The sequence below is a fragment of the Nakamurella aerolata genome, from assembly GCF_013002705.1.
Classification (GTDB): Bacteria; Actinomycetota; Actinomycetes; order Mycobacteriales; family Nakamurellaceae; genus Nakamurella; species Nakamurella aerolata.
The window spans coordinates 56,926-172,268 of the sequence record NZ_JABEND010000006.1 but is presented as its reverse complement, the minus strand read 5'-3'; the positions used below and the strand labels follow the sequence as shown (position 1 = coordinate 172,268).

Genomic DNA, 115,343 nt, shown 5'->3' with positions numbered 1-115,343 from the left:
ACTGCTGAACGCCGAGATAAAGGCCATCGCTGGCCGCAACCTCGTCAAGGGCAAGCAGTTCTCCGAGATGCTCAACGCATCCCTTCTGCGGTACCAGAACCGCAGCCTCGACACCGCCGCCGTCGTAGCCGAACTCGTCCGCCTGGCGCAGGCGTTGAAGGCCGAGCAGGAGCGTGGTCGCGAGACTGGCCTGACCGAGAACGAACTCGCCTTCTACGACGCGCTGCGCGACAACCACTCCGCCCGCGAGGCGATGCAGGACGAGACACTGCAGAAAATCGCCCACGAACTCACCGACATCGTGCGCCGCGACGCCAAGACTGACTGGAGTGTCAAGGAGCAGGTTCGCGCCAAGTTGCGCACCACGATCAAGCGGCTCCTGCTAAAGCACGGCTACCCGCCCGACAAGACCCCCCAAGCCACCGAGTTGATCCTGAAGCAGGCCGAGACCATCGGGCACGAGGCTGCCACGTCGATGCCGAGGTGAGGAAGGGACCTATGACCGCGAATCTGACCGACGGGTTCGACCAGTTCTATCGGCCCACGACGGAGCGTGAGAAGCGAGCGTTCGATGAGGGTCTCATCGTGCTGGATGCCAACGTTCTGCTCCACGTGATGCGGTACTCCCCAACCGCTCGCGAAGAGTTGCTCGGTGTCATCGAAGCGATTGCCGACCGATGCTTCGTGCCTCATCAGATCGCGCTGGAGTACAACCGGAACCGAGTGAGAGTGGTTGCGGATCGCCGTAGCGAGTTGGACGCCGCCGCGACGGAGATTGATGACATTCGCAGCAAGGTGCGCAAGGTCGTCAATAACCTCCGCGATCGAAGGACGTTGAGTCAGGACGAGGTAGGCACCCTCGAGGCCGCGGTCACAGACTTCTTCGCCGCGCTCGAAGCCGCGTCAAGTGATGCAGCCGACCAGTACGACCTGGACGCAGACAGGCTCGTCGGCCAAGTAGACGAGTGGACCGCACGACTAGAAAGAGCACTCACCGAGAAAGTCGCTCCACCACCGGATGACCAGGTGCACGGGAAGGATGTCCTTGAGGCGGACCGGCGTCGAGGTGCTGGCCTTGCGCCCGGCTTCAAGGACAAGGCGGGGGGCGATTACCTCTGGTGGGCCGAGGTGATGCGATGCGAGTCGCTGTCGGGAAAGCCCCTAGTGGTCGTAAGCGACGACGCTGCCAAGGGTGACTGGCGCTACGAAATGCGCGGCATTCCCGCAGGTCCCCACTCCATTCTGGCGGATGACGTTCGACAGGCCGGAGGGACCGACTTGGTTCTGCTCACGACACGCGACCTGTTGCGCCTTGCTGAGCAGGCTGGTGCCAGCCCTGTGTCTGAATCAACACTTGCTGAATCCGAGAAGGTGCTGGCAGAGCGACGTGAACCGTGGTCGCTAGCGGGCTACGTCGCATTGATCCGGGCGCTTGCCCATGATGGTTACCACACCCGCGCGGCGGTGATTCGGTCGGCGTCGAATGCCGGTGGACACCTTGACCGAAGTGACGTCTACGAAATCATTGGCGCGTCGGAGGACGAGAGGACGCTGCGTCAGTTCGCCACGCCGGTCCAACGCCTAACTACCTCGCTCGTGGCTAAGGGCCTAGTTAGCCCTAGCGTTGAGGCCGCCCTATGGGCTGAGTATGACGGGCCAGGCAAGGCCATCGGCTACTCCACGCCCACGGAGTTCGGTCCGTTCGAACAAGTTCTGAGCGATGCGGAGCGGATCGTTCGGGATCTGGCGGCGACGGATTGGGAGTCCCGGGAGCAGGTGATGGCTCAAGTGCGCACGGCGATCCGTCGCTCCGTACTCGCCCACGTCGCCCCTGACGACGCTGGAGAGATTGCCGAGTCGCTACTCGCGTGGGCTGTGGCGTCACGCGCAGATGAAGGCTCGGCGTCTTTAGGCGCGACTCCAAACCAAGAAGTGTCTGACGAAAGCAGGGCGGAGGCCGATGATGTCTGAGACCTTTGGCCACCATCCTTGGACAGTCAGCGATCTCGTTGCCGGGGTGGATTCCGGTCGTGTCAGGCTGCCGGACATCCAGCGACCGTTCGTGTGGTCTAACGCGAAGATTCGCGACCTGGTGGACTCGATGTACCGAGGGTTCCCAGTCGGGCAACTGATGTTCTGGGAGAACGCAGACGAGTTGCATGCCCGCAGCATCGGTGTTGATGCGAAGACACAGGGCGCGTCGATGCAGGTCATCGACGGTCAGCAACGGCTGACCTCGCTGTATGCCGTGGTCAAGGGGGTGGCTGTCCTGCGCGAGGACTACTCCGAGGAACGAGTGGTCATCTCGTTCAACCCGCTGACCGAACGCTTCGCCGTACCGGACAACGCGATCCGACGTTCCAGCGACTGGGTGCACGACATTCGCGCCGTCTTCGAATCACCCATCGACGCACGATCCGATTACATCGAGGGGCTGGAGCAGGCTCGCGGTGGCGAGCGGCTGGAGAGGAGCGCCGAGCGAGAGATCGAAGAGGCGATCAATCGGCTCAACCACGTGCTCGCCTATGGGTTTCAGGTCGTGCAACTCAAACCCAATGTCAGCCGCGAGACAGTCGCGGACATCTTCGTGCGGATCAACTCCGAAGGTGTCAAACTCTCCTCCACCGACTTCATCCTCACCTGGCTGTCGGTCTTCTGGGAGCAGGGACGCCAAGAACTCGAAGACTTCGCCAAGGCGTCGCGCTTCACCCCGCAGGAGTTGACCCGGATTCAGGGCGAGCGGGTGGCGTGGACGCCGAAGAATGCCTTCTTGACGCTCGACCCCGGTCATGTACTCCGTGTCGTCGTGGCCGTGGGCAACAAGCGGGCACAGTTGCAGGACGCCTACAACGCTCTGCGTGGACGTGACAGGCGCACCCGACAGATCGTGCCGGAAGAGCGGGAACGTCAACTTGCCCTGCTGAAGACGGGGCAAGCGCACGTTCTGAAACCCCACCATTGGGACGAGTACTTGAAGGTGATCGAGCGCGCAGGCATGCGCACTAGCGCCATGATCACCTCAAAGAACGCTGTCCTCTTCGGGTACGCCATCTGGCTGCTCGGGCGGGTCGAGTTCGGTGTGCCTGTGGACGAACTTCGAGAACTGATGGCGCGGTGGTACTTCATGGCGCAGATCACCGCCCGCTACTCCGGTAGCGCGGAGACGAGGGGGCAGGAAGACATCAATCGTCTCGACGCGCTGGAGCGCACCCCGGCGCAGTTCCGCGATGCGATCACGGGCCAGATCGAGACCAACCTGACCGATGACTGGTGGCGGGTCACCCTCCCCGAGGACTTGCACACCTCCAACACCACAGGTCCCGCCTACACGGGGTACCTAGCGGCTTTGACGATCCTCGATGCCGAGGTGCTGCTGTCCACTCTCACTGTCAAGGATTGGCTCGACCCGTCGCGGCGACCTGTGAAGGGCGTCGAGAAGCACCACCTCTTCCCGAAGGACTACCTGAAGCAGCGACTCGGGTATACCAGCACGCGGCAGATCAACCAGGTCGCGAACCAGGCGCTGGTCGAGTGGTCCGACAATATCGACATCTCCAGCGACGCCCCCAACGAGTACTGGACTCAGCAAGTCGATGACAAGGGGATGGGTGAAGAACGGCTTGCGCGCCAACGTTGGTGGCACGGACTGCCGGACGGGTGGACGGACCTGACGTACGAGGAGTTCTTGGATCAGAGGCGGCGTCTGCTGGCCGAGGTGACCCGCGAAGGATTCCGCAAGTTGTCGGACCCGAACTACCGCCCAAGCCCCGCCGTGGTCAGTGCAGCAACCGCCGAGGCAGCCCTGCCCACATTCGAGCAGATGGTCCGAACCGGGACCATCCCGCCCGGCACGTACCTCATCCCTACCGATGGTCAGACCGACTCAATCGCTGAGGTCACCGAAGACGGCGCGATCCTCCTGGACGATGTTGAGTATCGCTCGCCCGATGATGCGGCTCGCGCTGACGGAGCGCATGAGGTCGATGGCTGGCTTTACTGGAGTGCGGACCTAGGAGGCGAAGCGACACTTGCTGAACTTCGACGTCGCGACCAGTCGCCCCAAGCGAGTCCGGAGTAGGCAAATCAGGCGCTGTCAGTGCTCGTAGAGGTCTCCGTACTTTGTCTCGATCCACAAGACGTAGAAGGTGTCACCAGCCTTGAACCCGGCAAACGGTAGGTTGCCGTCGTGCCGGAACACCATGTACTTGTCTTCCTCGAGGGGCTCAGGTGGGGAGACTGAAAATCTCTTGCGCGGCAGCATCTCGTAGCCGAGGCCATGTTTGGGGTGGGCTTGGAGTTGCGTCCAGGTGAAGCCGCAGCGTTTGGCCCACTTTATCAAGAACTCAGAGCGCTGGCGCTCATCCATCTCATCGACGCCAAACTTGGGTTGAACGTGTCGGAAGGACAGAAGTAGGTGTCCGTCATCCTTCGGCACCGACCGAACCAGGAGTTCATCCTCAGTCGCCTTCGGCGGGCTCCCCCGCCGCTTGCCCTTCGCCCCCATTAGGAAGTAGCGAAGAACTCACGCATCGCATCCTGGGGGATGACCAGGAATCGCGCGCCGTCCTCGAAGGTGTCTTTCCACGGCGACTCTCGGTGTGTGCGGTTGCGGAGGGCCCACGCTTCGTACTTGCCGTAGGTGTTCCAAACACGGACCAGGTCCGCCTCCACATCGCGGTAGTCGTCCCAGTCGAAATCTTCAGCGACCGCCTCGTCAACGTCGATGTCAGCGTTACCGAACTTCTTCAGTTCGTGGTAGACCGAACGGACGACGGGGCCATGCGCCCAGGCTTCCACCTTGTCATCGAACATCGGCACACCATGAGAGCCGAGATGGTGCCCCTGGGCGTAATAGAGCAATTTCTGCAACTTCAGGTTGCTCATGGCTGCCTCGTTTTGCTCTCCCCACACAAGGAACCAGTCTGCGATCTCTCGCGCCGTGTGCGTTGCCATCGCCCACCACCTCCTAGTCGGTCCACGGTAACAGTCGGCACCCACAGACGCTGCGAGGCCGAGCCATCGGGACCGTCGAGGCCCGGTCGCCACCGCTGTACAAATCTGGGGACCACCTAGGTACACGCTCCCGCCGGTTGCTATGCATCACCCCTGGTCAGAGCGTTGTGTGAACTACCCACCAACCATCTGATCTTGCTGTAGATGCCGAAAGACCGAACCGCCAGCGGTTCGGTCTTTTCTGGTTACTGGGGCCAGTGGCGGGCGCGGTGGGCCGGCCAGTTACGCGCGCTCGGCGAGCAGGCGCTCGAGGTCAGGCAGCGGCCGATCGCAGAGGTCTCGCGCTTCGGCCTCGTCGAGGCCGAACACCTGCAGGATCTGGCGGGTCAACAGGTCCGAGGCTGGTGCGGCGTCACGCTCGGGCTGGCTGTGCAGCAGCTGCCCGAGGGCAATGATCGCGCCACCGGCGGCGACGAGCGCGAGTTCGGGGTCGGCGATGGTGAACCGTCCCGCCGCCACGCCGGCCCTGATGTCACGCAGCGCCCGAGGCGCAAGCCCGCGATCGCTCATCACCAGCTCGGTACCGCGATGGATGAGGACCATGCTCATGCCGGGGACCAGTCGGTGCAGGCGCCCGGTCAGCCGGAACGAGCGGGCGAAGACCTCGGCGGGGTCGCCCAGACCTTCCGTCGCGGCGTCCATCAACTCGCCGTGGCGTTCGAGCGCTTCGTCCACAACCGCCCGGAACAGGTCTTCCTTCGATGCGAAGTGGTTGTAGAAGCTGCCGGTTCCCACGTCGGCCAGTTGGGTGATCTCCAGGACGCTGGCGTTGACGCGGTCCTCGATGAGCAGGCGCTGGGCGGCCTCGATCAGGGTGGCCCTGGTCTTCAGGCGCCGTCGTTCGCCCCGTGAGGCGGTAGCCGGGGTGGTGCTTCGCTCGGGCGTCTCCGACTGGGCGGGTCGCGTTCCGTGCGGCTTCACCGGCAATTCCCCCATGCGGTGAGCGTACAGGAATTCAGAAATGCCGGAATCGTCACATCTCTTGACTGAATCGTGCGTCATGAGTGACGACTTCGTCATTCAACGGTGCGCATGGCCTACCCGACCACGCGCCCCACCAGCATCGAGGCAAGGAGAGCGCAGATGGACACCCAGCAGCTCAAGGACCGGTTCGACGGTTTCCCGGCGAAGATCAAGGAGCGCATCGAGACCACGATCGGCGACGCCGCGCTCGCCGTGAAGCTCAAGGTCGGCGAGATTCTGAACAAGGACGCCGACGTGCAGTCCCACGCGGTCACCCCCGCCGGACGTGCCGGCCTGAAGAGCGGCGAGGTCTCCGAGCTCACCCTGATCGCGCCGCTCAAGCCCGGCGGCGCGGAGAAATTGCGCCGGTTCTTCTCCATCGTCGACGGAAATCTGTGGGGCGCAGGGCAAGTCGGCACCCTGCACAACATGCGGTTCGTCTTTCTCGATGACGACACCAAGCTGCTGTTCGCCACGGCGTACGACGGCGAGTGGGATCCCTACATCGACGACTTCGCCACCAAGATCCGGACATGATGGATTATCTGTTCGGCAACGTCGAGGGCTGGCCCGGCATCCACTCTCCGGACGTCAAGGACTTCATCCTGTCGTTCCAGATCCCGGCCAGCGCCTGGTTCGTCTCGCACCCGAATCTCAGCGTCTCGGAGGCCACTCGGTTGACCCGCCAGGACGCCGCGGTTCAGCAGTTCGTCAGCACCCTGAACTAGCCAACCGAGACCGACGCCGGGACGCCGGCAGGTTCAGGAGATCGAGGCGAAAGCCGTGCCACCACAGCACTTCCCGCGGCTGCCCGCGCTGCGCCGCGGCCCCTTCAAGCGCCGTAACGGCGTGGAACTCGACCTGGACGACATCCAGGCCACCGTGCTGCGCCGAAGGCCGGAGCCGTACTACGGCACCCACGCGTTGGTCGAGATCCTCGACCAGCAGCAGGGGCGGCAGGCGCTCGGGCTACTGCGCGAGCAGGTGGCGGCGGTCGACACGCCCTTTGAGTCGTCCCCGGCGTGGACGGCCGTCGCCATCACCTACCAGGGTCTGGTGGCGCTCGGTGTGCCCGAGTCCAGCTTGGCGACCTTCCCGCACAATTTTTGCGAGGGGATGGCGGCAAGGGCCAAGCAGCTCCGCGACGAGGGACCCAACGATCCGCGCGGATGGCAGCCGCCCTTCGGTTCGGGGCGCGTGCATCTGGCCATTTCGGTGTACGCGGCCTCCGAGGCGGGTTGGCAGGCTCGGGTGGCCGACTACCAGAGCAGGCTGGCGAGTTTCCCCGGTCTACGGGTGGTGTACCAGCAGGACTTCGGCGCCCAGCCGGGCGATCGAAATGCCTTCGGCTACAAGGACGGTTTCACCCAGCCCGTCGTCCAGGGCAGCGGCGAGCCGGCGCACCCCGGCGACGGCGAGCCCATCAAGGCGGGCGAGTTCGTCCTCGGATATCCATCGGAAACGGGTGTACCGCTTCCGCAGCCGCAGCCAGATGCGTTGGGCCGTAACGGAACCTATGTGGTTTTCCGCAAGTATCAGTCCCATGTCGCGGCGTTCAACGAGTACCTGCACCGCAATGCCAGCACCGCGGCGGCGCGCGAGTTGTTGGCCGCCAAGCTGGTGGGACGTTGGCGCAGCGGTGCGCCGCTGGCGCTCGCGCCCGCCCATGACGACCCTGACCTCGGGGCGGACGACAACCGCAACAACGACTTTCGGTACGGCAACGACCAGCAATGCCTGGTGACACCGCGCGGCGCCCACATTCGGCGGATGAATCCCCGCGACACCCAGATGTCCATTCTCGCCAACGTCAACATTCGACGGATCATCCGTCGCAGCACCACGTATGGCACACCGTTGCCCGCTGATGCCGTGCGCGACGACGGCCAGGAGCGGGGTCTGGACTTCATCGCGTTGGGTGTCCGAGCGATCGACAACGTCGAGTTCCTGCAGTCCGAGTGGGTGTCGTCAGGAAACTTCATGGGGTTGGGTAAAGAGCGCGACCCGATGCTCGGAATCCAAGAGCGCAACCCCTACTTCACCGTCCCGGGCACCCCGCCGAGGCGGGTCAAGGGCATTCAATCGTTCAACACGCTGCGCGGTGGGGAGTACCTCTTCATGCCGAGCCTGACCGCCTTGGACTGGCTCGCCAATCTGCCCGACACTGTGTGACGCGCTCTGACCTTGTCACTGCCGACCTGCCCGCCACTTCGGGCCGCTCACGGATCGGCATTCCGGTCCGCCCGGTCAGGCCGCTGCAAAACCTCATCGAAGGAAACTCCAAGGCGCCCAAGGCAAACCGTCAGCGTGCTCAGAACGCTGCGGCGAACCGCTCGCGCAGATCGCCGAGCCGCTCGACGGGCTCGTTGGCGAAGACCAGCCGAAGGTAGTGCTCGCCCGATGGACCCCAGCCGTCCATCGGGGTCGCTGCTACTCGACCGCGCTCGAACAGCCGGTCCGACGCTTGCGCCGGCGTCAGCCCGAGCGGGCGGGTGTCGATCAGCAGCGACCAGCCGCCATCGGGGCGGATCACCGGGTACTCGCTGAGCTGATCAAGGATCGTCTCGCAGCGTTGCCGCCAGCTGGTGGTGGCGGCGGCGACGTCGGCGTCGGCGTCCGGTGCGGACAGTGCCGCCGCGACCGCCCGCTGCCCGATGCCCACCTGGCAGACCACATTCGTCATGCCCACCAGCGCGATGTCGGCGAGAACGGGCGCCGGTGCCACCACCCAGCCGACCCGCCAGCCGATCATCCTGAGCTCCTTCGAGGCGGATCCGACGGTGATGGTGCGCTCGCCCAGTGCGGGGTGGGAAGCCGGATGCAGCGGCGGCCGGCCGTCGAACCGGATGCGTTCCATCGCTGCGTCGTACAGAACCCAAACGTCATGGGCGGCAACGGGTTCGGCGATGGCGTCCAGATGCTCGGGCTCGATCAGCGCCCCGGTGGGCATGGTCGGCCCCATCAGCAGCACCGCGGCCGTGCGTGGTCCGATCGCGGCCGCCAACCGCTCGGGATCGGTGCGCCAGCCCCGTTCGGTCGGGCTGGCGGGGACGTGCACCGGCACGGCGCCGGCCAGCCGGATGCGATTCACCAACCCGGCGTAGACGGGATCGGCGATCACCACCTCGTCCCCGGGTTCGGTGACGGCGAGCAGCACGTTCAGCACGCCGTTCAGACCGCCGGCGGTGCTCACGCACTCCCGCTCCGGGTGATACCGGCGCCCACTGATCCGGCCCGCGTGGGTGGCAGCCGCCGTCCGCAGGTCGAGATGCCCCTCGAACGGCAGATAGCTGTTGGCGGCGTCGTCGTCGATGGCGGTGTGGGTCGCGGCGAGTGCGACCGCTGGCGGGCGAAGATCGGTGTCGAGATTCTCCAACCGCAGCATCGTGGGGTCGGCCGCGGCGTCGGCGCGGTCACCGATCAGGTTCACGCCGATGCCGGGGATGTGCGCCAGTCGACTCGTCACGGCTACCTCCAGTGGCTGATTCAGTAATCAGTATGCCTGGTTTGCTAGCCGCAGTCGAGGCCGGTTCGGCATTCAGCTCAACTGGTACGACTGCGCGCCGGTGCCGGCCAGCCCGCCGCCGTGCACGATCAGGTATTCCTCGTCGATCGGCTGGCCGCTGAGGTAGCGCTGCAGGATCGCCAGCGTCCCGGCCGCGTAGCGGGCCTGCGCGGACAGCGTTGTCCCGGAGATGTGCGGGGTCATCCCGTTGAACGGCATCGTGCGCCACGGGTGGTTGATGCCGGCCGGCTGCGGGTACCAGACGTCGCCGGCATACCCGGCGACCTGGCCCGAGTGCACGGCCTGCACCAGGGCGTCACGGTCGACGAGTTCTCCTCTGGCGCAATTGATCACGTAGGTGCCGCGCCTCATCTTGGCGAACATGGCAGCGTCGAGCAGGTGTCGTGTTGATGGGTACAGCGGGAGCATCAGGTTGACGATGTCGACGTTGCTCACCAACGATTCTGCATCAGGGTGGAACGTCAGCCCCAGCTCCCGCTCGACCTCGGTGGCCAGCCGGTGCCGCTGCGTGTAATGCAGGTCGAGTTCAAAAGCCTTGAGCCGCTGCAACACTGCCAGTCCGATCCGGCCGGCACCGACGGTCCCGAAACTCATACCCTCGACGTCGTAGCCACGCTCGACGCAGTCCGCGACGTTCCACACCCCGTTGACCGAAAGGCCGTGCGCCGGAAGGTAATTGCGCACCAGGGCGAGCGTCATCATCACCACGTGCTCGGTGACGCTGGCGTAATTGGCGCCGGTCACCTCGGCAACGGTCACGCCGGCCGCGGCCACCGCGTCCAGATCGACATGGTCGGAGCCGACGCCTGCGGTCAGTGCGAGCTTCAGGTTCTTGGCTCTGCCGATCCGCTCGGCGGTCAGGTAGGCCGGCCAAAATGGTTGGGAGATCACCACTTCCGCTTCCGGAAGGTACCGCTCGAACACCGACTCGGTGCCGTCGGTGTCGCTGGTGACGACGAGCTGGTGGCCGCCGGCCTCCAGGAACTTCCGCAGCCCCAGCTCGCCGGAAACGCAGCCGAGCAGCTCACCGGGAGTGAACCCGAGCTGCCCCTGGGGCTTGGGCGTCGTCGGATTCTCGGCGAACTGGCCGGGCGGCAGCCCGTCGCGGATGTACGGCGGCGGATATCCGGCCTGCGGATCCGGATACAGCACACAGAGCACGAGTGACATGGAAACGGCCCTCCTGGTGAGCGGATGCTTCACGGTGCCACGGAATGGCCTGATCCGCTGGGCCCGGCTGCTGTTGGGTACACGCTTCCGGCGGGGCAGCGCACCGCTTGCGAACCGCGTTTAGGCTGTGACGCGCAACCGTCAGACGGCAAACCCTGGCAGAGGCGGGTGAACGATGCGGCGCCTTCGGTCCCGGTTCCGTCGCGGCGATGACGAGCGCCGGCAGGCTCGGATCGCTTTGGTGGAGCTGGGACTGATCACCCAGCAGCAGGCCGCGGCGACTCCGGACGACTGCCCGATCGCGCTCGTCATAGCCAGCGACATCTCGACCCCGGTGGACGACGACTACGTCGAGTTCGACGCCGAGCACTACTGGAACGGGCACGACAGCTCCGTCGATGAGTGGCTCGACCGTCACCTGGGCCCCGCGAGCCGACTGCTGGCCACGTACCACGTTCCGGTTCGCTGGCGGTTGATCGCGTCGATCGCCGATCAGTCCGAGCTGGTGATTGCGATCAACGATGAGCCCCTGTTGCTGGCGAGCCGCGACGAGGACGAGCAAGGCTGGCGCGCCGCGGTTCGGCTCTATCGGCACCTGGATGCGTTGCTGCAGCAGCAGTCTGACCGACGGCTCTACCTCGCCACCGGCAACGACAGAATGGGCTGGGTGTTCTGTTGGACCGATGCGGTCAACGCGGCGGTGCGGAGGGCGGACCCGGACGGGGCGCCGGAGCCGGTCAGCACGGTTCCGATCGATCCTGCCGGTTGAGCCCGGTTCGGGAGGTCGCCGCCCGCCGTTCGCGATCGGCCCGCAGATGCACCGCGGCCCAACTGCGATAAGGCCGCCACCGCTCCGAGACCGTCCGGAGAGACCGGTCCGGCCCGTACCGCTCGGCAATCTCGGCACTCAGCCGACGCTCATGGCTGGGCAGCACGTCAGGGGCGTTGGCACCGCGGATGACGATCAGCTCGGCCGCGAACGGCCCGATTCCGTTGATCTGCCGGACGTTTCGGATGGCCGCTTCGGCGGGGACCGACCGCAGGACGGCACCGTCGAGCAGTCCGTCCAAGGCCGCGGCCGCGACCGCCCGCAGATAGTCGGCCTTGCGTCCGGGAAGGTCGAACTCCAGTCGATACAGCGTCGCCGGTGCGGGAAAGGCACCGCGATCGCCGTGCCGCTCAATGAGTTTTCGGCGCAGCACCGCGGCCTGGGTGATGCGGATGCGCTGCGACAGTACTGCCCAGGCGGCCGCCTCGTACGGTGAGTGGAAGCCGCACGGCCGCAACCCCGGCAGTTGCCGCTGTGCGGCGCCGATCACCGAGTCGCGCCGCCCGACGTCCGGCCAACCCCAGGCATCGACGTCCAGCGACAGGAACCGGCAAGCCTGGCGTGCAGCGGCATCCAGATCACCGGCCCCGTCCGCGCTGATCCTGGCCCGCTCACCCTGCTGACTCACCGTCACCGATACCGGTTGCCAGCTGCCCTCGACGAGGAAAGTGGTATGTAGGTCTGGACTCTCGATCGCCGTGAGCGGCGCCGGCGCGAATCCCTCCCAGAACCGCTTGCTGGTGGCCAGCGACCACGGGCCGGCGACATCGACGGTCGTCACCAGGCCGGCCACAGCGCCAGACCTCTACCGTCGCGCGAGACATTCATGTCAATACCTTGACACCGGTCCGACAGGCGTGTCAACTGTTGCGCCGACGGCTTCCGGGCGGGCGTTGCGGCGCAGCAACCCCGAACCTGCAGGAGTGGACCCTGGAGTGCGTGGTTGACACCGTGGTGCGGCCGGTGGCGAGACGAGGCGAGACGAGGCTCAGCGCCACTCGGTGGAAGCCAGCGCCGAGACCACAGTGCGGACGTGGCGATCCCTGGCGGCCGACGAGTCCGCTGACAGCTTCCCGTCCAGGTACAAGAACGCCAGTCCGTGCGCGGTGGCCCACAGGCCGGTCGCCAATGCGGCGGACTGATCATCTTGTGCCGCAGCGGCTTCGGTAACCCCGAGACTGCGTGCAACGCCGCCCCGCAGATACTCGTTGATCGCGGACACGGCGGCCACCCGCTCGGGGCTGGTCGGGTCGCAGCCCTCGGCGAACATCACCCGGAACAGGCCGGGTTGTGCCACCGCAAACTCGACATAGGCCGCGGCAAGATCGGCAATATCCTGCACGCCAACGGGTTTCGGGTTGCGCTTGCCTAGCTCGGTGAGCAGCTCCCGATACCCGACCGCCGCCACCGCGGACAACAGTGCCATCCGGTCGGCGAAGTGGCGATACGGTGCCGCGGTGGAGACGCCCGCGCGCCGGGCCACCGCGCGCAGCGACAGCTCGGCGTTGCTGTCTTCGGCGAGCAGCTCAAGCGCCGCGCGGACCAGTGCGGCCGGCAGGTCGCCATGGTGATAGCCGACGGGGGTGGCTGACGACATCGGCACCAGCCCTTTCGTGCAAGCAACTTCAGTCAGCATCAATCGGCATCAATCGGCATCAATCGGCGTCGAGGGCGCGCCGCGCGGGCAGGCAATGCCGGCGCTGGGCCCGCCGGTTGCCGTGCCGCGGCGCTTGTCCTTGGCGTCGGGTTTCTCCCGTTGACCTTACCGAGCAGCCTGAGTAGGCTCATGTAAGCGGTGTAAACATGTCCGTGATCTCAGTCTGCCGCGCCAGCCGGCGCGAATCGAAGGAGTTCTCGATGACGTCGGTCTTGATGGTTCTTTCCGCCGCGCGGCACTGGACGCTGAAAGACGGCAGCGAACATCCCACCGGTGTCTGGGCTGAAGAGTTCGTGGTGCCGTACCGACTGTTCACCGAAGCCGGATTCGAGGTGACGGTGGCGACGCCCGGCGGCAAGGTCCCGGTGATCGACAAGCTCAGTCTCGGCATCTCCGGCGGGCTGCCGCCCAAGACTCGCAAGATTGCCGCCGAGGTCGAGCGACTGCAACCGGTGCTCGACCATCCAGCCGATCTGTCCGACATGAACCCGGACGACTTCGACCTGGTCTTCTACTCCGGCGGCCACGGCCCGATGGAAGATCTCGCCGTTGACAAGACATCCGGCGCTCTGCTCACCGAGCGGTTGGCGTCCGGACGACCGCTTGCGCTGCTGTGCCACGCCCCGGCAGCCGCCTTCGCCGCCACCAAGCCGGACGGCTCGTGGGCGTTTGCCGGGCGCAGGATGACGGGCCTGTCCAACCGCGAGGAGCGGCTGAATCTCTTTGCCTGGAAGGCCACATGGCTGCTGGAGGATCGCCTCAAGGAGCAAGGCGCCGAGTACTCGAAGGGCTTCCCGCTGCGGCCGCACATGGTGGTGGACGGCAACCTGTACACCGGCCAGAACCCGCAGTCGTCCGAGCGACTGGCCGAGCAGCTGATTGCCGAATTGCAGGCCGAAGCACGGCGCTCCGGCGCCGACGGAACCGCAAACCTGCTGGCAACCAAGCAGAATCCCCCGCGCGACGCTTCACAACGGACCGCTTCGAAAGGGAACACCATGCCCGAACTTCCCCCGCCCGTCACGCCCGTCCTCGAGCCCGAGGCCAAGCAGCTCGCCGAAGACACCGCGCCCCACCCGCGCATCTACGAAGTGCCCCCGGAGCAGGGCCGCAAGATCCTGTCCGATCTGCAATCCGGAGAAGGAGTACCGCGCCCGGAGGTCGACGAGGAGTGGGTGGACGTCGACGCGGGCGAGTGGGGCACCGTCCGAACCAGGATCATCCTGCCCAAGGGGGCAACAGGACCACTGCCGGTGCTGGTCTACATCCACGGCGCCGGTTGGGTTTTCGGCGACGACAAGACTCACGACAGGCTGTTCCGCGAGCTCACCGTCGGGGCGGACGCGGTCGGCGTCTTCGGTGTCTACGACCGCGCACCGGAGAAGAAGTACCCCACCCAGGTCGAACAGAACTACGCCGTCGGGCAATGGATCGCCGAGAACGGTGCCGAGCACGGCATGGACACTTCCCGCGTCGCCGTCACCGGCGAATCGGTGGGCGGCGCCATGTCTGCGGTGTTCAGCCAGATGAACAAGGACAGGGGCGGCCTGCAGCTGAAAGCGCAGGCGCTGCTCTACCCGGTCACCAATGCCGACTTCGACACCCCGTCGTACCTGCAGTTCGCCGACAGCTACTACCTCACTCGTGAAGGCATGCAATGGTTCTGGGATGCCTACACCGGTGATCCGGCACAGCGCCGCGAGAAGTACGCCTCGCCGCTGCAGACCCCGCTGGACGAGCTGAAGGGCCTGCCGCCGACGCTGGTGATCACCGACGAGGCCGATGTGCTCCGCGACGAGGGCGAGCAGTACGCCAACAAGCTGCGGGAAGCCGGAGTGCCCGTCACCTCGCTGCGGGTGGCCGGCATGGTGCACGACTTCCTGTTGCTGGACAGTCTCCGCGACACCAAGGCCGCCAATCTCGCCAGGACGGTGGCGATCGACTTCCTGCACAACGCATTGCACGAGGATGCCGAACCATTCACCAGCTAACCGTTGACCAGCCGTTGACCAGCCGAGCCGTTGACCAGCCGAGCCGGTGACCAGATCGGTGCCGCGGGCGCCGATCGGCAGCAATCGGCCGGACGCCGGTCGGTTCACGCGTCGGCTCGTCACCACGTCACCACGTCACCGCGTCGGCTGGCCAGCGGGGTCGGGTCGTCAGCGGTTCGGGTCGAGGACGGTGATCCCGGCCGGCGTCCCGTTCACGATCAACGGCGCCGCGTCAGCCAGATCCACCGGCTCGCCCAGCAGCGCGTCCGGCCGCAGCGTCCGGCTGCGCACCAGCTCCAGCAGCGCCGGATAGTCCGCCGCCGCCATCCCGTGCGAGCCGAAAACGCTGAGCTCCCAAGCGATCACCCGATCCATCGGCAACACCGGCAGCTGGTCGGCGAACAGCCCCACCTGCACGTGCCGGCCGCGCCGCCGCAACGAGAACACCGCATCGCGTGCGGTGTCCGGTGAACCGACCGCGTCCACCGACACGTGCGCGCCACCACCGGTGACGTCCAGCACCATCGCGGTGGCGTCCGCCCCGGCGGGAACCACCGCAGCGGCGCCCAGCCGGCCCGCCAGCTGCAGCGCCGCCGCCGAGCGATCCACCACCGCCACCTGCGCGCCCAGCGCCGCGCCGATCATCACCGCGCTCAGCCCGACGCCGCCCGCGCCGTAGACGACAACCCACTGCCCGGCGGCGAGCTGAGCGTGCGCCGTCAAGGCGCGAAAAGCGGTGGCAAACCGGCAACCCAGCGCGGCGGCGGCTCGATCGGACACCTCGTCCGGCAGTGCCACCAGGTTGGTGTCGGCGGCCCGCACCGCGACCAGCTCGGCGTGCGAACCGCGGTGTGTGAAGCCCGGCTGCGTTTGGAAAGGGCAGACCTGCGCCTGCCCGGCGCGGCACCAGTCACACCGCCCGCAGCCGTTGACGAACGGCGCCGTCACCCGGCGGCCGATCCAGCCGGGATCGACGCCGGGCCCGGCCGCCGCAACGGTGCCGGCGAACTCGTGGCCGGGTACCTGAGGCAGCGGCACCGAATCGTCGTGCCCGGACCAGGCATGCCAGTCACTGCGGCAGATGCCGGACGCCGCCACCCGCACCACGGCGGTGCCGGGCTCGGCCGCCGGTTCAGCTACCTCGGCAACGGTGATCGGCCCAGAGAACTCCCGGTACAGCAACGCGCGCATGCCTCATCCTTACCCGTCGGATCGATGCGCCGTTGCCCCAGCCGCACTGCCACAAGACGAATCGTGATCCACACCGCACTGATCAGCCCGCACTGATTCGCACTGCACTGATCCGCACCGCGCTGAGGCAAGCCTTCGCTGGCTAGTCAACAGGTGTGACCCATGTCATCCTCGGGATGCGGGAGCCATTCTCGCCTCGGCGGACCAGACCAAGGAAGACCCAGATGTCCACACTCAGCCTTCCGCTCGTCAGCGCCTGCAGCGTCGAAGGATGTTCGTACAACCACGATCACGATTGCCACGCCGGCGCCATCACCGTCACCGGCGCTTCGTCGGCCTGCGGCACCTACGTCGACACGGCCGACAAGGGCGGCGTGAACGGCCAGGCCTCGGCCATGGTCGGCGCGTGCCACCGCAGCGACTGCGTGCACAACAGCCACCTGGAGTGCAGCGCCAGCAATGTCGAGGTAGGACCGGGCGCCGACCGCGCCGACTGCCTGACCTTCGCGCTGGCCTGAGCCGGACGGCGTGTCCACCGGCCGGCCGCATCCCGGCCGGCCGGTAGCGTCACGCTGCGTGCTGATCCTGCTGCCGCCGTCGGAGGGCAAGAAAGCGATCCGGCGCGGTCGCCCGCTCGAGCTGACCGAGCTGTCGCTGCCTGAGCTCACCCCCACCCGACAGCGGGTGCTGGACGCGACCGTCGCCGCGGCCGGAGCGCCGAATGCGTTGCAGCTCTTCGGAGTTGCCCCCGGACTCGCCGAAGACGTTGCCGGCAACCGCGCCCTGCGCACCCGCCCGGCCGCCAGGGCCGACCGGGTCTTCTCCGGGGTGCTGTACGCCGCGCTCGGCCTTGCCGATCTTGACGCTGCCGGCAAGCGCAGGGCCGCGCGCCGACTGCTGATCAGCTCGGCGCTGTTCGGGGCGCTGCGTCCGGCCGACCGCATCCCCGACCATCGACTCGCGATCGGCGCTCGCCTACCTGGGCTGGGCGCACTGACGGCCGTCTGGCGCGCCGCCCTGACCGAGCCGCTGAATACGTTGGCCGGCAACGGGTTGGTGGTCGACTGCCGCTCTGCCGGTTACGCAGCGATGTGGCGGCCGCCCCGGGCCGATGGCTGGGTGCAGGTCACGGTGCCCGGTGCGACTCACCACGCCAAGCACACCCGCGGGCTGGTCGCCGGGGCGCTGTGCCAACGGTCCGCGGCGCCGGGCAGCGCGGCCGAGCTGGCGGACGCGTTGACGGGTGAGTTCCGCGTCGACCTCACCCGCGCCACCCCGACGTCACCCTGGCAACTGGCCGTCACGGCCAGGTAGCTGCGGCAACTGTCTGCGGGCTGCGCTTTCTGTCCTTTGCGTGGCCCGGTACCGGCCTACCGTTGAGCTGTGTCAAGTGGCCGAAGAGTGCTGCGCACCGGACAGGAGGCCAGCGATGCTCGACACAGCAACGATGACGCTCGAAACGCCAACTGCCGCAACGGAAAAGCGGGGATACACGCTGGGGGGAGGGATTCTCTCACTGGCCTTCCAGCCGATCCGGCACCTGCGGCGTCCGGCCAGGACGCTGGTGGCGGTCGAGGCGCTGGCCCGCTGGCCCGCTGGCGCCATCCGCTCCGCGGGGTTGTCAGCCCCGATGTGTTTGTTCAGCAGTTCGGCCGGAACGGCCAGGCGGCTCGATTGTTCACCGGTGTGGTGCACCTGGTCGCGTGCCAGGTCAAGGAGCTCGGTGGCATCGGAGTGCCGGTGGCCGTCAACATCGACGGCGAGGTCACCCAGCACCGACAGTGGCACAGGGACTTTCTGGAACTTCTTGCGGTGGAGGATCTTCCGCCGACGGCCGTCACCCTTGAGCTGACCGAGCGGATCGACCCAGCCGGACGACCGGCCTGGTGGTACGCCGCCTTCGACGAACTCGCCGCCGCCGGGGTGCGGCTGGCGCTCGACGATGTTGGCCACGGCATCGACCGCACCGAGCTGCTGATGCGCTTGCCCATCGCCACCGTCAAGCTCGATCGATCGATTCTGGATCAAGTGTGCCGGCTCTCGCTGCTGGACAGGCGACGGGCCGCGGCGGCGAAGCGATTCCTGGAGGGCATCGCGCACTGGTGCAGCAGCAACGACATCGCCACCGTCGCCGAGGGCATCTCGAGCGCGCACCATGCGAGCACCGCGGTCGACGCCGGATGGCTGACCGGGCAAGGGTATTGGCTCGGCAGACCGACGGACAGGTTGGCGACTCTCCGGGCAACCCCGAGCGCCGGCACCCGCTGCGCAACGGGAGTGGATGGCCTGGCTCGAGCGCCGCACTGATCGGGTGCGTGTTCTGTCTGGGCGCTGCGCAATCCGTCTGGCGCTCGGCCGATCGGCTCCTACCCTTGGCGTAGGTAGGCGAACTCATCGATCCGGCTGCGATCCGTCTGCGCGAGGACGAAGGAGGCGCGAGATGTTGCTACCGGCCAACAGCCTGAAACCGTCCGCTGGCCTGCCGCTCGCGGGTGGTCTGCTGACCGCGGCCTACCAACCCATCCGGCGGTTGGACCGGCCAGGACACCCACTGCTCGCCATCGAGGCGCTGGCGCGCTGGCGTCATCCGGTGCGTGGTCCGCTCCGGCCGGACATTTTCGTTCCGGTCTTCGGCGAAACCGGCCTGGGGCAACAGCTTCTCTGCGGAATGGTGCGGCTAGTGGCGGATACGGTCGGCCGGCGCGGCCAACCGTCCGCGCCGGTGTGCCTGAACATCGATCCCGACGTCACCGGGGTGCGGCATTGGCACCGGCACCTGCTGGAGGCTCTTGCCGTCCATCAGGTTCCCACCTCGGCGGTCTGGGTCGAACTCACCGAGCGGGTCGACCCGGCCGGTCGAGCGCCCTGGTGGTACGCCGGGTTCGAGCATCTTGCGGATGCCGGGGTACGGCTGATCGTCGACGACGTCGGCGCCGGTTTCGATCGCACGGAACTGCTGTACCGACTGCCGGTGCACGGGTTGAAACTCGACAGAGCCGTGGTGAACAGCATGTGCGCCAGCATCCGTGCCGGTGGTGAACCCGGACGCAGGGCCGCCGGTCTGCTGCGCGCCTACGCGCGCTGGTGTGCCGACAACCAGGTCCTGGCGATCGCCGAGGGCATCGCCACCGAACAACAACTACGTTGCGTACTGCAGCACGGATGGACTGCGGGACAGGGACTCTGGCTGGGACGGCCGACCGACACCTTCTCCGACCTACCCGGCTGACCCGGCGTAGGGAGCCGCGTGGACCGCTCCGGTGGCAACCACTCCGATGCCGGCCGCGACGCTCGAACCCACGACGCCAAGCCGGCGGGTGACCGACCACACCCGCCGGCTTGGTCCTTCGGGACTGGCAGCTCAAGAAGCGTTGGAACAGCAGCGGAACCGATGCCCAGCACCCGAGGCAGCTCAGCAGGCGAGGTCGTCCGACGGCGACCGACCGAACATCTCGCGATAGGCGGCGGCGAACCGGCCTGGGTTGCTGAAACCCCAGCGGTAGGCCACTTCGGTGACGGTGAGCAGCCCGGGTTCGCCGTGCACCAACTGCATTCTGGCGTGCTCCAGCCTTCTCCTGCGCACGTACGTCACCACTGTGAGGTTGTGGGTGGAGCGGAACGCTGCTTGCAACGTCCGCACCGAACAGCCTGCGGCGGCGGCAATCTCGGGAACCCGCATCGGTTGGTCGAGGTGATCGCTGATGTACCGCTCCGCGCGGCGAACGGTGACCGGACCCCAACCCTGCCGCCGGTTCGCTTCGACGGCCACCGGCGCGTGGGTCGCCAGCAGCGAGGTGAGTAGGAACTCCTTGGCATCCTGGGCCGTCAGGCTGTGCTGCGGGAGCGTCGCGCTCAGCGTTCGCAGCCGGCGGTTGGCCAGTTGCCACAGCCGAGCCGGCCAACCGGCGCTGAGCAATTGCAGCGGAAAGACCGGCTGGGCACCGAGATTGACGTCCGGCAGCATGGAGTGCAGCGATTCCACCGGAACCCGCAGGTTGGTCGACACCGCGCCGGCGTGCCAGCGCATGGTGAACTCTTCCGCGGCGTCGATCATCGCGCTCTGTCCCGGTCCCACCACAACGTCCCGGCCGCGAATGGTCACCGTCACGTGACCGGCGTCCGGCTGGACCAGGCAGTAGCACTGGGTCAATGGCCCGAACGGCTGCACATCGACGATGGAGCCGTAGGAAATGCGATCCCACGCGAACGCGCCGGCGTCCTGCACGGCGTGCCGGAACCGGAAACCCTCCACCGAGCCGAACGGCCGAAGATCGTGCGGGGCATAGGCTTTGGTGGTGCTGTCACGGGAAAGATCAATATCGTGGGTGTCGATCAGCGCGTCGAACACCCGCGGCGGCTGGACCGGGCGGTGGGCAGCCTGAGGCTGCGACGGTTCTGCTGCCGAGCCGTCAAGCGGTTCATCCATGTCGTCGTACTCCGAAGGTGCGGGATCGCCGGAACGATAAGTCCCGTTCGCCCAACGAGCGGTACCCATTGCGCACCCGGTAGACGGTTCGCGCACCCGCCCCTGCGCGAGCGGCCGGCGCGGTAGCCGCGCGCCAATTCCCCACTCCGACCACCCGACCCCGCCCCGAACCCCAACCCGAACTCTCAGCTCGCAACTCAACGTCCAACGACCAGCTGCCGTGACCGGTGACACAGCCGACTGGTGACCGGCCGAAGCGCACCCGCGAAGCCGAAAAATCGGGGCAAGAAGTTTGGTAAGGCAACCCTTTGTATGCAAGGCTATGCCGAGCGTGCCGGTGGGTGCCAGATGCTGGTGCCGTTGGCGTGTCCGCGGGCGTGATCGGTCGTTCGGGGGCGGCTGTCCGACCGGTCACCGCGTCGTCAGTTTTGGTCGAAACCGCTTGGAGAGGAACACATGTCCCGCCGATCCCGGCTTGCCGTTCTGCTGTCCGCCATCGTGCTGGCGGGCACCGCGGCGTGCTCATCCGAACAGGACCCCGCCTCGTCGCCGGCCGCCGCCGCGGTCACGGAGTCGGGGCAGGCGACCCCGTCGGCGCCGGTCGCCGGGTCGGTGGCCCCGGATTCAGCGGCGGCCGCTGAGTCGTCAAACCCGGCGTCGTCAAACCCGGAGTCGTCAAACCCGGCGTCGTCAAACCCGGAATCGTCAGCCCCGGCCTCGACTGCGGCTGCCGACTCGGCGGCCGCAGCCGGATCTGCCGCGCCGGCCGGTAGCGGCGCGACCACCAGCGCCGCGGCGGCGGCGTGGACGCCCGTCACCATCGACCATGCCTTCGGCAGCACCACCATCAAGACCAAGCCGGAGCGGGTGGCCACCGTGGCCTACGCCAACCAGGAGGTACCGCTGGCGCTTGGCGTCGTCCCGGTGGGCATGGCCAGGGCCGACTGGGGCGACGACGACAAGGACGGCGTGCTGCCCTGGGTCGATGCCAAGTTGAAGGAGCTGGGCGGCCAACGCCCGGTGCTGTTCGACGAGACCGACGGGATCGATTTCGAGGCGGTCGCCAAGACCAAGCCTGACCTGATCCTGGCCACCTACTCCGGTCTCACCAAGCAGGATTACCAGACCCTGAGTGCCATCGCTCCGGTGGTCGCCTACCCGAAGGTCGCCTGGGGAACGCCGTGGCGCGAGATGATCGCGATGGGCAGCAAGGCCCTTGGGATGCCGGCCGAGGGGGCGGCGCTGACCAAGCGGCTGGAGCAGCGGATCGCTGACGGAGTTGCGAAATACCCGCAGCTGAAAGGGAAGTCGGCGATGTTCCTCACCCACGTCGACCCCAAAGACCTGAGCCAGGTGAGCTTCTACTCGGCCAAGGACACCAGGGTGATGTTCTTCGACGACCTCGGCATGATGTCGCCGCCCGGAATCGTGGCCGCCTCCAAGGCGTCCGACAAGTACTCCATCACGCAAAGCGTCGAGCAGGCCGACAACTTCGCCGATGTCGACGTGATCGTCACCTTCGGCGGCAAAGAGTTGATGGATGCGCTCAACGGCGACCCACTGCTCTCGCAGATCCCGGCGGTGGCGAACAAGGCCATCGTGAATCTGCCCGGCGACCAGCCGATCGGCAACGCCTCCAACCCGATGCCGCTGTCCATCGACTACACGCTGGACGAGTACCTGGGGCTGCTGGCTGCCGCCGTCGACAAGCAGGCGTGAACCGTCAGGGCCCGGCCACCGCGGTCACCGCGCCGGTCTCCGCATCCGCGTCGGCGGCACCGCCGGCGCGGCGCCGGGCGGCCCGGCTCCGCATCCTGTGGTTGCTGCTGCTGGTCGCGTTGGTGTTGGCGCTGGTGGTGCTGTCGCTGCGGCTGGGCTCCCGCGACGTCAGCTGGTCCGACGTGTTCGCGGTGCTCACCGGGCCACCGGAGGGCTTCGACCAGGCGTCGATCGCCCGCCGCATCCCGCGCACGGTGCTGGCACTGTTGGCCGGCGCCGCGCTGGCGGTTTCCGGCGCGGTGATGCAGGGTGTCACGCGAAACCCGTTGGCAGACCCAGGGATTCTCGGCGTCAACATGGGCGCCTCGCTCGCCGTGGTGATCGGCATCGCGTTCTTCGGCTTGTCCACCGCTGACGGCTACATCTGGTTCGCGCTGGTCGGTGCGTCGGTGGTGGCGGTGCTGGTGTACAGCATCGGGTCGTTGGGCCGCGGCGGGGCGACACCGCTCAAGTTGGCGCTGGCCGGGGCGGCGACGGCGGCCGCCTTGAGTTCACTGGTGAGCGCGATCGTGTTGCCACGGGCCAACATCGCCGGCGGGGTGCAGGCCTGGCAGTTGGGCGGGGTCGGCGGTGGCACCTACCCGAACATCCGCACCGTGCTGCCGTTTCTGGTGGTGGGCTTCGTGATCTGCCTGCTGACGGCCCGTGGGTTGAACAGTCTCGCGCTCGGCGACGAGCTGGCGGCGGGGCTGGGGGAGCGGGTGGCCGTGACCAGAGCCGTCGCCGCTCTGGGTGCGGTGTTGCTGTGCGCCGCCGTCACCGCCATCGCCGGGCCGATCGGCTTTGTCGGGCTGGTGGTGCCGCATGCCTGTCGGTTGCTCACCGGGGTGGATCACCGGTGGCTGCTGCCGTTCTCCGCACTCGGCGGTGCCGCCCTGCTGACGCTGGCGGACGTGGTGGGGCGGGTGGTGACACCCCCTGCGGAGATCGAGGTCTCGATCATCACCGCACTGATCGGGGCGCCGCTGTTCATCGCGATCGTGCGGCGGCGCAAGGTGACTGCGCTGTGAGTGATCCCGCCGGCGGGGCGCGGACGGGGCAGCCAACGCCTGCCGGGCCGGCCGGGGTCAGTGCGCTCGCCGCTGTGGCCGCCGCCGATCGGGCCGAGATCGGCCGCGCGGCAGGAGCTCTCGGCGCGGCCAGGGCAGCCCGGCGGGCCCGTCGTCGGTGGCTGATCGGGCTGTTGTGCGCTGCCATCGCGGTGGCGTTCGCCGGTTCGTTGCTGTTCGGTCAGACGGCGTACTCACCGGCCACCGTGGTGCGGGTGCTGCTCGGGCAGGACGCCGGTGAGGCCACCTTTGCCGTTGGCCGGCTGCGGCTGCCCCGCGCAGTGGTCGGGGTGCTGACCGGATTCTGCTTCGGCCTCGGCGGTGCCGCGTTCCAGACCATGCTGCGAAACCCGTTGGCCAGTCCCGACATCATCGGGATCAGCGCCGGGGCGAGCACCGCCGGTGCCTTCGGCATCATCGTGCTCTCGCTCGGCGCGGCGGAGGTGTCGGTCTTCGCGATCGCGGCCGGGCTGCTGGTGGCGCTGGCGATCTACCTGCTCTCCTACCGCGGCGGGGTGGTCGGCACCCGGCTGATCCTGATCGGTATCGGGGTGGGTGCGATGCTCAACAGCCTCACCGGATATGTGCTGTCGCAGGCCGACCAGTGGGACCTGCCGGAGGCAAACCGTTGGCTCACCGGCAGTCTCAACAACGCGCAGTGGCAACAGGCGCTGCCGGTCGCCGTTGCGCTGGTGGTACTGGCGCCGGTGCTGCTCGGGCAGAGTCGGAACCTTGCGGTGTCCCAGCTCGGTGACGAGGCCGCCGCCGGACTGGGCGTCAACGTCACCCGCACCCGGCTGATCGTTGTGGTGGCCGCGGTCGGCCTTGTCGCGTTCGGCACCGCGGCCGCCGGACCGATCGCGTTCGTCGCCTTCCTGTCAGGGCCGATCGTCGCGCGCCTGCTCGGCCCGCACTCATCGCCGCTGTTGCCCGCCGGTCTGGTGGGGGCATTGCTGGTGCTGCTGGCCGACTTTGCCGGGCAGCACCTGCTCGGCCTGCGGCTGCCGGTCGGCGTTGTCACCGGGGTACTGGGCGCGCCCTATCTGATCTACCTGATCGTCCGTTCCAACCGCACCGGAGGCGGCTTGTGACCATCGAGCACACGCTGGCTGTCGAGAAACTCACCGTCGGCTACGGCGACCGCACCGTGATCGAGGGATTCGACCTGCGGGTCGAGCCGGGCCGCGTCACGGTGATCATCGGGCCCAATGCCTGCGGCAAATCGACGCTGCTGCGGTCGATGTCGCGATCGCTCACGCCCAAGTCCGGTCAGGTGATGCTGGACGGCAAGAACCTGCACCGGCTGCCGGCGAAGGAGTTGGCGCGCACCCTCGGGCTGTTGCCGCAGTCGCCGCTCGCCCCCGAGGGCATCACTGTTGCCGACCTGGTGGGCCGAGGACGACACCCGCACCAGAAGGTCTTCACCCGGTGGACGCCGGCGGACGACGCCGCGGTGGCGTTGGCGCTGCAGCTCACGCAGACCGCTGAGCTGGCCGAGCGCGCGGTGGACGAGTTGTCCGGCGGGCAGCGGCAGCGGGTGTGGATCGCGATGGCCCTGGCGCAGGACACCGACCTGCTGCTGCTCGACGAGCCCACCACCTTCCTGGACGTCAGCCACCAGGTTGAGGTGCTCGACCTGCTCACCGACCTGAACTCCGCACGCGGCACCACCGTGCTGATGGTGCTGCACGATCTGAATCTGGCCGCGCGTTATGCCGACCAACTCATCCTGCTCTCCGGCGGCCGGTTGCACGCCGTTGGCGATCCGGAGACGGTGCTCACCCGCGACAATCTGCGGCGGGTGTTCGGGCTGGCCAGCCAGGTGGTGACGGATCCGGTATCCGGCAAGCCGATGATGATCCCGATCGGGCGGCATCATGCCGTCCCCGGCGCCGCGCATCAACAATCGATGGATCGGCAGGCCATCGGCGGCCACGCTCAGCGCGCGCCGTAGCCGGGCGGGTGGCAGGCTACCCGCGTGGCGCCCAGCGACTATCAGTTTCGCAATCTCACCTCGGCGATTGCCGACCGTGATTCGCCGCTGCGTCAGCTGCTGGTCGAGCGGTTCGGAAACGTCCGGCGCCTGCAGCAGCAGTTCCGGCGCAACGCCGGCCCGTTGCTGGTGCCAGGCGGCACTGCCGACCCGGCGCTGGTCGGCGCCGCCTTCGACCTCCAGACCCGGCTGTTGCTGGTGCCGGACGAACGCCCACGGCTGCCGTTCCTGGCGTTCCAGCACCATCCAGCCGAGACGGCCGTCATCGCCGAGGTTGCGGCCGGCGCCCAGGCGGCGGCCGCCGACCTCGGCACGGTGGCGGAAGCCGGGTCGATCGAGGACCAGGCGACGCTCAGCCTGCTGGGCCGCGGCAGTTGGGCGTTGGCGCTGTGCACAGAGGTGTACCGGTCCGGCCTGATTCCGAGCTCACCGCTGCGCCGGCTGCTGGCGCGTGGCGACTTCACCGCTGCCGCACTGCTCCGGTTGGCACCGGCGGACGCCTTGCGCCAGCTGGTGCAGTTGAAAGACGTTGCCGCCCAGCGCCTGCTGCCGCAGCTGCGGCCGCCGTACCTGCTCGGCCCCACTTTCGACGCATCGGTATTGTGCCCGGCCGACGACGACCTGATCAGCAACGGTCTGCTGCTCGACCTCAAGACAAGGCTCGGCGGGACCGACCGCGAGGGTGGGCGCGCCGACCGGCTGCCTGCGGTCGATCTTTATCAATTGCTGGGCTATGCGCTGTTCGACCGGTCGGACCACTACCGCATGTCTGCCATCGGCATCTACTCGGCCCGGTACGGCAACCTCACCAGCTGGCCGCTCGACCACGCGTTGGCCACCATGGCCGGCGAGCCGGTTGACCTGCCCGCCCTGCGCCGCACCGTATGGCGGATGCTCGGCGGCCGCTGAGCAGTCGGTCTGCGGTGGGCAGCGCCGCACGCTCTCGGTTCAGCACAACTGTTTCAGTCTGTCACTGCCGGGTGTCCGCGGTGCGCCGCTACTGCAGCCGGCCGCGCGCGGCAACGTCGATCACTTCGGTGACCACACCGCCGCGATGGCCATACAGCTTGTCGTGCAAGAAGATCATCGCGTCGCTGTAGCCCGGGATCAACGTCACCCGGTCGCCGACGCGCAGGTCGGCAGGGCCGGCGGCCAGCAGTCCGTGTTCGGCGGACAGCCCGGACACCGTCACCCCCGACGGCGCCGCCACCAACGGGGGCAGCATCGAGCCGAGGGAGCCAAGGGCCTTGAACCCGGCGTCGGTGATCGCCACCCCCGGCTCCGCGGCGCTCACCACGGTGGCAGCAAGGGTCAGCGCGACCGGCAGCTCGACATGACAGGTTTCCAGATAGAAGCGGTCCATCAGGCAGCCGCCGCCGCTCTGACTTTCGGTGAGACCCTCGACGCCGAACGCACTTTGGTAGGTGGCGGTGCCGCCGGAGCTGACGATCGGCACCTGGTGACCGGCGGCCCTGACTCGGTCGGCGGCGCCGGTCAGCTTCCGCACAGCGGCCTGCACCTTGATGGTCTTCTCGGCAGCGGGCCACACCGCTGGCAGGTGGCCCTCGTAGCCCATCATCCCGGCGAGCCGCACGCCTGGTGCTGCCGCGATCAGCTCAGCCAGCCGCACAGCGGCGTCGGGGCCGCGCACCCCGACCCGGTGCATGCCGATGTCCACCTCGATGAACAGTCCGATGTCGGTACCAGCGGCCACCGCGGCGTGCGACGCCATGCGTACGTGCCGCTCGTCGTCGACGCAGAACGCCACCGTCGCGGTGCGCTGCACCTCGGCGGCGCGCCGCCACTTATCGGCGGTGGCGAGCATGTTGGCCACCAGGATGTTGTCGATGCCGGCACCGGTCATCACCTCGGCCTCGCCGAGCTTGGCGCAGGTGATCCCCACGGCACCGAGCGCCAGTTGCCGCTTGGCCAGCTGCGGCGACTTGTGTGCCTTGCTGTGCGGCCGCCAGGACATGCCGTGCTGGGTCAGCCGGTCGGCGATGACGCGGGCGTTGGCGTCGAAGACGTCCAGATCGACCAGCGGCGCCGGCGTGGGCAGCTCGTCGATCGGGCGGCCCAGCATCGCTGCGGGCGGGCTGTGGTCCACGCTCGGCTCCTTCGGTTTTCGTGCGGGGCGTACGCTGGCCGGTCAACTGCCATTCAACACTGGACTGAAATCAGGTTTCGCCGCGCCTCGGCGGTGCGCGGCACTCGGAGGGAGTCGACGGTGCCCAGTTCTGTTGTTGCTCATCTGATCGACGGCCAGCAGCGACTCTCGCAGTCCGGCAAGACTTTTGCCAGCGTCGAGCCGGCCACTGGCGAGACCATCGCCGAGGTGGCGCTGGGCGAGGCCGGCGATGTCGATGCGGCCGCCACCGCCGCGGCGCGCGCCTACCACGACGGCCGCTGGTATCACCTGGCGCCGGCAGAGCGGGCCGCCCGGCTGCGCAGAGTGGCCGACCTGATCACCGATCAGACCGAACAGATCGCGCTCACCGAGTCCCGCGACTCCGGCGCGCCGATCGGCAAGACCAGGGGGGACGTGGCGGCGGCCGCCGCCGCCTTCACCTACTTCGCCCAACTGCCCGAGCACGTCGCCGGCCGTACCTACGCCACCGACCCCGGTTATCTGCTGTACTCGCGGCGCGAGCCCTACGGGGTGGTCGGCGCCATCGCACCGTGGAACTTCCCGTTCCTGCTGGCCGCCTGGAAGGCGGCGCCCGCGCTGGCCGTCGGGAACTCGGTGGTGCTGAAGATGGCCGAGCAAACTCCTTTGTCCACAGCGCTTCTCGGCAGTATCTGTGCCGAGGCCGGCATCCCCGACGGGGTGCTGAACATTGTGCACGGCGACGGCGCCACCGGCGCCGCGCTGGTACGGCACCCGCTGGTCGACAAGATCACCTTCACCGGCAGTACCCCGGTCGGCCGGTCAATCCTGCGGGAGAGCGCCGAGCAGATCAAGAGCGTGCACCTCGAACTGGGTGGCAAGTCGCCCAGCATCGTGTTCGCCGACGCCGATCTCGACCAGGCGGTGGACGGCTCGCTGTTCACCTCGTTCTTCAACAGCGGGCAGGTGTGCACCTCCAGCTCCCGCATCCTGGTGCAGGCCGGCATCGCCGACGAGTTCCGCCGCGCCTTCGTCGCCAGGGCGGAGCAGCTGGTGGTGGGTGATCCGCTGGACGAGGCCACCCAGCTGGGTCCGCTGGTCTCCAAGGCGCAACAGGACAGGGTCGGCGGCTACCTGCGGGCCGGCCGGGACGCCGGGGCCGAGGTGCTCACCGGCGGCGCCGACCCCGACCCGCAGCGCGCCGGGTTCTTCGTCACCCCAACGGTTTTCACCTCGGTCGATGAAACCATGTCGATCGCGCGGGAGGAGATCTTCGGTCCGGTCGCGACCATCATGACCTTTGACGACGAGGACGAGGCGGTGCGGCTGGCCAACGACACCGAGTACGGTCTGGCGGCCACCGTGTGGACCACAGAGTTGGCCAGGGCGATCAGGGTGTCGGAGCGCCTGCAGGCCGGCATCATCTGGACCAACTGTCCCAACCACGGTCAGTGGAACGTCCCGTACGAGGGTCACAAGCTCAGCGGCCTCGGCGAGGACAAGGGCCTCGAGTGCATCAACACCTTCACCCATCTGAAGACGCACCACGTGAACTTCGGTGGGCATCGCTACAACTGGGCCTGAGCGTGGCTGTGATGGCCCGCTGGGCCTGGACGGTCGCGGGCGCCGCCGGGCGTAAAGTGCTTTAGTACGCGCCGCTGCGACGCACCCGCTGCGGCCGGCCGACCGCACTCGCCACCCACGGCGAGCGCCCGGCAGTTGGTCCATCTACCGCGCTGCGCCGCCGCGCCGACCGACCGGCCGGACGGATCGGCATTGGCCCGGAAGGACCCAGATGGACCCAACAACGACGGCTGGACGGCTCCGCGGCCATGCGACGACGAAGCCGGTCCCGCCCGCCACGGCAGGCCAGGTGCCGCCGGTGTCCCCTGGTCCGCTGCTCGGCGACACGATCCCCGGATCGCCGCAGCGCTGGTGGTTCTGGGTCACCTTCGTGCTGGCGTGGGGATCCACCGGACTGGCGCAGGGCATCGCGAGCGTGGCCGCGCCGCAGCTGCTCAAGAGCTGGAACCCCGACACCGCCACCGGCGACCTCAGCATGATCCTCACCGTCGGCGGCCTGGCGATCTTGGTGACCACACCGATTTTCGGCAGGCTGAGCGACCGGTCCATGTCCCGACTGGGACTGCGGCGACCGTGGCTGCTCTACGGTGCGCTGTTCGCGCTGGCCGGTTACCTGGTGCTGGGCATCGCGGGAAACGTTGCGGTGCTTGCCATCGGCATGGTGTTGACGCAGATCGGTTTCGGCGCGGTGGCCATGGCACAGCACAGTCTGTTCGCCGATCAGATCCGGCGGCGGATCAGGGCGATCATGTCGGCCGTCACCGGCGCGGCCAGCGCCGTCGGGGTGCTGATCGGGGTGTGGGTGACCGGACGCATCGCGCCGCTCGGCCAGTTCGCCATCTTCGTCGGTCCCGGCGCGGTTGCGGTGCTGGCCTCCATCTCGCTGTTCTTCACCTTGCGCGATCGGCACCGCACCAGCCGGCCGGGACCGATCGACTGGCACACCCTGCTCTCCACCTTCTGGCTCAGCCCGCGCCGGTATCCCGACTTCGCCTGGGCCTGGTTGTGCCGATTCTTCATGACGGCATCCATCGTCACCGTCACCAGCTATCTGTATCTCACCATCTCGCAACGGTTTCGGCTGGACCTGGCCGAAGACATCACCGCCGTGCAAACCACCGCCACCGCGGTGTTCACCGTGCTGAACCTGACCGCAGCGCTGGTGTTCGGGGTGATCTCCGACCGCTCGGGCAAGCGGAAGTTGTGCGTGGTCGCCGGTGCGTCGTTCAGCGCGATCGGCCTGTTGGTGGCGGTGTCGTCGCCGAGCATCACGGTCTTCCTGATCGGGATCGGCATGGTCGGCGCCGGCCAAGGCGCCTACATCGCCGCCGACGTTGCGCTGATGACGGAATGCCTGCCCTCCACCGAAGAGGCGGGCAAGGACCTCGGCATCGTGGCTCTTGCCTACCTGCTGCCGGGGATCCTGGTGCCGGTGGCCGGATTCTTCTTGACCCGCATCGGATCTCCCACCGGCCAGAACTTCGTGGCGCTGTACATCGCCGCATTCGTGATGGCGGTGTTCGCCGCGGTGGCGGTGACCAGGGTGAAAAGCGTGCCCTGACGCGGTCCCGACCGGCAGGGACACTGCCGTCAGCTCGCGCGTTGTGCCGTTGCCTTGCGCGTTTGCCGTCAGCTCGCGCGTTGTGCCGTTGTCTCACGCGGGATGTGCTGGAGCCGTAGAGATCTTGCCTGCCGCCCGCGATCTGGCCGGATCCAGCAAGCGACACCACGGACGCACACCGCTGCGCCGCATCGACGGGGCGCGCGCACGCCGATGCCGACCGCACCGTACGCTGGCCGGGCAGCGATGGTGGCCAGTGGCACGGTCTCTTCGCTGCTCTATGTTGTATCTGCTCTCTGTTGTATCGCGTTCTCGGTTGTATCGAGTTCTATGGTGATGGTCAGGTTGTAGGTCGGCGTTGTAGGTCTGTGCCGGTCGGGGTGTTGTCGGTTCGCCCGTGTCCGTTGCAGCGGAAGGAATCTCACCCCGTGCTCGTGCCAGGCAGTGGTGCATCATCGGCACCGAGCTATGCCATCGCGGGCGGCTCTCTCAGCGTTCTTTACCAGCCGATCCGACGGATGAGCGGCGGCAACGGCCGCCTGGTCGCGGTGGAAGCACTGGCCCGCTGGCAGCACCCGGTCCGCGGATCGGTGCCGCCGAGTGTTTTTGTCCCCGAGTTCGGCAGGGCCGGCCTCGGCATGGAACTGCTCGCCGGCGTCACCCGATTGGTCGCCACCCAGTTGCGCCGCAACGATTCTCCGGCGGTTCCGATCTCGATCAATGTCGACGACGAGGTCACCACGGTTCGATGGTGGCACTCCGCGTTCCTGGAACTCCTGGCGGCGGAACGGATACCGACGGCGGCAATCTGGCTGGAGCTGACCGAGCGGGTCGACCCTGCCGACCGGCCCGACCGCTGGCACACGGCATTCGAGGAGCTGTCCGCAGCCGGAGTCCGGCTCGCGCTCGACGACGTCGGCCACGGCGTCGACCGGCTGGAACTGCTGTATCGACTGCCGATCGAGGTGGTGAAGCTGGATCGCAGCCTGGTGGAGGGCGCCGCCATCGCTGGTTGCGGCAGCGGGCCGGCAGCCACCAGGGCCAGGAGGTTTCTCACCGGGCTGGCCGACTGGTGCCGGTCCCAGCAGCTGCTGACGGTGGCCGAGGGCGTTGCCACCGCCGGTCAGCAGCGCGCCGTCACCGACGGCGGGTGGGTCGCCGGCCAGGGCTACCGGCTGGGGCGGCCGAACGGGTTGCTGCGCCAGATCTCTCAGTTCCTGCAGCAGCCGCAGCTGCCCGCGCCGACGCCGGACGACGCCGAGCTGGACACCACCGCGCCGGACACCACCGCGCCGGACACCACCGCGCCGGACAACACCGCGCCGGCCGGCGGATCGCCGGGCAACACGGCTCCCGACGACGACGCCGCGCCGGACAGCGCCGCGCCGGACAACACCGCGCCGGACAACACCGCGCCGGACAACACCGCGTCGGACAACACCGTGCCGGCTACCAGCACCGCGCGACCGGACCCGCCGCACGTCGGCGTCCCGGCCGGCCCGGCCGCGGCCGCGCAGTAATCCCGCCGCCGCGCTGCGCGCCGGACGGTCAGTCGTCGTCGGTGGCGGACATGCGGCGCACCACCAGGTACGCCAGAGCGCCGATCACCACTACGCCGACAACAATCCACCACCACGGGAAGGTGGAGCTGTCGGACTCCGCCGGCGCCGCGGTCGCCGCCGGGCCGGTGGGCGTCGCCGGAGCCGATGACGATGCCGCCGTTCCGGCATCAGATGAGGCCGCCGCCTGGCTGGACCCGGCCGCGGCGCTCGATCCGGGCGCATTCGATCCAGCCGCCCCACCTGATTCAGCCCCAGCATTTGATTCAACAGCACCTGATTCAACCGCAGCGGTCGCGCTTCCCGACGCCGCGCCGGCAGGCGCGGTCGCCGCCGCTGTGTCGGACGAACCTGTGTCGGACGAACCGGTGTCGGACGAACCGGTGGCCGAGCCCGCCGTCCCGTCCTGCTGGGTGCTGGTCGGCGCGGTACCGGCCGCCGCGGTGCCAGCAGCGGTGGGCGCCAGCGTCGTCGGGGGCTGCCCGAAGGGAATCGCCGCGGTACCACCGACCGTGAAATCGACGGCACCGCTGATCGGGTGACCGTCCGCCGAGACCACCCGGTAGCCCAGTCGGAAGGCCTGCGCGGTGCCGGCAGCCGGAGCCGCCGATGCCGGTACCTCCGCCGTCACCGCGTCACCGGAAACGGTGGGCTGCAAGGTGATCGGCTCGCCCCCGGACGGGGTAAGGGCCAGCGCGGCGAAGGTGGGGCCGACGTTCTGGTCGAAGGTCAGCGACACTGTTGCCGGCATCGTCTCGACCACGCTGTTCGCCGCCGGGTCACTGCCTTCGAGAGTGTTGTGCGCCGAGACCGTCGGCGCCGCGATCATGGTCCAGCACCCCAGCAGGGCGGTCAGCACGGCGACCAGCAACCAGCGGGGGCGCTGCCGGCTGGGCCGGCCCTGCTGGGAGCGCTCGGGTGATGCGGTGGCGGCGTTGGTCATGTCACCAACTCCCTTCCGAGATAGTCGGAACCTGCGGCAGTGGCGTCCGCGGTGTCTTCGCAGCCGGGCGGCACCGCGAACACCGCGGAGCCGATCGGGGTGATCCAGGTGTTGAACAGGTCACCGTCGGCAAGGCGTTGCTGCATCGGCACGAACTGCTTGTCCAGTCTGGCCTGGAACGAGCAGAAGATCTGGCCGAGGTCGGAGGCGCCGCCGGGGCCGGGGGAGTCGTCGTAGTTGTACGGCCGGCGCAGGATTTGCGGCGCCGACCCGTCGCCGCGGGCCAGCCGAATGTGCGAGAACGGTGCGATGGCAGGCAATCCGGTGGCGTCCAGCTTGTCGAAGTCGGGTTCGTCGAACTCGCTGGTGCCGGTCAGCGGCGCCCCGCTGTCCAGCTTGCGACCGATGCTGGTCTCCATGGCGGAGCGATCCAACTCGTCCCACAGATCCAGCTCCATCCTGATCCTGCGCACCACCATGGTGGTGCCGCCGGCGAACCGGCCGGGCTCGGCCGACCAGACCAGCTCGTCGTACTCGGCGTCGGTGCGGGGATTCACCGTCCCGTCCACCTGGCCCATCAGGTTCCGTCCGGTGGCGTTGGCGTCGCCGCCGCCCGGGCCGCCGAGGAAGCCGCGCTGCGACCACCGCGGGGTGGCGAAGGCGCGCACGTCCTTACTCACCATGCGCTGCGCGTGCGCCACCATCATCGCGTCGTCGGCGGCGATCTTCAGCAGCAGATCACCGCCGCTGTAAGCCTTTTGCAGCTTGTCGATCTTCGCGAACGCCGGCAGTTCGGCGAATCCCGCCGGTCGGTGCCCCGGCCGCCCGATCTTGTCGAACAGTTGTGGGCCGAACCCGACGGTCACGGTCAACCGGGCCGGGTCGGTGGCCAGCTCGGGTGCGGTGTCGGCCAGCGCCGCCTGCCCCGCCGTCATCCGCCTGATGTCGTCCGTCACCAGCATCAGCAGTCGGCGCAGCCCGTCCCGCCCGGCGCCCGACCGCAGGTCGAACGCGCAGAACGAGGCGTAGGTCTGCGCCGGAGTCACCACGCCGGCCTGGTGTGCGCCCGCGAACGGCACCGTCCGCCGGGCGTCCGCGCCGCTGGAGCCGTTGGATCCGGCGGGCGGGCTCGACGCGGCCGGGCTGGTCCCGGCAGCCGTGCGCTGCCCGTCGGCCGGTGGGGGCGCGGCGGCGGGGTGCGCCGCCGGCGGGTGCTGGGGAATGCTGGCCCGACCGGCGACGATGCCGCCGCCCACCGCCGCACCACCGACCAGCGCTGCGCCGCCGGCCAGCAGACCGCGCCGGGTCACCACCGAGGTCGTGGCGGCGGGCCCGCGATCGGAGTGGTGCGGGTCAGCCACCGCTGCTGGCCGTTGTGCCGTGATCCATGCCGCCCATCGACCCCATGCCACTGCTCGGAGCCATCGAGCCCATGCCGCTACTGGCCGCCCCGGACGAGCCGCCGTACTTCTCGTTGGCCCCGGCGAACTCCTTGGCGGTGGCCGTGAACGACAGCTTGGTGCCGTCGGTGCTGGCGAGCGTCACGTCGATCACGTCGCCCGGCTGCACCGGCTGCGTCAGTTCCATCATCACGTGCAGCCCGCCGGGCGCCAACGTGGTGGAGCCGTGCGCCGGCACCGTGATGCCACCGTCGACGGGCCGCATCACCATGGCACCGTCCACCGTGGCCATTTCGTGCAGCTCGGTCCGTGCCGACGCCGAGGTGGTTCCGCTGGTGAAGGTGACGTCCTTGCCGGAGTTGTTGGTCAGCACCCCGAACGCCGCCGCCATCGACGGGTCGGACGTCCCGGCTGTTGCCTTGACCCACGCATCGGAGACGGTCACCGTGCCGGCCGAGGCGCCTGCGCCCGCCGATCCCGACGGGCCGGACTGGGCCGCACCGGCGGCATCCGAACCGACGGTGCCTGAACCCACGGTGCCTGAACCCACCGTGCCCGAAACCACAGTGCTGGACCCGACGGTCCCTGAACCCACCGTGCTGGATCCCACCGTCCCCGAACCCACCGTGCCAGCCGCGGGGGCTTGCGTTCCGGTCGGTGCGGCGGCGTCCGGCGAATCGGCGCCGGAGCTGCAGCCGGCGAGCACCAGCGCCAGCACAGCGGCTCCGGCGGTCAGGCCGCGGCGAGTGGCGCGAGCACGGAATACGGCAGCGGGCATGGGGTGTGACCTTCTCTTGCGGTTGTTCTACGGGCTGGTGATGTGCGGACCGGTGATTGCGGTGTGTTGGTTTCGGGCCCGCGACCGGCAACCCGGGTGCCGGTCCACCCCGCAGCGGTGCGGAGACACCGGTCCACCCCGCAGTGGTGCGGAGACAGCGGTGGCGCGGAGACGGCATGGTTGGCGCCGGTCGCCACCCCCCGACCGGTGGCGCCGGCACATAGGGAGGGTCGTTCGCCGGGTGCTGTTGGTTCCCCGGGTCTTGCTGGGGTGGCGCTCCTCACGCCGCTGGTAGGGGCAGCGGCGTCCCGGCGGCTATCGTGTTCTACGTGACGTCGAATGCCTGGACCGAGGCGGAACGGCTGATGCCGGCCGTGCTCTCCGGCGACCGCGCGGCACTCGACAGGGTGATCGCCCTGACCCAGCACGACGTCCGGCGGTTCCTCGCCGTCCACGCCGACCCGAGCGAGGCCGAAGACCTCACCCAGGAGACGTTCCTTCGAGCACTGCCGGCGTTGCAGCGCTTTCAGGGGCGGTCGAGTCTGCGCACCTACCTGCTGGTGATCGCGCGGCGGGTGGCCGTCGACCATGTCCGCCGCCGCGCCGTCCGTCCCCGCACCGCCGGTACCGACGACTGGCTCGCGGCGGCCGACCGCGCCGACCATCGGGCCGGGCGCACCGCCGGCAGCGATCGCACCGGGGCGGTGGAGATTCGTGAACTGCTCGAGAAGTTGCCGCGCGAGCGCCGGGAAGCGCTGATCCTCACCCAGGTGATCGGCATGGACTATGCCGAGGCCGCCGCGATCTGCGACTGCCCGATCGGCACCATTCGCTCGCGGGTCGCCCGTGGGCGGGACGAACTGATCACCATGATGCGCGGTGACGTCGACGCCGCTCCCGCGGCGGAGACCGACGCCGGTCCGCATCGACTGCGCCGGCGCTCCGGCGGCTGAATCGGCGCACCGGCGTCCGGAACCGGCGGTGGGCCAGGGTCAGGCCGCGGTGCGGCGGGGTACGGCGCCGGCTTCGGTGTCGGCGAGATCCCAAGCGGCGCTGTCGGTCTGCTCGGTCGAGCCGGGACGGGCGCGCCGCGACCGGTCGGCGTCGCGATGTTCCAGATGCACCCAGAGCAGCAGCAACGCACCGAGCAGTACCAGGACGTGCGAGCTCACCCGGCCGGCACTCGCGTTTCCCTGCCACAGATCGACGGCCGAGACAACGGTCAGTACCGCGAGGAAGGCGGCCAGCGTCGGCAGCAGGCCCCTGGCCAACCGCGGCAGTCCGGCGGCGACCACAAAACCCGCGCCGAGCGCCAGGTTCCAGGCCGCGCTCTCGTTCGACAGGTGCTCGCCGGCCCCGGCCATCGGGTGCGTCATGGTCGCGGCGCCCAGCAGCTGCGCGATGCTCAATGCCAGTTGCAGCACGCCGACAATCGCCAGCAGCACCCGCGACAAGCGTTGCCTCGCCAGCCGCTGGCGCCCCCGGAGCTGTTGTGCCGCAAGCTGATCGGTGATCAGATCGGCCAGTTCGGGGCGCTGGTCGGTCCGCTCGGGCTCGACCGGGTCCGCGGTATCGGCGGACGGGACAGCGTCCGGCACCGCGATCGGTGCCGCCACCGGTGCCAGCACCGGCTGCAGGCGCAGCTGCCGGGAGACCAGTGCCAGGTCGGCTTCCCACCGCTGGCAGGCCGCGCAACCGTCAACGTGCCCGCCGACCGTTGCCTCGTCCAGCGGCGCCAGCTCACCGTCGAAGGTCGCCGAAATGCTTTCCCTGACGACGGAGCAACTCACCGTCAGCTCGTCACCACGGTCGTTCACCCGGCTCACCTCCTTCGCGACGTGCCGGCGGCTCCCCGGTGCGGATACCGGGCAGCGTGTTGACAGCCAGTTGGTCGCGCGGGGGTCGGACCGAGTTCCCCGCCGGTGCACCGTCAGGAGCGTTCTACCACTCCACCGGGGCGACCGGCGTTCCCGGCGGTCGGGACCAGCCGGCGTCCAGCCGCTCGGTGAGGCCGGTGTCCAACGCGGCTACGGCATTGAAGAGTTCGCGATGCTTTTTCGTGGTCCAGCCCGGCGGGGTTTCGCCGACCGCGCCGGTGCGGAACCGGTAGGTCGACCGGCGCACCTGACCCTCCCAGAACTGGCCGTCGTGCTCGACGTACGACCGCAACTGGGTGCTGGTGTCCGGGTCGTACGTGGCCTCCCGCCGGGCCCTGGCCGCGCGCTCGGCTTCGCTCGGACCGGCACTGTCGTCGTCGGAGTACACCGAGTCGACCGAGTCGAACGCCGGGAGCTTCGGCTCCCACCTCAGCTCGACAACAATCGGTTCGGTGGCCGAGCGCGACCACCGCACCGTCAGCCCCGCCTTCTTCATTGCCTTGACGGCGGCGCGCCCGATCGCGATCGCCTCGTCGTCGTCGTCCAGCACCTCGCCGTCGTCGTCGACGGCGCCGAACGCGAACGGCACCTCGACGGTGGTGTCCGGCTGGAGTTGGTCGATCACCTGCTCTGTGCAGAACACTGCGCCCCGGTCGCCGGGCTCGGCATCGATGCTCGCCCAACGTCGGAGAAATCCTCGCCGATGAACAGCTCGAGCAGGATGTCGTCGTCCTCAAGGGCAGCGCCGGCCCGCTCCAACCGATCCTGGTCGGTGTCCCGGCTCTGCCACGCCGCCGATTCGGCGCGAAGCTGTTCCCACAGCTGGCGCACCACCTCAAGCGCCAGTTCCTCGTCCTCGTCGTCGTCGGCGACATCGTCCAGGGCGTCGGCGACGGCAGGCGGGTTGCCGAGTTCGTCATCAACCAGCGTCTGCACCGCGCTGTCCGGGTCTTGCCGAACGCGGAGCTGTTGGCGCAGGTCGTCGAAGAAGTCGGTCAGCTCGGGGTCGGCCAGAAGCGTTGCGGCGGTGTCGGTGTGCATGTGCTCATGGTGCCCGGACACCTGGCGGCCGCGCAGGCATTTCGCCCAGCCACCCTGCTCCTACCGCACTGTCTCTACCGCACTGCCTCAAACGCACTGCCTCCACCCGAACGGTGGCAGCCGACCAGCCTCAACCGCACTGCCTCAACCGATGCTGCCCTGCCCGGCGCACGGCGACGCCGGCCGCGCTGTCCGCTGGCCCCAGCTGGTGCCGCGGTCGTCGGTCAGCGTGAACGACAGCTGCGCCCCGCGGGCCAATTGCGACCAGTTCACCCAGGTCTGGTTGCGCGGCGCCCGGTTCAGCTTGGCGGCGGCCACGTACTGCAGGGCCGACGGGTCGGCACCCGGCGCCGAAATGGTCAGCTGGCTGCCGTTCTCCAGGGTGATGTCGACGCGCTCGAACTGCGGGGCCGACAGCAGCAGCTGCCCGGTTCCCGGAACGCCCGGGTACAGGCCCATCGCGGTGAACAGGTACCAGGCCGACATGGTGCCGAGGTCGTCGTTGCCGGTAACCCCGTTGGGCGCGTTGGTGAACAGCGTCTTCGCCGCCCGGTACACCGCCGAGGTTTTCGCCGGCTGGCCGAGGTAGGTGTACATCGAACCGGCATGCAGATCGGGTTCGTTGTTCGGGTTGTAGCGATAGACGTTGTAGTAGCTGTACGGGCCGATCACCCAGCTCTCGCGCGCCGCCTTGGCCGGGTCGGCCAGCAGCGTCGGCATGTCGAAGAACTCGTCCAGCCGGTCCAGGGTGGCCTGCCGGCCGCCCATCGCCGCGGTCAGTCCAGGGACGTCCTGCTGCGCCAGCCACTGGTACTGCCAGCCGGTGCCCTCGTGGAAGCCTTGGTCCGACGTCGGGTTGGCGACCCGGTCGTACCACTGCCCGTCGTCCCGCTTCGGGCGCGGAAACCCGGTGAAGCCACGGCTTTGGGCGGTCGGATCCCAGACCTCGCTCCAGTTGCCGCCGCGCCGCGCGAGCCGCGCGGCGTCGCCGGTCTGACCCAGCTCGCCGGCCATCACCGACAGCGAGCAGTCGGCCAAGGCGTACTCGAGGGTCGCCGAGGCGCCGTGCGCCGGGTCGACATCCATGCCCTTCTTGGGGAAGTTCGGGTCGTGCTGCACGAAGCCGCTCTGCAGGTAGCGCGGATTGCCGGCGCGCCCGGAGAACGGAGAGTCCGCCGGCGGCACCCCGTCGACATTGCGCCGCAACGCCTGATATGCCTGCTGCTCCATGCCTTTCAGCGCGCCGTAACGCCACAGGTCGACCAGGAACGGGGTGACAGGATCACCCGTCATCACGTTGGTCTCGAAGTTGGCGTAACCCCAGCGCGGCAGCCAGCCGCCCTGTTCATTGATGGTGAGCACCGACCTGGCGACGTCTGTCGCCACGCTGGGCCGCAGCAGCGCCAGCAGCTGGTTCTGGGCCCGGTAGGTGTCCCACAGCGAGAAGTATTCGCGGTAGGTCCAGCCGACGGCCCGGTGGATCTGGTCGTCGTAGCCGCGGTAGCGGCCATCGGCGTCGCTGCCGGTCAGCGGCTGCAGCAGCGCGTGGTACAGCGCCGTGGTGAAAACCGTTTGGTCGTCGCGGTTTCCGCCGGTGACCCGGATGCGGTTCAGCTCGGCCCGCCATTGCTGCTGGGCGCGCTGCCTGGCCTCGTCGAAGCTGCGCAGGGCACCGCCGGCCGTGGTGGCCTCGCTGGTGAGGTTGCCGGTGGCGCCGGCCGGGTCGACCTTGCTGATCGCCGTGGTCACCTCCACCTGCTGGTTGCTGCTGGTGTCGAAGCTGACCCAGGTGCCGCGCAATCCGCTGCCGCGGCCGCTGTCGGTGCCGCCCACGGTGCCGCCGGTGGGCGACCAGCTGCCGTGAGAGGTGAAGGGGCGGTTGAACTTCATGGTGAACCAGGTGCTGTACTGCCGGCCGCCGCAGAAGCTCTGGGTGCGCACCTCGCCGACGACGGTGCGGTTGTCGACGATGCGGGCCTGGCTGGCGGTCACGTTGTGGAGGTCGGTCACCTGCCCCGCGTTGATGAACACGTTGGCCGCGGTGCTGGCCGGGAAGGTGTACCGCTCGGTGGACGCCCTGGTCGACGCCGTCGCCTCGGCGGTGATGCCGCCGTAGGAGGTGAGCCTGGTGCGGTAGTAGCCGGCCTGCCCGACCTCGCCCTCGTGGGTGTAGCTGGCGGCATAGTTGTTGTGGTTGAACGTCGCCGGCTTGGTGGTGTCGAATGCCGCGCCCGGCCCGACGGCCCCGACGGTGGGCAGCACCGACACCTGCCCGCCCTGTTCCCAGCAGCCGGCGCCGGACAGGAAGTTGTGCCCGAAGCCCTTGATCTTCCGGTCGGTGTAGCGCCACCCGGCGTAGTGCGAGCCGATCGGGCTGACCTGCGTCATGCCGAACGGTGCCGACGCTCCGGGGAAGGTGTTGCCCTCGTCCTGGGTGCCGATGAAGGTGTTCACCAGCTCAACCGGATCGGTGCCGGCGGTGTCGGCTGCCGACGCTGCCGCCGGCTGGGTGTCACCGGCCGCCGCCGGTGGTGTCAGCAGGCTCCCTGCGGCCAGTACGGCGGTGCCCGCCAGCACCGTCAGCGTTCGGTGGCGTGGTTGGATCCGGCTCACTGTGCACTCCAATCGCCCGGGCCGAAGGTCGGCGGCTGATCAATGGTTCGCGTTCCCCAGCTGGTGGCAGCCGGGTCGGTGGTCAGGGTGATGTCGACGGTGACGCCGCGGGAGAGTTGGTTGGTGCTCAGCCAGCTCTTCGAGTAGCGCACCGGGCGCCCGGGATTGCCCAGCCGCACCGACGAGATGTACTGCAGCGCATCCGCTTTCGCTCCCGGCGCAGTGACCTGGATCTTGTTGCCGCCGTTCGGGGTGATCTCCACCCGCTCGAACATCGGCGCAGACAGGACGAAGGTGCCGCTGCCCGGCTGCGCCTCGAACATGCCGACCATGGCGAACACCAACCACGACGAGATGGTGCCGAGGTCGTCGTTGCCAGGCATGCCGTAGGCGTCGTCGGTGAACAGCGGCCGGGCGGCCCGCATCACCGCCGAGGTCTTCCACGGGCTCGACGTCCATGCATACATCCACGGGGCGTGCAGATCTGGCTCGTTGTTCGGGTTGAACGCGAAGTTGTTGTGGTAGTCGTAGGCGCCGATCACCCACGAGTCCTTCGCCGCGGTCTGCGGGCTCTCCAACACCCTTGGCAGGTCGAAGAAGGTGTCCAGCCGCTGCTCGGCCTTGTCCGTGCCGCCCATCAGCCCGTACAACGCCGGCGGGTTCTGCTGGGCCAGCCACTGGTACTGCCAGGCGGTGCCCTCGTGGAAACCGACGCTGTTCGCCGGGTCGGTGGGGCCCACCCAGCTACCGTCGGCGGCGCGCGCCTGCGGAAAACCGGTGTAGCCCTTGGACGTTGATGCCGGGTTCCAGATGTTGCCGATGTTGCCGCAGCGCGAGTCCAACTCGGTCGCCTTGGCCTGCTCGCCGAGGCCCCGGGCCATGGTGGCCAGCATGCAGTCGCCGTAGGCGTACTCGACGGTCGCCGACCCGGCCTGCCTGGTGTCGCCGAACTTGTAGCCGCCGACGTCGCGGTAGCCGATGTAGCCGCCCTGCAGATAGCTGGGGTTGCCGTCCCGCCCCCGGAAGATCGACTGGTCGGCCGGCACTTCGGTGGCGTTGCGCCACAACGCATCGAACAGCTGGCGTGCGGTCGCGACGTCGAGAATGCCGCGCTGCCACAGGGTCACGATGAACGGGGTGACCGGGTCACCGCTCATCACGTTGGTCTCGCCGTTGCCGAGCGCCCAGCGGGGCAGCCAACCGCCGTCCCGGTAGATGGCCAGGATGGAACGGGCCATGTCGGCTGCCCGTTGCGGCTCCAGCATGGCGACCAGCTGGTTCTGCGCCCGGTAGGTGTCCCACAGTGAAAACATTTGGTAGTACGGCGTTGTCGACGTGTGCACCTTGTTGTCGAAGCCGCGGTAGGCACCGTCGACGTCTGAGCCGAGAGACGGATGCAGCAACGAGCGGTACAGCGCGCTGTAGAAGGTGCGCTGATCGGTGCCGGTGCCGCCGGCCACCTTGACCCGGTTGAGCTGTTTCAGCCAGGCCTGGTGTGCCTGCTGCCGCAACGGTTGGAAGCCAATGGATGTGCCGTCGCGCTCGGTCTCGGCGACCCGGTTGCGGCGGGCGCCGTCCACCGAGGTGTACGAGATGCCGACGCTGGCCTGCACCTGCCGTCCGCCGGCCGCGTCGAAGCTGGCGTAGGCACCGAGCCGCCCGTTCTGCCTGGCGCTGCTGGCATCTCGTTGTCCCGGTGCCGGTGCCCCGGCCGAGCTCCAACTGCCGAAACTGCTGAACGGGCGGTCGAACTTGGCCGAGAAGAAGATGTCGTACCGCTCGGAACCGGTTTCCCAGCAGAAGTTTCCGCCCTTGACCCGGCCCTCGATGGTGTCGTTGCCGACCACCTTCACCTCGGAACCGAAGGTGTAGCCGTTGCCCTCGCCCACCTCGATCAGGACGTTCTGCTGCTGGCCCTGCGGGTAGCTGTAGCGGTGCAGGCCGGTGCGTTCGGTGGCTCCGAGCTCTGCGGCGATGCCGTACTTGTCCAGCTGCACCGAGTAGTAGCCGGGCGAGGCCGACTCGTTCTGGTGCGAGAAGGCCGAGCGGTAGCTGGCCGGGTCGGCGCTGGTGACGGCGCCGGTGGTCGGCATCAACCGCACCAGGCCATTGGTCTGGCAGCCGACACCGGACAGGTGGATCTGGCTGAAGCCGAGCGTGTTGGTGTCGGCGTAGTTGTACGAGGCGTACTGCTTCAGCCTGGTGTCCGGGCTGTTCTGCACCATGCCGAACGGCATCGCCGCGCCGGGGAAGGTGGTGCCGTCGCCGTTGTTGCCGATCGAGGTGTTCACCAGCGTCGTCGGATCATCCGGGAACGCCGCGGTTGCGGTAGCGGTTGCTCCGGCAGCGGTTGATCCGGCGGGACCGGCGGCAGCGGCCGGCACGGCCAGCAGCGAGCTGAGCCCCAGCGCGACGACGCCGACAGCGGCCGTCAGGCGGCCCGTTCGGCCGGATCGTGACCCCGGGGCCCGGCCACCGAACGGGCTCAGGCGGTTCCCGGTGACGGGTTTCCTGCTAGGGCGTCGCCCGGCGGGACTGGAACCGGTGAGATCTGGTGCGGCGGGAGCTGGAGGCATGACCGGACTCTCTCTCGGTGAACTCAACATTGAGGTCGGACGTTCGGTGCGGACGGTACGAGCGCCTGGTGATGAAGTCGGAATGGGTAGCAAACTGGGTGCGACCGGTTTCGCCGGGTCGTCGATCTGACAACGATGACCTATTAGCCCGTCAGAGGCAAGGCCCGGCGTCCAACTCGTACAGATTCATCGGATGTTGACGGTTTGTCGACGCGTGGATGCCCTGGCGACGTAGCGCTGGGGAGCGGCGGGCGCCCCGTGCGGCTGGCTATGCTCGGTGGCGCCGACGGTCCACTGCGGCGAGCGCCGAGCCCGGCCAGCCGCACAGTGGAGCAAAAGGGAACCCGGTGCGAATCCGGGACTGCCCCGCAGCGGTATGTGGGAACGACAGCCGTCATCAGCACTGGGCCAAGCGCCTGGGAAGCGACGGCCGGTAGGACAACGGATCTGTGCCAGGCACGGACCGACCGCCCACGAGTCCGAAGACCTGCCGCCGGTGCGTACGCCGACCGGCGTGCGCGCGTTCGGTGTCTCTCGGTGCGGACCCGCGCGAAGCCCGGCCGGTGGCGCGCCCGACGCCGCCCCAGGTCGGCTCGCCTGGCTTGCCCGAGCATCGGACCGTCAGCCAGCTCGCGAGGAGAGAGCCCATGTCCGACAGCACCCGTTCCGGTGCCGGTACCAGTTTCAGTGCCAGCACCAGCTCCAGTTCCCATTCCAGCAGCCGTGCCAGCGTCGGTGCCGGTGCGGGCAATACCGCGGGCGCCACTGAGCCTGCTGTGCCTACACCCGCTGTGCCTACACCCGCCGTGCCCGATCCTGATGGTTCCGCATCCGCTGTGCCGCAACCGTTCGCGTCCGGCCCGTTTGTGTCCACGGTGCTCGGCTACCCGCGCATCGGGCCGCGTCGGGAACTCAAGTTCGCGCTGGAGAAGTACTGGTCGGAGCAGATCACCGCCGCCGACCTTGAGTCGATCGCCCTGAACATTCGGCGCGACACCAGGGCCGAGATCGCCGGGGCCGGCGTTGAAGCCGTGCCGGGCAACACCTTTTCCTACTACGACCAGATGCTGGACACGGCGCTGCTGGTCGGCGCCGTGCCCCGGCGGTACGCCCAGTTGGGCCTGTCGCCGCTGGACACCTACTTCGCGATGGCCCGCGGCCGGCACGAGCCCGGCACGGAGATCCCGGCGCTGGAAATGACGAAGTGGTTCGACACCAACTACCACTACCTGGTTCCGGAGATCGGCCAGGACACTGCGTTCGCACTGCACGCCGACGCCGTGCTCGACGATGTCGCCGACGCCGACCAGCAGGGCATCAAGGTGCGTCCGGTGCTGATCGGCCCGCTGACCTTCCTGCTGCTCAGCAAGCCGGAAGCCGCTGCCGCTGAAGGCTTTTCCCCGGTCGAGAGGGCGGCCGAGCTGGCCGACGTCTACGCCGAACTGCTCGGGCGGCTGGCCGACGCCGGCGTGGAGTGGGTACAGCTGGACGAGCCCGCTTACGTCGCCGACCGGACCGAGGCCGAGTTGGCGGCGCTGGCCGCGGTGTATCGCCGGCTCGCGGCGTTGCCGCACCGGCCGAAACTGTTGGTGGCCAGCTACTTCGGTGATCTGGGACCGGCGCTCGAGGTGCTGGCCGGCACCGGCGTCGAGTCGATCGCGGTGGATCTGGTGGCCGGTCCGGCCGCCGTCGAACGGATCGCGTCCGGCACCGGCCTGGCCGGGGTGCACCTGGTGGCGGGCGTCGTCGACGGCCGCAACGTCTGGGCCACCGACCTCTCGCAACAGCTGGACCTGGTGCGCGGCCTTGCCGGGCGGGTCGGTTCGGTGGCCGTGTCCAGCTCGTGTTCGCTGCTGCATGTTCCGTACGACGTGACGATGGAGACCGAGCTGCCTGCAGAGTTGCTGCCGCGCTTGGCATTTGCCCGGCAGAAGCTCGACGAGGTGGCGCTGCTCGGTGCGGCGCTCGGCGGCCGGGGCGGACCGGCGGAGACGGCCACAACCGCCGCAGCGGCGACAACGGCCGCAGCGGCGACAACGGCCGCAGCGGCGACACCGGCGGCAGCGGCCGCTGTTGCCGAGCGCAGCGAACGGCTGCGCGCGGCCAGGCAGGCGGTGCGTGCCGACGCATCGGTCCGGGACCGGCTGGCGAGCCTGGGTGCGGCCGACCGGCAGCGCGGCGACTACCCGGTAAGGGCCGCCGCGCAGCAACAACGGCTGCGGCTGCCGCTGTTGGCCACCACCACCATCGGGTCGTTCCCACAGACTGCCGAGTTGCGCAGGGCGCGGGCCGAGTTGCGGGCCGGCCGGCTGGACTCGTCGGGCTACGCCGATCAGATGCGCACCGAGATCGACCGGGTGATCGCGCTGCAGGAGGAGCTCGGTCTCGACGTGCTGGTGCACGGTGAGCCCGAGCGCAACGACATGGTGCAGTACTTCGGCGAGCAGTTGGCGGGTTTCGCCTTCACCCGGCACGGCTGGGTGCAGTCGTACGGGTCACGGTGTGTGCGGCCACCGATCTTGTTCGGTGACGTGCACCGCCCGCGCCCGATGACGGTCGACTGGGCGCGATATGCCCAGTCCCGCACCGCGAAGCCCGTCAAGGGCATGCTCACCGGGCCGGTGACGATCCTGGCGTGGTCGTTCGTGCGGGACGATCAGCCGCTCGCCCGGACCGCCGACCAGGTGGCGCTCGCGCTGCGCGATGAGGTGGCCGATCTGCAGGACGCCGGCATCGCGGTGATCCAGGTCGACGAACCTGCGCTGCGAGAGTTGTTGCCGCTGCGGAACTCCGAGCATGCCGAGTATCTGCGCTGGGCGGTGGATGCATTCCGACTGGCCACCGCGGGTGCCGACGACGCCACCGCCATTCACACCCATCTGTGCTACTCCGAGTTCGGCGAGGTGATCGGCGCGATCGACGAACTCGACGCCGACGTCACCTCGATCGAGGCGGCGAGGTCGAACATGGAGGTGTTGGACGATCTGCGCAGGGTCGGTTACCGCCGCGGCGTCGGCCCCGGCGTTTACGACATTCACTCGCCGCGGGTGCCGTCGACGGACGAGCTCGCCAGGTTGTTGACGACGGCGGCGGAGTCGGTTGCGCCGCAACGGCTCTGGGTGAATCCGGACTGCGGCTTGAAGACCCGCAGGTACGCCGAGGTGGAGCCGGCGCTGCGGCATCTGGTGCAGGCGGCCGAGCAGGTGCGCGGCACCTTGACGGCCGGTGCTGCCGTCCAGGTCTGACGTGGCGGGCCGGCGTCGTGAGGGAAAAATCGGTGCCTGGTTCGGCGTTTCGCCTGGTCGGTTCTGACGAAACGACAGCGAGCCGCAGATTCTTCCGCCGCGCCCCTGATGGTCGGACCGGCTGACCGGCCCCGCTTCTCGGACCGGCCGGCCCTGCTGACGGGCCCCGCTTTTCGGGCCGGCTGACGGCCCCCTGAGAGGTCAGTTTCTCGGCAGCGAGGGGCACGCGCTCGGCGGCGGAGCTCGGTTGCCGTGCCCTGCCCGGCGACGGAACCGCGGTAGCAGCGCTCGCCGGCGGAGCTGCGGTAGCAGGGCCCGCGCCGCGGGAAGAATCGGTCGCTCGACGCGGTTAGCCGAAATCCGTGCTGGGCAAACGCGACTCGAGACGCCGATCTTTCCGCCAGGGCGGTGGTCAGCTGCTGTCAGGCCGCGCGAAAGCCGGTGGCCTGTACCAAGGTTCGGGCCAGCTCGCGCTGATGCTGCCGCCACCAGGCCGCCTGCTCGGCGACGGTGTCCGTCACGCGGGGCGGGCTGGTTGCGGGCCGCGGTACCGCGGTCGCGGTGATCGCGCCGACCATGGCGTCGGCGGCGGCAGGGCTCATCGCGGTGGCGGCGGCCCAGTCGGCGAGCAGTTTGTCGATGGTCATGGTCGGTCCTCTCGGTTCGGCGGTTCGGCCAGCACGTCGGCGAGCATTGCTCTGGCGCGGGACAGCCGGTAGCGGACAGTGCCGGCCGGAATGCCAAGCAGTGCAGCGATATCGGGGCCGCTCAGCCCGCCGGCGGTGGCCAGGCTGAGTACCGTCCGCAGGTCGTCCGGCAGGCCGGCGATGGCGGCGCCGACTCGCTGCACGTCGTCGGCGGCCAGCACTGCTGCGCTGGCCGCCGGGGCGTGCTGGGTCGGTTCGGCGCGGACGGCGGTGAGGGTGGCATTGCGGGTGCGGCGCTGCCGGAGTTCGTCGACGGCGAGGTTGCGGGCGACGGTGAACAGCCAGGCCCGCTGGCCTTCGGTCGACCGACCGGTCAGTTCCGGCAGGTGCCGCCAGGCCCGCAGAAACAGCTCCTGGGTCAGCTCCTCCGCGCTGCCCACCTGCCCGGTGCGCCCGAGCAGGTAGCCGTACAGCGCCGTGTGGTGCGTCCGGAACAGCTGGGTGAACGCGGCCGTTGCCGCCGCGGCACGGGCGTCGCCGCCATCGACGTCGCTGGAACTATCGACGTCGCTGGAACTATCGGCGTCGCTGGCACTATCGACGGCAGTGCCACTGGCGGCAGTGCCACTGGCGGCAGCGCCACCGACGGCGGCACCGGGGCCGGCGTCGGCGCTGCCACCGGGGCCCGCGGCGGCACCGGGGCCGGCGGCAGCACCCGTGCCGGGAGTCATGGCGCCGTCACGTGCCACCGCTGCCGCCACCATTCCCCGCCACTGTCCGGCGCCACTGTCCTTCGTCACGCTCACCCGGCACGGTCGGCTGCCGCCATCACGCGCTCCCGGCGGCGGTGATGTTTCCGTACTGCTCGATCGTCAGTGCCTGCACCATCGGCACCAGCGCCGCCGGCGCGGTCAGGTTTCCGAAGAGGACGATGTCGGTCACCTTCTGCCGCAACAGTTCTGGGGTCACGTCGTCGGCCAGGGTGAGATTGCCGAACACCACAAGGCTGGTGTCGGGCTGGATCAGCTCGAAGTAGCCGGCCGCGAGTTCGGCGTCGTTCAGCAGCGTTCGGGGCTGGCTGCCGCGGTACCAACCGAACTGGCCGAGGATGGTCAGGTACTGCTCGAGCGATGCCTGCGCCTCGACCGACGCGGCGGACTGGCCGGCCACCAGAATCTGCTGATATCCGATGTCGCCCACCTCTCCGGTGATCACCGTCTGGCCGGCCAGCACCAGAATGTCCTGCGGTTGCCCTGCGGTGTTGGTCAGCGCCGCGCCGGACAGCGACGACTGCCCGGACATCAGCCGAACCTGTTGGTCCTCGGCCCAGGCATAGGGCACCAGGGCGCCGGTGCCGGACATCGCTGCGCCGACGTTGCCCTCACTGCCGCGCGGCACCAGCACCGTCCCGGTGACGCTGATGCTGCCGGTGACCGGCGCGGTGACGGGGCTGGTGATCAGCAACATGCCGGTCACCACCAGGGCCACCGGCTGGTCGCCGGCGAGCGCATCGCCCGACACCGAGAGCGATCCGGTATGGATCCTCACCTCGGCGTCGTCCGGCACGAAAACGCTGTTGGCGATGCGATCTGCCGGGATCAGGGTGTAGGCCGCGGCAAGTGAACGCCGGACCACCACCACGGCGATGCGTTCCAGACCGGTGATGGCGGCGAGTTCTTCCGGCCGGGTGAAGCCGGTCAGGTCGAGCATGGCCCGTTTGCGGATGACGCCGGCCAGTTCATCGCCCGGCCTGGCGGCGGCCGAGTCAGTTGCCGCTGCGGCCGTGTTATCCGCAGCGGCGCCGGGGCCGGCTGTGGTGGGGTCAGCGCCGGCGTCGTGCGCGTCGGTCGGGGTGCCGGGAGCGGTGGTCATCGTGCGTCCTTTGCAGTGGTGCCGGGAGCGCTGCTCGGCCGGCCGGGGCGGGTGGGGCGCGTTCGTCCTGCCCGCTTGGTGGAGCGGCGGCCGGGCCTGGTGGCCTCGGCGAGTTCGGCGCGGCGCATCCGCAGCACCGCGTATTCATCCAGCATGGCTGGTCTCCTTCTGGCTGGTGCAGGTGGCGCGCAGCGTCTTCCTGCTCATACCCAGCACTACGGAGCCGGCGCCGTGGTGTTGGCGTCGGGAGAGAACTTTCCGCTTTTCTGCCTTCAGTGGCGCCGAACGGCGGATTCCGGCCGGATCTGCGTCACTGGAGGCAGCTCAGGTCGAAGGTTGCCCGCGGGCCTCGCCTGCAGCGGGGGAGGGCGCGGGAGGGTGTGCCCGGTGCCGTGGGGTTGGCGGTGAGGCGGAGACTTTCGGCTTTTTCTGCCTTCAGTGGAGTCGGAAGGCGGTTTTCGGCCGGATCTGCGTCACTGGAGGCAGCGCAGGTCGAAGGTTGCCCGCGGACCGCCCCCAGGGGCGCGCGAGCGAGTGCGCCGGCGTTGCGCCGGGCAACGCGGGTGGGCGGTTCCGGCTACTGCTCCGGTGTTTCGGTGATCCCCTCGTACAGTCCGAGCACATTGCCGTCCGGGTCGCGGAAGGTGGCCCACCAACTGGTGTCGGTGATCGGCTGCTTGGCCGTCACCACCTGGCCGCCGAGACTGCTGATCTGCTCGAGCGCCTGATCGATGGAATCCACCTCGATGTAGCTGCGCGGCTGCTCGAAACCGTCGCCGCGCGGTGCCAGCCCACCGCCGGAGACCTGGTTCGGTGCCCGCCACATGGGATAGCCCTCGAACCCCGGCGGCGCGCTGATCTGCCAGCCGAAGACGCCGCTGTAGAACTGCGTCGCCCTGTCGAAATCGCTTGCCGGAATGTCGACGTGGGTGATGTCGCCATGTGCCATGCGCTGAGGGTATGCCCGATCCGGGCGACGCGCCAGACCCTGGCCCGAAGCAACCGGGCACAGGCCGGAGCGGCGGAACGCCGCAAAAGTAGCCGAAAGACGTACGGACAAGCGGCTTGCGCGCTGGCAAGCTGGACGCTCACAGCAGTGCGGTGGCGCATCGGCCCGCGGTACTTGCTTGTCCGCCAGGAGACGGCAGGGGCGGTGCGCAGGCAGGTGATGCTGACACGGGTGCCACCGCTGGAATCGGGGAGGATCGGGAACGCGCATGATGCAGACCGACAGCCGTGCGGCCGCCAGCACCGGCGAGCGAGCCGACGCTGAGGTGGCCGGCGGGCCGGCAGCCAGGGTGCGCGAGTTCGGCACCAAGGTGCTGGCGCTGGCGCGGCGACGCCCGTTCACCGCCGGCTACGTCACCCTCACCATGGTGCTGGCGGTGGCCACCGGTGCGCTCTGGGACAGCATCGAGTCGCGCAGCTGGTACGACGACATTGCCTACGGTCTACCGGCTTTCGCCGACGGCAAGTGGTGGACGCTGGTTACCGGCCTGCCGTTCGCGATCCACCCGTGGCTGTACATCTTCGTCGCCGGGGCGTTCGCGCTGGTGTGCGGCTACGCCGAGGGCAAGCTCGGCACCAGGCGCACCGCCGTCATCACCCTTGGCTATCAGTTCGTCGCGATCCTGCTGACCGCGCTGATCCTCTGGATCTTCAAGGATTCGTCGTGGGAGTGGGCCAGGGTGATGGCACGGGAAACCGATGTCGGGCTCTCCGCGGGGATGATGGCGGTGATCTCGGTGGCGTCGGCCGCTGTGCCACCGCCGTGGCGGCTCCGGCTGCGGCTGGCGATCTGGGCATATGTGTTGTTCGCCTTCACCTTTCTCGGTCTGCTGGCCGATCTTGAGCACCTGCTGGCGGTGCTGCTGAGCCTGCCGATCGCCAGCCGGCTGGCCGGCCCTGCACTGCTCAAGGCACCCGCGCGGCCGACCGTGCGGGAGTTCCGGCTGTTGGCGTTCGTCGCCGCCTGGGTGTCGGTGGCCAGCCAATGGGTGCTGATCCTGTCGCCCGACCGGCTGACCCCGTTCGGGCCGTCCGGCGCCAACACCGACGCCTGGTGGGTGGTCGCGCTCAATTTCGTGATCACCGCGCTGATCGCGAACGCGCTGCGACGCGGCCGCCGCTGGGCCTACCTGGTCGAGCTGGTGCTGTTGACCCTCAGCCTGGTGCTGCTGTTGCTGATCTGGGCGCTGGTGGCGGTACCGGACTGGGTGACCAGCGCGGACGAGTTCGCGCCCGGTGACTTCCCGCAGCTGGTGACCGGCACCGTTGTGGTGCTCGGCGAGCTGGCGCTGTTGGTATGGGCCCGGTCGGCGTTCAAGGTGCCGCGCGGCAGCAAACGCCGGCAAGCCCTGGGGACCTCGCAGCAGAGCACCGCCAAAGAGCTGCTGCAGCGGTACGGCGGCGGGTCGTTGTCGTGGATGTCGACCTGGCCGGAGAACATTCATTTCATATCGGCGGACGGGCAGGCCTACCTGGCGTTCCGCCGGTACGCCGGCGTCGCCATCGGGCTCGGCGATCCGATCGGCCCACTGGGCAGTGCCGCCACCGTGCTGGGCGAGTTCATCGACATGTGTGACCGCATCGCGCTGGTGCCGTGCCTGTTCTCCTGCTCCGGCGCCACCGCCGCGCTGACGGCCGAACGCGGCTGGCAGAGCGTGCAGGTGGCCGAGGACACCCTGGTCGACCTGCCCGATCTCGAGTTCAAGGGAAAGAAGTGGCAGGACGTTCGCACCGCGATCAACAAGGCCGCCAAACAGGACGTCGAGTTCCGGCTGGTCACCCTCGCGGACGAGCCGTGGTCGACGGTGCGCCGGGTGGAACAGATCTCCCAGGAATGGTTGGGCAACAAGGAACTTCCCGAGATGGGCTTCACCCTCGGCGGGGTTGACGAGGCGCTCGACCGCGAGGTTCGGGTCGGTCTCGCCGTCGGACCGGACGGCACCCTGCACGGGGTGACGTCGTGGCTGCCGGTCTACGGCCCCGACGGGGTTGTCCGCGGCTGGACGCTGGACCTGATGCGACGGGTGCCTGACGGCTTCAAACCCACCGTCGAGTTCTTGATCGGATCGGCCTGCATGGCGTTCAAAGCCGAAGGGGCGCAGGTGGTTTCGCTGTCCGGTGCACCGTTGGTGCGCTCGGACCCCGGCGGCGAGCGGAGCCCTGTCGAGGCGTTCCTCGACGGCCTGTCGGAGAGCCTTGAACCGGTCTACGGTTTCCGCAGCCTGCACTTCTTCAAGCAGAAGTTCCAGCCACGGGTTGAGCCGATGTACCTGGCCTTCCGTGACGAGGCTGACCTACCGCGCATCGGCGTCGCGCTCACCAGGGCGTTCCTGCCGGACGCCGGGCTGAAAGAGCTGTTGAGCATCGCCGGCAACCGCAAGTAGCGCCGCCAGGGGCTAGCCTCGGCGGTACCAGAACTGTCAGCGCGGACGGTTGCCGTCACGATCCGGCTGCTCGTAGCCGGCGCCGACAGTAGATAGGTACCCGCATGAATCCCGCAGCAGACCAAGATCGATCGACGGCGCGGACAGCAGGATTGCTGTTCACCCTCGCCCCGTTGTGGTACCTGCTCTGCGAAACCGTTGCGGCCGCGGCGTTTCCCGGCTACAACTACGCCACCTTCTACATCAGCGATCTCGGCGTTCCGGAGGCCGGCCCGTTCCAGGACAGGATGCTGGCCTCCCGGCTGCCCACAGTGATGAACGCCGGATTCGTTGGCACCGGCGTGCTGTTCCTGCTCGGTCTCGCGCTGCTGCTGCCGCAGCTGCGCCGGGGCCGGACGGCAGCGCTGTTCACCGTCCTCGGGATCGTGCACGTTGTCGGGATCGTCTTCGTCGGTCTGGTGCCGGGGTCACCGTCGAACGCGGCCAGCGGCCTCATCGCGATTCACGCCATCGGCGCGGTGGCGGCCATCGCCGGCGGCAACCTCACCGCGATGCTGTCGTCGCGGGTGCTCCCGGACACCGGTCTGCCGCGGTGGTGGGGCGTTGTTCTCGGCGCCGCCGGGCTGCTCAGCGGACTGCTGTTGAGCGCGCATCTTGGCTTTGCCGACGGCGTGTGGGAACGCGGAGCCGTCTACCCCTTCATGCTCTGGCAGTGCAGCACCGGCATCGCGCTGCTGCGCCGGACAACACGCCGGGCACCGCGCCGGACAACACGCCGGGCACCGCGCCGGACAACACCACAGACGTCCGGGACGGTCGGCTGAGAGCCGCGATCCAGGCGGCGGCACGGCGGCGGCTGGTTCACCAACCACCGCCGGGCCGGCCCGCCCGTCACCTGATGCGCTGAGAACGCCTGCGCGACAGCAACATCAACGCGGCACCGCCGAGCAGCAACAACACCGCGGTCAGCAGCATGCCGGGGAAGTTGCGCCCGGTCCACGCCAGGTTCCCGTTGTCGCCACCGGTCGGCGGGTTGGTCGGCGTGACGCCGGGCCAGGTGCCGGTGGTCGTTCCGGTGCTGGTGGCACCCGTAGTGGTGGTCGGCGTTGAGGTGCCGGTCGGACTGACCGTCCCGGTGGGACCGGTTGGGCCGGTGGGCGGTGGGTTGGAACCACCGGTCGGCTCCGTCGGAGGAGTGGGCTCGGTCGGCGGTGTGGTCGGCGGCACCGGCTTGGTGGCGGTGATCGCGTCGTTGTCCGGCGGGCTGACCACCGGCACCCCGCCCGGATAGGTGCCGACCGCGGTGGCGTAGTTGCGGGCAGCGCCGGCCTTCACATCGAGCTCGGTCACCCGGTAGCTGCCGGTGCACACCTGCTCGGCGCCGGGGGCAAGCGTGTCCGACGGACAGGCGACGGTGCCGAGCTTCGAGTCGACCACCCGGACCCCGGAAACCGTGACGTTGCCGGTGTTGCGCACGGTGAACCGGTAGTCGATGGTCTCGCCGGCGTCTGCGGTGCCGTTGCCGTTGGCGTCGGACAGCGTGCCCTGCTTGCTGATCGAAAGCCCGGCGCCACGGGTGGCCGGGGTGTCGGTGCTGGTGTCCGTGGTGTTGTCGGCGTCGACCGGCTTGCCGCCCGGATCCTTGCCGGAGCCGGTCGCCGTGTTGTGCACGGTGCCGGCGTCGACGTCGGCCTGGGTGACGGTGTAGTCGGCCGCCGTGCAGGTGATCGATGCTCCCGGCGCCAGCGGCCCCTGCGGGCAGGTGACGGTACCCACCTTCGGATCGGACACCGCCAGGTCGGTCAGCGTCACCGCCCCGGTGTTGGTGAGGGTGAACGTGTAACCGATCGTCTCACCCGCGTCGGCAGTGCCATTGCCGTTGCTGTCAGCCAGCTTTGCGTGCTTGACGAGTTCGAGCGCGGCGGCGGACACGGTGGGTTGATCGATGGTGGCAGGCGGGGTCGGGTCGAGCGGCTTGCCGTCCGGGTCCTTGCCGGTGGCCGTGGCGCTGTTGTGCACGGTGCCGGAGTCGACGTCGGCCTGGGTCACCGTGTACTCGGCGTCGGCGGTGCAGTCGACAGAGACCCCGGGCAGCAGCGGCCCGGCCGGGCAGCTCACCGCACCGGCCCGCGGATCGCTCACCGAGACGTCGGTGATGGTCTTGTCACCGATGTTGGTGACCCGGAACGAGTAGCGAATCTTCTCGCCGACATCGGCCAGGTTGTTGTCGTTGCTGTCGGCCAGCTCGGCGGTCTTCACCACCGCAAGCGCGGCCCCTGCCACCGTCGGCAGATCGACACCGCTGGGATTGCTGGTCACCGGCTCGCCGCTGGGTTGCTTGCCGGTGGCGGTGGCGCTGTTGTGTACCCGTCCGGAGTCGACGTCGGCCTGGGTCACCGTGTAGTCGGCGGCACAGCCGGCCCGCTCACCCGGCTTGAGCGTTGTCGGATCGCAGGTCACCGCACCGAGTTTCGGGTCGTTCACCGCCACACCGCTCATGGTGACGTTGCCGCTGTTGGTGATCACGAAGGTGTAGCTGATCCGCTCGCCCACGTCGGCAAGGCCGTTGTTGTTGGTGTCGGCCAGCTTCGCCGACTTCACCAGCGTCAGCCCGGCATTCGGGGTGCTGGTCGGGGTGGTCACCTCATCCGGCTCCGAGGTAATCGGCTGCCCCCAAGGGGTTTCGCCGGTGGCGCCGGCACTATTGCGGACGTAACCGGCGTCGACGTCGTCCTGGGTGACGGTGTACCGCTGCGCGGTGCACGTCATGGTGTCGCCGGGCGCCAGTGCGGTTCGCGGGCAGCTGACCTCGCCGGCCATCGGGTCGGTCACCTCGATTCCCGTCATGGTGACGGTGCCGGCGTTGCGGACAACGAAGGTGTACTCGATCTGCTCGCCGACATCGGCGGCTCCCGCGGTGTTGCCCTCGGTGTCGGTGTCGTGCACGGTGGCGCGCTTGTCGATGGTCAGCAACGGCGCGGAGTTGGTCGGCACCGTCGCCGTGGCCGGGCCGCCGGTGATCGGGTCGCCGGCCGGTGTTGTCGCCGTTGCGCTGGCGACATTGCCGACGCGGCGGGCATCAAGGTCGTCCTGGGTGACGGTGACCGCGGAGGCCGCCCGGCAGCTGGTCTGCTGACCGGGCGCCAAGGTGGTTGCGGCACAGGCGATGTCACCCGCACGCTCGTCGTTGACGGCTACCCCGTTCAGGGTGACGTTGCCGGTATTGGTGACGGTGAAGCTGTAGGAGATCTGCTCCCCGAGATCGGCTGCCCCGGTGGCGTGGCCGGCGCCGTCGACATCCCGCAGGGTGGCCTGCTTCTCGATGCCGATGCGCGGCTCGGCCGCCGCTGTCGGCACGTCGACGGTGCTCGACTGAGCCGGAACGGGGTTGCCGCTCGGGTCGCTGCCGCCGGCGGTGGCGGTGTTGCTGACCCGGCCGCGGTCGACATCCTCCTGCGTCACCACGGTGCTGCCGGTGCAGCGCAGTTCTTCGCCGGGCGCGAGATCGACCGGGCCGCAGGAGAATCCGTCGCCAAGGCGCGGATCGGAGATCGTCACGCCGCGCAACGTCACGGTGCCGGTATTGGTGGCGACCAGCGTGTAGTTGATGTGCTCGCCGGCGTCGGCAGCGTTGTTGCCGTTCCGGTCGGCCAGCGCCGCGGTCTTGTTCAGTGCCAGTGCCGGGCGGGAGTTGCCGGGCACCTGGGTCTGATCGCGTCCGGTGACGGTGTCGCCGGACGGTGCGGTGCCGGTGGCGGTGGCGACGTTGCGCACCGCGCCGGCGTCGATGTCGTCCTGCGTCACGGTGTAGTCGGCGGCGGTGCAGGTCACCGACTTGCCTGGAGCCAGCGGCGTTTGCGGGCAGCGGACGGCGCCCAGCTTCGGGTCGGTGACGGCGATCTTGCTGAGCGTCACGTTGCCGGTGTTGGTGACGGTGAAGCTGTAGCTGATCTGCTCGCCCACGTCGGCGCTGCCGTTGTTGTTGCTGTCGGCCAGCTTTGCCTGCTTGCGCAGCGTCAGCGACGGGTCCGCGGCCGCGGTGGTGATATCGGCGACCGACGGGTCGGACACCTTGGGTTCTTGGTCGTCACGGCCAGGGGGAATCGCGGTGGCGACCGCGCTGTTGTGCACGACGCCGGCGTCGATGTCGTCCTGCGTCACGGTGTACCGCTCGGCCGTGCAGGTCGCCGATGCGCCGGGCGCCAGGGTGGTCGGAGCGCACCGGACGGCGCCGAGTTTCGGATCGTTCACCCCGACCTTGTGCAGCGTGACGTTGCCGGTGTTCTTGACGATGAAGGTGTAGTCGATGCTCTCGCCCAGGTCGGCCATGCCGTTGTTGTTGGCGTCGTTCAGCGTGCCCCGCTTCTGGATGGTCAGCTTCGGGTCGGACGCCACGGTGGGGGTCGACGTGGTGGACGGGTTGCTGGTGATGGGGTCCGGCGTGCCACGGGTGGGTTTGCCGGTCGCGGTGGCGGTGTTGTCGACGGTCTGGTTGTCGATGTCGGTCTGGGTCACCTGATGCGCCGGGGCGGTGCAGGTGACCGACTCGTTCGGTGCCAGCGTGGTTTTCGGGCAGCTGACCGCGCCGGCCTTGGGGTCTCGCACCGCGATGTCGGTCACCGTCACGGTGCCGGTGTTGGTGACCTCGAAGGTCCAGACCAGCTGGTCGCCCAGCTTCAGCCTGGTGTTCTCGTCGGTGGCATTGCCGCCGAGGGTGGCGATCTTGTTCAGCTGCAGGCCGTTGGTGGCCGGCGTAACGGGCACGTCCACCGTCGAGGGCTTGCTCGGTACGGTCTCGCCGCCCGGGTCCTTGCCGGCGGCGGTCGCGCTGTTGCGCACGGTACCGGCGTCCACATCGGCCTGGGTGACGGTGTAGTCGGCGGCCGTGCAAGTGACGGAATCGCCTGGGGCCAGCGTGGTTTGCGGGCAGGTGACGGTGCCGGCCTTCGGGTCGGAGACCGCAACGCCGGTGATGGTGACGTTGCCGTCGTTGGTCACCAGGAACGAGTAGCTGATCTTTTCACCGACGTCGGCGACGCCGTTGGTGTTGCTGTCGGCCAGCTGCGCGGTCTTCTCCACCACCAGGCTGGGGGCGGGCTTGGCGGTCGGAGTGTCGGTGACCGACGTGTTGCTGTCGACCCGGTTGCCGCCGGGATCGTTACCGGCGGCGGTGGCCTCGTTGTGCACCCGCCCGGAATCGACATCGGCCTGGGTGACGGTGTACTCGGCGGCCGTGCAGGTGACGGAATCGCCTGGGGCCAGCGTGGTTTGCGGGCAGGTGACGGTGCCGGCCTTCGGGTCGGAGACCGCAACGCCGGTGATGGTGACGTTGCCGTTGTTGGTCAGGGTGAAGCTGAAGGTGATCTTCTCGCCGACCTCGGCGCTGCCATTGTTGTTGGTGTCGGTGAGCTTTGCTTGTTTGGCGAGCACCAGCGACGGCACCTGTTCGGAGGTGTCGACGTCGGCGACGGCCTCGTTGCTGTCCACGGCCTTGCCCGCGGGATCGGTGCCGGTGGCGATGGCGCTGTTGTGCACGGTACCGGCGTCGACGTCGGCCTGGGTGACGGTGTAGTCGGCCGTGGTGCAGACCACCGACTTGCCCGGTGCCAGGGTGGTTTCCGGGCAGCTGACGGCGCCGGCCTTCGGATCGGTGACGGCGATGCCGCTGATGGTCACGGTGCCGGTGTTGGTGACGGTCAGCGTGTAGCTGATCTGCTCGCCGACGTCGGCGGTGCCGTTGTCGTTGCTGTCGGCCAGCTCGGCGTCCTTGACCAGCGCCAGCCCGGCCACCCGCTCGGTGGTGGGGGTGATGGTCTCCGAGGTGTTGCTGTCCACACGCGCATCGCCTGGCCCCGTCCCGGTTGCGGTGGCCTCGTTGTGCACCTGCCCGGCGTCGACGTCGGCCTGCGTCACGGTGTACGCCGCCGCGGTGCAGGTGACGGATTTGCCTGGGGCCAAAGAGGTTTGCGGGCAGCTGACCGAGCCGGCCTTGGGGTCGTCGACGGCGATGCCGGTGATGGTGACGTTGCCGGTGTTGGTGACGACGAAGGTGTAGGCGATGGTTTCGCCGACGTCGGCGGTGCCGTTGTCGTTGCTGTCGTCAAGGGTGGAGTTCTTGGCGAGTACCAGGCCGAGGCTGGGTGGGGTGGTGTCGACAGTGGCCGTCGAATCGTTGCTGTCCACGCCGGCGCCGCCCGGATCGTTCCCGCTGGCGGTGGCCTGGTTGCGGACCTCGCCGGCGTCGACGTCGGCCTGGGTCACGGTGTAGTCGGCTGCGGTGCAGGTGACGGATCTTCCTGGGGCCAAGGAGGTTTGCGGGCAGCTGACCGATCCGACCTTGGGGTCGTCGACGGCGATGCCGGTGATGGTGACGTTCCCGTTGTTGGTGACGACGAAGGTGTAGGTGATGGTTTCGCCGGCGTCGGCGGTGCCGTTGTCGTTGGCGTCGTTCAACTTCGCGTTCTTGGTCAACGCGAGGCTGGGGTCGGCGCTCGCCGCCGGCACGTCGCGCTCGGCGATTGCGCTGGTGACGTCCTCGCCCGCCGGGTCGGAACCCTTGGCGGTGGCTTCGTTGTGCACGAGGCCGGCGTCAACGTCGGCCTGGGTCACGGTGTAGCCGGTGGCGGTGCAGGTGACGGAATCCCCGGGGGCCAGGGTCGTTTGCGGGCAGCTCACCGGGCCGACCTTGCCGTCGTCAACGGTGATGCCGGTGACGGTCACGTTGCCGGTGTTCCGCACCGTGAAGGTGTAGTCGATCGTTTCGCCGGCGTCGGCCAGGTTGTTGCCGTTGCCGTCGTTCAGCGCGGCGTCCTTGACCAATGTCAGGTTGGGCGACGGGGCGACCGTCGGGGTGTCGGTGGTGTCCGGCGGTGAGGTGGTGCCGTCGCCGCCGGGATCGGTACCGGTGGCGGTCGCGGAGTTGTGCACCCGCCCGGCATCGATGTCGGTCTGGTCGACGGTGTAGCTGGCCGTGCAGGTGACGGATTTGCCTGGGGCGAGCGAGGTTTGCGGGCAGCTGACCCCGGAAGCCCCGCCCACCTTGGCGTCGTCGACGGCAACGCCGGTGAGCGTGACGTTGCCGGTGTTGCGGACCACGAAGCGGTAGTTGATGGTCTCGCCGGCGTCGGCCAGGCCGTTGTTGTTGCCGTCGACCAGCTCGGCCTGCTTGTCGATGGTGATGTCCGGATTGGCCTGCGCCGAGGGAATGTCGACGGTGTCCGGGGTGCTGGTGATCGGGTCACCGACCGGCGGCTTGCCGCCGGCGGTGGCCGAGTTACGCACCGTCTGCGCGTCGATGTCGTCCTGGGTGACGGTGTAGTCGTTGGCGGTGCAGGTGACGGAATCGCCCGGGGCGATGGTGGTTTGCGGGCAGCTGACGGTGCCGACCTTCGGGTCGCGCACGCCGACGCCGGTGAGCGTGACGTTGCCGGTGTTGCGGACGAGGAAGCTGTAGCTGATGGTCTCGCCGGCATCGGCCAGGCCGTTGCCGTTGGCGTCGTTCAGGGTGCCGCGCTTGTCGATGGTGAGATCGGGCCGCGCGGTGCTGGTGGGAGTCTCGGTTCCGCTGGGCTGGCTGGTGATCTTGGTGCCGCCCGGCGGAGTACCCGATGCGGTGGCCGAGTTGGTCACCCGGCCGTTGTCGACGTCGGCCTGGGTCACCGTGTAGGTGGCGGTGCACGTCATCGAAGTACCTGGGGCCAGCGAGGTTTGCGGGCAGCTGACGGTGCCGCCCTTGGCATCGTTGACGCCGACCCCGGTGAGCGTGACGTTGCCGGTGTTGCGCACGATGAAGCTGTAGCTGATCTTCTCGCCGGCGTCGGCGAGGTTGTTGTCGTTGCCGTCCTGCAGGCTCGCCGTCTTGGCGATGGTGAGATCGGGGCGGGCGGCCGGGGTCGGCGTGGTGGTGGTGGCCGGGGTGCTGGTGACCTTGGTGCCGCTGGGCGGGGTACCGGAGGCGGTGGCCGAGTTGCGGACCGCGCCGGCGTCGACGTCGGCCTGGGTCACCGTGTAGGTGGCGGTGCACGTCATCGAAGCGCCTGCGGCCAGCGAGGTTTGCGGGCAGCTAACGGTGCCGGCCTTCGGGTCGTTGACACCGACCCCGGTGAGCGTGACGTTGCCGGTGTTGCGGACGCCGAAGGTGTAGCTGATGGTCTCGCCGGCGTCGGCCAGGTTGTTGCCGTTGCCGTCGTTGAGGTTGGCCTCCTTGCTGATCGCGATGCCGGGGGAGGCGGTGATCGGCACCGTCACCGACGACGGCTTGGACTGCGTCGGGTTGCCGCCGGGGTCGGTACCGGAGGCGGTGGCGGTATTGGTGAACGAGGTGCCGCGGGTGTCCTGCGCGGTGAGCGTGTACGAGCCGGTGCAGACCATGGACGAACCGCTGGTGTTGGCCGGAGTCAGAGTTGTTGCCGGACAACTGATGTTGCTGATCTTCGGATCGTCGACCACCACGTTCGAAATGGTGGTGGGGCTGGTGTTGGTGACGACGAACTGGTACGGCACCGTGTTGCCGGTGGTGTACGACGCCGGCTGGGTGGTGCTGCGGTCCACCTGCTTCACCAGGTTCAGTGCTGGCAGCGGATCGACCGACGAGACGGTGACGTTCCGGATCAGGTGCACGTCGGTGCTGCCACCGGTGGACCCGCTGAAGCCGAACTTGTAGGTGGCAGGGGCCGGCGTCGTCATCTGGATGGTGGTGATCGGGGTGCCGTTGACGTACACCGTGACCACCGGCAGCGGGTCGGGGCTGATGGTGATGCGGATGGTGCGCTCGGACGCCGCCAGGGTGGTCGCACGCAGGCCACCCTGCACCGGGTTGGTGGTCAGCAGGCAGTAGCCCTGGGTGCCCTCTCCTGGTCCGCGCACCGCAATCTGGTTGGCCAGACGCTGGTTGCCGGCCCTGGGGTTACACCCGGCGCCGCGCCCTTCGTTGTCGTTGGAGAAGTTGCCGAACGCGTCGAGGCCGATGCCGAGGTATCCGCCGTGGACGCCGTTTTGACTGTTGGTGCCGCTGACCAGCTGCGCGTAGCCCAGCGAGCCGCCGGTACCGCCGGTCGAGGTCAGGTCGACGGAGCCGTCGACTAGAAAGAACCCGATACCGTCGGCCGCCGTACCCCCGTACTGATACTGGGTGAACTCGACCTCAAGGCCCCCGTTCCCCGGCACCGCACGGTTGTACAGCAGCGCGCCGGCCTTGCTCTGCGTCGCGTCGGTGAGCTGCAGGTAACCAGGGGTGACGCCCGGCGTGGGAGCTCCGCCGCGGCTGCTGGTGCACCGGCCCACCCTGGACGCCCCGGCCGGCGGAGCGCCAGCCGCGCCGGTGAGGCACGCGCTGCCCAGCGGCACGAATGCCGGGTCGGCCACCGTCGCGTTCTGGAAGGTCTCGGTGACCAGCGTGGTGCCACCCGCCGCCAGCGCTTGCGGTACGGCCGCCAGCGGCCCGACGCCGACAAAACCGGCAGCCGTCAGCACGCCTGCCACCAGTAGGGCAAGCCAGCGCTGTGGGTGCCGGGCGGTGGCATTCGCGCGCTGCCAAGGACGCCGTCGACGCCCGCCGTGGTGGTTGCGCTGCGCTGGCTGTGCCGCGGGTGCTGGCTGTGCTGAAGGCGCTGGCCCCATAGGTGTCCCCTTTTGGCGTCGGCGACCATTGCTGGTCGCGTCCCGCGAGCCCCGGGTGGACCCGCGTGACCGGATGCTGGTGACTGCTGTAGCTGGTCCTGCAGTGGCTGACTGCTGTTGGCTGATGACTGCTGTTGCCCGATTCCTGGGTCAGCCGCACTGCCGCTGGTAGCGGGGTCGCGGTGATGCCCGCTTCCGAATTTGTTCGAGCATGTCACGGAACGCGTTCGACAGGACAGGCGGCGCCAACCGTTCGGGCCTGCGGAGCGCTCGTTGCCCTCCGGCGATTCGGACGGCTGGCTACACATGGAGACTGATCGGAACGGGAACTATCACAAAGTTTGGAATGTGTTCACTCGTTCGAGTGCCGCTGTTCGAGAGCAGGGCGGTCCAGATTCGAAGGACGTGTCGTCCGGTTGGATGAATTCGTCTTTACTAGGCCTGGATTGGTCTCGGGTCGGTAACGGTCGGCGCCCACCGCCCGATTCCCGGCAGCCTGAGCGGCACGATTTCCGGAGAAAGCAGCCGGAGAGATTCTCGGGAGCCGAACGGCGCGCACTCTTCGTGATCATCGGGCGGCGCTTCCGGTAGCCCGTTAGGGCCGTAGGTGACGTATCCGAACCCGATAGATCGCCCTCGCGGTCACCCGCTGTCATGGACGAAAACCGATGTGCGGCAACCGGTTGGCGCCTGGCCCCCGCGTGTGTGACGATCTCCGCAAAACCACACGCGTGTCGCGCCAGCTGCACGCCGCCCAAGAAGGACTGCGATATTGGGTCGGCATTCTCAGGGTAGGGCCGAAGCGGCCGCGCTTTCGCACGCGGCAGCCTTCGGCATGGCAGCTGGCGTCCGGTTGCCGACCGCTCCGCCGCGCGTAGTTGGACCGTGATCGGCGTGGTCGCCGCCCTGGTGGCGAGCCTGCTGGTTATCACCAACGTGCTGCCGTCGATCGTCCCGGTGCCGCCCAGACCAACCCAGGTGACGCCGGCCGCGCAGAACCCGACGGTGTGCCAGGGCTCGGTCGGCCTGACCAACGGCTCGTTCGAGAACCCGGTGATCCCGGCCAACAACTACCAGATCATGAGCCAGACCTCCGTCCCCGGCTGGAACACCACCGCCCGCGACGGCATGATCGAGCTCTGGTCCACCGGGTTCCAGGGCGTGCCGTCGGCCGTCGGCAAACAGTTCGCCGAGCTCAACGCCAATACCGCGTCCGGGCTGTACCAGGACGTGCCGACGGTGCCCGGCACCCAGCTGCGCTGGAGCCTGTACCACCGGGGCCGCAGCGGCGTCGACGTGATGGCGGTGAAATTCGGGGCGCCCGGCGGCATCCTGGCCGAGCAAACCCGACTGTCCGACGGAAACACCCGATGGGGACAGCACTCCGGTGTCTACACGGTGCCGGCCGGCCAGACCACCACCCGGCTGCAGTTCGAGGCGATCAGTTCCGCCGGCGGCCTGCTGAGCGTCGGAAACTTTCTCGACGGCGTCACCTTCGGTACCGCGCCCTGCCTGATCACCGACAAGTCGGCAAAAGTGGTGTCCGGCAACAACCCTGCCAAGGTGGGCGACACCATCGAGTACACCGTGACCACCACCAACAAGGGCGGTGACCGGGCCACCGGCGTCACCATCGCCGATGCGATCCCGGCGAACACCAGCTACGTTCCCGGGTCGCTGAAGGTGGTGGCCGGCCCGGCCGAGACCAACGTCAGCAAGACCGACGCCACCGGCGACGACACCGCCTATTACGACGCCGCCGGCCGGCGGGTGGTGTTCAACGTCGGCAACGAGGCGACGCCGACAGCCGGCGGACGCCTTGACCCCGCCGACGCGGTGACCGTCAGCTTCCGGGTGACGGTGAACCCGAGTGCCGCCGAGACCACCGTCACCAATGCCGCCACCGCGACGTTCAACGATCCGCTCGACAACTCCACCAGGACGTCGACGTCGAACGACGCCAGCACGCCGGTCGCGGCCGCCGCCGACCTGGCCATCACCAAGACCGCACCGGCTACAGCGCTGGCCGGCAACCGGATCAGTTACCAGCTGGGCGTCACCAACAATGGCCCAAGCGCCGCCGCCGGCGTCAGTGTCACCGACACGTTGCCGGCCGGCCTGACGTTCGTGTCGGCCACCGGCACCGGTCTCAGTTGTGCCAACAGCGGCGGCACCGTCACGTGTACCGCGGCGAACCTGGCCAACGGAGCCAGTGCCAGCGCCACCATCGTCGCGACCATATCGGCAGGCTATGCATCCGGCGCCGTCACCAACACCGCCACCGTCAGCTCACAGACCTCCGACTACCAGACCGGTAACAACAGCGCGAGCGCCGTCACCCAGGTCACCGCGCAGGCGGACCTGTCGATCACCAAGACCGCGGACGTGCAGACCGCGACCGCCGGCCAGCGGGTGACATACACGGTGCGGGCCAGCAACGCCGGGCCGTCCATCGCCCGGAACGTCAGCATCGCCGACGACCTGCCGCCCGGCACCACCTTTGTCGGCGCCAGCGACGGATGCGCACAGACCGGCGGCACGGTGAACTGCACCGTCGGCGACATGGATCCCGGCAGCAACAGGAGCTTCACCATCACGGTGCTGGTGAACTCCAACAACACCGCAGCGACGCTGGCCAACTGGGCCACCATCTCGTCGCCGACCCCGGATCCCAACAACGCCAACAACCGCAGCCAGGTGACGGTACCGGTGGCGCGGCAGGCCGACCTCGCCATCACCAAAACTCCGCCGGCCAACCCGATCGTCCCCGGACGCACCGCGATCTTCACCGTCACCGTCACCAACAACGGGCCGTCGGACGCCACCGACGTCACCGTCAACGACCCGGCCCCGCCCGGGATGACGCTGCAGTCGGTGTCCAGTACCACCTCCGGCACCTGCCCGATCGCGAACAACGGCATCAACTGCAACCTCGGTTCGATGGCTGCCAGCACCAGCATCCAGCTGCGGCTGACCTATCTGGTCGACCCGGCCCGCACCACGGCGGTCAGCAACACCGCGACGGTGAGCAGCCCCACCCCCGACGCCAATCGCGACAACAACACCGCCACCGCCAGCAAGGACGTCAGCCCGTCGGCCGATCTGGCGCTGACCAAATCCCAGAACCCCAACCCGATCCGGCCGGGCGAGAACGTCACCTACACCATGCAGGTGCAGAACATCGGCCCGTCGACAGCCACCAATGTTGTTGTCCGCGACCCGATCCCGACCGGGTTGACGTTCGACTCCAGCGCGTCCGGCTGCACCGCGACCGGCGGCACCGTCACCTGTAACGTCGGCGCGCTGGCGCCCGGCGGCACCGCGACGGTCAGCTTCGTCGCTGCCGTCCCGTCCGGCGCCACCGGCACCATCACCAACACCGCGACGGTGTCCAGCGGCACCCCTGACCCGGTGGCGGGCAACAACACCGCCAGCAGCACCTCGAGCGCCGATCCGCTGGCCGACCTCGCGCTGACCAAACAGACCTCGCCATCGCCGCTGGTCGCCGGCGGCCCTGTCACCTACACCCTGGTGGCGACCAACAAGGGCCCATCGGACGCCAGGAACGTCCAGCTCACCGACACCCTGCCGAGCGGCGTCACCATTCCGCCGGGGAACCTGCCATCGGACTGCAGCATCAGCGGCAACACCATCACCTGCAACCTCGGCGACATGGTCGGTGGCACCAACAAGACCGTCAGCTTCAGCGGCACCATCGCCGCCTCCGCCCGCAACACCTCGTCGAACACCGCCACCGTCAAGGCCGAGACGCCGGGCGATCCATCGCTCGGCGACAACACCGTCACCTCAACAACGCAGGTGACCGCCCAGGCCGACATGCAGGTCACCCTGACCGGTCCGACCACACCGGTGGCAGCCGGGCAGAACGTGCCGTTGACGTTGGTGGTCAAGAACAATGGCCCGTCCACCTCCAACGGCGTCGTGGTCACCGGGCAGTTGCCGCCGGGAACCACACCGGTGCCCGGCTCGTCCGGCGGGGCTTGCACCATCACCGGCAACACCGTCACCTGCAACCTCGGTACCTTCCAGCCGGACCAAGAGATCACCATCCCGCTGACGGCCAAGATCAACCCGGACACCCAGCCGGGCACCGTCACCTTCACCGCCCGGGTCGGCGCCAGCACCGCCGACACCAACCCGGCCAACGACGTCTCGTCCGCCAACGTCACCGTGGTGACCCAGGCCGACGTGCAGCTGGAGAAGTCGGTGAATCCGACACCGCTGGTGGCCGGCAAGTCGGCGCAGTGGGTGCTCACCGCCACCAACCCCGGCCCGTCGGACGCGCAGACCGTCCGCATCACCGACACCCTGGCCGCGGGGTTCCGGATCGGCACCGTGAACACCGACCGAGGCACCTGCAGTGTCAGCGGCCAGACCGTGACCTGCAACGTCGGAACGCTGGATGTCGGTGCCACCACAACGATCTACATCAACGGCACCGTCGCGCCGGACGCCACCGGCACCCTGCCCAACTCGGCCACCGCGACCTCCGCGACCACCGACACCAACCAGGGCAACAACACGGCTTCGGTGAACCCGCCGGTCAGCACCCAGGCCGACCTCACCCTGACCAAGACCGCGCCGGAGACGGTGCTGGCCGGGCAAACCGTCGCCTACGACATGGTGATCACCAACCCGGGCCCTTCGAACGCCACCGGCGTCACCCTCAGCGATGCGTTGCCCGACGGAATGACCATCGCGCCCGACGGGCTGCAGACCTCGGCCGGCACCTGCACCGCCAGCGACGACCGGCGCAGCGTCAACTGCACCCTGGGGACCGTCGCGGTGGGGGCCAGCGTGACCGTCAGGGTGATCGCGCAGACCCGGCCCGATCTCGATCCCGGCACCACCCTCACCAACCGCGCGGTAGTCGACTCCCCGGTGCCCGGGAATCCCGACACCAGAACGGCTTCGGTCACCACCACCGTTCAGACCAGCGCCGACCTGGCGGTAACCAAGGCCCGCTACGCCGACATCCCCCCGGTCGCCGGGGCGCAGGCCAGCTACCTGCTCACCGTCACCAACAAGGGCCCGTCCACCGCCCGTGCCGTGAAACTGCTGGACCCGACCCCCGAGCGGCTGAGCCTGATCGACGCCTCGCCCACCGCCGGCTCCTGCGCGGTGTCAGCGCGAACCCTTTCCTGCGAGTTGGGCAACCTGGCCCCTGGCCAGACCGTCACCGTCGTGGCCCGTTACCAGGTGTCCCCTGACGCCGCCGGGGAGTCCTTCACCAACTCCGCGACGGTCGACGCCGACGCCAGCACCCCCGACCCGGTCGACTCCAACAACGTCGCGAAGATCGACGAAACCATCGACGGTGTCTCGGTTCTGACGCTGGCCAAGGAGACCGTCACCGACCCGGTGGTGGCCGGGCGGCAGCTGGAGTACCAGCTCACCGTCACCAACGAGGGGCCGTCCACCGCGTCCAACGCGGTGCTCACCGACCCGATCCCGGCCGGCACCAGCTTTGTCTCTGCCACCGCATCGGACAACGGCACCTGCCGCTTCGCCGACGGCGAGGTGAGCTGTACCTGGGACCCGATCGACCCCCCGGTCTTGCAGACCGACGACGAAGGCAACGTCAGCAGCGTGCCGCAGAGCCGCACCGTGAAGCTGGTGGTGCTGGTACCCGCGACCGCCGCCGTCGGCACCCGGATCACCAACACCGCCACCGCCACCTCCGACCACACCGACGAGCCGGCCACCGCCAGCGTCACCGACACCGTCACGGCCGCAGCCGATCTGGCGATCACCAAGACCGCGCTGACCGCGAGCCCGGTCGCCGGCGCACCGATGACCTGGCTGGTGACCGTTACCAACAACGGCCCGTCCGACGCCACCTCGGTGGCCGTCACCGACACTCTCGGGCCCGGTGCCAGCATCGTCTCGGCCACCCCCGACCAGGGCAGCTGCGACATCACCGGCAGCCCGGTGACGTGCGCCCTCGGCACCGTTCCCGCCGGCTCCAGCGTCGGTATCAGGGTCACCAGCAACGTCGCGTCCGACGCTCCCGCCGCGGTGACGAACGATGCGACGGTCAGCTCGCCGGTCGCAGACCCCGACGAGGACAACAACTCCACCAGCGCCAGCAAAGAGGTGGCGACCAGCGCCGACCTGTCGCTGACCAAAACCGCAGGCGCCGCCTCCGCCGTCGCCGGTGGACCGGTGTCGTTCACCCTGCAGGTGCACAACGCCGGCCCGTCCGACGCCGCCGGTGTGGTGGTCACCGACCAGATCCCCGAGGGCATCGACAATCCGGTGGCGCGCTTCGGCGACACCGAGTGCCCGATCGTCTCCGGCCGGGTGCGCTGCAGCGTCGGCGCGCTGCCGGACGGCGGGAACGCCTCGATCACGGTGTCCGGCACCGTCAACGCCAACTACACCGGCGCCCGGATCACCAACACCGCCGGTGTCGATGCCGCGACGCCGGATCCCGACCCCACCAACAACTCCGGCACCGCCGGGGTCGACATCACCACTTCGGCGAACCTGGCGGTGAGCAAGACCGGGCCGGCCACCGCGGCCGCCGGCGAGCGCATCACCTGGGAGGTGAACGTCACCAACAACGGGCCGTCGGCGGCGCGTTCGGTGAGCGTCACCGACACCGTCCCGGCCGGAATCACGGATATTTCCGCGGCCATCGGCGCAGTCGCCTGCCCAGCGGCCAGCGGCGGCGAAATCACCTGCCAGGTCGGCGATCTCGCTGTCGGCGCCACCGTGCAGGTACGGGTCACCGGCACCGTCGACCCAGCGTTCCGCGGCGGCCGGGTGAACAACGTGGCCACCGCCACCAGCGCGACGCCCGACCCGGACAGCACCGACAACACCGGCCAGTGGCCCACCGCCATCGATGCCAGCACCGACCTGTCGGTCAGCAAGACCGCGGTCGGCACCTTTGTTGCCGGCCAGCAGGTTTCCTGGCAGCTGCGGGTACACAACGCCGGCCCGTCGACAGCCACCGACGTGACGCTCACCGACGCCGTGCCGGCCGCCGTTACACCCGTGACGGCGGTGTCGGGTGCCGGCGCGGATCAGTGCACCGTCAGTGGGCAAGACGTGAACTGCCTGCTCGGCACGCTCGCTCCCGGCGCCGAGGTGGTGGTGACGGTCTCCGGCACCCTGGCCGCCGGTTACAACCAGGCGACCCTGGCGAACACCGCCGGCGTCACCGGCGCCGAGCCGGACTCGAACGGGGACAACAACTCCGACACCTCAACCACGCCCGTCAGCACCTCGGCGGACCTGTCGATAGCCAAGGCGCTCACCTCGGGCCCGCCGGTGGCCGGCGGCCAGATCAGCTACCGGATCATCGTCACCAACAACGGCCCGTCCACCGCGCGCGGCGTCACCGTCACCGACGACGTGCCGACCCAGGTGCTGTTCCCGCAGGTGCAGATCGCCGCCGCCGCCGGCACCTGCAGCTTCACCGGCAACGACCTGAACTGCGACCTGCGCGATCTGGCCGACGGCGACAGCGTGCAGCTCACCGTCACCGGAACCGTCGCGCCCTCGCTCGACGAGACCTTCACCAACATCGCCGCCGTGGATGCCAGCACACCCGACCCGATCTCCGGCAACAACTCGTCGGCCGCCGACGCCACCATCGGTGAGTCCGCCGACCTTGCCGTCAGCAAGTCCGGGCCGGAGTCCGCAACCGCAGGCTCCGACGTCAGCTGGACGGTGACGGTGCGCAACGCCGGGCCGTCCACCGCAAGGTCCGTCGTGGTCAGCGACACCGTTCCCGAGGGCTTGAGCAATGTCAGGGCGCAGCTGCCCAACGGCACCGCTTGCGACCCGGCCAATTGCGCCGTCGGCAACATCGCCAGCGGCGCCAGCATCCAGATCACCGTCACCGCAACGATTCCGGCCAACTCGTCGGCCACTGAGCTGACCAACGCCGTCGGGGTGTCTTCGCCGACGGCTGACCCGAACGGCGGCAACAACACCGCCCAGGTGACCACCCCCGTCACCCGCACCGCCGACCTGGCGATGAGCAAGTCGGTGAGCCCCGACCCGCTGGTGCCCGGCTCCACCGCCACCTACACCCTCAGCGTGCGCAACGCCGGGCCGTCGGACGCCACCGGCGTCGTGGTGTCCGACCCGCTGCCCGCCGGCATCTCCGTCGAGGGCGACCTGCCCGCCAGCTGCACCAGTTCCGCCGGGATCGTGTCGTGCACCCGGGACACGCTGGCCGCCGGCGAAACTTTCTCGGTTCCGCTGCTGGTGCGGGTGGCGACCGGTGTCACCACCGACGTCACCAACACCGCCCAGGTCAGCAGCACCACCGCAGATCCCAACGCGGACAACGACACCGCCACCATCACCACCGGGGTGGCGCCGGCCGCGAACCTGCTGGTCACCAAGACCGCACCGGCCACCATCGTGGCCGGTCAACCGATCAGCTGGACCATCGAGGTCTCCAACGCCGGACCGTCCGACGCCCAGCAGGTGGTGCTCACCGATGCCATCCCGGCCGGGGTCACCGGCGCCCGGGTGGCAGCGGCCAGTCAGGGCGATTGTGCCGTCAGCGACGGGACCTTGCGCTGCGATCTCGGTGTCGTCGGGGTGGGCGACCCGGCCAGGGTGACGATCACCCTCACCGGAGCGGTCGATCCGGCCTTCGCCGGCGATCGGATCAGCAACACCGTGGCCATCACCTCGCCGACCCCGGAACCGGGCGGCGGCGACGACGGCCGCACCGCCACCAGCGTCACCGAGGTGACCCGTGACGCCGACCTTTCCATCAGCAAGGTCGGCCCGCAGGCGGCGGTGCCCGGCACCGACGTCAGCTGGACCATCACCGTCACCAACAAGGGGCCGTCCACCGCCAACGCGGTTCGGCTGACCGACCGGATCCCGGCCGGGCTCAGTGCCGTGCGCCTCACTCCGCAGGGCCCAGGTGCTGACGGCATCAGTTGCGACACAACGGGTTGCGACCTCGGCAACCTGGCGCCGGACAGTTCGGTACAGGTGCTGGTGACCGGTCGGCTCGATCCGGCATACCCCGGCAGCACCATCGACAACACCGCATCGGTGGAATCCACCGACCCGACAACTCCGGACAGCAAACCGAGCGACAACGAGGTCAACTCGCCGGTCGAGGTCGCCGCGCAGGCCGACGTCAGCATCGACAAGCAGGCCGACGCCACCGTGATCGCCGGCGAACGCATCAGCTTCGCGTTGACCGTCACCAACAACGGGCCGTCGGTGGCCCGCGGCGTGGTGATCACCGACGCGCTGCCGGCCGGACTGACCAACCCCACCGTGACCGCGCCGGACGGCGTCACCTGCACCGTCACCGGCGGCACCCTCAGCTGTGAACTGGCAGAGCCGCTCGCGCCCGGCGCCGCGGCCGCGGTGCAGATCCGGGTCTCCGCAACGGTTCCCGCCGACGACACCCGCGCCAGCATCGACAACACCGCGTCGGTCCGCACCGACACCACCGACCCGACTCCTGGCAACAACTCGGACAGCAGCAGCACCGAGCTGCAGACCCAAGCCGACCTACAGCTCACCAAGGTTGCCGACAACGCCGCGGTCCAGGCCGGCGAACCGGTTTCCTGGACCATCACCGTGCGCAATGCCGGACCGTCCGTGGCCAGAGCGGTGCAGCTCACCGACGCGATTCCGGCCGGGGTCACCGGGGCGCGGCTCACCAGCACCGCCGGCACCTGCACCGCAACCAGCTGTGCCCTCGGCGATCTCGCCCCGGGTGCCAGCGTGCGGATCACCGTCGTCGGGCAGCTGGATCCGGCGGCGCCGGCCGGGGTGATCAGCAACGGCGCCGAGGTGGTCTCCACCGCGAGCGGCGACAACCCGGCCACTCCGGATCCCAACACCGGCAACAACTCCGACACCGCCGACGTCACCGTCAGCCGCTCCACCGACCTGTCGGTGGACAAGACCGTTTCCCCGAACCCGGTGGTACCCGGCCAGCCCGTCACCTACACCATGACGGTTCGCAACGCCGGCCCGGCCACCGCGGCCGGCGCCGCGCTGACCGACCAGCTCCCGGCCTCGCTGCAGAACCCGCAGGTCACCACCAGCGTTGGTAGCTGCGCCATCCAAAACGGTGTGCTGGCCTGCGATCTCGGCGACCTCGGCCCGCGCACCACCAGCACCGTCACCGTTCGCGGCACTCTTGACGCCACCGTCCCGGCCGGCGAGATCAGCAACACCGCCGGCGTGTCCAGCAACACCCCGGACACCGATCCGGAGAACAACACCTCGACCGTCGGTGCGCAGACCGAGCGCGCCTCGGTGACCATCGACAAGGTGGCCGAGCCGCGGGTGGTGGTGCCGGGCTCACCCGTCACCTGGACCATCACCGTGCGCAACACCGGCCCCGGCAGCGCCCGCGACGTGCTGGTGACGGACAACCTTCCCGATGCGGTGCGGGTCACCAGCATTGCGCCGAGTGCCGGCTCCTGTGACGCGGCGGTCGGTGGGGTGCTGCCGTGCCGGCTCGGCACCCTCGCCGCCGGTGCGACGGCCACCATCACCATTACCGGCATCGTCTCCGACCGCGCCGTCGGCAGCATCACCAACACCGCAACGCTGAGCACCCCGGACGACAGCGACACCAGCGACAACACCGCGCCGGTCACCACCCCGGTGGCGGCCCGCGCCGACCTGGCGGTGACCAAGCAGCTGGTCGGCGCCGCGGTGGCCGGATCACCGCTGACCTGGCAGGTCACCGTCACCAACCGCGGTCCGGCCGCGGCCGAGAACGTCAGGGTCGACGACCAGGTACCCGCGACCGTCACCGGCGTACGCGCGACCGACCCGGTGCTGTCCACCGGGGGCACCGCGGAGCCGTGCCGGGTGGCAGGAAACGACATCGGTTGCGCTGTCGGCACTCTGCCCAACGGCGCCAGCGCCACCTTCCGCATCACCGGCACCCTGGCCAGCGACGCCACCGGAACCCTTGCCAACACCGCGATCGGCAGTTCAACCACCGAAGACCCGTTGCCGGGCAACAACTCCGACACCGCGAGCACCCCGATCACCGCCACCGCCGCGTTGACCGTCGACAAGCAGTCGACCACCAACCCGGCGACCGCCGGTGGCAGCATCGGCTGGCGCATCAGCATCGGCAACAGCGGACCGTCCGACGCCGTAGCGGTGCGGCTCACCGACCGGGTCCCGGCCGGGGTCACCGGGGTTCGCGCGGCCATCGGCGACGACCCGGCCGGCGCGCAGCAGTGCATCGTTGCCGACGGGCAGATCGACTGCGCCGTCGGCACCGTCGCCGCCGGATCCACCGTGCTCGTCACGGTTTCCGGCACCCTCGACAGCGGCTACTCCGGCCAACAGGTGGGCAACACCGCAACGGTTTCCTCGCCGACCGACCCGCGCGGCGGCACCAGTGACAGCGTCGACACGCCCGTCGCCACCTCGGCCGATCTGTCGCTGGCCAAGACCGGCCCGGCCACCGTCACCGCCGGCTCGGCGATCGCCTGGACACTGACCGTCCGCAACGCCGGCGCCTCGGATGCCCGCACCGTCACCGTTACCGACACCCTGCCCGACGGGCTCGCTGCCGGGTCACTGCAGCTGCCGGCCGGCTGCACCGTCGGCGACGACCAACGCACCGTCACCTGCTCGCTCGGCACCGTTCCGGCCGGCGACACCGCCACCGTGACGCTGCGTGCTGACGTTGACGCCGGCTATGCCGGCGCCGCCCTGGATAACTCCGCGACCGTCGACTCCGCCACCGCCGACCCGAACCGCGACAACAACGACGCCGGCACCAGCACCGCGGTGACCCGCTCCGCGAAGCTGGCGATCAGCAAGACACTGCTCACCGACCAGGCCGATGTGGTGGCCGGGCACCCGGTGCAGTTCGCCATCGACGTCACCAACAACGGGCCTTCCACCGCCACCGCGGTCAGCATCACCGACCCGATTCCCGCTGCGCTGCAGAACGTTTCGGCCAGCGGGCCGGACGGCACCGACTGCTCCGTCACCGACGGCACGGTGACCTGTAGCGCCGGTACCCTCGACCCCGGCGCCACCGTGCGGGTGGTGGTGACCGGAACCGTCGCCGCTGACGCCACCGGCACCTTTACCAACACCGCCGCCGCTGACGCCGCCGAGGCCGACCCGGTCACCGCGACAACGCCTGGCATCACCATCAACACCAGCGCGGACGTGCAGATCAGCAAGCGCATCGACGGCGAGGTGATCGCCGGGCAGCGCGTCACCTTCGTGCTCACCGTGCTGAACAACGGGCCCTCCACCGCCCGCGCGGTGCGGGTCGGCGACACGGTGCCGGCACAGTTCACCGACCTGCAGGTCGATTCGCCGCAGTGCCGGGTCAGCAGTCCCGACATCACCTGCGCCCTCGGCGATCTCCCGGCCGGCAGCGACCCGATCGAGATCCGCGTCTCCGGGGTTGCCGCGCAGAACCTGACGACGGTGCCGAACACCGCACGCGTCGAGTCCGACACCGCCGACCCGGTACCGGACAACAACACCTCGACGGTGGAGGCCACCATCGGCGAACGCGCCGACCTGTCGGTCACCAAGACCGGGCCGGAGCGCGTCACCGCGGGGGAGCAGATCAGCTGGACCGTGACGGTGCACAACGACGGTCCGTCCACCGCCCGCGGTGTCCAGCTCGCCGACACCCTGCCCGCCAACGTGTCCGGCGTGGTGGCGACGCTGCCGGACGGCAGCACCTGCGACCCGGCCGACTGCGCGCTCGGCGACATCGCGGCCGCGCCCGGCGGTACCGACAGCGACGTCCGGATCACCATGACCGGAACCGTCTCGCCCGCGGCCGGCAACGGCAGCACCCTCACCAACCTGGCCAGGATCGACTCGCCGACTCCGGATCCCAACGGCGACAACGACTCCGCACAGACCACCGCGACCGTGACCACCACTGCTGCGCTCACCGTGGTGAAGACGGCGACCCCGAACCCGTTGGTGCCCGGCCGGTCCGCCGGCTACACCATCACCGTCACCAACGACGGGCCGTCGGACGCGCAGGGCGTCAGGGTCACCGACCCGCTGCCCGACCAGCTGACCGCGGACGGCACCCCGACCTCGTCCATCGGCAGTTGCGCCGCGGTCGGTGCCGACGGCACCGTGAACTGCGACATCGGCACCCTGCCCGCCGGCCGATCGGTGACGGTGACCGTTCCGGTGACGGTCAATTCGGCGGCCGCCGGCAACATCGCCAACACCGCGACGGCCACCTGGACCACCGGCGAGCAGCCGTCCGGTGTCGCCACCGGCGACGTCACCACGCCGACCGCACCCAGCGCCGACCTCAGCGTCACCAAGACCGGCCCGGCGACGGTGACCCCTGGGCGCAGCGTCAGCTGGACCCTCGAGGTGAGCAACGCCGGACCGTCCGACGCGGTGGCCGTGCACCTGAACGACACCGTGCCGGACGGCGTCAGCGGCATCAGTGCTGCCCGCGACGGCGGCGGGGTTGCCGGCGAGTGCAGCGTCAACGTGCAGCAGGTCTTGTGTGTGTTCGACCGGGTACCGGCCGGACAGTCCAGCACCGTCACGCTGACCGGGCTGCTCGCCGCCGACTACCCGGGCACCACGCTCGAGAACACCGCGGCCGTCGCCTCCACCGGTGACACCGCAACGCCGGACCCCGACGGCGACAACAACTCCGACACCGCCGACTCCGCGGTCGAGCGGGCGTCCGACGTCAGCATCAACAAGACCGTCACCGCCCCGGCCAACGGGCCCTACTACGCCGGCACCGACGTGCAATACACCTTGCAGGCCAGCAACAACGGCCCGTCGATCGCCCGCCAGGTGCGGCTCACCGACGAGTTCCCGGCCGGGCTGACCCCGACCGACGTGACCGCCCCCGACGGGTGGACCTGCAGCATCGACGGCCGCACCGTCACCTGCACCCCGCCGGACGGAGTGCTGCCGGTCGGCCCCGCCGCGCCCATCACGGTGACAGCGCGTATCGCCACCGACATCAGGGTGCTGGACGACATCGACAGCCAGGCCGCGACCGCCGGCCCTGACGACACCGTGCGGATGGCCAACACCGGCAGCATCACCGCCGCCGACGACAACGATCCGTCCGACAACACCAGCACCCCACCGCCGATCACCGTCGAGCAACAGGCCGATCTGGTGATCAACAAGACCGCCACCCCCGACCCGGTGACGGCCGGCCAGCAGCTCACCTTCCGGCTGGCCGTCGGCAACCAGGGCCCGTCGCTGGCCAGGGACATCACCGTCACCGACCGGCTGCCGGCCGGCTTCACCGACCCGGCGGTGACCGCGCCGGACGGGTGGACCTGCGCCATCACCGGCGGCACACTCACCTGCAGCACCGAAGCCCTTGCGCCCCAACCGGAAGGCGCCGACCCGGCCGCCGTGATCACGGTGACCGGCACCGTCGACCCGGCGTACGGGGACGCCGCCTCCGCCGACCAGGTCGACCCGACCCGCTTCCGGATGGAGAACACCGCGAGCATCGCCGCCGCCACCCCAGAGGCCGACGGCAACGACAACTCCGACGTCTCCCGGCCGTACGTGGTGCGCGACGCCGGCCTGTCGATCCGCAAGACCGGGCCGGAGACCGCCGTCGCCGGTGAGCCGATCGAGTGGACGGTGACCGTTACCAACAACGGCCCGTCGGTGGCCCGCAACGTCGTTGTCACCGACCCGGCGCCGGACCAGGTGACCGGCCTGACGCTGCGGGCCGGCGAGACCCCTTGCCCGCAGACCGGCTGTGCCGTCGGCGATCTCGCCGTCGGCGAGTCCGCCACCGTCACCGTCCGCGGCACCATCGACCCGGACGCCACCGGCACGGTGACCAACCGGGCGACTGCCAACTCCGACACCTCAGCCGCGGTGGACGCCAGCGTCGACACCCAGATCACCGGCTCCGCCGACCTTGAGCTGACCAAGACCGTCAGCCCCGACCCTGTGGTGCCCGGTCAGGGCGTTACCTACACCCTGACCGCCAAGAACAACGGCCCGTCCACCGCCCGCGGTGTGGTGTTCACCGACTCGGTTCCCGACGAGATCACCGATGTGGCAGCGACTTTGCCCGGCGGCGAGTGCACCGTCACCGGCAACCTGGTGGAATGCCGCATCCCGGCGATCGCCGCGGGTGCCGACGCCGTCGTCACCATCACCGGCACTCTGTCGCCGGACGCCCCTGCCGGAAAGATCAACAACACCGGCAGCGTGCTCGCCCAGACCCCCGACCCTGACCTCGGCAACAACTCCGACTCGGCGGGTCCCAACACCGCGACCGCCGACGTCAGCATCACCAAGACAGCGGCACAGGATGTCGCCTACCCCGGCCGGGCGATCAGCTGGACCATCACCGTCACCAACAGCAGCGAGAGCGTCACCGCGCGCAGCGTGGTGGTGGCGGATACCTTGCCGGCCAACGTGACCGGCGGCACGGCGACCCCGTCGACCGGCAGCTGCCAGCCGCCGGACAACGGTTCCGTGCTCTGTTCGCTCGGCAACCTGGCGCCCGGCGCCACCGCGACCGTCACCATCAGCGGCACGGTGAACGACGATGCCACCACCGCTGTGGTGAACACCGCCAGCGTGGTGACTCCGGACGACTCCACCACTGACAACAACACCGATGCCGAAACAACTCCGCTGACCCCACTGGCCGACCTGTCGATGAACAAGAAGGTCACCCCCGATCCGGTGCGCCGCGGCGAACCGGTGACGTACACCCTCACCGCGCACAACTACGGTCCGTCCGCCGCCGAGGGCGTGCTGATCACCGACCAGGTGCCGACCGAGATCACCGGAGTCACAGCCGAACTGCCCGGTGGTCGCTGCTCGGTCACCGACAATCAGGTGAGCTGCACACTGTCCAATCCGCTGCCGGCCGGCGCCGACGCCGTCGTCACCATCCGCGGCACGGTGGGCGGCGACGTCAACGCCGGCAACATCCGCAACACCGGCACCGTCACCTCGAACACCGAAGACCCAGACGAGAGCAACAACGCGGGGTCGGTGGGCACCACGGCCACCACCGCGAATCTGTCGATCAGCAAGACCGCCGACCTGGCCACCGTCGAACCCGGCGGCAAGCTGACCTGGACCATCACCGCGACCAACACCGACACCGCCACCGCCGCAAGGGATGTGCGGGTTGTCGACAACCTCCCCGACGGTGTGCGAGTGGATGCGGTCGAGGCGTCGGTGGGCAGTTGCGGTGCGGTGACCGACGGGGTGCTGAACTGCACGCTGGGCGAGTTGGCACCGGGTGCGTCCGCGACGGTGACGATCACCGCGACGGTGACCGCCGTCGACGGTGAGCTGGTCAACGCTGCCTCCGTGTCGTCACCGGACGAGGGTGACCCGAGCGACAACACCGACCAATCGGTGACCACCGTCAGCCCGGTTGCCGACCTTGCGCTCACCAAGGCCGTCAGCCCGGACCCGGTGCAGCCCGGTCAACAGGTGACCTACACGCTGACCGCCAGCAACAAGGGTCCGTCACCCGCGCCCGGCGTCACCTTCACCGATCAGGTGCCGACCGAGATCACCGGCGTCACAGCGACTGTGGACGGCGGCGAGTGCACCGTGGCCGACAGCAACCTGGTCACCTGCACGCTCGACGGGCCGCTGGCCAGCGGCGCCGACGCCGTCGTCACCATCACCGGCACCCTGGCCGCCGACGCCAACGCCGGCACCATCGGCAACTCCGCCACCGTGAGTTCCGATGCCAGAGATCCCGACCCCAGCAACAACACCGCGCGGGTCGGCTCGGAGACCGCCAAGGCGAATCTGACCATCGAGAAGACCGCCAAGCAGGCAGAAGTGAAGCCCGGCGGGCAGATCGACTGGACCGTGACGGTGCGCAACACCAGCGACACCGCGACCGCCCGCAACGTGGTCGTCACCGACAACCTGCCGGCCACCGTGACCGCGGGCAGCGTCACCGGGTCAGCGGGTACCTGCCAGCCGCCCGGCAACGGCAGGGTGCTGTGTGCCCTCGGCAATCTTGCGCCCGGCGCCACCGCGACCGTCACCATCAGCGGCACCCTGGCGGCGACCGCGGTCGGCTCGGTGAGCAACGTGGCATCGGTGGTGTCGCCGGACGAGCAGGACCCGGCGGACAACACCGCCGAGGTCACCACGCCGGTGACGGCGCTGGCCGACCTGACCGTGGTGAAGACGCCCACCGACAAGCAGGTTGTCGCCGGCGGCACCGTCGGCTGGACGGTGACGGTCAGCAACGCCGGCCCGGCGACCGCCCACGAGGTGGCGTTCACCGATGCGCTGCCGAAGGGGTTGACGGCGGTGACGCCGCTGCCCGCCGGCTGTGCGGTGTCGGGGACGACGGTGCGCTGTGTGCTGGGCGACCTCGCCGCCGGCGCCAGCACGTCCGTCACTTTCCGCACCACGATTGACGAATCGCTGCGCGGCGCGGTTGCGAACACCGCAAAGGTGTCGTCGTCCACCGACGATCCGAACCCCGGCGGCAACAACGGATCCGGCACGGTGACGGTGCTGCCACCCGGTACCCAGCCGCCCACCACCCCGCCGACCACCGGACCCACCACCGGCCCGACCACCGGTCCCACCACCGGGCCGACAACGGGCCCGACCGGCACCGGAACAACGACACCGCCGACCGGGACCGAACAACCGCCGGTGCCGCCCACCTGGACCTGGCCGACGGATCAGCCGACCGGCACCTGGCCGACCGAGCAGCCCCCGCCGCCGTGCCCCGAGTGCCCCGGCGGAGAGCTGCCGAACACCGGTGCGCCGCTGGACACGCTGAGTCTATGGGCGGTGCTGATGCTGCTGCTCGGCGCGGCGCTGGTGGTGCTGGGCTACCGGCGTCGGCGCACGGAACAGTAGGCACCCCAGGCGGTTGCCGCACCGGCGCGGACCGGACGCCGACTGAGCCGCGGCGGGCCCGCTCCGACCCCGGCCACGCCGCGCCGGTCCGGGCGGCCCGCCCACGCCGCGCTGGTCCCTGCGGCTGTGGCCGGCCAGCGTTCGCTGCCCGTCATCAGCGGCACAATCGGTGTCTCGATGGCCGTTTGCCCAGATCGACCTGGGCTTTTGCCGTTCGAGGCGCACGTTTTTCCGCTGGTGAGCTGCGCACCGTATGCCGAGCGTGCCCGGACTCCTAGGCAACAGCGCGGGTGGCCCGGCTCTGTCGAACGGAAGAATGCGTTGCTCGATTGATGTTTGCCCAGGTCAGTTCTGACAACGACGCATCGAGGCACCGATTTTTCCCTGGGCGGCCGAGGACGGAGGAAGCTGGCTGGTGCCGGGCGGCCGAGGCTGTCAGAGCACGGCCGGAGCTGTCGGAGGTCGAGGCTGGCTGGTGCCGGGCGGGGAGGCGTCGGGCCCGGGCGGCCGCAGCGTTGGCCGATGTCGCGGCGCGGCGCGGCGCGGCGAGCCGACAGCGTGCCTGGCCCGAATTCTCCCAATCCTCGCAGCGACGACCAACTGGTCGGGCTCGGGGCGTTTACGGCCGCCTGCAATGGGTATCGATCCCGGAGCGCTACTAACGGTAGCGGCTCAGCGGAGCCGCTACCCGAGCGATGGGAGACGTCATGCGTACCGCTCCACTTGGCCGATTTGCCGTAACCGCAACGGTTTTCGCTTTGATCACCACCGGTTGCGCCACCGGGTCCGGAAATTCCGATTCCAGCGCCGTCGCCAAGGCCTTCGGCTCCACCTCCGCCGCGCCGTCCGGGCAGCTGCGGGTGATGGGTTTCGGCGCCGACGACGAGATCGGCTCGACCAGGCTGGCGCTGGCCAAGAAGGCACTGCCAGGGGTCACGGTGTCGCTCGTTGAGGGCGATCTCGACATCCAGGCATTTCTCTCGGCGGTGGCCGCCGGTGACCCGCCCGAGCTGGTGTACGCCAACCGCGACCAGATCGGCACCTTCGCCTCGCGCGGTGCGGTGCTGCCGCTGGACGCCTGCATCAGCTCGCAGGGCATTGCCGTCGACCAGATCGCAAAGCCCGCCATCGCACAAGTGACCTTCAACAAGCAGGTCTACGCGGTGCCCGAGTTCAACATGGTGCAGATCGTGATGGCCAACTCCGACCTGCTCGGCAAGGCCGGGGTACAGCTCTCCCAGCTCTCCGGCCAGGACTGGCCGGCGATCACCAGCGCCACCAAGAAGCTCACCGCTAGCTCCGGCGGCAAGCTCTCGGTGATCGGGTACGACTCCAAACTGCCCGAGTTTCTGCCGCTCTGGGCGCATTCCAACGGTGCGGACCTGCTCTCGGCCGACGGTCGCAAGGCCCAGCTCAACGATCCGAAGGTGGTCGAGGCGCTGACCTTCGCCAATGGTGTGTACCAGGCTCAGGGTGGCTTCGCCAAGGTGAAGGCCTACCGCGATGCCGCCGACTTCTTCGGCAAGGAAAACCAGTACGCCACCGGCACTCTCGGCGCGATGCCGATGGAGCAGTGGTACGTGAACGTGCTGAACGAGATGTCGCCGAAGGCGCCGCTGGCGTTCACCCCCTTTGTCGGGAAAGACGGCAAACCGGTGGCGTTCGCGTCCGGCTCGGCCTGGGCCATCCCGGCCGGCTCCAAGAACGCCGCGGCGGCCTGCACGTTCATCAAGACCATGACGGCGGTGGACAGCTGGATGGCCGCGGCCAAGGCCCGCGCCGACGCCCGCGCCAAGGACAAGTTGCTGTTCACCGGGCTGCTGACCGGCAACAAGACGGCCGACGAGAAGATCCGCTCGACCTTCGTCAAACCCAGCGGCGTCAAGGCCTGGGACGACGCCGTCAAGGCCACCTACCTGGCCAACGACAACACCTTCAGCCTGCCGGCCAACCCGGCCGATGCCGAGTTCAAGACGGCATGGCAGGACGCGGTGAACCGGGTGCTGAACGGTCAGCAACAGCCCAAGCCGGCGCTGGACGCCGCCCAGCAGCAAGCCCAGGCCGCGCTCGACAAGGCTTGGGCCGCTTGGGATGCGAAGAAATGACCTCCGGCCTGCTGGCCACCTCGAAGGCGGTCCGCCACTCCGAACGCAAGAGCGCCGTCAGCGCCCATGACAGCAGGGCAGCGTGGCTGTTCATCAGCCCGTGGCTGATCGGCTTCGCGATCTTTACCGCGTGGCCGCTGATCTACAGCGGCTATCTTTCGTTGACCGACTACGACGTGATCAACGCACCCAACTTTGTCGGGCTGGACAACTACCGGCAGTTGGCTGCCGACCCGAAGATCGCGCAGTCGCTGGGAAATACGTTGTACTACACCGTGATTCAGGTACCGCTGCACGTGCTGGTGGCGCTCGGGCTGGCGCTGCTGCTGCAGCGGGCCGGGCGGGCCTCCGGTTTTTTCCGGACCGCGTTCTTCCTGCCGAAGATGACCCCGCCGGTGGCCATCGGCATCATGCTGCTGCTGTTGTTCAACGGGCAAAGTGGTGTGATCAACGGCGTTCTGGGCTGGTTCGGTTTCCAGGGTCCGTCCTGGACCACCGACCCGAACTGGGTCAAACCAGGGTTGATCCTGATGAGCCTGTGGACCGTAGGATCGTCGGTGATCATCGTGCTCGCGGCGTTGCGTGAGGTGCCCGACCACCTGCACGATGCCGCCAAGATCGACGGCGCCAACTCCTGGCAGCGGCTGGTGCGGATCACCATTCCGATGATCGGCGGAACCCTGTTCTTCCTGCTGATCGTCAACACCATCGCCTCCTTCCAGACCTTCACCGAGGCGTACACCGCCTACTTCGGCTCCGGCAACACCACCTACTCCAACGACGCCGCGTTGTTCTACGCGATCTACCTGTTCCAGCAGGGCTTCGAGTACCTGCACATGGGATACGCCAGCGCGATGGCATGGGTGCTGTTCGCGATCATCATGGCGGTCACCGTTGTGCAGCTGGTGCTGTCGAAGAAGTTCGTGTTCTACCTCGGCGGGCACCGGTGACGGCCGTCGAGGGCACCCCGCCCGCCGCCAGCACGCCGCTGGTGGCGCCGGTGGCTGAGCCGCTGCCCAGCTCGCCGGCGACACCGGCGGCGGGCGCCAAGGCGGCACAAGGCCGGCAGCGACGGCGCCCGGTCGCCTCGTGGCTGGGCGTGACGCTGCGCTGGCTGGCGCTGCTGGCCTTCAGCCTGCTGTTCGTCTACCCGTTCCTGTGGCTGGTGTCTGCGTCGTTCAAGCCGCGCAGCGAGGTGTTCGACAACCGGCTGATACCGCGCACCTTCACCTTCGACAACTACCTGCAGGTGTGGCGGGAGGCGCCGCTCGGGGTCTGGATGCTCAACACCGTGATCGTGACGGTGCTGGCCGCGCTCACAGTGACGATCTCGTCGGCGATGGTGGCCTGGGGTTTCGCCTATTTCCAGTTCCGCGGCCGCAAGGCCCTGTTCGGTCTTGTGGTCGCGACCATGATGCTGCCGGGGGCGGTGACCCTGATCCCGACGTTCCTGATCTGGAAGTCGCTCGGCATGGTCGGCACGCTCACCCCGCTGTGGGCCGGCAACCTCTTCGGCAGCGCCTTCTACATCTTTCTGCTGCGGCAGTTCTTTCTCGGGCTGCCGCGAGAGTTGTTCGAGGCGGCCAAGATCGACGGCGCCAACAATTGGACGATCTTCGTCCGGCTGGCGCTGCCGCTGTGCAAGCCGGCCATCATCCTCACCCTGCTCTTCGAGTTCCAGGCGGCGTGGACGGACCTGATGCGGGCGCTGGTCTACCTGCGCGATTCCAGCGATTTCACCGTCCCGCGCGGATTGAAGGCGCTGCTGGACCGCTACGGCTTCGGCGGGGAGTGGCACTGGGAAATTGTCGTCACCGCAAGCGTTATCACCACGGTGCCGATGATCGTGCTGTTCTTCCTGGGCCAGCGCCACTTTGTCGGCGGCATCGCCGGTACCGGCACCAAAGGCTGAGCCGGTACCGGCACCAAGGGCTGAGCCGGTACCGGCACCAAGGGCTGAGCCGGTACCTGGGGTCGGCCGGCGCGCCCAGCAGCACCGTGGTGATCGCCCCGGCCAGGCTGCAGCTGGCTCGTTGGGTCAGGGTGACGCGGTGAGCGGAGCAACCCTGGCCCCGCTCGCGCACGTTCTGGCACGTCGCACACCTTCCTGCCGTCCGCTGGGTGTGCGACGTGCTGAAAGGTGCGCGATCCAGGCCCGGGCCCGGTGGAACGCGCGCAGCTGGCCTGATGAGAGGGTGTTTGCGCAGGTCAGACCAGCACGCCGGGCCGCACCGCCGGCCGTTGCTGGCGGATCCTGGCGGCCCTGGCCGCAACGATCGCGGTGCGCACACCCACCATGGTGATCGCCCACAGCACGAAGAACGCCGGCAGTGCGGTGTTCGGGTCGATGCCGTGGGTGAACAGGAACTCGCCGACGGTGGTGCGGATCCCGGGGACGTCCGTCATGGCCCAGACGATCACAATGCGGGCGGACAGCCCGACGAACCAGGTGGCGGCGAAGGCCGCCCCAGCATGCGTATACACCGCGGGTTCGCCGGCACCGCCGGCACTGCCGGCACCGCGGGTACCGCCGGCTCCGCCGGTGTCGGAGCCACGCGCGCCGAACACCGTGGTGAACGCGGCGCCGGCCAGGCCGAACGCCAGCCCGAGGCCCAGCGCGACGGCGTACAGCACCAGATCGGCACCGGCGGCGGGCGCGTCCTTCAGGTACAGCACCCCGAACACCAGGCACAGCACCACCGGCATCGCCACGGTGCCTGCGGTGAAGGCGCGGGTGCCGTAGCCCCGCAGCATGGAGAAGGCGAAGATGGCGCCGGAGATGAGAGCGGATTCGGCGAGCGGGCTCATGCGCATGTCCTTTGCTGATGAATCATTCTGGTGGCTGCGGCGGGTGCCGCGCTGTCACCCATGACTCTGCTCGGCTGCGCGCCGCCGCGCATCGGCGCTGCGGTGGAGAACGGGTGGAGAACCGGTGGAGAACGGAACGGCCGGGCTCTCCGCCCGGGGTGGAGCCGGCGCCGCTGCCCGCCCGGTGCCTCCGGTGCCCGCCCGGTGCCGCCGGTGCCCGGCCGGTGCCGCCGCTGGCCGCCGGGGATTCGCGCCGCGATTCAGCGGGGCCAGAACGACACGGTGAGCGCGGCGGCCCACAGCGCCAGCATCAGCCCGAGGCAGATGGCATTGACCAGCTTGTTGTCGCGCATCACCGCCGCGAACTCGCGCAGGGTGGCGCTGGGCAGGTAGTACGACGCGGTGTGTGCGCCGGTGACGCGCGCGTTCAGGCCGAGCGCACGGGTCAGCATGGCGGCGCGGAACACGTGGTAGCTGCTGGTCACCACCAGCACCCTGGCGTCCGGATCGGCCAGCAACTCGCGTGACAGCAGCAGGTTCGCCCTGGTGGTGCGGGACGCGGTTTCGGCGACGACGGTCTTCGGGTCGGCGCCGGCGCCGATCAGGTAGGCGCGCATCGCCTCGCCCTCGGGCAGCGGCTCGTCCGGCCCCTGGCCGCCGCTGGTGATGATCAACGGCGTCGGCGGCGAAAACCGTTGCTGCGCCTGCAATGCCCGGTTCAGTCTGCTGGCCAGCAGCGGTGGCACCTGCCCGTGAATCAGGCCGGCGCCGAGCACGATGATCGCCTCCGGCCGGCTCCGGCGCGGCAGAAACCGGTACATCCACGAGCACAGCAGAAACACCGAGAAGGCAAAGGCCACATAGCCGACCAGACCGAACAACAGCAGCACCGTCGCGGTCTGCACGGTGGCACCGACAGTGCTGCTGGCCTGCCTGCTGAACAGCAGCCCGAGAATCGGCACCAACGCCAGCAGTCCCAGCCCCGCGACCAGCGAGAGCAGATTGCCCGCCGTCCGGGATTCCTTGCGCCACATCACCATCCCGTTGGCGATCAGGAAGAACGTCAGCACCACATAGGTCAGCAGCAGCCCGAAGAATCCGATCGCCACCACGGCCCTGGCCAGTCCGGCCGCCGGCGAATTACCCAGCGCCAGCAGGCCGGCGACGGCGGCGACGCCCGCGCCGGCGAGGATCAGCACCCCGTTGCGGATGCGCCTGCCGTCGCGCCAGCTGAGCCAGACGCCGATGGCGGCCACCAGCGCGCCGATAGCGGCCACCACGATCAGGTAAGGCATACCGCCATTTCATCGCACCGCGGGCGCCCGGCACAGCCGGCGGCGCGTCGCGGCGACCTTTGCCGGCAAGGTGTCGACTTTCGTCTGGGGACGGCCGCCGGTACTGCGACTGCTGGCTGATCGACCGCCGGGACGATCACGCTTCGCTCGCACATATGTACGAGCACAGGTATGCTCGGGGCATGGAGGTGGCACTGCAGGGCTCCCTGTTCGATCAGGTGTCCGAGGTCGGGCTGCGCCCGCTCGGCGCCGCGGTGCGCCGGCGCGAGCTCACCGACGGCGCCTGGGTCGACCTGCGTCCCGGCTGGCTCACCGGCGCGGACGAGCTGTTCCACCGGCTGCTGCCCGGTGGCAGCGGCGGGGTCGATTGGCGCGCCGAGCGCCGGGAGATGTACGGCCGCGAGGTGCCGACGCCGCGGCTGCTGCGCTTCTACGACGCCGGTGAACGCTGGCCGGACCCGGTGCTGCCGCAGGCCCGCGACGCGCTCAGTGAGCACTACGCCGCCGAGTTGGGGGAGCCGTTCACCACCGCAGGCATGTGCCTGTACCGCGACGGTCGCGATTCGGTGGCCTGGCACGGCGATCGGATCGGGCGGTCCCGCTACCGCGACACCATGGTCGCCATCGTCTCGGTCGGCTCGCCCCGGATCCTGGCGCTGCGCCCGGCCGGCGGCGGTGCCTCGCTGCGGTTCACCCTCGGCCACGGCGATCTGATCGTGATGGGCGGCTCCTGCCAACGCACCTGGGAACACGCCATCCCCAAGACCAGCGCCGCGATCGGCCCGCGGATCAGCATTCAGTTCCGCCCGCACGACGTGCGCTGACCCGCGCCGCTGGCTGCACCCCGCTACCCATTGCACTGAAATGCTGTTTCGGCAATAGTGATCTTGGCGCCGATCCGGTGCTGCCGACCACTCCCAGCGCCGAACGGAGCCCACAATGATGTTGGCCGCCACCCATTCTCGCCGGCCCGGAGCGCACTCGCCGCACTCAGGACGGAACGCCCGCACGCGCCGGCTGCCGGCGACGCTGGTGCTCGGGATCGTCGCCGCCACCGCCGGCACCACTCTGCTGGGCGGTGCCGCTGCGCTGGCGACAGCGCCGCCGACGCCTGGCGTCGACAACCGTTCGCTGCCGGAAGGGCGGATTTTCTACACCAATCCCGGTACCGACCCGAACGCCCCGAACGCGGGATTCCCCGCGCTGTTCAACGGATCGACCACCCGCGCCGACGGCAGCCGCGCGTCCAGGTTCTTCGTCGGCTATGGCGTCGGTGTCGACGCCGTGGGCAAGAACGCCTCGGCACTGCAGATCTCCACCGACGACGGCGCCAGCTGGAAGCCGGCGGCGTTGCCGTCGAAGTTCGCCCAGGTGGTGAACGCGGTGCGGCTGGCCGACGCCGCCGGCACCATCGTGTCGATCGATTACGAACCGATTCAGGTGAGCCAGGGCGCCACCGGCCCGGCGGCGATCACCACCTTCCGGCGGTGGACCATCAACGCCAGCAACACCTGGGCCTCGGCGGGCAACGCAACGGTCAGCTTTCCCGGCTACCCGGCGCCGACCAGCCTGCGCATGCAGAAGGGCATCCTTCTGCTCGGCGACGGGAAGACGTTGGTGACCACGGTGTACGGCGCTGACTCCGGCGGGTCGTTCACCGCCGTGGTGCGCAGCACCGACGACGGCCTCAGCTGGACCCAAACGGCGCGGCTGGCCTACGGATCGCGGTACAGCGAGGCCAATCTCGCCCAGACCAGCGACGGCAAGCTCGCCACCTTCCTGCGTCAGGACACCACGATCGCCGGCGAGGACGAGTGGTTGCCCGACCTGCTGTACACAGCGTCGTCCACCGCTGACGGCTCCGGCACCTGGTCGGCCTCGGTACGGATGTCGTCGGACACCGGCAATTCGCCGAGCCTTGCGCTGCTCGGCAACGGCGCCGCGGTGATGGGATCGGGCCGGCCGGACAACGTGATCCGCTACAAGAACGACGGCACCGCCGGCTGGCAGGGCTGGACCGGCCGCACCAGCATCTACAGCAACCGACCCACCGGCGGCAGCGCCGGCGGCCGGTCGCTGGCGGCCGCCGGGTCGAGCAACACGCTGGCGCTGGCCCCGATCGACGGGCACCGGCTGCTGGCCGTCGGCGACAACTGCGCCAGCTGGGGTTGCCCCAGCACGGCGACCGGCTATCCGCACGGCCGCTCGCAGGCGCTGTGGAAGTCGACCCTCGAGGTGAACACCGCACAGTGGGGCGGGATCGACCTCGCCACCAAATTCCGGCGCGGCGAGATCGCTTTTGTGGGAAGCACTTTCGCCAGCTACGGCCGCGGCCGAACCTCGCTGGGGGCGTACGCCTTCGACGGTGACGTGCGCGCCGACTCGTCCGCTGTCACCAGCAACCGGAAGCTGACGCTGAGACTGGACCGCACCTACAACCTCACCGGGTTCGCCATCAACGCCCACCTCGCCGGCAACGCCGACATCGCGATCGAGACCTCCGTCGACGGCACCACCTGGACCAGCCCGACCCGCGGCACCAGGGCCGGAGCGCTGCGACCGCTGAGCAGCCCCACCACCGCCAGGTACGTGCGGTTCAGCGATCCGAACCTTGCCGTCTCGGACGGCTCAGCATTTCTGAACGAGCTGCAGATCTATTCCACCGCAAACGGTTTCGAAGCAAACGTGCTCGGCCAGGTGCCGGCCGGCGACGGCGTGATCGCGGCGACCACCCGCAAGGTCACGGTGATCGACTCCGCGGCGGTGTCGGGTTGGGCCGATCCGATCTCGTCCCGCTTCCTCGAGCTGTACGACGACGATCCCAACGGGGTGGCGCGCATCCAGTGGAACCACGGCACCTCGACCTCGGCCACCTACAGCTTCAAGACCAGGGCTGTCGGCACCGGCACCAAGACCTTGCTGTTCAGCCTGTTGGGCACCAACAGTGCCGGTGCCACCGTCACCCCGTACCACTTCGCCCTGGACGCGGCCTCGCGGAACCTGTCGGTGTACTCGTACGCCACGGGTACCTGGAAGGTGGTCGGGCAGCTGCCGGCGGCGAACTCGTGGACCTGGAAAAGCATCTCGGTGCAGGCCGGCCCGACCGCGGCGACGCTCAGCGCGAACGGCCAGACCATCGGTACCGTCGCGCCGTCCCAGCCGTTCAGCCGGCTCACCGGTAATCAGCTCGGTTCCGGTGGCACCGCCAACGACGCGGACCTGTGGTACTTCGACGATGTGGAGTACCTGCGGCCGTAACCGGCCGCGCCGCCCGGACCCGGCAGAGCCGGCCGGCCCTGAACGGTCAGCCGGGCCGGCCGGTCCTGAACGGTCAGCCGGGCCGGCCCGCCTGATAGTGCGCGATGGCCTGGTCGGCGGTCAGCGCGCGGGGATAGATCGCCACGTCGTCGACCAGCCCGTTGAACGAGGTGGTGAGCGGGTCCGCCCGCCAGCCACCGAGGTTGTCGTAGCCGATACGCCAATAGCCGCCGTAGTTCTGCGTCTCGCCCGGCGGGCCGCTGATCACCTTGCCGTCCACCACCAGCCGCGTTCCGGCGGCGTCCCTAGCGGCGACGACGTGGTGCCAGTTCCCGTCATTGAAGGTGCCGGCGGTGACGAGCATGGTCGGCCCCCACGGGCCGACCCCGAAGAAGAGCCGCCCGCCGGAGAGGTACACCACCCTGTCGTAGAGGCCGCTGGCCCCTTCCGCGCTGCCGCCGAAGCCGATCAGCCGGCCACCGCTCGCGGTGGTTTTCATCCACAGCTCAAGGGTGAATTCCCGCGGCCCTGGATCGGGCCGGAAGGTGGTGAGGGTCTGCGTGCTCAGCGGGGCGGAAAGGTTCAGGGCACCGCCGCCGGGCTCCCGGCCGGCGCCCTGCGCCACCGTGACGCCGTACGACCGGGTCGGCGACTGCCCGGTGGAATCCTTTGCCGGATCAGTGGTTTCGGCCTCGTAGAAGGCCAGCGGCTGATCGGCGAGCACCACGTCGCGGTACGGCGGTGCCGCCGCCGAGGTGAAGCTGGCGCCGCGGCTGGTGGTGTCCGAGAACATCGCGTGAGCCGGCGCGATGGCGACCGCCGCGGTGGCCAGCAGCGCGGTCACGGTGGCCGTTCCGGCGGCAGCGCCGGCGATACCGCGGTGCCGGCCGCGCCGACCCCGGCCCGGCGTCCGCGGGTGCGAATCGGGCCGGGTTGCATCGGGGTTGGGTGTGTCGGGATGGTGTGTCCCAGGGCCGGCTGCATCATGATCGGCGGCATCGCGATCGGTTGCCTCGCGATCAGCCGAATCGCGCTGCCCGGATCCCGGTGTGCCGGAAGGGCTTTCGCCGGCCGGCGTCGATGGCGTCCCGGAGCGGGCGAACCGACCGAAGGCCAGTGCGATCAGCCCGGCGACGCCGAGCCCGGTGACCAGCAACGGCAACCAGGCCCGTTCCCGGAGCCAGACGATCGGCGCGCCGATGAACGGCACCCGCAGGGTGCCGACGCCGCGCACCGACTCCCGCGGGATCGGGGTGGAGTCGACCTTGGCGTTGGCGTCGCCCTTGAGGATGATCTCGCCGGACGGTTGCTGGCTGTCGATGCGGTGCAAGCGGAGCTTGCCGCGCTGGTCCGGGTCGTCGACCAGCAGCACCTGACCGGGGCGCAGTTGCCTGCCGTCAGGGTCTTGACTGACGACCACGTCACCGACCTGAATGGCCGGTCGCATCGAACCGGTGACCACCGTGGTGGGGGTCCATCCCAGCAGCATCGGCGCGGTGGCCCAGAAGGCCAGCCCGAGGATGCCGAACAGCAGGATGCGTGCCGCCACAACGGTGATCAGCCGAGGCCAGCTCCCGATCACCGGCTCTGTGCCTCCCAGACGAAGTCGGTCTTGGCGGTGGCGGCCTGGGTGCTGTTCGGGGCATCGGCGGAGAACGTGTAACCGATGGTGTAGGCCCGGCTCTCGCCCGGGTTCCCGGCCGGCTGCCAACTGCCGAGGCCGGTGCCGAAGTTCTTGGCGGTGGCGGCCAGTTCGGTCAGCGACCCGCTGAAGATCGAGGTGCCGGCGGCTTCGCACCTGGCGCCCTCGGCGATGGTCAGGTTCAGGTGGTCACCCAACTGCTTGGTGGACGCGGTGTTCGCGGCGTACACCTTGACCGCGGCCGGCACGGCGCCCTCCGAGGTGACCGTGATGCACTTGCTGCCGCTCAGGCCGGGACGCAGGTTCTCGACGGTGAACAGCGCAGCGCCGTTGTCGTCGTCGCGCAGCAGCACGGTGCCGGTGGCCCAGTTGTTGACGGTGTTGTCGGTGGTGGCGCTGAATGCCGCGTACGACGACTGGGCGACCAGCAGTCCGCTGACGACCAGCGCGGCCGGGATGGCCGACCAGGTGGCGATGGCGACGGTACGACGGGAGGGCTGGCGCTTCATGGTGGTGGTGGTTCCTTCCGCAAGGGTGACGGGGCGAGGGATGGGGCCGGCCCCTGTCGGGCCGTTGCGCTCTCCGTGGCGCTGGAAGAAACCTTACAACCAAGTAGCTCGACAAACAAGCTACTGCAGAAACAAGTGACGAGGGTAACTAGCTACTCTACTGAGGGGATACAGCGGCGGCCCCCGATCGGGTGATCGGAGGCCGCTGCGGCTGGAATCGCTACTGGGCGTTGATGTTTGGTCCTGGGATGTTTGGGCCTGGCGCGCTACCGTCCTGGCGGTGGCACCACCCGGAACTTGTCCCACGGCAGACCCGACGCCATCTCGCGAGTGACATCCGGCGACCAGTCGGCGGTCGTGGAGTCCTCGAGGTAGATCTTGCTCGACCCCGAGTTGTCGACGACGTACATGCCGTAGGTCTGCAGTGCCCTGGCGATCACGCCGGCGCACGTCAAGGAGTCAGGGGGCGAGCGTCGAGCTGTCCAGCGCGGTGGTGAACCTGGAGACGAAGTTGCCGATGCTCTTGGTCTGCCGTGCCGAGGTCTGCCCGAGCGCGAGCTGGGTGGCCTCGGCATAGCGGGCGATGATGCGTTCCATCAGCTGGCGCCCCTCGTCGGTGAGCTCCAGCAAGATGCTGCGGCGATCGGTCGGGTGCGGTGCCCTGGCGACGTAGCCGGCGTCGACCATCCGGTCGATCAGGGCGGTGGCCGAACCGGTGGTGATGTAGAGGTTGCCGGCCAGTGCCTTCGGGGTGGCGGTGCCGGCGGCGTTGTCGATGTATCCGAGCGCGCTGAACTCGTGCAGGCTCATCCCCAGTTCTTTCGCGAGGGTGGCCCGCATTCGCTCGTTGGCCATGTTGAGCTGGGCGAGCTGGTCGATCAGCTCTGCGGTCTCGGTGGGGACGGCGTCGGACGGGCCGAGAAAGCGCGATACCGGCGGACCGTTGCGGTCGGTGCCGGGCGGGGGGACGGAGTTCGGCATGCGTCGACCCTATCACCAGATAGCTCGTTTATCAAGCTGATCGTTTTCCGAGGGAATAGCTCCGGCATGCGTCAGCGGCGTCGCCGGTGCCGGCCCGCTCGGCCCCGCCCGGCGTCGTTCGGCGTCAGCGGCGCGGAATCTCCATGTGCTGGTAATCCTTCGGGCTGGTCCAGCTGCCGCCCCACCGGAACCCGAGCCCGGTGAACGTCCGCACCACATCGTCGCCGGCGACGATCATCCCCGGCCGCACGTCGGTGCGGTCGGTGAACTGTTTGCCGGCGGTGGGCAGCACCGTTGTGCCTTTGACGTAAGGGTTTTCGATGGTGTTGATGTCGATCGCCTCGCCGTAGGAGTGGATCGAGAAGTTGCCTTGCTGTCCGGTGATCGGCCGGCAGTTGAACGCCGAGGTGTTGTCGGCGGCCATCGACGCGTCGTCGGAGCCGCCGTACTTCTCGATCAGCTCCATGCGCCGGATCGGGAAGCGGTGATTGAACATCGCTGTGAAGGCGCGCACCGTGTCGGCCGCGATCGACGAGTTCACCATCAGCCGGCCGCCGTCGTGCGGCTTGCCGTCGAAGCCCCAATAGTTCATCTCGATGATCCGTAGCTTGTCGATCGGAACGGGGCAACCGGCCTTCCATGAGACGCCGATCATCGACGCCGCGGTGGCCGGGTCCACCCGCAGCACCCTGGCCTTGAAGTAGGTGCGTACGGCGGGCTCGGCAGGTCGCGCCGCCGACTCGGGTACCGACGCCGGCGACGGCGTGCTGGGAGGGGCGAGCACCCCGGTCGCGGCCAGCGCCACCGCAAGGGCGGTGGCGAGCAGTCGTCCTGGCATGCGGACAGCCTGGCACTGTTGGCCGGAGCGGGCCACTGCCCGGCCCGATTTGTCGTCGGCGCGCATGCTTGGATGAGCACGTGAGCACTCCCGAGCCGCAGCGTCCGCTCCCACCCCGCGCCTCGTCCCCCGACAGCTCCGCCACCGGCGGTTACGGTCCGAGCGAGAGCATTGCCGACACCGGCATGTTCCGACGTTTCGTCGCCGAGGAGGCCGAGCTGCAAGAGGTTCGGTCCAGCACCAAGGCCCGGCTCTGGGTGTTGCTCGGCCTCGTGCTGATCGTCGTCATCGCTGTGGTGGTGTGGCTGCTGGTGCGCTGACGGCGCGCCGCTGTGACCGGGCCGCGGACGGGCTGCCCGTGGCCTTGCGGCCCCACGGGGTACGCCCGCACAGCGTGCACAGCAGGTCGAAGCCGACGGCAAGGCCCGCGACACTGGCGCCCAGGTGCAGCCAGTTGGTGTTGTTCATGACGTCGATCGGGTCGCGTCCGGCGAACCGCGGGAAGTCGAACCACCACGGATCGCCGGCCAGGGCGGAAAAGCCAACGGCGACAACGAACATCGTCAGATAGGTGCGGGCGCGCAGCCCGAAGCCCTGCCACAGCCCGGTCGGTCGCCGGTCGAGCCCGCGCACCACCATGCGCGCCACCCCGATGGAGGTGGCGAAGTATGCGACCAGCGACAGGTGAACGAAATCCACCTGTCGGCGGGCCAGCAGATCGACCAGTCCGATCACCACGCCGACCGCGGCGACCAGCTGAATGGCGACCGCGGTGCGCGCCGACGCCGCGGTGCGCCGCATCGGATATCGCTGGATGAGGAACCCCGCGATGCCGAGCCAGTACAGCGCGACCACGGCGTACAGGTGCGGCAGTCGCAACACGGCGTCCCAGGCCCACCCGGCCAGCACCCCCACCACGGTGAAGAACTTGTCCATCTGCGGTCTCCTCTCGGTACGCGGTCCCCGCGGTCCGTGAACGGCGCGGTCAGTGAACGGCGCGGTCAGTGAACGGCGCGGTCAGTGAACGGCGCGGTAGGTAGGGCGCGGGAACCGGCTTGGCACACCGTGCCGGTACGCCGTACCAGCGCACTGTACCGGCGCACCGTACTAGTACGGCGTGCCGGTGTCGAGTAGGCTGAGCGAGTGACCGCAGCTGCCGAGCCGCCTCAGGCAATGCTCCGCGAGCCGGAGCAAGGCCAGAGCGATCGCCGAGAACAGATCCTTCAAGCGGCATCTGACCTGATGAGACAGGGTGGCCCTACAGCGGCGAGCGTGCGGGCGGTCGCCGCCAAGGCGGGTATCGGGGCCAGCACCCTTCGTCACTACTTCCCGACCCAGCAGGCGCTCTCGGACGCGGTCTACCGACACCGATTCCACCTCCAGGTGGACGACAGGGGCATCGCCGACACCGCGCGTCCGGCCGCCGAGCGGCTCACCGAGTGCCTGCAGCAATTCATGCCGTCCGGCCCCGACGAGATGCCGGTGCTGCGGGCCTGGGTCGCCATGTATCACACGGCGGTCAATGTCGACACCGGCCTGGAGAGCCCGCTCCGCGTGCTGACGCGGGAGAGTGACGCCCGGATCGAGCGCTGGCTGCAGACCCTGCGGGACCAGGGGACACCAGTGCCCTCCGGGCCGGACAGCGTCGCAAGGCTGACCTCAACGATCGACGGCGTCTGCCTCGGCATCCTCAACCCCGGCTCACCCATCGACCTCGAACAGGCCAACCGGCTGCTGCGGATCGAGGTGGACGCGCTGCTCGCCGCCGGCAGCGCCGGCGCGGGCTGAGGCCTCGCGGGCGCGGTCTGAGCGCGGCGGCGGGGTTCTCCGGCCAGCCGATGCGGTTCCGGTGCGGGTCCGGTGCGATATCGACGTCCCGAGTCGGGCGCGGGTCGTCGGGCGGGGGTCAGAGCACCGAGCCCGGCTCCACCCTTGCGCCGCGCTCGACGTCACCGTCGATCCGACAGTCCCGTCCCACCAGGGTGATCAGGTCGGGGTCGAGCCGGTCGCTGCCGCGGTGCTTGCGTCCGACGGTCGCGTTGCCGCCGAGCCGGGTGCCGTCGTCGATCACGGACCAGTGCACCCGCGCGCCGCTGTCCACCGTGACGCCGGAGTTCAGCACGCTGTCGGCGACGACGGCGCCGGCCGCCACCGTCACCCCCGGCCCCAGCACGCTGTTGGTGACGGTGCCGTGGACAACGCACCCGGGGCTGAGCAGGCTGCCGGAGATCTTGGCGCCACCATGCACCTGGGCCGGCAGCAGCTGGGGCTGGTTGGTGCGGATCGGCCAGTCGCTGTCGTTGAAGATGTCGAGGTCTTCCTGCAGCAGGTCGTGATGGGCGGCCAGGTAGGTTTCCGGCCGGCCCAGATCGCGCCAGTACCCCGGCAGCTTGTAGCTGAACACCTTGCCGCGCTTGAGCAATGCCGGAATGAGCCGATCGCCGAAGTCGCCAAGACCCTCGGGATCCGGTTCCGGGCGCCCGGCCAGGTCGCGGTGCAGCTCTTCCAAGGTCTGCAGCAGCGGCTCCGGCGAGTAGCAGAACACCTCGGTGGCGATGGTTCCGGTGCGCGGCTTCTCCGGCTTGTAGGCGAACTTGGTCACCTTGCCGGACTTGTTGCTCTGCACGGTGGCGTGGTTGTGGGCCTCGTCGATGCCGATCTGGGTGGTGACGATGGTGCAGTCGGCGTCGTTGGCCAGGTGCTGGGCGACCACGTCGCGGTAGTCGAGGCTGTAGACGTGGTCGGAGGACAGCACCAGCACCACGTCTGGGTCGTGCTCGCGGATCCGATCCCGTTGCGCGAAAAGGTCTTCGGCGTTGCCGGAGGCGAATCCGTCCTCGGCGGGTGCGCCGCCGCCCTCCTGGGGCATCAGCAGTTGGAAACCACCGTGGTGCCGGTCGAGGTCCCATGGTTTGCCGCCGGCCACCAGCTCGGCCAGCGGCTGGCCGAGATACTGCACCGACAGCCACACGTCCTCGACCCCGGAGTTGCGCAGGTTCGACAACGGGAAGTCGATCAGGTGGTAGGTGCCGGCGAACGGCAGCGCCGGCTTCGGACGCTCCCTGGTCAGCACGTCAAGTCGGCTGCCCTTGCCGCCCGCCTGAATCAACGCCAGAATCCGCGGCCGCGAAGATCGTTTCATGGGGCCATGGTGCCGATCGGGCCGCCGGTTCGCCAGGAAATGACCACGATATGGCGCGCCGCGCTTGGCGTTTCGCGACAAAGCATCCAGAACGGACGGGATTCGTCACCGCCTGTCGGCCCCCGGCCTGTCGACTCGCGGCAGACCATCGCAACGGTTGGCCGACTTGTCAGCTTCGTCCTTGTCAGCTTCGTCGTCATCCGAACGACGCCGGCCGCGGCGAGCTGCCCTCCCGTCGGCCCCGGTCGGCCGCCCGGGTGAGTGCCGCGAACGCTGCCGCCAGCAGTGCCACCAGCACCGCGACCCCGGCCAGCACCCAGCCCAGCGCGCCCGCATACGTGCCGGCGAAGCCTGGCTGCCCGGCCGCTGCCCGCTCGGCCTGCGCGGCCGGCAGCCGCAGGTGCAGCAGCGCGGTCAACGCGGCGGCGAAGCCGGCGACCGCGAGTGCCTCACTACCGATCCGGAAGAGGTTCAGCACCCCGGCCGCCGTCCCGCTCCGCTCGGCCGGAACGAACTCCAACGCCCGGCCGTCCACCACGCCGAGCGGAAGCCCAAAACTCAAGCCCGCCAACACCATCGGCAGCAGCGACCAGCCGATACCGACGCCAGGGCGCACCGTCAGCAGGCCGACGGCGCCGAGCACGCCGCAGCCCAGCGCCAGCGCCGCGACCCGTTCCGGCGTCGGCCAGCCGGAGCGCCGCATCCAGCCGTGCACCGCCGCGGGCGCCACCAGCACCGGCACCGTCATCACCAGCATCACCAAACCGGCCGTCGTTGTGCGCAGGCCGTGCACGGCCTGCAATGCCGTCGGCAGGTACGTCAGCACCGAAACGAAGCTCACCGCCCCAGCCACCGGCACCAGCGTCATGGCGGCGAAACCCGGGTGCCGCAGCGCCGAAAAGTCAAGCAGCGCACCCACTTTGCGCTTCGCACCGGCGGACGGCAAGGCGCCGGAACCGACCAGTGCCACCGCCAGCACACCGGCGTGCACCGCGAAAACCCCACGCCAGCCGAGCCACCCGACCAGCAGGCCGGACAGTGCCGGCCCGGCCGCCAGTCCCAGCCCGTTGACGGTGCCGAACGCCGCGAACGCCCTGGCCCTCGCCGGCCCCGAATAGGCGTGGGACAGGATCGCCGCCGCCCCGGTGAGCACCGCCGCCGCGCCGATCCCGGCCAGCGTCCTGGCGGCGTCCAGCCAGAGCAAACTGTCGGGCAGCGTGCTGCCGACCGCGCCGACCAGCGCCAGCGCGATGCCCGCGCGGAATGCGGTGCGGTAGCCGATGCGGTCGCTGACGGCTCCCCAGATGACGGTGAAGATCGCGAACGAGACGTTGAACCCGTTGACGATCCACTGCAGCCGCCCTGATGCGCTGCCGAGATCGATGGCGATGGCCGGCAGCGCGACGGCGGTACCAGCGATGGAGAGCGGGATGACGAACTGCGCCAACAGGATCAGCGGCAACGCTGCCCGGGACGGGGTGGGCTGCTGGGTGGGTGCTGTGACGGTCACGGGTGCGCTCCTCGCCGGTCCCGTGCGCCGGCGGGCGCGCCGACGCCAGGTACTGGTTGAATCGAAGGTACGTAGACATTCGTACCTAAGCAGTCGGCGAGGTTCGATTCAAGTGGTACCTTGAGAAAAGTCGAGAAGATCGCCGGCAACAGCGATGCGACCGGCGTGACCGGCACCCGGTGTGAACGGCGCCGGGACCGGCGCCGACATGGACGATCGATGCGAACGACACGAAGTGAGGCAGCGCCGATGCCCGATGCCGAGGGTCACCCGGAACGCTCGGAGATCGAGCTCGGCGCGGTGCTGAGCGCCCTGGCCGACCCGTTGCGCCGCACCGTGATCCGTGAGCTACTGCGCGCCGAGGACGACGTGGAGCGCACCTGCACCAGCTTCGGGCTCTGGGAGTCGAAATCGACAAGGACGCACCACTTCCGGGTGCTCAGACAGGCCGGGCTGGTGCGCCAGGTCGACCGCGGGAACATGCGCGGCGTCACCCTGCGCCGGGCCGACCTGGCCGCGCGCTTTCCCGGGCTGCTCGAGCTGATCGCCGGCGAGCGGTAGCGCCGGACCGCGACCCAGTCGGACCGCGCCGCGCCGGACCGCGCGGCGCCGGACCGCAGTCCGGCCGCGACCCAGCGTGACCGCGGCCGAACCGCGGCTCAGCGGATCGGCGTCACCCAGATCGGTGTGCTGGTCGGCTGCGGTGAGCCGCCCGCCGGTTCCACGGTGAGCGCGATCGCGGTGTCGGCGGTGGTGAGGCCGGTGACGACGGGCGCCGCGGTGCCGTTGCCGGCAACGCTGACCAGTCCGGCCGGGCGCGGGGAGTCGCCCGTCATGATCCACAGCTGGTAGCTGCGGTCGCTGGGCAACGCGGCCAGCCCGGACAGGTCGACGGTCGCCGCCCCGCACGAGGTGGCCGACAGCACCGTCCCGGTGCCGGTGGCCGCCCGGTGCTCGCTGCGATCGGTCGCGGTGCGGACACACGCCGCGGCCTGTTCGGTGGCGTCCGGCGACGGCTGCCGCAGCACCGCGGTGAGCCCGCCGGCGACGGCCAGCGCGACCACCGCGGCGGCCAGCCAGCTGACCGGCCGGCGGTACCAGGGTCGCCGCAGCGGCACAACGGTGGAGTCAGCGGTGCCAGCAGTGTCGGCGGAATCGGCGGTGTGCGTGGAATCAGCGGAGTTGCCACCGCGGCCGGACCCACCGGTGGCGTCCGGCTCGGCAGTTCCGGGCTCAGCAGTTCCGAGCTCGGCAGTGTCGGGCGCCGCTGTTCCGGGCTCGGCTGTTCCGGGTGTTCCCGTCGGCGCGGGGGCGAGCGGCGGGAACTGCCTCGTTGTCGCCGGGATGGCCAGCACCCGTTCGCGCAGGCTGGCCGGTGGACGCTCGGCTGCGAGCTCGGCCACCATGGCAAGGGTGGCGCGGAACTCGGCCAGCTCACGGGCGCAGCTGTCGCACTCGTCCAGGTGCTCGCGGAACTCGGCGCGCTCGTCGTCCGGCAGGGCGTGCAGGGCGTGGGCACCAACGGCCAGGTGCACGTCCGGGGTGGTCATGCCGTCACCCGCAGACAGTCGCGCAGCCGGATCAGCCCGTCCCGCATGCGGGTTTTCACGGTGCCGAGCGGCACCGACAACAGTCGCGCCACCTCCGGGTAGGTGTAGCCGCTGAAGTACGCCAGCTGAATCGATTCCTGCTGGATCTCGGTGAGGGTGGCGAGACATCGCCGCACCGCGGCGCGCTCCAGCGACGACTCCACCTGTTCGACGACGGTGTCCACCTCGCGCTCGGTCGACCTGGCGTGCACCTTCTGCTCCCGGTCGCGGGCGGCCTGCAGCGACCGCACCCGGTCCACCGCCCTGCCGTGGGTCAGTTGCAGGATCCAGCCGGCCGCGGTGCCGCGGCTCGGGTCGAACCTGCTGGCGCGCTGCCAGATCTCGGTGAACACCTCTTGGGCGACTTCCTCGGCCAGTCCCGGATCGCGGATGATCCGGTGGGCGAGGCCGTACACCCTGGCGGCGAAGGTGTTGAACAGCCGCTCGAACGCTGTCTTGTCGCCTCGTGCGGTGGCCCGCAGCAGCTCGGCGGCGACCGTGGCCGCATCGCCGGGTGCGGCAGGCTCGCGCGGCACCGCGCGCAGATGGTGCGGTTCGGTCACGGCTGACCTCCTTCTACCGGCGTTCAACCAGCGATCTCCGCGGTGTTGGACCACCGTAGTTCGGCGCCCGCGCCGCTGCGGATGGGCCACGCTGGCGGCAGGCTCGGGCGTTGCTCCGCGAGACGGAGCATTGCCAGAGGCGGCCGCGACCATGCCACCCGATCGGCCGCGCCGGTCCGGGTAAAACTCAATTTCATCAGCATGCCCATTGACGGGGTAACGAAGTGGGAACAACACTGCGAAGTGGGTTCCGTTTCACGCACCCGGAGTCGTTGAGTGAGGGGCCCGGAGGTGCGGATGTCGGGATGGATGGTGCGCCGCAGCACCGCACGGCTGCGACTGCTGCTCGGCATCACCGCACTCGGGCTGATCAGCACCGCCATGCTCGCCGGCATCGTCGCGCTGTCCGAGCGGTCCACCGCCACCGCCGTGCACGGATATCTGCAGCAGGCGCAACCGGCCGCGCAGACCAAACAGTTCCTCACCACGCTCGATCCGGCGTTCGCCCAGCAGGATGCCGCCGCGCACAGCCTGATCGACCAGCGGCTGCCCGGCATCGATCACCAGGTCTTCACCAGGGTGAAATCGCTGCCGTACACGGTGGGCGGCTACTCCGTCCGGCTCGGCAGCTACGGCTCCAACCCGGCCGCCGACCTCGCCGCGCTGCCGGCCGACCTGCGCAGCGGACGCTGGCCGCGGCCCACCAGCAGCGGTGTGACCGAGGTGGCGGTGCCGGCCGGGCTGGCAACCGAGCGCGGCTTCCGGCTCGGGCAGCGGCTCACCGCGGAGGGCAACTTCTCCAAACGTGAGCTGGCCGTCACCGGCACCTACACCCAACGGCCCAGCGCGTTCTGGCAGTACGACGTGACGCCGGTCAGCGGTGCCCTCACCGTCGACGGGTCGCCCACTCTGCTGGTCGCCAACTCGGTGCTCACCAGCCGGCAAGGCTCGGCGGTGGCGATCTGGTCGATCCGGGTTGACCCGCAGGCGCTGCGCCCTGACCAACTGCGCGCCCTGTCGGACGGGCTCACCCGGCTGTCGGCACAGTTGCCGACCGACCCGAAGATCAACAGGGACGGCACCCTGCAGGCCGGCGACCTCGACCGCTCGGCGCGGGCGCTGCTGACCGGGGTGCAGGCCGCCCAGGTGCCGCGGCCGCTGCCGCTGCTGCTGGTGGCGGCGTTCACCGTCGTGATGCTGGCCCAGCTTGGACGGCTGCTCACCGACGACCGGCGCAGCGAGACCGCGCTGCTCAAGGCCAGAGGCCTTTCGGCTCGCCGGCTGACCTGGTGGGCGGCGGTCGAGGCGGGGTTGGCGGCGCTGCCGGGGGTGCTGCTGGCGGCCGGGTTGCTGGCACTGCTGGACGGCTGGACGTCATGGACGCTGCCGATCGGTGCCGCCGTGGCGGCCGCTGCCGTGGTGGCCGCCGCGGTCCCGGCCTGGCGGGACGGCGCCGCCGTGCTGGTGCGCAGCCGGCTGGACGACTCCGGACGCCAGCACAACGTCCTCGCGCTCGGTGGCGCGCTGGCGCTGGTAGCGGTGACGGCGTTCGCCTGGTGGCGTTTCGACCGCGGCGGAGCGTCGACCGACAACGCCGATCCGGTGCTGTTCGTGGCGCCGGCGCTGGTGCTGATCACCCTCGCGGTGTTGGCGCTGCTGCTCTACAACGCCGGCACCGGGCTGGCGGCGCGCTGGGCCGGGCTGCGCAGCCGACGGCTCGGCGGCGTGCTGCCGCTGCGCAACCTGGCCCGGCGCCGAGCGGTGTACTCGGCTGTGGTGCTGATCAGCGTGCTTGCCGTCGGCGGTGTCACCGTCGCCGCGGTGTACGACCGGACCGCCGCCGGGCAACTGTCCACCACGGCCAAGCTGCAGAACGGCCCGCCGGTGCGGGTGCAGACGCCCGACCGCAGCCCGCAGCCGCCGGAACTGCTCACCGAACCCGGCCCGCAGAATCCGGTGGCCGGGTACTCGTCCATCGCCGGCGTGCAGACCGCAGTCCCGGCGCTGCGGCTGGACACCCAGGCCGGTGACGAGCCGGTCACCGTCATCGGGGTGCCGGCCGGCCAACTCGCACAGCTGCTGCCCGACACCCCTGCCCTCGACCCGCGGCGCGCCGCCGCCGCGCTGGCGTCCACCGGCGCCGACGCCGGGCCCGCGCTGCCCGCCGGCAGCGGCGCCGGCCTGCGCATCGCCGGCCAGCTGTCCGCGCAACCCGTCGAGCCCGCCAGCGGCTGCCCGAACGCCGCCGCCGGCGTGCCGATCGAGCTGCGCTTCGGCGGCTACCTGATGCTGCCCGACGGTGCGCTGGCCGCGCTGCCGCTGGGGAAGGCGACCGCGCGGCTCGGCAGCGTCATCGACCTCGACATCCCCACCCGGCTGCCGGCGCTGCCAACGGGGGCGCGCCTGGTGGCGCTGGACGTCTCGGTCGGCAGCGTCGCCGCCGCCGTCGACCTGCGCGCCGCCCTGACGCTGTCGCTGGACGGAGCGTCGCCGGACGGAGCGCCGGTGGCCGGAGCTGCCGGCGCCCGGCTGGACACCGCCGGCTGGACCGTCCCCGACATTCCCAGCGCCGACGGCACCCGCTTCACCACCGGCCAGGCCGCCGAGTCCAGCTCATCCCAGGACGGCCAGGGGCTGAACGTCCCGGCCGGAGCGCTCACCTTCGCCGGCACCAAAGAAGGAATGGTGCCGGACAGCTGTGTGGTGCGGGCCCCGGTCAGCCTGCGGATGATGCCGCCGGTCGACACGTTGCCGGCCGTCGCGTCGGCCCAGTTGGCCGACCGGCTCAGGGCCACCGGCGGGTCGGCGCTCAGCCTGCGCTACACCAGCGCCGACCTGAGCCTGCGGCTGGTGACCGCACCGGTGAGCGCGGCGTCCGGGCGGGACGGTGTCGCCGAGCGCATCCCCGGCCTGCCAGGGCTGGCGGTGCTCACCGATCTGCCGGCGCTGCAGTTGGTGCTGCTGGCCGGCTATGACGCGCCGCCGGCCACCAACGAGGTGTGGATCGCCGGGTCGGACCCGGCCGCGCTGCTGGCGCCGGTCAGCCGCGTCGCCGGCGCCAGCGGCATCGTCAGCATCGCCCAGCCGGAGCTGGCCGAGCTGCTGCTGCGACCGGCGGTGCTCGGGCTCTGGGGCGGCACCGCTGGCGCCCTGCTGCTCAGCGTGCTGACTCTCGGGTTGGCGCTGGCGACGTTCGCCAGAAGCCGCCGCGGCGAGTTCGCGGTGCTGCGCACGATGGGCGTCAGCGGGTCGGGTCAGGCCGGGATGCGCGCCCGAGAACTGTTGGCCGCCACCGGTTCCGGGTGGTTGCTTGGCGTCGCGGTTGGGCTGCTCAGCGCCTGGCTGGTGGTGCCCGGCCTGGTCCGGCGGGCGGTGGCCGAACCCGCGGACGCCCCGACGGCGCCGGTACTGGGGATGCAACTCAGCGGCTGGCTGTTGCTGCTGGCGGTGCAGCTGGTGCTGCTCGCCGCGCTGATCACGGTGAACGTGATCGGGGTGCGCCGGCGCGGTGATCACGCCGACCCGCGGCAGGTGAGCGCATGACGTTCGGATTGGGGCGCCTGCAATGGCGGCAGCTGCGCCGTGACGTCGGCCCGCTGTTGTTGCTGTGGGCGATGACGGTGCTGCTGGCCGGGATCGCCACCGCGGCTCCCGCCGCCGGCAAGCTGGTGGCGCTGCGCGACCTGCGGGCCAGCAGCGAACAGTTGGCGCCGTCCCTGCGGGACCTGGTGCAGCGGGCCCAGGGCGCGTTGCCGGCCGGGTCGGCGCCGGCCCCTGCGGTCGCCGCGACCGGGTTGCCGGCGGACGCGGCACCGATGTTCGGCGCGACGGCGGTCCGGCTGCAGGCCGTCAGGGCGTCATTCCCCACGCAGGTGCAGCAGTTGACGTCGCCGGCCCGGTTCGTGCAGGTCTCCGTCAGCGCGTTGGCGCTCACGGCGCCCTCCGACGTCGGCGCGCAGCTGGCCGGGGTGCCGACGCTGAACCCGTGGCTGCGGCAGCAGACCACGCTGGTGGCCGGGCAATGGCCGCAGGCCCCGGTGGCCGGGGGTGCGGTGCCGGTCGTCGTCGGCAAAACGGCGGCCGACGCGGCGAAGTGGCCGGTCGGGCAGGTGCGGGAGATCGCCGGCAGCTCCGGTGCCGTCAAGGTGCAGTTGACCGGCATCGTCGACTACCGCGCCGACGACGAGCACTTCAGCCAGATGGAACGAAACGTCCTTGGCCCCAACATCTTTGACGACGGCAACTCGCCGCGCCGGGTGGGCGTGCAGGTGTTCACCAGCGCGGCGGGCTGGCCGCGGCTGATGGGCGAGTCCGGCGCCGCCCCGGCCGGCGGGGACGGGCCGCGGCCGCTGTCGGTGCGCACCGTGCTGTGGTACCCGCTGCTGGTCGACAAGATGGGCAGCACCGGGCAACCCGGCCTTGCCGACCCGGTGTCGCTGGCCGCCGCCTTCCGGTCGGTCGCCACCCAGCAGTTCCCGTTGCAGGACGATGCGCCGGCGGGGCGGTTGGCAGCGGTCAAGCTGACCACCGACCTGCCGGAGACGCTCGACGAGGTGGCCGCCCGCACGTCGTCGGCGGCCGCGGTGCAGACGCTGGCCGCCCTCGGACCGTTGGGTGCCGCCCTCGGGGTGATGGTGCTCGGCATGCAGGCGCTGCTGCGCCGGCGGATGCCGACGGTGCGGTTGTTGCTCTCGCGCGGGGCGTCCGGTGGTCAGATCCGCCGATCGCTGCTGCTGCAGGGTGCGCTGATCGGACTGCTCGGCGCGGTGCCGGTGATGCTGGCGGTGCAGCTGGTCAGCGGGGTGTGGCTGAGTTGGCCGTGGCTGCTGGCCGGGGTCGGCTGCGGGCTGCTGCCTGCGGTGCTGCCGGCGGTGGCGGTGTCCACCAAGCAGCAGCGTTCGGTGCGGGAGGAGGCGGTCTCGCTCGGCGGGCGTCGCCGGGTGCTGTGGGAAGCCGCGCTGGTGGCGCTGGCCGCGTTGTCGCTGCAACTGTTGCTGGCCGGCGGCAGCGACGGTGCCGGTGCCGACCTGCTGTCCGCCGCCGCGCCTGTGCTGCTGACCCTGGCCGCCTGCGTGCTGGTGATCCGGCTGTACCCGCTGCCGCTGCGGGCCCTGGTGGTGGCGCTGCGGCGACGGCGCGGCGCCGTCGGATTTCTGGGGGCGGTGCGCTCGGTGCGGGAGCCGTTGATCGGCGCCCCGCTGGTGATCGCCACCGTGATCAGCGCAGCGGTGGCGATGTTCTCGCTGGTGACCCTGTCGACGGTGAGCACCGGCATCACCGACCAGGCGCAGCGTGCCGTCGGTGCCGACCTGTCGGTTTCCGGCCGCTGGATGCTGCCGGATCTGGTGGACCAGGCGGGCCGGACGCCCGGTGTCGCGGCCGTCGCTGCGGTCGGTCAGGGCCCGGCGCTGACGGTGCGGGCCAACGGCACCGGGCCGGCGACGACGCTCACCACCACCTACGCCGATACCGCGCAGCTCGGCCGGATCCAGCAGGGCATCCCCGGCCTCGCGCCGGTCCCGGCCGGCATGGCGACGGTGGAGTCGACAAAGACCGGCACCTTCGGGTCGATCTCGGGCGGCGGAGCGACCGTGCTGACCGACGTCCCCGTCATGCTCGCCGACGCCACCTACCAGCGGCTGGGCCGGCCGGCGACGCTGACCGTCAACGACACCACGCTGCGGGTGGTCGGCACCAGCCGGTACCCGCCGGTGAACACCACCTCGGCCGACTGGGTGCTGTTCGACCGGACGCCGCTGCGCGCGCTGACCAAGGCGGCGTTGCCGACCCAGCTGTTGGTGTCGCTGCGGCCGGGCGCCGACCAGGACAAGGTGCGGGCCGAGCTGACCGCGGTGTTGGGGCCCGGCCTGCAGTTCACCACTCCTGCGGCCAAGCGCGCCGAGCTGAGCTCGGCCCCGACCATCGCCGGCATGCAGGGCATGCTGATCGCGGCGACGGTTGCCGCGGTGACGCTGATGGTGCTGGCGCTGCTGGTGACGGTGGTCGCGGTGACCGGGCTGCGCAACCGGCTGATCGCGGTGCTGCAGATGTTGGGGATGAACCAGCGACAGGTGGCCGTGCTGACCGCATGGGAGCAGGCGCCGGCGGCCGCGACGGCGCTGCTGGCCGGCGGCGGCGTCGGGGTGCTGCTGGCGATGCTGGTGCGGGCGGTGGCGAACCTGAAGTCGTTCACCGGGGCGATGTTCCAGCCCGATCTGGTGGTGCCGGGCGGTCCGGTCACCGTGCTGGTGGCGGGTTTCGTGCTGTTGCTGGTGGTGGCGCTGGTCGGATCGGCTGTCTCTGCCGCCAGGGTGTCGGTTGTCGAACTGCTGCGGACGGAGGAATCGTGAGCACAGGCGCCGGAAGAGTCGCGGCGGCCGCCGAGCCGGGCGTCGGGGTGGTGCACTGCGTCGACCTGGTCAGGGTGTACGTCACCGAAGGGGTGGAAGTGCAAGCCCTGCAAGGTTTGTCGCTCGAGGTGTACGACGGTGAGCTGACCGCGATCGTCGGCGCGTCCGGGTCGGGCAAGTCGACCCTGCTGTCGGTGCTGTCCGGGGTGGACCAGCCGACCGCGGGCGTGGCGGTGGTCGCCGGTCACAACCTGGTCGGCATGACCCGCTCGCAGCGGGTGGAGTACCAGCGCGGCGCCGTCGGGTTCGTCACCCAGCAGACGGCGCGGAACCTGCTGCCGTACCTCACCGCTGAGGAGAACATCGCGATCGTGCTGGCGGTGGCCGGCCGCAAGAAGCACCGGCGGCGGATCGCCGAGCTGCTGGAGCTGACCGGCGCCGCCGACCAGGCCGGCAAGCTGCCCGGCGAGATGTCCGGCGGCCAGCAGCAGCGGGTGGCGATTGCGGTGGCGCTGGCCAACGAGCCGCATGTGCTGCTCGCCGATGAGCCCACCGGGGAGCTGGATGAGGCCGCGACCGTGCACGTGCTGGAGACCATGCGCTACGTGAACGAGCAGACCGGCACCACAACGCTGATCGTCACGCACGACGCGTCGGTCAGCGAGCACGTGCGCAGGACGGTGCAGATCCGGGACGGCCGGATCGCGGCGGAGACGTTGCGGCGCACCGAGATCGGTGCGGACGGGCAGCCGTCCGTCACCGCGGAGAACTTCGCGGTGCTGGATCGGGTGGGACGCATGCAATTGCCGCCGGAGTCGATCCGCGGGCTGGGCCTGCGTGACCGGGTGCGGCTGCTGCAGTCGCCGGAGCAGGTCAGCATCCGGCCGGGCCCGCACGGCCGGGTCGGCGGTGGCGCCGGCGCGATGCCGAGTCCACGCGAGACGGGTGCGGCGCCGGGTCGGCGCGGCCGGCATGCCGCCGACGACGATCCGCCGGCTGCCGCCGAGCAGCCGGACAACAGTGGGGAGATCTTCCGATGAGCACTCCGATGAATACTCCGATGACAACTCCGAGGACAACTCCGGGGACAACGCAGCCCGGGCCGCTGCTGCAGGCCGAGCAGCTCACCAGGGTGTTCGGCACCCCGTCCGGCGATCTGGTGGCGAACAACCGCATCGACCTGGCTGTCGCGCCCGGCGAGCTGGTCGCTGTTGTCGGACCGTCCGGGGCTGGCAAGTCGACCCTGTTGAACCTGCTGGCCGGGCTGGACCGACCGACGTCCGGCACGGTGCGGGTGGCCGGGGTGGACATCACCAACGCCGGCGCCAACGAGCTGGCCAGGGTGCGCCGGGAGTACATCGGCTACGTCTTTCAGGCGTTCGGCCTGCTGCCGATGCTGTCCGCCGCCGAGAACATCGAGATCCCGTTGCGGTTGCTGCGGATGGCGCCGGACGAGCGGACCGCGCGGATCGACGAGGTGCTGGCCGAGGTCGGCCTCACCGGGCACGGCAAGCAGCGCCCGAACGAGCTGTCCGGCGGGCAGCAGCAGCGGGTGGCGCTGGCCCGGGCGCTGGTGGCCCGTCCGGCGCTGCTGCTGGCCGACGAGCCGACAGGGCAGCTGGACAGCGCCACCGCCGAGACCATCCTTGAGCTGATAGGCGAGCTGGTGCACCAGCATCGGGTGGCCGCCGTCGTCACCACTCACGACGAGTCGCTGATGGCGCTGGCCGACCGGGTGCTGCTGATCGGCGACGGCGTGGCCAGCCCGCTCAGCAAGGGCCCCGGCGACACCTTCGGCATCGGCACCCTCGCCGCCCCGATGCACTCGGTGGTGGAGTACGTGCCCTGATCCGGGCCGAAATTGTCCGACGGGCTCTCTGGCGCGGCGCGCTCTGGCAATGCTCCGTCTCGCGGAGCATTGCCAGAGTCGCCCCCGAAAGTGCCCCTGACCTGCGGTGATCGCCCCGGGGCTTGACGGGGAGTGGTTAGTCCGAGGCGAGCTCGCGCTTGAGAATCTTGCCGGTCGCGGTCTTGGGCAGGGCCGGGATCACCGTCACCTGGCGCGGGTACTTGTACGCGGCGAGCCGGTCCTTCACCCACTGGGACAGCTCGGCGGGTTCGGCGGACGCGCCCTCGGCCAGCACCACGAACGCGGCCACCTCCTCGCCGAGGGTGTCGTGCGGGACGCCGACGACGGCTGCCTCGGCCACCGCTGGATGCTCGTACAGCACCTCTTCGATCTCGCGCGGGTAGATGTTCAGGCCGCCGCGCAGGATCATGTCCTTCTTGCGATCCACGATGAAGAAGTAGCCGTCCTCGTCGCGGCGGGCCAGGTCGCCGCTGTGGAACCAGCCGGCGCGCATCGCCACCGCGGTGTCGTCGGGTTTGTTCCAGTAGCCGCGCATGATGTTGTCGCCGCGAATCACGATCTCGCCGATCTCGCCCTGCGGCACCTCGGCGTCGTTCTCGTCGAACACCGCCATCTCGACACCGCGGATCGCGGTGCCGATCGAACCCGGCTTGCGCTCGGCGTCCGGATGGTTGAACGAGGCCACCGGCGAGGTTTCGGACAGCCCGTAGCCCTCGAGGATCATCGCCGAGAAGCGCTCCTCGAACTTCCGCAGCACCTCCACCGGCAGCGACGCGCCGCCGGACACGCACACCCGCAGGCTGGAAAGGTCAGCGGACGGGGCGTGCGCGGCCGCCGCGAGCATCGCGGAGTACATGGTCGGCACCCCCTCGAACACGGTGACCTGGTCCCGGCCGATCACCTCGAGGGCCTTGGCCGGGTCGAACCGGGGGATCAGCGTCAGGGTCGAGCCGGAGGCTACCGAGGCGTTCAGCGCGGCCGTCATCCCGAAGACGTGGAACAGCGGCAGGCAGCCCATCACCACGTCGTCCGGTCCGAGCCGCAGCAGCGTCTCGGTGGTCGTCTGTTGGTTGCGGTTCAGGTTGAAATGGGTCAGCTCGGCGCCCTTGGGGCTGCCGGTGGTGCCAGAGGTGTACAGGATGACGGCGGTGTCGTCGTCGGCCCGGTCCGCCACCTCGGCCAGCGGCGGTGCCCCGGCCACCTGCAGGATCGGCCCGAGCGCGATGGTGTCAGCGCCGTCGATCGGGACGAACGGGACGCCAACCGCTTCGGCGGCGCCGGCGGCCTCGGTGGTGACGGACGGCATCGCGAACAGCATCGACGCCCCGGAGTCACGCAGGTAGTACTCGATCTCCCGGGTCTTGAACAGCGGATTCATCGGCACCACGATGGCCCCAGCCCGCAGCGCTCCGTAGTAGATCACCGCGAACGCGGGGACATTCGGCAGCATCAGCGCGAGCCGGTCGCCCGGCTGGATCCCCTGGCTCTTCAGGTAACCGGCGACCGCGGTGGCGGCCTTGTCCAGTTGCGCATAACTGAGCCGGTGTTCATCGAGAATCAGCGCCGGCTGCTCGGGCAGCCGAGCGGCGGTGGACACCAGATTGTTGGCCAGGTTCGTCATGGCGCTCCTTTGCGCAGGTTGGACGGCTTACCGAACGATACCGGCCATTGTCGCAAAGTCCTTTAGGTAAAGCTAGAGGCGGCTTCCGCCAGCCGCTGCAGCGACACCGCCATCGACCTGCCCATCCGGCGTGGATAGCCGAGCAGTGCCAGTACCGGCGCGGCCATCGCGGCACCCCAGTCGTAGCTGTGGATCACCAGGGTGGCGCGCCTGCCGTCCGGATCCTCGGTCGGCACCAGCTGATACCGCCAGACCTGACCGCCGATCACCCGCCGCCCGCGCCATCTGCCGAGGGTGCGCCAGGCGATGCTCTTGTCCGGGTCGAGCTCGATCACCTCGTTCACCGAGCGATAGCGCACTCGCGACTGGTGCATCTGCATGGTGAAGGTGTCGCCGAGGTGCAGCCGGTCCGGACCCCTGGCATTCCCGTCCACCATGCCGGACCCGTCCCACCGCTGGTGTTGATGCGGGTCGGCGAGCAGGTTGAACAGCGTCGCCGGGCTGGCGTCGATGGTGCGGGTGACGATGACGATGCGTTCGGCTCTTGCGGCTCGGCCCATCCGCTCAACCTACCGAGCGCCGACCTGCCGCCCGGCCGCAGGTGAGCTGCGCCGCCGAGCTGGGCCGCCGAGCTGGGCCGCATCCGAATGTCTTGTGCCCCATGCGAAACGGGCCCGCCTCCGGTGTGGAGGTGGGCCCGTTCTCGTCGGTGTGGTGTGCGCTGGCTCAGGTGACGGAACGACGCCCCGAGAAACGCGACCAGATGAACACCACGATGATCGCTCCGATGATCGACCCGATCAGACCGGACAGCTGGAAGAAGCCTTCGTTGGCGTCCTTGTTGAAGATCAGCTTTCCGAGGAAGCCGCCAACGAGGCTGCCGATGATGCCGAGCAGGATCGTCATCGGGATCGACATGTCCTGCTTGCCCGGAACAACGAGCCGCGCGACCGCGCCGGCGATGAGGCCGATGATGATCGCGAAGACGGCTGTGCCCAACCAACCCATGGTTACCTCCGTGAGTGATGTAGTACTTCTCCTGCACCGATCGCTCGGGCAGGGGGTCGACGTGGTTTGCGACCCGATTGCGGGTACCCGACGAGCATGATCATCAAACCACCAATCGGGTGAAACTGCGTGGAAGCTCCCGGCGTGCGGATGCGAGCAATTCCGGTAGAGCGCACGCTGGATCAGGTCGGTCAACCCCAGCTGACGGACCCGATGACGAGCGACGGAGTGCGGCGAAGATGAGTGTGGTGCTGGTCGGGAGCAACCCCGGACTGGTGCTGTTCGCGCCTGGTGACGACAAGGCGGCGGCGCCGGTGGCTGCCGCCAGCCTGTGGACCGTCGACTGGTCGGTGTGGGGTTTCGGCACCGTGCTGATCGCGGTGCACGACGGGCAGTGGCGGATCGTCGGGCAGGACGAGCACCTCGGCCGCATCCTGTGGGACCGCTTCACCAGGCATTTTCCCGAGCTCGCCCCCTTCGCTGCCGTTGCCGACGTGCGCCAAGTGACCGCGCCGGTGCAGCTGCGGGCCGATCTGGGCAGTGGTCTGCAGGCCTCCGGTGGCGGCATCGAGATGCGGCTGTCCGAGGTGAAGCAGCGGCGCCAGTACATCAACCTGGCGTTCGAGCTGGGTGACATCACGTTGGCGGTGTCGAACGTGTACGCGCCGTGCCAGTCGGGCGAGTTGGAGATCGACGGCCGGCGGGTGCCTGGTGAGGTGCACTGCGGGGAGAGCGGCGGGCAGTGGTCGTCGTCCGGCTATCTGGCGATGGCGGAGGTCTGGCGGGACCCGACCGACCGGCTGCAGCTGGGCGACTCGGTGCGGAGCAGCATCTTCGCCGGCGCGGACCCGAGGCATCTGCGCGCGCTCGGGTCGCGGTAGTCGAGAGCCGGTCAGCCGGCCTTCTTGGTGCGCCGCGCGGCCGGCTCCTTCTTCTTGGTGGTCGACTCCTTGTCGCCGGACGACTTGCTGCTGCTCGACCTGGTGCCGGACGTCTTGCTGGATGCGCGGGTCGACCGCGACGATGCCGCCGCCGGCTTCTTGTCGTCTTTGCCGTCGTTCTCTTTGCCGTCGTTCTCTCTGCCGTCGTTCTCTTTGACGTCGTCGTCGTTGCTCCCATTGTCTTTGCCGCCGCCGGATGCCTCTTTGCGGCGCGCGACGGAGCGCTTGAGTGCGGCCAGCAGGTCGACCACCTCGGCGTCCTCGCCCTCGTCGTCGGACTCCTTGGCGGGGAATGCCTCGCCGCCTTCGAGTTTGGCGTCGATCAGCTGTTGCAGCTCTTCCCGGTAGGTGTCTGTGTAGTTCTCCGGGTGGAAGTCGTCGGCGTAGGAATCGACCAGCATGGCCGCCATCTTCTTCTCGGCCGGTGCCACCTTGGCGTCGTTGTCGAGCGCGGGAAACTCGGCCTGGCGCACCTCGTCCGGCCAGAGCAGGGTCTGCAGCACCAGCACCCCGTCGCGGACGCGCAGCGCGGCCAGCCTGGTCTTCTGCCGCAACGCGAAGCTGACGATCGCCATCCGGTCGGTGTCTTGCAGGGTCTGCAGCAGCAGCTGGTACGGCTTGGCGGATTTGCTCGCCGGCTCCAGGTAGTAGGCCTTCTCGAACATCAACGGATCGATCTGGTCGGCCGGGACGAAGCTCTGCACGGTGATCTCGCGGTCTTCCTCCACCGGGAGGCTGGCGAAGTCGTCCGCCGACAGCACCACCGTCTGCCCGTCCTCGGAGTCGTAAGCCTTTTCGATGTCGCTGAACGGCACCACCTCGCCGTCGAGCTCACAGACCCGCTGGTACCGGATACGGCCGCCGTCCTTGGCATGCACCTGATGGAATTTGACGTCGCGGTCTTCGGTGGCGCTGTACAGCCGCACCGGCACGTTGACCAGCCCGAAGGCGACGGAGCCTTTCCAGATGGATCGCATGTCACCATGATGAACCTTCTGGCCGACAGCCGACAGTGCTGCCGCCACACTGGTGTCATTCGGGACGGGTTCGAGGCGAGGGAGGTGCGGTGGCGCGGGCAGGGCGCGGCGGTGCTGGCGAATCGGTGCGCACCGAGGTGGACGGGCACCGGCTGTCGCTGACCAACCTCGACAAGGTGCTGTACCCGGCTGTCGGGACCACCAAAGGCGACGTGGTGCACTACTACGCCACCGCCGCTCCGGCGCTGCTGCCGGTGCTGGCCGACCGGGCGGTCACCCGTAAGCGCTGGCCGGACGGCGTCGGCGCCGACGGTTCGGTTGAGCCGTTCTTCACCAAGAACCTGGAAGCCGGGGCGCCGGCCTGGATCCCGCGTCAGGTGGTCGCGCACATCGACCGGCCGGTGGACTACCCGCTCGCCGATTCGACGGCGGTGCTGGTGTGGTTCGCGCAGATGGCCGCGCTGGAACTGCATGTGCCGCAATGGGTGTTCCAACCCGGTTCGCCCGGACGCCGCCGGGTCGGCGACCCGACCAGGATGGTGTTCGATCTCGACCCTGGGCCCGGGGTCGAGTTGGCTCAGTGCGCGCAGGTGGCGTTGTGGGTGCGCGAGCTGTTGGCCGATGCCGGGTCCGACGCGGTGCCGGTGACGTCCGGCTCGAAGGGCGTGCACCTGTACGTCCCGCTCGATGCCGCCGGGACGGGCGCCCGCACCTCCGACCAGGTGACGGCCGTCGCCAAGGCGGTGGCCGAGACGTTGGAGCAGGCGCATCCGAAGCTGATCACCAGCAAGATGGCCAAGTCCGTCCGGCCGGGGCGGGTGTTCATCGACTGGTCGCAGAACAGCGCGGCGAAGACGACCATCGCCCCCTACTCCTTGCGTGGGCGGGAACGGCCGCTGGTCGCGGCGCCGCGGACCTGGGAGGAGATCGCCGACCCGGCGCTGCAGCAGCTGGACCTGCACCAGGTGCTGCAGCGGCTGGACGACGGCATCGATCCCTGGGCGGACATGTTCGGACAGCTTGATACGGACGATTCGGGGCCGGAGCCGGATTCCGGCGGTGATGCTGGCGGCCGACTCTGGCAACGCTCCGCGAGACGGAGCATTGCCGAAGATGCGCCCGCCGAACCGTCCGCCGCTGCCCCGGCCGGCGCCAGGTCCGATGCCGGTGATTCGAGCAACGCCGCAGGTCAGGACGCCTCGGGTGGTGCCGCGACCATGCAGGACGAGTGGGTTGCCAAGCAGGACAAGATGCACGGCTCGCACCGATGGGGCGTGGATCCGCTTGAGGGTCCGCGGGGTCGGGTGGTGCGCCGCGACTTCCGTCGGTCTGCGGTTTCGGGTCGGGCTGCCGCGGTGGCCAAGGACGGTGGCGACGGCGGCTCGGACCTGAGCCGGTGGGCGCCGATGCTGGCAACCGCGGGTGATGCCGCGCTGATCCGCGACCAGGCCCAGTGGCAGATCGAGGGCAAGTGGGACGGGATCCGCGCGCTCGCCGTGGTCGATGCCGCACAGGAACCAGCCGCACAGGAACCAGACGCGCAGGAACCGGCCGTGCGGCTGGTCGGTCGCTCCGGACGTGAGCTCACCGCCGGCTACCCGGAGCTGGCCGAGCTCGCCGATGTGCTGGCCGGTCACCGGGCCGTGCTGGACGGTGAGATCGTCGTCCTGGAAGGGACGGACGGCGGGACAGGAACCGGTGCCCCCGGTGTCGAACGGACCAGCTTTCCGCTGCTGCAGCAGCGGATGAATCTGGTGTCGCCGGCACAGATCGCCCGGATGGCGGAGCAGCTCCCGGTCCGCTACTTCGCCTTCGATCTGCTGGAGATCGACGGGATCCCGCTCGTCAACAAGCCGTTGGCCGACCGGCGGCAGTTGCTGACGGCGTTGGAACTGGAGTCCGCTCACGTGCACACTCCGCCGGCGTTCACCGGCGACCTGGCCGACGCCATGCGGGCCTCGCGGGAGCGGCGCTGGGAGGGGGTGGTGGTGAAGCGGCTGGATTCGACCTACCGGCCCGGCACGCGGTCCGGCAACTGGCTCAAGCTGAAGAACCAGCAGGACCAGGAGGTGGTGCT

Annotated in this window: 79 protein-coding genes, 2 pseudogenes and 1 riboswitch (2 of these 82 only partly in view); of the genes and pseudogenes, 40 read left to right on the top strand and 41 right to left on the bottom strand. The window is 69.5% G+C overall.

Translation table 11 applies throughout. The features are described 5' to 3' along the window. The 3 genes in view from HKD39_RS11990 to HKD39_RS11980 are tightly spaced (at most 11 nt apart) and all read left to right on the top strand, a layout consistent with a single transcriptional unit that may run on beyond the window. Positions 1–487, top strand: partial view of a type I restriction endonuclease subunit R gene (locus tag HKD39_RS11990; protein ID WP_425488451.1) — the final stretch only. Its footprint begins 2,693 nt before the window's first position; 487 of the gene's 3,180 nt are visible here — the last part of the coding sequence; its start codon lies off the left edge, out of view; its stop codon occupies positions 485–487. Positions 488–498: 11 nt separating this feature from the next. Further along, the gene (locus tag HKD39_RS11985) at positions 499–1,971 is read left to right on the top strand and encodes a PIN-like domain-containing protein (protein WP_171200110.1); all 1,473 of its coding nucleotides are present in this window, start codon (positions 499–501) and stop codon (positions 1,969–1,971) included. Beyond that, complete coding sequence (locus HKD39_RS11980) at positions 1,961–4,078, top strand: GmrSD restriction endonuclease domain-containing protein (protein ID WP_171200109.1); 2,118 nt, start codon at positions 1,961–1,963, stop codon at positions 4,076–4,078. Before HKD39_RS11985 ends, HKD39_RS11980 begins: the two co-directional genes overlap by 11 nt. A gap of 15 nt (positions 4,079–4,093) precedes the next feature. Here the strand turns inward: HKD39_RS11980 and HKD39_RS11975 are convergent, their stop codons facing one another. The 3 genes from HKD39_RS11975 to HKD39_RS11965 all read right to left on the bottom strand — a co-directional run bounded on the left by HKD39_RS11975 (position 4,094) and on the right by HKD39_RS11965 (position 5,949). Further along, entirely contained in the window at positions 4,094–4,366 is a 273-nt protein-coding gene (locus tag HKD39_RS11975) for a hypothetical protein (protein ID WP_171200108.1), read from the bottom strand. A 137-nt stretch (positions 4,367–4,503) separates the two neighbouring features. Next, positions 4,504–4,884, bottom strand: coding sequence for a Panacea domain-containing protein (locus HKD39_RS11970; RefSeq protein ID WP_212754481.1), 381 nt, complete (start codon positions 4,882–4,884; stop codon positions 4,504–4,506). A gap of 351 nt (positions 4,885–5,235) precedes the next feature. After that, complete coding sequence (locus tag HKD39_RS11965; RefSeq protein WP_171200106.1) at positions 5,236–5,949, bottom strand: TetR/AcrR family transcriptional regulator; 714 nt, start codon at positions 5,947–5,949, stop codon at positions 5,236–5,238. Positions 5,950–6,096: 147 nt separating this feature from the next. Between HKD39_RS11965 and HKD39_RS11960 the strand changes: the two genes are divergently transcribed. Genes HKD39_RS11960 through HKD39_RS11955 form a run of 3 tightly spaced genes read left to right on the top strand, consistent with a single transcriptional unit; the run spans position 6,097 to position 8,148 of the window. Next, positions 6,097–6,513 (top strand): hypothetical protein, encoded by a 417-nt coding sequence (locus tag HKD39_RS11960; protein WP_212754480.1) that lies wholly within the window; start codon positions 6,097–6,099, stop codon positions 6,511–6,513. Then, positions 6,510–6,704: a hypothetical protein gene (locus HKD39_RS20785; protein ID WP_212754479.1), complete on the top strand. Its 195-nt coding sequence runs from the start codon at positions 6,510–6,512 to the stop codon at positions 6,702–6,704. The genes HKD39_RS11960 and HKD39_RS20785 overlap by 4 nt, the downstream gene beginning before the upstream one ends. 55 nt (positions 6,705–6,759) lie before the next feature. Then, positions 6,760–8,148, top strand: coding sequence for a Dyp-type peroxidase (locus tag HKD39_RS11955; RefSeq protein WP_212754478.1), 1,389 nt, complete (start codon positions 6,760–6,762; stop codon positions 8,146–8,148). A gap of 139 nt (positions 8,149–8,287) precedes the next feature. Here HKD39_RS11955 and HKD39_RS11950 read toward each other — a convergent pair whose 3' ends face one another. Beyond that, entirely contained in the window at positions 8,288–9,442 is a 1,155-nt protein-coding gene (locus HKD39_RS11950) for a pyridoxal phosphate-dependent aminotransferase (protein ID WP_212754477.1), read from the bottom strand. 72 nt (positions 9,443–9,514) lie between these two features. Then, positions 9,515–10,672: an NAD-dependent formate dehydrogenase gene (locus HKD39_RS11945; RefSeq protein WP_171200105.1), complete on the bottom strand. Its 1,158-nt coding sequence runs from the start codon at positions 10,670–10,672 to the stop codon at positions 9,515–9,517. A 241-nt stretch (positions 10,673–10,913) separates the two neighbouring features. Between HKD39_RS11945 and HKD39_RS11940 the strand changes: the two genes are divergently transcribed. Beyond that, on the top strand, positions 10,914–11,441 hold the full coding sequence (locus HKD39_RS11940) for a hypothetical protein (RefSeq protein WP_171200104.1): 528 nt from the start codon (positions 10,914–10,916) through the stop codon (positions 11,439–11,441). Here the strand turns inward: HKD39_RS11940 and HKD39_RS11935 are convergent. Together HKD39_RS11935 and HKD39_RS11930 are read right to left on the bottom strand one after the other, a co-directional pair. Beyond that, positions 11,410–12,282 (bottom strand): DNA-3-methyladenine glycosylase family protein, encoded by an 873-nt coding sequence (locus tag HKD39_RS11935; RefSeq protein WP_212754476.1) that lies wholly within the window; start codon positions 12,280–12,282, stop codon positions 11,410–11,412. The two genes, HKD39_RS11940 and HKD39_RS11935, sit on opposite strands and share 32 nt — an antisense overlap. Before the next feature lie 207 nt (positions 12,283–12,489). Beyond that, positions 12,490–13,098, bottom strand: a complete 609-nt coding sequence (locus HKD39_RS11930) for a TetR/AcrR family transcriptional regulator (RefSeq protein WP_171200102.1) — start codon at positions 13,096–13,098, stop codon at positions 12,490–12,492. Between the two features lie 206 nt (positions 13,099–13,304). Between HKD39_RS11930 and HKD39_RS20550 the strand changes: the two are divergent. Then, positions 13,305–14,030, top strand: a pseudogene (locus HKD39_RS20550) (type 1 glutamine amidotransferase domain-containing protein); the annotation flags it as partial. Between the two features lie 126 nt (positions 14,031–14,156). Further along, positions 14,157–15,149 carry an alpha/beta hydrolase fold domain-containing protein gene (locus HKD39_RS20545; protein ID WP_171200187.1) on the top strand — a complete coding sequence of 331 codons (993 nt, stop codon included), beginning with the start codon at positions 14,157–14,159 and terminating at the stop codon, positions 15,147–15,149. Positions 15,150–15,317: 168 nt separating this feature from the next. Here HKD39_RS20545 and HKD39_RS11915 read toward each other — a convergent pair whose 3' ends face one another. Further along, complete coding sequence (locus HKD39_RS11915; RefSeq protein ID WP_171200101.1) at positions 15,318–16,340, bottom strand: zinc-binding dehydrogenase; 1,023 nt, start codon at positions 16,338–16,340, stop codon at positions 15,318–15,320. Between the two features lie 224 nt (positions 16,341–16,564). On the opposite strand from HKD39_RS11915, the gene HKD39_RS11910 reads away from it, so the two are divergent. From HKD39_RS11910 to HKD39_RS11895, 4 genes are all read left to right on the top strand, one after another. Next, on the top strand, positions 16,565–16,858 hold the full coding sequence (locus HKD39_RS11910; protein ID WP_171200100.1) for a DUF1540 domain-containing protein: 294 nt from the start codon (positions 16,565–16,567) through the stop codon (positions 16,856–16,858). Positions 16,859–16,916: 58 nt separating this feature from the next. Continuing rightward, a complete protein-coding gene (locus tag HKD39_RS11905) occupies positions 16,917–17,654 on the top strand; it encodes a peroxide stress protein YaaA (RefSeq protein WP_171200099.1) in 738 nt (245 codons plus the stop codon). 69 nt (positions 17,655–17,723) lie between these two features. Further along, positions 17,724–18,647, top strand: a complete 924-nt coding sequence (locus HKD39_RS11900) for an EAL domain-containing protein (protein WP_171200098.1) — start codon at positions 17,724–17,726, stop codon at positions 18,645–18,647. A 133-nt stretch (positions 18,648–18,780) separates the two neighbouring features. Next, a complete protein-coding gene (locus HKD39_RS11895) occupies positions 18,781–19,569 on the top strand; it encodes an EAL domain-containing protein (protein ID WP_171200097.1) in 789 nt (262 codons plus the stop codon). Between the two features lie 183 nt (positions 19,570–19,752). Here HKD39_RS11895 and HKD39_RS11890 read toward each other — a convergent pair whose 3' ends face one another. Beyond that, on the bottom strand, positions 19,753–20,766 hold the full coding sequence (locus tag HKD39_RS11890; protein ID WP_171200096.1) for an AraC family transcriptional regulator: 1,014 nt from the start codon (positions 20,764–20,766) through the stop codon (positions 19,753–19,755). A 456-nt stretch (positions 20,767–21,222) separates the two neighbouring features. On the opposite strand from HKD39_RS11890, the gene HKD39_RS11885 reads away from it, so the two are divergent. The 5 genes from HKD39_RS11885 (at position 21,223) to HKD39_RS11865 (ending at position 26,496) form a co-directional block, all read left to right on the top strand. Beyond that, positions 21,223–22,485 (top strand): iron-siderophore ABC transporter substrate-binding protein, encoded by a 1,263-nt coding sequence (locus HKD39_RS11885; protein ID WP_212754474.1) that lies wholly within the window; start codon positions 21,223–21,225, stop codon positions 22,483–22,485. Next, on the top strand, positions 22,482–23,555 hold the full coding sequence (locus tag HKD39_RS11880) for an iron chelate uptake ABC transporter family permease subunit (protein WP_171200095.1): 1,074 nt from the start codon (positions 22,482–22,484) through the stop codon (positions 23,553–23,555). Before HKD39_RS11885 ends, HKD39_RS11880 begins: the two co-directional genes overlap by 4 nt. 74 nt (positions 23,556–23,629) lie before the next feature. Beyond that, positions 23,630–24,685 carry a FecCD family ABC transporter permease gene (locus HKD39_RS11875; protein ID WP_425488450.1) on the top strand — a complete coding sequence of 352 codons (1,056 nt, stop codon included), beginning with the start codon at positions 23,630–23,632 and terminating at the stop codon, positions 24,683–24,685. Next, the gene (locus HKD39_RS11870) at positions 24,682–25,548 is read left to right on the top strand and encodes an ATP-binding cassette domain-containing protein (RefSeq protein ID WP_171200093.1); all 867 of its coding nucleotides are present in this window, start codon (positions 24,682–24,684) and stop codon (positions 25,546–25,548) included. Before HKD39_RS11875 ends, HKD39_RS11870 begins: the two co-directional genes overlap by 4 nt. Before the next feature lie 24 nt (positions 25,549–25,572). Then, on the top strand, positions 25,573–26,496 hold the full coding sequence (locus tag HKD39_RS11865; protein WP_171200092.1) for a hypothetical protein: 924 nt from the start codon (positions 25,573–25,575) through the stop codon (positions 26,494–26,496). 88 nt (positions 26,497–26,584) lie between these two features. Here the strand turns inward: HKD39_RS11865 and HKD39_RS11860 are convergent, their stop codons facing one another. Further along, a complete protein-coding gene (locus HKD39_RS11860; RefSeq protein ID WP_171200091.1) occupies positions 26,585–27,694 on the bottom strand; it encodes an alanine racemase in 1,110 nt (369 codons plus the stop codon). A gap of 120 nt (positions 27,695–27,814) precedes the next feature. On the opposite strand from HKD39_RS11860, the gene HKD39_RS11855 reads away from it, so the two are divergent. The 3 genes and pseudogenes from HKD39_RS11855 to HKD39_RS18835 form a co-directional block, all read left to right on the top strand. After that, the gene (locus HKD39_RS11855) at positions 27,815–29,278 is read left to right on the top strand and encodes an aldehyde dehydrogenase family protein (protein ID WP_212754473.1); all 1,464 of its coding nucleotides are present in this window, start codon (positions 27,815–27,817) and stop codon (positions 29,276–29,278) included. Positions 29,279–29,576: 298 nt separating this feature from the next. Beyond that, on the top strand, positions 29,577–30,839 hold the full coding sequence (locus HKD39_RS11850) for an MFS transporter (protein ID WP_212754472.1): 1,263 nt from the start codon (positions 29,577–29,579) through the stop codon (positions 30,837–30,839). 368 nt (positions 30,840–31,207) lie between these two features. Further along, positions 31,208–32,014, top strand: a pseudogene (locus tag HKD39_RS18835) (EAL domain-containing protein); the annotation flags it as partial. A gap of 35 nt (positions 32,015–32,049) precedes the next feature. On the opposite strand, the gene HKD39_RS20540 reads toward HKD39_RS18835, so the two are convergent. The 4 genes from HKD39_RS20540 to HKD39_RS11835 form a co-directional block, all read right to left on the bottom strand. Then, a complete protein-coding gene (locus HKD39_RS20540) occupies positions 32,050–32,250 on the bottom strand; it encodes a hypothetical protein (protein ID WP_343074703.1) in 201 nt (66 codons plus the stop codon). A gap of 137 nt (positions 32,251–32,387) precedes the next feature. Then, positions 32,388–33,341, bottom strand: coding sequence for a copper resistance CopC family protein (locus tag HKD39_RS18830; protein ID WP_212754470.1), 954 nt, complete (start codon positions 33,339–33,341; stop codon positions 32,388–32,390). Continuing rightward, a complete protein-coding gene (locus HKD39_RS11840; protein ID WP_343074692.1) occupies positions 33,338–34,702 on the bottom strand; it encodes a Dyp-type peroxidase in 1,365 nt (454 codons plus the stop codon). Before HKD39_RS11840 ends, HKD39_RS18830 begins: the two co-directional genes overlap by 4 nt. Next, positions 34,695–35,519 (bottom strand): copper chaperone PCu(A)C, encoded by an 825-nt coding sequence (locus tag HKD39_RS11835; protein WP_171200088.1) that lies wholly within the window; start codon positions 35,517–35,519, stop codon positions 34,695–34,697. The genes HKD39_RS11840 and HKD39_RS11835 overlap by 8 nt, the downstream gene beginning before the upstream one ends. A gap of 329 nt (positions 35,520–35,848) precedes the next feature. Here HKD39_RS11835 and HKD39_RS11830 point away from each other — a divergent pair, with 329 nt between their 5' ends. Further along, the gene (locus HKD39_RS11830) at positions 35,849–36,472 is read left to right on the top strand and encodes a sigma-70 family RNA polymerase sigma factor (RefSeq protein ID WP_212754469.1); all 624 of its coding nucleotides are present in this window, start codon (positions 35,849–35,851) and stop codon (positions 36,470–36,472) included. A gap of 39 nt (positions 36,473–36,511) precedes the next feature. Here HKD39_RS11830 and HKD39_RS11825 read toward each other — a convergent pair whose 3' ends face one another. From HKD39_RS11825 to HKD39_RS11805, 5 genes are all read right to left on the bottom strand, one after another. Further along, entirely contained in the window at positions 36,512–37,336 is an 825-nt protein-coding gene (locus HKD39_RS11825; RefSeq protein ID WP_171200087.1) for a zf-HC2 domain-containing protein, read from the bottom strand. Between the two features lie 124 nt (positions 37,337–37,460). Further along, positions 37,461–38,021, bottom strand: a complete 561-nt coding sequence (locus HKD39_RS11820; protein ID WP_171200086.1) for a DUF6891 domain-containing protein — start codon at positions 38,019–38,021, stop codon at positions 37,461–37,463. Further along, positions 38,018–38,437: a DUF6891 domain-containing protein gene (locus HKD39_RS11815; protein ID WP_171200085.1), complete on the bottom strand. Its 420-nt coding sequence runs from the start codon at positions 38,435–38,437 to the stop codon at positions 38,018–38,020. The genes HKD39_RS11820 and HKD39_RS11815 overlap by 4 nt, the downstream gene beginning before the upstream one ends. A gap of 144 nt (positions 38,438–38,581) precedes the next feature. Continuing rightward, on the bottom strand, positions 38,582–41,011 hold the full coding sequence (locus HKD39_RS11810; RefSeq protein ID WP_171200182.1) for a GH92 family glycosyl hydrolase: 2,430 nt from the start codon (positions 41,009–41,011) through the stop codon (positions 38,582–38,584). A 35-nt stretch (positions 41,012–41,046) separates the two neighbouring features. Continuing rightward, complete coding sequence (locus HKD39_RS11805) at positions 41,047–43,626, bottom strand: GH92 family glycosyl hydrolase (RefSeq protein ID WP_171200084.1); 2,580 nt, start codon at positions 43,624–43,626, stop codon at positions 41,047–41,049. A 270-nt stretch (positions 43,627–43,896) separates the two neighbouring features. Continuing rightward, positions 43,897–44,135, top strand: a riboswitch (cobalamin riboswitch). 327 nt (positions 44,136–44,462) lie between these two features. On the opposite strand from HKD39_RS11805, the gene metE reads away from it, so the two are divergent. Beyond that, a complete protein-coding gene (gene metE, locus HKD39_RS11800; RefSeq protein WP_171200181.1) occupies positions 44,463–46,871 on the top strand; it encodes a 5-methyltetrahydropteroyltriglutamate--homocysteine S-methyltransferase in 2,409 nt (802 codons plus the stop codon). Between the two features lie 422 nt (positions 46,872–47,293). Here metE and HKD39_RS11795 read toward each other — a convergent pair whose 3' ends face one another. The 5 genes from HKD39_RS11795 to HKD39_RS11775 form a co-directional block, all read right to left on the bottom strand. Then, complete coding sequence (locus HKD39_RS11795) at positions 47,294–47,518, bottom strand: hypothetical protein (protein WP_171200083.1); 225 nt, start codon at positions 47,516–47,518, stop codon at positions 47,294–47,296. Beyond that, entirely contained in the window at positions 47,515–48,318 is an 804-nt protein-coding gene (locus HKD39_RS11790; RefSeq protein ID WP_171200082.1) for a sigma-70 family RNA polymerase sigma factor, read from the bottom strand. Before HKD39_RS11790 ends, HKD39_RS11795 begins: the two co-directional genes overlap by 4 nt. Before the next feature lie 28 nt (positions 48,319–48,346). Next, the gene (locus tag HKD39_RS11785) at positions 48,347–49,390 is read right to left on the bottom strand and encodes a hypothetical protein (protein ID WP_171200081.1); all 1,044 of its coding nucleotides are present in this window, start codon (positions 49,388–49,390) and stop codon (positions 48,347–48,349) included. Then, a complete protein-coding gene (locus HKD39_RS11780) occupies positions 49,387–49,545 on the bottom strand; it encodes a hypothetical protein (RefSeq protein ID WP_171200080.1) in 159 nt (52 codons plus the stop codon). The genes HKD39_RS11785 and HKD39_RS11780 overlap by 4 nt, the downstream gene beginning before the upstream one ends. Before the next feature lie 422 nt (positions 49,546–49,967). Next, on the bottom strand, positions 49,968–50,339 hold the full coding sequence (locus HKD39_RS11775) for a VOC family protein (RefSeq protein ID WP_171200079.1): 372 nt from the start codon (positions 50,337–50,339) through the stop codon (positions 49,968–49,970). A gap of 268 nt (positions 50,340–50,607) precedes the next feature. On the opposite strand from HKD39_RS11775, the gene HKD39_RS11770 reads away from it, so the two are divergent. Together HKD39_RS11770 and HKD39_RS11765 are read left to right on the top strand one after the other, a co-directional pair. Continuing rightward, a complete protein-coding gene (locus tag HKD39_RS11770) occupies positions 50,608–52,782 on the top strand; it encodes a bifunctional lysylphosphatidylglycerol flippase/synthetase MprF (RefSeq protein ID WP_171200078.1) in 2,175 nt (724 codons plus the stop codon). A gap of 104 nt (positions 52,783–52,886) precedes the next feature. Beyond that, entirely contained in the window at positions 52,887–53,606 is a 720-nt protein-coding gene (locus HKD39_RS11765; protein WP_171200077.1) for a DUF998 domain-containing protein, read from the top strand. Between the two features lie 67 nt (positions 53,607–53,673). Here the strand turns inward: HKD39_RS11765 and HKD39_RS11760 are convergent, their stop codons facing one another. Further along, positions 53,674–62,262, bottom strand: a complete 8,589-nt coding sequence (locus HKD39_RS11760) for a DUF7507 domain-containing protein (protein WP_171200076.1) — start codon at positions 62,260–62,262, stop codon at positions 53,674–53,676. Between the two features lie 1,023 nt (positions 62,263–63,285). On the opposite strand from HKD39_RS11760, the gene HKD39_RS11755 reads away from it, so the two are divergent. The 4 genes from HKD39_RS11755 (at position 63,286) to HKD39_RS19630 (ending at position 84,276) form a co-directional block, all read left to right on the top strand. Then, complete coding sequence (locus HKD39_RS11755; protein WP_171200075.1) at positions 63,286–80,259, top strand: DUF7507 domain-containing protein; 16,974 nt, start codon at positions 63,286–63,288, stop codon at positions 80,257–80,259. Positions 80,260–80,966: 707 nt separating this feature from the next. Further along, entirely contained in the window at positions 80,967–82,364 is a 1,398-nt protein-coding gene (locus tag HKD39_RS11750) for an ABC transporter substrate-binding protein (protein ID WP_171200074.1), read from the top strand. Next, positions 82,361–83,314, top strand: a complete 954-nt coding sequence (locus HKD39_RS11745; RefSeq protein WP_171200073.1) for a carbohydrate ABC transporter permease — start codon at positions 82,361–82,363, stop codon at positions 83,312–83,314. Before HKD39_RS11750 ends, HKD39_RS11745 begins: the two co-directional genes overlap by 4 nt. Beyond that, positions 83,311–84,276: a carbohydrate ABC transporter permease gene (locus tag HKD39_RS19630; protein ID WP_212754466.1), complete on the top strand. Its 966-nt coding sequence runs from the start codon at positions 83,311–83,313 to the stop codon at positions 84,274–84,276. Before HKD39_RS11745 ends, HKD39_RS19630 begins: the two co-directional genes overlap by 4 nt. A gap of 296 nt (positions 84,277–84,572) precedes the next feature. Here HKD39_RS19630 and HKD39_RS11735 read toward each other — a convergent pair whose 3' ends face one another. Next, the gene (locus HKD39_RS11735) at positions 84,573–85,172 is read right to left on the bottom strand and encodes a hypothetical protein (RefSeq protein ID WP_171200072.1); all 600 of its coding nucleotides are present in this window, start codon (positions 85,170–85,172) and stop codon (positions 84,573–84,575) included. A gap of 260 nt (positions 85,173–85,432) precedes the next feature. Then, positions 85,433–86,467, bottom strand: a complete 1,035-nt coding sequence (locus tag HKD39_RS11730; RefSeq protein ID WP_171200071.1) for a YdcF family protein — start codon at positions 86,465–86,467, stop codon at positions 85,433–85,435. A 182-nt stretch (positions 86,468–86,649) separates the two neighbouring features. On the opposite strand from HKD39_RS11730, the gene HKD39_RS11725 reads away from it, so the two are divergent. Both HKD39_RS11725 and HKD39_RS11720 read left to right on the top strand, forming a co-directional pair. Continuing rightward, positions 86,650–87,291: an alpha-ketoglutarate-dependent dioxygenase AlkB gene (locus tag HKD39_RS11725; protein WP_171200070.1), complete on the top strand. Its 642-nt coding sequence runs from the start codon at positions 86,650–86,652 to the stop codon at positions 87,289–87,291. A gap of 115 nt (positions 87,292–87,406) precedes the next feature. After that, entirely contained in the window at positions 87,407–89,725 is a 2,319-nt protein-coding gene (locus HKD39_RS11720) for a hypothetical protein (RefSeq protein WP_171200069.1), read from the top strand. Between the two features lie 73 nt (positions 89,726–89,798). Here HKD39_RS11720 and HKD39_RS20535 read toward each other — a convergent pair whose 3' ends face one another. The 5 genes from HKD39_RS20535 to HKD39_RS11695 form a co-directional block, all read right to left on the bottom strand. Continuing rightward, entirely contained in the window at positions 89,799–91,307 is a 1,509-nt protein-coding gene (locus HKD39_RS20535) for a LamG-like jellyroll fold domain-containing protein (RefSeq protein WP_171200068.1), read from the bottom strand. Continuing rightward, positions 91,304–91,876, bottom strand: coding sequence for a hypothetical protein (locus HKD39_RS11710; protein ID WP_171200067.1), 573 nt, complete (start codon positions 91,874–91,876; stop codon positions 91,304–91,306). Before HKD39_RS11710 ends, HKD39_RS20535 begins: the two co-directional genes overlap by 4 nt. Before the next feature lie 266 nt (positions 91,877–92,142). Further along, positions 92,143–92,316 carry a hypothetical protein gene (locus HKD39_RS11705; RefSeq protein ID WP_212754465.1) on the bottom strand — a complete coding sequence of 58 codons (174 nt, stop codon included), beginning with the start codon at positions 92,314–92,316 and terminating at the stop codon, positions 92,143–92,145. A 19-nt stretch (positions 92,317–92,335) separates the two neighbouring features. Then, positions 92,336–92,857 (bottom strand): MarR family winged helix-turn-helix transcriptional regulator, encoded by a 522-nt coding sequence (locus HKD39_RS11700; protein WP_171200065.1) that lies wholly within the window; start codon positions 92,855–92,857, stop codon positions 92,336–92,338. A gap of 124 nt (positions 92,858–92,981) precedes the next feature. After that, positions 92,982–93,695: a M15 family metallopeptidase gene (locus HKD39_RS11695; RefSeq protein ID WP_171200064.1), complete on the bottom strand. Its 714-nt coding sequence runs from the start codon at positions 93,693–93,695 to the stop codon at positions 92,982–92,984. Positions 93,696–93,775: 80 nt separating this feature from the next. Here HKD39_RS11695 and HKD39_RS11690 point away from each other — a divergent pair, with 80 nt between their 5' ends. After that, the gene (locus HKD39_RS11690) at positions 93,776–94,015 is read left to right on the top strand and encodes a hypothetical protein (protein WP_171200063.1); all 240 of its coding nucleotides are present in this window, start codon (positions 93,776–93,778) and stop codon (positions 94,013–94,015) included. Here the strand turns inward: HKD39_RS11690 and HKD39_RS11685 are convergent. Further along, positions 93,981–94,631 carry a hypothetical protein gene (locus HKD39_RS11685; protein WP_171200062.1) on the bottom strand — a complete coding sequence of 217 codons (651 nt, stop codon included), beginning with the start codon at positions 94,629–94,631 and terminating at the stop codon, positions 93,981–93,983. The genes HKD39_RS11690 and HKD39_RS11685 overlap by 35 nt on opposite strands. Before the next feature lie 237 nt (positions 94,632–94,868). Here HKD39_RS11685 and HKD39_RS11680 point away from each other — a divergent pair, with 237 nt between their 5' ends. Next, positions 94,869–95,483 carry a TetR/AcrR family transcriptional regulator gene (locus HKD39_RS11680; protein ID WP_281361904.1) on the top strand — a complete coding sequence of 205 codons (615 nt, stop codon included), beginning with the start codon at positions 94,869–94,871 and terminating at the stop codon, positions 95,481–95,483. Positions 95,484–95,601: 118 nt separating this feature from the next. On the opposite strand, the gene HKD39_RS11675 is transcribed toward HKD39_RS11680, so the two are convergent. Next, positions 95,602–96,837, bottom strand: a complete 1,236-nt coding sequence (locus HKD39_RS11675) for a glucose-1-phosphate adenylyltransferase family protein (RefSeq protein WP_171200061.1) — start codon at positions 96,835–96,837, stop codon at positions 95,602–95,604. A gap of 196 nt (positions 96,838–97,033) precedes the next feature. Continuing rightward, positions 97,034–98,347, bottom strand: coding sequence for an MFS transporter (locus HKD39_RS11670; protein ID WP_212754464.1), 1,314 nt, complete (start codon positions 98,345–98,347; stop codon positions 97,034–97,036). Between the two features lie 249 nt (positions 98,348–98,596). Between HKD39_RS11670 and HKD39_RS11665 the strand changes: the two genes are divergently transcribed. Next, positions 98,597–98,908 carry an ArsR/SmtB family transcription factor gene (locus HKD39_RS11665; RefSeq protein ID WP_171200060.1) on the top strand — a complete coding sequence of 104 codons (312 nt, stop codon included), beginning with the start codon at positions 98,597–98,599 and terminating at the stop codon, positions 98,906–98,908. A gap of 98 nt (positions 98,909–99,006) precedes the next feature. On the opposite strand, the gene HKD39_RS11660 is transcribed toward HKD39_RS11665, so the two are convergent. Together HKD39_RS11660 and sigK are read right to left on the bottom strand one after the other, a co-directional pair. Further along, complete coding sequence (locus tag HKD39_RS11660) at positions 99,007–99,897, bottom strand: anti-sigma factor (RefSeq protein ID WP_171200059.1); 891 nt, start codon at positions 99,895–99,897, stop codon at positions 99,007–99,009. Then, on the bottom strand, positions 99,894–100,499 hold the full coding sequence (gene sigK / locus HKD39_RS11655) for an ECF RNA polymerase sigma factor SigK (protein ID WP_425488447.1): 606 nt from the start codon (positions 100,497–100,499) through the stop codon (positions 99,894–99,896). The genes HKD39_RS11660 and sigK overlap by 4 nt, the downstream gene beginning before the upstream one ends. Positions 100,500–100,796: 297 nt before the next feature. Here sigK and HKD39_RS11650 point away from each other — a divergent pair, with 297 nt between their 5' ends. Genes HKD39_RS11650 through HKD39_RS11635 form a run of 4 tightly spaced genes read left to right on the top strand, consistent with a single transcriptional unit; the run spans position 100,797 to position 108,698 of the window. Then, positions 100,797–104,042, top strand: a complete 3,246-nt coding sequence (locus tag HKD39_RS11650; RefSeq protein WP_171200057.1) for an FtsX-like permease family protein — start codon at positions 100,797–100,799, stop codon at positions 104,040–104,042. Further along, a complete protein-coding gene (locus HKD39_RS11645; RefSeq protein ID WP_171200056.1) occupies positions 104,039–106,849 on the top strand; it encodes an FtsX-like permease family protein in 2,811 nt (936 codons plus the stop codon). The genes HKD39_RS11650 and HKD39_RS11645 overlap by 4 nt, the downstream gene beginning before the upstream one ends. Further along, positions 106,846–107,889 carry an ATP-binding cassette domain-containing protein gene (locus tag HKD39_RS11640; protein WP_171200055.1) on the top strand — a complete coding sequence of 348 codons (1,044 nt, stop codon included), beginning with the start codon at positions 106,846–106,848 and terminating at the stop codon, positions 107,887–107,889. Before HKD39_RS11645 ends, HKD39_RS11640 begins: the two co-directional genes overlap by 4 nt. 20 nt (positions 107,890–107,909) lie before the next feature. Then, entirely contained in the window at positions 107,910–108,698 is a 789-nt protein-coding gene (locus HKD39_RS11635) for an ABC transporter ATP-binding protein (RefSeq protein WP_171200054.1), read from the top strand. Between the two features lie 136 nt (positions 108,699–108,834). Here the strand turns inward: HKD39_RS11635 and HKD39_RS11630 are convergent, their stop codons facing one another. The 3 genes from HKD39_RS11630 to HKD39_RS11620 form a co-directional block, all read right to left on the bottom strand. Beyond that, on the bottom strand, positions 108,835–110,340 hold the full coding sequence (locus HKD39_RS11630) for a long-chain-fatty-acid--CoA ligase (RefSeq protein WP_171200053.1): 1,506 nt from the start codon (positions 110,338–110,340) through the stop codon (positions 108,835–108,837). A gap of 62 nt (positions 110,341–110,402) precedes the next feature. After that, on the bottom strand, positions 110,403–110,900 hold the full coding sequence (locus HKD39_RS11625) for an SRPBCC family protein (protein WP_171200052.1): 498 nt from the start codon (positions 110,898–110,900) through the stop codon (positions 110,403–110,405). 166 nt (positions 110,901–111,066) lie between these two features. Then, positions 111,067–111,348: a GlsB/YeaQ/YmgE family stress response membrane protein gene (locus HKD39_RS11620; protein ID WP_171200051.1), complete on the bottom strand. Its 282-nt coding sequence runs from the start codon at positions 111,346–111,348 to the stop codon at positions 111,067–111,069. A 239-nt stretch (positions 111,349–111,587) separates the two neighbouring features. On the opposite strand from HKD39_RS11620, the gene HKD39_RS11615 reads away from it, so the two are divergent. Beyond that, positions 111,588–112,229: a hypothetical protein gene (locus tag HKD39_RS11615; RefSeq protein WP_171200050.1), complete on the top strand. Its 642-nt coding sequence runs from the start codon at positions 111,588–111,590 to the stop codon at positions 112,227–112,229. 11 nt (positions 112,230–112,240) lie between these two features. Here the strand turns inward: HKD39_RS11615 and ku are convergent, their stop codons facing one another. After that, on the bottom strand, positions 112,241–113,266 hold the full coding sequence (gene ku / locus HKD39_RS11610) for a non-homologous end joining protein Ku (RefSeq protein WP_171200049.1): 1,026 nt from the start codon (positions 113,264–113,266) through the stop codon (positions 112,241–112,243). An 89-nt stretch (positions 113,267–113,355) separates the two neighbouring features. On the opposite strand from ku, the gene ligD reads away from it, so the two are divergent. Next, a protein-coding gene (ligD, locus tag HKD39_RS11605) for a non-homologous end-joining DNA ligase (protein ID WP_171200048.1) crosses the window boundary here: on the top strand, positions 113,356–115,343 show its 5' portion. The gene runs 343 nt beyond the window's last position; the window shows 1,988 of its 2,331 coding nt (coding positions 1–1,988); the start codon lies at positions 113,356–113,358; its stop codon lies beyond the right edge, outside the window.

What these genes read in the sequence shown, in the direction of transcription:
- HKD39_RS11710 (WP_171200067.1), bottom strand. Translation starts at nt 91,876, where the DNA reads ATGAAGCGCCAGCCCTCCCGTCGTACCGTCGCCATCGCCACCTGGTCG.
- HKD39_RS11780 (WP_171200080.1), bottom strand. Translation starts at nt 49,545, where the DNA reads ATGCTGGATGAATACGCGGTGCTGCGGATGCGCCGCGCCGAACTCGCC.
- HKD39_RS11700 (WP_171200065.1), bottom strand. Translation starts at nt 92,857, where the DNA reads ATGCCGAACTCCGTCCCCCCGCCCGGCACCGACCGCAACGGTCCGCCG.
- HKD39_RS11960 (WP_212754480.1), top strand. Translation starts at nt 6,097, where the DNA reads ATGGACACCCAGCAGCTCAAGGACCGGTTCGACGGTTTCCCGGCGAAG.
- HKD39_RS11615 (WP_171200050.1), top strand. Translation starts at nt 111,588, where the DNA reads ATGAGTGTGGTGCTGGTCGGGAGCAACCCCGGACTGGTGCTGTTCGCG.
- HKD39_RS11890 (WP_171200096.1), bottom strand. Translation starts at nt 20,766, where the DNA reads ATGGATGAACCGCTTGACGGCTCGGCAGCAGAACCGTCGCAGCCTCAG.
- HKD39_RS11660 (WP_171200059.1), bottom strand. Translation starts at nt 99,897, where the DNA reads ATGACCACCCCGGACGTGCACCTGGCCGTTGGTGCCCACGCCCTGCAC.
- HKD39_RS11765 (WP_171200077.1), top strand. Translation starts at nt 52,887, where the DNA reads ATGAATCCCGCAGCAGACCAAGATCGATCGACGGCGCGGACAGCAGGA.
- HKD39_RS11685 (WP_171200062.1), bottom strand. Translation starts at nt 94,631, where the DNA reads ATGGACAAGTTCTTCACCGTGGTGGGGGTGCTGGCCGGGTGGGCCTGG.
- HKD39_RS11770 (WP_171200078.1), top strand. Translation starts at nt 50,608, where the DNA reads ATGATGCAGACCGACAGCCGTGCGGCCGCCAGCACCGGCGAGCGAGCC.
- HKD39_RS11680 (WP_281361904.1), top strand. Translation starts at nt 94,869, where the DNA reads ATGCTCCGCGAGCCGGAGCAAGGCCAGAGCGATCGCCGAGAACAGATC.
- HKD39_RS11915 (WP_171200101.1), bottom strand. Translation starts at nt 16,340, where the DNA reads ATGCGCGCGTTGCTGTACCGGGAGTTCTCTGGGCCGATCACCGTTGCC.
- HKD39_RS11910 (WP_171200100.1), top strand. Translation starts at nt 16,565, where the DNA reads ATGTCCACACTCAGCCTTCCGCTCGTCAGCGCCTGCAGCGTCGAAGGA.
- HKD39_RS11745 (WP_171200073.1), top strand. Translation starts at nt 82,361, where the DNA reads ATGACCTCCGGCCTGCTGGCCACCTCGAAGGCGGTCCGCCACTCCGAA.
- HKD39_RS11650 (WP_171200057.1), top strand. Translation starts at nt 100,797, where the DNA reads ATGTCGGGATGGATGGTGCGCCGCAGCACCGCACGGCTGCGACTGCTG.
- HKD39_RS11895 (WP_171200097.1), top strand. Translation starts at nt 18,781, where the DNA reads ATGTTGCTACCGGCCAACAGCCTGAAACCGTCCGCTGGCCTGCCGCTC.
- HKD39_RS11775 (WP_171200079.1), bottom strand. Translation starts at nt 50,339, where the DNA reads ATGGCACATGGCGACATCACCCACGTCGACATTCCGGCAAGCGATTTC.
- HKD39_RS11795 (WP_171200083.1), bottom strand. Translation starts at nt 47,518, where the DNA reads ATGACCATCGACAAACTGCTCGCCGACTGGGCCGCCGCCACCGCGATG.
- HKD39_RS11930 (WP_171200102.1), bottom strand. Translation starts at nt 13,098, where the DNA reads ATGTCGTCAGCCACCCCCGTCGGCTATCACCATGGCGACCTGCCGGCC.
- HKD39_RS11985 (WP_171200110.1), top strand. Translation starts at nt 499, where the DNA reads ATGACCGCGAATCTGACCGACGGGTTCGACCAGTTCTATCGGCCCACG.
- HKD39_RS11725 (WP_171200070.1), top strand. Translation starts at nt 86,650, where the DNA reads ATGGAGGTGGCACTGCAGGGCTCCCTGTTCGATCAGGTGTCCGAGGTC.
- HKD39_RS11720 (WP_171200069.1), top strand. Translation starts at nt 87,407, where the DNA reads ATGATGTTGGCCGCCACCCATTCTCGCCGGCCCGGAGCGCACTCGCCG.
- HKD39_RS11970 (WP_212754481.1), bottom strand. Translation starts at nt 4,884, where the DNA reads ATGAGCAACCTGAAGTTGCAGAAATTGCTCTATTACGCCCAGGGGCAC.
- HKD39_RS11785 (WP_171200081.1), bottom strand. Translation starts at nt 49,390, where the DNA reads ATGACCACCGCTCCCGGCACCCCGACCGACGCGCACGACGCCGGCGCT.
- HKD39_RS11805 (WP_171200084.1), bottom strand. Translation starts at nt 43,626, where the DNA reads ATGCCTCCAGCTCCCGCCGCACCAGATCTCACCGGTTCCAGTCCCGCC.
- HKD39_RS11645 (WP_171200056.1), top strand. Translation starts at nt 104,039, where the DNA reads ATGACGTTCGGATTGGGGCGCCTGCAATGGCGGCAGCTGCGCCGTGAC.
- HKD39_RS20785 (WP_212754479.1), top strand. Translation starts at nt 6,510, where the DNA reads ATGATGGATTATCTGTTCGGCAACGTCGAGGGCTGGCCCGGCATCCAC.
- HKD39_RS11695 (WP_171200064.1), bottom strand. Translation starts at nt 93,695, where the DNA reads ATGCCAGGACGACTGCTCGCCACCGCCCTTGCGGTGGCGCTGGCCGCG.
- HKD39_RS11965 (WP_171200106.1), bottom strand. Translation starts at nt 5,949, where the DNA reads ATGGGGGAATTGCCGGTGAAGCCGCACGGAACGCGACCCGCCCAGTCG.
- HKD39_RS11735 (WP_171200072.1), bottom strand. Translation starts at nt 85,172, where the DNA reads ATGAGCCCGCTCGCCGAATCCGCTCTCATCTCCGGCGCCATCTTCGCC.
- HKD39_RS11620 (WP_171200051.1), bottom strand. Translation starts at nt 111,348, where the DNA reads ATGGGTTGGTTGGGCACAGCCGTCTTCGCGATCATCATCGGCCTCATC.
- HKD39_RS11885 (WP_212754474.1), top strand. Translation starts at nt 21,223, where the DNA reads ATGTCCCGCCGATCCCGGCTTGCCGTTCTGCTGTCCGCCATCGTGCTG.
- HKD39_RS11835 (WP_171200088.1), bottom strand. Translation starts at nt 35,519, where the DNA reads ATGCCCGCTGCCGTATTCCGTGCTCGCGCCACTCGCCGCGGCCTGACC.
- HKD39_RS11750 (WP_171200074.1), top strand. Translation starts at nt 80,967, where the DNA reads ATGCGTACCGCTCCACTTGGCCGATTTGCCGTAACCGCAACGGTTTTC.
- HKD39_RS11665 (WP_171200060.1), top strand. Translation starts at nt 98,597, where the DNA reads ATGCCCGATGCCGAGGGTCACCCGGAACGCTCGGAGATCGAGCTCGGC.
- ku (WP_171200049.1), bottom strand. Translation starts at nt 113,266, where the DNA reads ATGCGATCCATCTGGAAAGGCTCCGTCGCCTTCGGGCTGGTCAACGTG.
- HKD39_RS11625 (WP_171200052.1), bottom strand. Translation starts at nt 110,900, where the DNA reads ATGGGCCGAGCCGCAAGAGCCGAACGCATCGTCATCGTCACCCGCACC.
- HKD39_RS11630 (WP_171200053.1), bottom strand. Translation starts at nt 110,340, where the DNA reads ATGACGAACCTGGCCAACAATCTGGTGTCCACCGCCGCTCGGCTGCCC.
- HKD39_RS11815 (WP_171200085.1), bottom strand. Translation starts at nt 38,437, where the DNA reads ATGCACACCGACACCGCCGCAACGCTTCTGGCCGACCCCGAGCTGACC.
- HKD39_RS18830 (WP_212754470.1), bottom strand. Translation starts at nt 33,341, where the DNA reads ATGACCAACGCCGCCACCGCATCACCCGAGCGCTCCCAGCAGGGCCGG.
- HKD39_RS11675 (WP_171200061.1), bottom strand. Translation starts at nt 96,837, where the DNA reads ATGAAACGATCTTCGCGGCCGCGGATTCTGGCGTTGATTCAGGCGGGC.
- HKD39_RS11980 (WP_171200109.1), top strand. Translation starts at nt 1,961, where the DNA reads ATGATGTCTGAGACCTTTGGCCACCATCCTTGGACAGTCAGCGATCTC.
- HKD39_RS20545 (WP_171200187.1), top strand. Translation starts at nt 14,157, where the DNA reads ATGCCCGAACTTCCCCCGCCCGTCACGCCCGTCCTCGAGCCCGAGGCC.
- HKD39_RS11635 (WP_171200054.1), top strand. Translation starts at nt 107,910, where the DNA reads ATGACAACTCCGAGGACAACTCCGGGGACAACGCAGCCCGGGCCGCTG.
- HKD39_RS11975 (WP_171200108.1), bottom strand. Translation starts at nt 4,366, where the DNA reads ATGGATGAGCGCCAGCGCTCTGAGTTCTTGATAAAGTGGGCCAAACGC.
- HKD39_RS11730 (WP_171200071.1), bottom strand. Translation starts at nt 86,467, where the DNA reads ATGCCTTACCTGATCGTGGTGGCCGCTATCGGCGCGCTGGTGGCCGCC.
- HKD39_RS11945 (WP_171200105.1), bottom strand. Translation starts at nt 10,672, where the DNA reads ATGTCACTCGTGCTCTGTGTGCTGTATCCGGATCCGCAGGCCGGATAT.